This window comes from Halomonas sp. HAL1, from assembly GCF_030544485.1.
Classification (GTDB): domain Bacteria; phylum Pseudomonadota; class Gammaproteobacteria; order Pseudomonadales; family Halomonadaceae; genus Vreelandella; species Vreelandella arctica.
Window position 1 is genome coordinate 3,665,382 of record NZ_CP130610.1, and the last position, 112,872, is coordinate 3,778,253.

At 55.6% G+C, this 112,872-nt stretch carries 106 protein-coding genes, 1 pseudogene and 2 riboswitches (2 of these 109 running past the window's edge); of the genes and pseudogenes, 44 read left to right on the plus strand and 63 right to left on the minus strand.

Annotated features, from left to right (window positions below; all coding sequences use genetic code 11):
• Positions 1-1,321: the start of an EAL domain-containing protein gene (locus Q3Y66_RS17075; protein ID WP_008959343.1), read on the minus strand. 1,388 nt of this gene lie to the left of the window's left edge; the window shows 1,321 of its 2,709 coding nt (coding positions 1-1,321); the start codon lies at positions 1,319-1,321; its stop codon lies beyond the left edge, outside the window.
• A 201-nt stretch (positions 1,322-1,522) separates the two neighbouring features.
• Between Q3Y66_RS17075 and Q3Y66_RS17080 the strand changes: the two genes are divergently transcribed.
• Positions 1,523-2,425, plus strand: coding sequence for a LysR family transcriptional regulator (locus Q3Y66_RS17080; protein ID WP_008959342.1), 903 nt, complete (start codon positions 1,523-1,525; stop codon positions 2,423-2,425).
• 58 nt (positions 2,426-2,483) lie between these two features.
• Here Q3Y66_RS17080 and Q3Y66_RS17085 read toward each other — a convergent pair whose 3' ends face one another.
• The gene (locus Q3Y66_RS17085) at positions 2,484-4,001 is read right to left on the minus strand and encodes an NCS1 family nucleobase:cation symporter-1 (protein ID WP_008959341.1); all 1,518 of its coding nucleotides are present in this window, start codon (positions 3,999-4,001) and stop codon (positions 2,484-2,486) included.
• 608 nt (positions 4,002-4,609) lie between these two features.
• Here Q3Y66_RS17085 and Q3Y66_RS17090 point away from each other — a divergent pair.
• Genes Q3Y66_RS17090 through preA form a run of 4 tightly spaced genes read left to right on the plus strand, consistent with a single transcriptional unit; the run spans position 4,610 to position 9,721 of the window.
• Entirely contained in the window at positions 4,610-5,476 is an 867-nt protein-coding gene (locus tag Q3Y66_RS17090) for a nitrilase-related carbon-nitrogen hydrolase (RefSeq protein ID WP_008959340.1), read from the plus strand.
• Between the two features lie 31 nt (positions 5,477-5,507).
• On the plus strand, positions 5,508-6,947 hold the full coding sequence (hydA, locus tag Q3Y66_RS17095) for a dihydropyrimidinase (RefSeq protein ID WP_008959339.1): 1,440 nt from the start codon (positions 5,508-5,510) through the stop codon (positions 6,945-6,947).
• Positions 6,948-7,001: 54 nt separating this feature from the next.
• Positions 7,002-8,381, plus strand: coding sequence for an NAD(P)-dependent oxidoreductase (locus Q3Y66_RS17100; RefSeq protein WP_008959338.1), 1,380 nt, complete (start codon positions 7,002-7,004; stop codon positions 8,379-8,381).
• Positions 8,378-9,721, plus strand: coding sequence for an NAD-dependent dihydropyrimidine dehydrogenase subunit PreA (preA, locus tag Q3Y66_RS17105; RefSeq protein ID WP_008959337.1), 1,344 nt, complete (start codon positions 8,378-8,380; stop codon positions 9,719-9,721). Before Q3Y66_RS17100 ends, preA begins: the two co-directional genes overlap by 4 nt.
• Positions 9,722-9,827: 106 nt before the next feature.
• Here the strand turns inward: preA and Q3Y66_RS17110 are convergent, their stop codons facing one another.
• Both Q3Y66_RS17110 and Q3Y66_RS17115 read right to left on the minus strand, forming a co-directional pair.
• On the minus strand, positions 9,828-12,872 hold the full coding sequence (locus Q3Y66_RS17110; RefSeq protein WP_008959336.1) for an efflux RND transporter permease subunit: 3,045 nt from the start codon (positions 12,870-12,872) through the stop codon (positions 9,828-9,830).
• A gap of 2 nt (positions 12,873-12,874) precedes the next feature.
• Positions 12,875-13,969 (minus strand): efflux RND transporter periplasmic adaptor subunit, encoded by a 1,095-nt coding sequence (locus Q3Y66_RS17115; RefSeq protein WP_008959335.1) that lies wholly within the window; start codon positions 13,967-13,969, stop codon positions 12,875-12,877.
• Between the two features lie 198 nt (positions 13,970-14,167).
• On the opposite strand from Q3Y66_RS17115, the gene Q3Y66_RS17120 reads away from it, so the two are divergent.
• The 4 genes from Q3Y66_RS17120 (at position 14,168) to Q3Y66_RS17135 (ending at position 18,189) form a co-directional block, all read left to right on the plus strand.
• Complete coding sequence (locus tag Q3Y66_RS17120; protein WP_008959334.1) at positions 14,168-14,797, plus strand: TetR family transcriptional regulator; 630 nt, start codon at positions 14,168-14,170, stop codon at positions 14,795-14,797.
• Between the two features lie 62 nt (positions 14,798-14,859).
• The gene (codB, locus tag Q3Y66_RS17125) at positions 14,860-16,125 is read left to right on the plus strand and encodes a cytosine permease (protein ID WP_008959333.1); all 1,266 of its coding nucleotides are present in this window, start codon (positions 14,860-14,862) and stop codon (positions 16,123-16,125) included.
• 16 nt (positions 16,126-16,141) lie between these two features.
• Positions 16,142-17,398 carry a cytosine deaminase gene (codA, locus tag Q3Y66_RS17130; RefSeq protein ID WP_008959332.1) on the plus strand — a complete coding sequence of 419 codons (1,257 nt, stop codon included), beginning with the start codon at positions 16,142-16,144 and terminating at the stop codon, positions 17,396-17,398.
• Between the two features lie 32 nt (positions 17,399-17,430).
• Positions 17,431-17,586: riboswitch (FMN riboswitch) on the plus strand.
• A 105-nt stretch (positions 17,587-17,691) separates the two neighbouring features.
• Positions 17,692-18,189 (plus strand): 6,7-dimethyl-8-ribityllumazine synthase, encoded by a 498-nt coding sequence (locus Q3Y66_RS17135; protein WP_008959331.1) that lies wholly within the window; start codon positions 17,692-17,694, stop codon positions 18,187-18,189.
• Positions 18,190-18,237: 48 nt separating this feature from the next.
• On the opposite strand, the gene Q3Y66_RS17140 is transcribed toward Q3Y66_RS17135, so the two are convergent.
• Positions 18,238-18,687 carry a GNAT family N-acetyltransferase gene (locus Q3Y66_RS17140; protein WP_035587284.1) on the minus strand — a complete coding sequence of 150 codons (450 nt, stop codon included), beginning with the start codon at positions 18,685-18,687 and terminating at the stop codon, positions 18,238-18,240.
• Positions 18,688-18,791: 104 nt separating this feature from the next.
• Here Q3Y66_RS17140 and Q3Y66_RS17145 point away from each other — a divergent pair, with 104 nt between their 5' ends.
• The 3 genes from Q3Y66_RS17145 (at position 18,792) to Q3Y66_RS17155 (ending at position 20,934) form a co-directional block, all read left to right on the plus strand.
• Positions 18,792-19,397: a DNA-3-methyladenine glycosylase I gene (locus Q3Y66_RS17145; RefSeq protein ID WP_008959329.1), complete on the plus strand. Its 606-nt coding sequence runs from the start codon at positions 18,792-18,794 to the stop codon at positions 19,395-19,397.
• An 84-nt stretch (positions 19,398-19,481) separates the two neighbouring features.
• Positions 19,482-20,207, plus strand: a complete 726-nt coding sequence (gene pcsA / locus Q3Y66_RS17150) for a phosphatidylcholine synthase (RefSeq protein ID WP_368411719.1) — start codon at positions 19,482-19,484, stop codon at positions 20,205-20,207.
• A gap of 34 nt (positions 20,208-20,241) precedes the next feature.
• Positions 20,242-20,934 carry a uracil-DNA glycosylase family protein gene (locus tag Q3Y66_RS17155; RefSeq protein ID WP_008959327.1) on the plus strand — a complete coding sequence of 231 codons (693 nt, stop codon included), beginning with the start codon at positions 20,242-20,244 and terminating at the stop codon, positions 20,932-20,934.
• 16 nt (positions 20,935-20,950) lie between these two features.
• Here the strand turns inward: Q3Y66_RS17155 and Q3Y66_RS17160 are convergent, their stop codons facing one another.
• On the minus strand, positions 20,951-22,393 hold the full coding sequence (locus Q3Y66_RS17160) for a PLP-dependent aminotransferase family protein (protein ID WP_008959326.1): 1,443 nt from the start codon (positions 22,391-22,393) through the stop codon (positions 20,951-20,953).
• Between the two features lie 164 nt (positions 22,394-22,557).
• On the opposite strand from Q3Y66_RS17160, the gene Q3Y66_RS17165 reads away from it, so the two are divergent.
• Entirely contained in the window at positions 22,558-22,758 is a 201-nt protein-coding gene (locus Q3Y66_RS17165; RefSeq protein ID WP_008959325.1) for a DUF1127 domain-containing protein, read from the plus strand.
• Complete coding sequence (locus Q3Y66_RS17170) at positions 22,745-23,617, plus strand: PhzF family phenazine biosynthesis protein (protein ID WP_008959324.1); 873 nt, start codon at positions 22,745-22,747, stop codon at positions 23,615-23,617. Before Q3Y66_RS17165 ends, Q3Y66_RS17170 begins: the two co-directional genes overlap by 14 nt.
• Positions 23,618-23,704: 87 nt before the next feature.
• Here the strand turns inward: Q3Y66_RS17170 and Q3Y66_RS17175 are convergent, their stop codons facing one another.
• From Q3Y66_RS17175 to Q3Y66_RS17200, 6 genes are all read right to left on the minus strand, one after another.
• Complete coding sequence (locus tag Q3Y66_RS17175; RefSeq protein WP_008959323.1) at positions 23,705-24,757, minus strand: class I fructose-bisphosphate aldolase; 1,053 nt, start codon at positions 24,755-24,757, stop codon at positions 23,705-23,707.
• Between the two features lie 143 nt (positions 24,758-24,900).
• Entirely contained in the window at positions 24,901-25,299 is a 399-nt protein-coding gene (locus Q3Y66_RS17180) for an Hsp20/alpha crystallin family protein (protein WP_008959322.1), read from the minus strand.
• 36 nt (positions 25,300-25,335) lie between these two features.
• A complete protein-coding gene (locus Q3Y66_RS17185) occupies positions 25,336-25,797 on the minus strand; it encodes an Hsp20/alpha crystallin family protein (protein ID WP_008959321.1) in 462 nt (153 codons plus the stop codon).
• A gap of 141 nt (positions 25,798-25,938) precedes the next feature.
• Complete coding sequence (locus Q3Y66_RS17190) at positions 25,939-26,559, minus strand: TetR/AcrR family transcriptional regulator (RefSeq protein WP_008959320.1); 621 nt, start codon at positions 26,557-26,559, stop codon at positions 25,939-25,941.
• Positions 26,560-26,653: 94 nt separating this feature from the next.
• Positions 26,654-28,150, minus strand: coding sequence for a CoA-acylating methylmalonate-semialdehyde dehydrogenase (locus Q3Y66_RS17195; RefSeq protein ID WP_008959319.1), 1,497 nt, complete (start codon positions 28,148-28,150; stop codon positions 26,654-26,656).
• A gap of 29 nt (positions 28,151-28,179) precedes the next feature.
• The gene (locus tag Q3Y66_RS17200) at positions 28,180-29,553 is read right to left on the minus strand and encodes an aspartate aminotransferase family protein (protein WP_008959318.1); all 1,374 of its coding nucleotides are present in this window, start codon (positions 29,551-29,553) and stop codon (positions 28,180-28,182) included.
• Positions 29,554-29,747: 194 nt separating this feature from the next.
• Between Q3Y66_RS17200 and Q3Y66_RS17205 the strand changes: the two genes are divergently transcribed.
• Complete coding sequence (locus Q3Y66_RS17205; RefSeq protein WP_008959317.1) at positions 29,748-31,028, plus strand: Zn-dependent hydrolase; 1,281 nt, start codon at positions 29,748-29,750, stop codon at positions 31,026-31,028.
• Between the two features lie 35 nt (positions 31,029-31,063).
• Here Q3Y66_RS17205 and Q3Y66_RS17210 read toward each other — a convergent pair whose 3' ends face one another.
• From Q3Y66_RS17210 to frdA, 7 genes are read right to left on the minus strand one after another with little or no spacing between them, the layout of a single operon-like run.
• Complete coding sequence (locus tag Q3Y66_RS17210) at positions 31,064-32,461, minus strand: AMP-binding protein (RefSeq protein WP_008959316.1); 1,398 nt, start codon at positions 32,459-32,461, stop codon at positions 31,064-31,066.
• On the minus strand, positions 32,458-33,402 hold the full coding sequence (gene menC / locus Q3Y66_RS17215) for an o-succinylbenzoate synthase (protein WP_008959315.1): 945 nt from the start codon (positions 33,400-33,402) through the stop codon (positions 32,458-32,460). The genes Q3Y66_RS17210 and menC overlap by 4 nt, the downstream gene beginning before the upstream one ends.
• Entirely contained in the window at positions 33,402-34,262 is an 861-nt protein-coding gene (gene menB / locus Q3Y66_RS17220; protein WP_008959314.1) for a 1,4-dihydroxy-2-naphthoyl-CoA synthase, read from the minus strand. Before menB ends, menC begins: the two co-directional genes overlap by 1 nt.
• Before the next feature lie 46 nt (positions 34,263-34,308).
• Complete coding sequence (frdD, locus tag Q3Y66_RS17225; protein WP_008959313.1) at positions 34,309-34,692, minus strand: fumarate reductase subunit FrdD; 384 nt, start codon at positions 34,690-34,692, stop codon at positions 34,309-34,311.
• A gap of 2 nt (positions 34,693-34,694) precedes the next feature.
• Complete coding sequence (locus Q3Y66_RS17230) at positions 34,695-35,090, minus strand: fumarate reductase (RefSeq protein ID WP_008959312.1); 396 nt, start codon at positions 35,088-35,090, stop codon at positions 34,695-34,697.
• Between the two features lie 13 nt (positions 35,091-35,103).
• On the minus strand, positions 35,104-35,916 hold the full coding sequence (locus tag Q3Y66_RS17235) for a succinate dehydrogenase/fumarate reductase iron-sulfur subunit (RefSeq protein WP_008959311.1): 813 nt from the start codon (positions 35,914-35,916) through the stop codon (positions 35,104-35,106).
• Positions 35,913-37,700: a fumarate reductase (quinol) flavoprotein subunit gene (gene frdA, locus Q3Y66_RS17240; protein WP_008959310.1), complete on the minus strand. Its 1,788-nt coding sequence runs from the start codon at positions 37,698-37,700 to the stop codon at positions 35,913-35,915. The genes Q3Y66_RS17235 and frdA overlap by 4 nt, the downstream gene beginning before the upstream one ends.
• A 299-nt stretch (positions 37,701-37,999) precedes the next feature.
• Between frdA and Q3Y66_RS17245 the strand changes: the two genes are divergently transcribed.
• Positions 38,000-39,469 (plus strand): anion permease, encoded by a 1,470-nt coding sequence (locus Q3Y66_RS17245; protein ID WP_008959309.1) that lies wholly within the window; start codon positions 38,000-38,002, stop codon positions 39,467-39,469.
• A 6-nt stretch (positions 39,470-39,475) separates the two neighbouring features.
• Here the strand turns inward: Q3Y66_RS17245 and menH are convergent, their stop codons facing one another.
• The 3 genes from menH to Q3Y66_RS17260 are packed head-to-tail and all read right to left on the minus strand — an operon-like array spanning position 39,476 to position 43,291.
• Positions 39,476-40,234 carry a 2-succinyl-6-hydroxy-2,4-cyclohexadiene-1-carboxylate synthase gene (gene menH, locus Q3Y66_RS17250; RefSeq protein ID WP_008959308.1) on the minus strand — a complete coding sequence of 253 codons (759 nt, stop codon included), beginning with the start codon at positions 40,232-40,234 and terminating at the stop codon, positions 39,476-39,478.
• A complete protein-coding gene (menD, locus tag Q3Y66_RS17255) occupies positions 40,224-41,960 on the minus strand; it encodes a 2-succinyl-5-enolpyruvyl-6-hydroxy-3-cyclohexene-1-carboxylic-acid synthase (RefSeq protein ID WP_035587312.1) in 1,737 nt (578 codons plus the stop codon). Before menD ends, menH begins: the two co-directional genes overlap by 11 nt.
• A 5-nt stretch (positions 41,961-41,965) precedes the next feature.
• Positions 41,966-43,291, minus strand: a complete 1,326-nt coding sequence (locus Q3Y66_RS17260) for an isochorismate synthase MenF (RefSeq protein ID WP_008959306.1) — start codon at positions 43,289-43,291, stop codon at positions 41,966-41,968.
• Between the two features lie 232 nt (positions 43,292-43,523).
• Between Q3Y66_RS17260 and Q3Y66_RS17265 the strand changes: the two genes are divergently transcribed.
• Complete coding sequence (locus Q3Y66_RS17265; RefSeq protein WP_008959305.1) at positions 43,524-44,450, plus strand: 1,4-dihydroxy-2-naphthoate polyprenyltransferase; 927 nt, start codon at positions 43,524-43,526, stop codon at positions 44,448-44,450.
• Positions 44,451-44,511: 61 nt separating this feature from the next.
• Here Q3Y66_RS17265 and Q3Y66_RS17270 read toward each other — a convergent pair whose 3' ends face one another.
• Positions 44,512-44,814, minus strand: coding sequence for an antibiotic biosynthesis monooxygenase (locus Q3Y66_RS17270; RefSeq protein WP_008959304.1), 303 nt, complete (start codon positions 44,812-44,814; stop codon positions 44,512-44,514).
• A 138-nt stretch (positions 44,815-44,952) separates the two neighbouring features.
• Between Q3Y66_RS17270 and Q3Y66_RS17275 the strand changes: the two genes are divergently transcribed.
• Positions 44,953-46,524, plus strand: coding sequence for a cryptochrome/deoxyribodipyrimidine photo-lyase family protein (locus Q3Y66_RS17275; protein ID WP_008959303.1), 1,572 nt, complete (start codon positions 44,953-44,955; stop codon positions 46,522-46,524).
• 283 nt (positions 46,525-46,807) lie between these two features.
• Here the strand turns inward: Q3Y66_RS17275 and Q3Y66_RS17280 are convergent, their stop codons facing one another.
• The 5 genes from Q3Y66_RS17280 to Q3Y66_RS17300 form a co-directional block, all read right to left on the minus strand.
• Positions 46,808-47,725 carry a HEPN domain-containing protein gene (locus Q3Y66_RS17280; RefSeq protein ID WP_008959302.1) on the minus strand — a complete coding sequence of 306 codons (918 nt, stop codon included), beginning with the start codon at positions 47,723-47,725 and terminating at the stop codon, positions 46,808-46,810.
• 90 nt (positions 47,726-47,815) lie between these two features.
• Entirely contained in the window at positions 47,816-48,268 is a 453-nt protein-coding gene (locus tag Q3Y66_RS17285; RefSeq protein ID WP_008959301.1) for a hypothetical protein, read from the minus strand.
• Between the two features lie 404 nt (positions 48,269-48,672).
• The gene (locus Q3Y66_RS17290) at positions 48,673-49,131 is read right to left on the minus strand and encodes a hypothetical protein (RefSeq protein WP_139041590.1); all 459 of its coding nucleotides are present in this window, start codon (positions 49,129-49,131) and stop codon (positions 48,673-48,675) included.
• Positions 49,132-49,486: 355 nt separating this feature from the next.
• Positions 49,487-50,758, minus strand: a complete 1,272-nt coding sequence (gene gabT, locus Q3Y66_RS17295) for a 4-aminobutyrate--2-oxoglutarate transaminase (protein WP_008959298.1) — start codon at positions 50,756-50,758, stop codon at positions 49,487-49,489.
• A gap of 11 nt (positions 50,759-50,769) precedes the next feature.
• Positions 50,770-52,221: an NAD-dependent succinate-semialdehyde dehydrogenase gene (locus Q3Y66_RS17300; RefSeq protein ID WP_008959297.1), complete on the minus strand. Its 1,452-nt coding sequence runs from the start codon at positions 52,219-52,221 to the stop codon at positions 50,770-50,772.
• A 139-nt stretch (positions 52,222-52,360) separates the two neighbouring features.
• Between Q3Y66_RS17300 and Q3Y66_RS17305 the strand changes: the two are divergent.
• From Q3Y66_RS17305 to Q3Y66_RS17320, 4 genes and pseudogenes are all read left to right on the plus strand, one after another.
• Positions 52,361-52,597, plus strand: a pseudogene (locus tag Q3Y66_RS17305) (GntR family transcriptional regulator); the annotation flags it as partial.
• 129 nt (positions 52,598-52,726) lie between these two features.
• Positions 52,727-53,779: a PLP-dependent aminotransferase family protein gene (locus tag Q3Y66_RS17310; protein ID WP_008959296.1), complete on the plus strand. Its 1,053-nt coding sequence runs from the start codon at positions 52,727-52,729 to the stop codon at positions 53,777-53,779.
• Positions 53,780-53,892: 113 nt separating this feature from the next.
• Complete coding sequence (locus Q3Y66_RS17315; protein WP_008959295.1) at positions 53,893-54,585, plus strand: hypothetical protein; 693 nt, start codon at positions 53,893-53,895, stop codon at positions 54,583-54,585.
• 10 nt (positions 54,586-54,595) lie between these two features.
• Entirely contained in the window at positions 54,596-55,336 is a 741-nt protein-coding gene (locus Q3Y66_RS17320) for a sulfite exporter TauE/SafE family protein (RefSeq protein WP_008959294.1), read from the plus strand.
• Between the two features lie 78 nt (positions 55,337-55,414).
• Here Q3Y66_RS17320 and Q3Y66_RS17325 read toward each other — a convergent pair whose 3' ends face one another.
• From Q3Y66_RS17325 to Q3Y66_RS17340, 4 genes are all read right to left on the minus strand, one after another.
• Entirely contained in the window at positions 55,415-56,278 is an 864-nt protein-coding gene (locus Q3Y66_RS17325; RefSeq protein WP_008959293.1) for a glycine betaine ABC transporter substrate-binding protein, read from the minus strand.
• 171 nt (positions 56,279-56,449) lie between these two features.
• On the minus strand, positions 56,450-57,451 hold the full coding sequence (locus Q3Y66_RS17330) for a 2OG-Fe(II) oxygenase family protein (RefSeq protein ID WP_008959292.1): 1,002 nt from the start codon (positions 57,449-57,451) through the stop codon (positions 56,450-56,452).
• A 44-nt stretch (positions 57,452-57,495) separates the two neighbouring features.
• Positions 57,496-58,773, minus strand: a complete 1,278-nt coding sequence (locus tag Q3Y66_RS17335) for a Xaa-Pro peptidase family protein (RefSeq protein WP_139041589.1) — start codon at positions 58,771-58,773, stop codon at positions 57,496-57,498.
• An 87-nt stretch (positions 58,774-58,860) separates the two neighbouring features.
• On the minus strand, positions 58,861-59,781 hold the full coding sequence (locus Q3Y66_RS17340; protein WP_008959290.1) for a hypothetical protein: 921 nt from the start codon (positions 59,779-59,781) through the stop codon (positions 58,861-58,863).
• Between the two features lie 131 nt (positions 59,782-59,912).
• Here Q3Y66_RS17340 and Q3Y66_RS17345 point away from each other — a divergent pair, with 131 nt between their 5' ends.
• The 3 genes from Q3Y66_RS17345 (at position 59,913) to Q3Y66_RS17355 (ending at position 62,746) form a co-directional block, all read left to right on the plus strand.
• Positions 59,913-60,842, plus strand: coding sequence for a LysR substrate-binding domain-containing protein (locus Q3Y66_RS17345; RefSeq protein ID WP_008959289.1), 930 nt, complete (start codon positions 59,913-59,915; stop codon positions 60,840-60,842).
• 191 nt (positions 60,843-61,033) lie between these two features.
• Positions 61,034-62,221: a Xaa-Pro peptidase family protein gene (locus tag Q3Y66_RS17350; RefSeq protein ID WP_008959288.1), complete on the plus strand. Its 1,188-nt coding sequence runs from the start codon at positions 61,034-61,036 to the stop codon at positions 62,219-62,221.
• Positions 62,222-62,371: 150 nt separating this feature from the next.
• Positions 62,372-62,746, plus strand: a complete 375-nt coding sequence (locus Q3Y66_RS17355) for a hypothetical protein (protein WP_008959287.1) — start codon at positions 62,372-62,374, stop codon at positions 62,744-62,746.
• Between the two features lie 95 nt (positions 62,747-62,841).
• Here Q3Y66_RS17355 and Q3Y66_RS17360 read toward each other — a convergent pair whose 3' ends face one another.
• Positions 62,842-63,015: a Fic family protein gene (locus tag Q3Y66_RS17360; RefSeq protein WP_008959286.1), complete on the minus strand. Its 174-nt coding sequence runs from the start codon at positions 63,013-63,015 to the stop codon at positions 62,842-62,844.
• Between the two features lie 34 nt (positions 63,016-63,049).
• Positions 63,050-63,322 (minus strand): divergent AAA domain-containing protein, encoded by a 273-nt coding sequence (locus tag Q3Y66_RS17365; protein WP_008959285.1) that lies wholly within the window; start codon positions 63,320-63,322, stop codon positions 63,050-63,052.
• Positions 63,323-63,529: 207 nt separating this feature from the next.
• Here Q3Y66_RS17365 and Q3Y66_RS17370 point away from each other — a divergent pair, with 207 nt between their 5' ends.
• From Q3Y66_RS17370 to Q3Y66_RS17380, 3 genes are all read left to right on the plus strand, one after another.
• Entirely contained in the window at positions 63,530-64,648 is a 1,119-nt protein-coding gene (locus Q3Y66_RS17370) for an alkene reductase (protein WP_008959284.1), read from the plus strand.
• Between the two features lie 132 nt (positions 64,649-64,780).
• Entirely contained in the window at positions 64,781-65,269 is a 489-nt protein-coding gene (locus tag Q3Y66_RS17375; protein ID WP_008959283.1) for a TspO/MBR family protein, read from the plus strand.
• A gap of 5 nt (positions 65,270-65,274) precedes the next feature.
• Positions 65,275-65,874, plus strand: a complete 600-nt coding sequence (locus tag Q3Y66_RS17380; RefSeq protein WP_008959282.1) for a cell division protein ZipA C-terminal FtsZ-binding domain-containing protein — start codon at positions 65,275-65,277, stop codon at positions 65,872-65,874.
• Between the two features lie 6 nt (positions 65,875-65,880).
• Here the strand turns inward: Q3Y66_RS17380 and Q3Y66_RS17385 are convergent, their stop codons facing one another.
• Together Q3Y66_RS17385 and Q3Y66_RS17390 are read right to left on the minus strand one after the other, a co-directional pair.
• Positions 65,881-67,470 carry an ABC-F family ATPase gene (locus tag Q3Y66_RS17385; protein ID WP_008959281.1) on the minus strand — a complete coding sequence of 530 codons (1,590 nt, stop codon included), beginning with the start codon at positions 67,468-67,470 and terminating at the stop codon, positions 65,881-65,883.
• A 111-nt stretch (positions 67,471-67,581) separates the two neighbouring features.
• Positions 67,582-68,436, minus strand: a complete 855-nt coding sequence (locus Q3Y66_RS17390) for a sirohydrochlorin chelatase (RefSeq protein WP_008959280.1) — start codon at positions 68,434-68,436, stop codon at positions 67,582-67,584.
• Positions 68,437-68,566: 130 nt separating this feature from the next.
• On the opposite strand from Q3Y66_RS17390, the gene Q3Y66_RS17395 reads away from it, so the two are divergent.
• On the plus strand, positions 68,567-69,139 hold the full coding sequence (locus Q3Y66_RS17395) for a gamma-glutamylcyclotransferase (RefSeq protein ID WP_008959279.1): 573 nt from the start codon (positions 68,567-68,569) through the stop codon (positions 69,137-69,139).
• 2 nt (positions 69,140-69,141) lie between these two features.
• Here the strand turns inward: Q3Y66_RS17395 and Q3Y66_RS17400 are convergent, their stop codons facing one another.
• Together Q3Y66_RS17400 and Q3Y66_RS17405 are read right to left on the minus strand one after the other, a co-directional pair.
• Positions 69,142-69,669: an HPP family protein gene (locus Q3Y66_RS17400; RefSeq protein WP_008959278.1), complete on the minus strand. Its 528-nt coding sequence runs from the start codon at positions 69,667-69,669 to the stop codon at positions 69,142-69,144.
• Between the two features lie 123 nt (positions 69,670-69,792).
• Positions 69,793-70,086, minus strand: a complete 294-nt coding sequence (locus Q3Y66_RS17405) for a hypothetical protein (protein WP_008959277.1) — start codon at positions 70,084-70,086, stop codon at positions 69,793-69,795.
• Between the two features lie 188 nt (positions 70,087-70,274).
• Here Q3Y66_RS17405 and Q3Y66_RS17410 point away from each other — a divergent pair, with 188 nt between their 5' ends.
• Both Q3Y66_RS17410 and Q3Y66_RS17415 read left to right on the plus strand, forming a co-directional pair.
• A complete protein-coding gene (locus Q3Y66_RS17410) occupies positions 70,275-71,945 on the plus strand; it encodes an isovaleryl-CoA dehydrogenase (RefSeq protein ID WP_008959276.1) in 1,671 nt (556 codons plus the stop codon).
• 118 nt (positions 71,946-72,063) lie between these two features.
• Positions 72,064-72,166, plus strand: a riboswitch (glycine riboswitch).
• Between the two features lie 161 nt (positions 72,167-72,327).
• Entirely contained in the window at positions 72,328-73,593 is a 1,266-nt protein-coding gene (locus Q3Y66_RS17415) for a D-amino acid dehydrogenase (RefSeq protein WP_008959275.1), read from the plus strand.
• Between the two features lie 41 nt (positions 73,594-73,634).
• On the opposite strand, the gene Q3Y66_RS17420 is transcribed toward Q3Y66_RS17415, so the two are convergent.
• Positions 73,635-73,982 (minus strand): aminotransferase class III-fold pyridoxal phosphate-dependent enzyme, encoded by a 348-nt coding sequence (locus Q3Y66_RS17420; protein WP_008959274.1) that lies wholly within the window; start codon positions 73,980-73,982, stop codon positions 73,635-73,637.
• A 210-nt stretch (positions 73,983-74,192) separates the two neighbouring features.
• Here Q3Y66_RS17420 and Q3Y66_RS17425 point away from each other — a divergent pair, with 210 nt between their 5' ends.
• Positions 74,193-74,954, plus strand: a complete 762-nt coding sequence (locus Q3Y66_RS17425) for an SDR family NAD(P)-dependent oxidoreductase (protein WP_008959273.1) — start codon at positions 74,193-74,195, stop codon at positions 74,952-74,954.
• On the opposite strand, the gene Q3Y66_RS17430 is transcribed toward Q3Y66_RS17425, so the two are convergent.
• The 11 genes from Q3Y66_RS17430 to ltnD all read right to left on the minus strand — a co-directional run bounded on the left by Q3Y66_RS17430 (position 74,951) and on the right by ltnD (position 86,380).
• The gene (locus Q3Y66_RS17430) at positions 74,951-75,889 is read right to left on the minus strand and encodes a sensor domain-containing diguanylate cyclase (protein WP_008959272.1); all 939 of its coding nucleotides are present in this window, start codon (positions 75,887-75,889) and stop codon (positions 74,951-74,953) included. The two genes, Q3Y66_RS17425 and Q3Y66_RS17430, sit on opposite strands and share 4 nt — an antisense overlap.
• 290 nt (positions 75,890-76,179) lie before the next feature.
• Positions 76,180-77,055 carry an NAD(P)-dependent oxidoreductase gene (locus tag Q3Y66_RS17435; RefSeq protein ID WP_008959271.1) on the minus strand — a complete coding sequence of 292 codons (876 nt, stop codon included), beginning with the start codon at positions 77,053-77,055 and terminating at the stop codon, positions 76,180-76,182.
• Positions 77,056-77,085: 30 nt separating this feature from the next.
• Complete coding sequence (locus Q3Y66_RS17440) at positions 77,086-78,546, minus strand: aldehyde dehydrogenase family protein (protein ID WP_008959270.1); 1,461 nt, start codon at positions 78,544-78,546, stop codon at positions 77,086-77,088.
• A gap of 51 nt (positions 78,547-78,597) precedes the next feature.
• Complete coding sequence (locus Q3Y66_RS17445; protein WP_008959269.1) at positions 78,598-79,875, minus strand: TRAP transporter large permease; 1,278 nt, start codon at positions 79,873-79,875, stop codon at positions 78,598-78,600.
• The gene (locus Q3Y66_RS17450) at positions 79,872-80,435 is read right to left on the minus strand and encodes a TRAP transporter small permease (RefSeq protein WP_008959268.1); all 564 of its coding nucleotides are present in this window, start codon (positions 80,433-80,435) and stop codon (positions 79,872-79,874) included. The genes Q3Y66_RS17445 and Q3Y66_RS17450 overlap by 4 nt, the downstream gene beginning before the upstream one ends.
• Positions 80,436-80,500: 65 nt before the next feature.
• Positions 80,501-81,514 carry a TRAP transporter substrate-binding protein gene (locus Q3Y66_RS17455; RefSeq protein WP_008959267.1) on the minus strand — a complete coding sequence of 338 codons (1,014 nt, stop codon included), beginning with the start codon at positions 81,512-81,514 and terminating at the stop codon, positions 80,501-80,503.
• Between the two features lie 104 nt (positions 81,515-81,618).
• Positions 81,619-82,581, minus strand: a complete 963-nt coding sequence (gene denD, locus Q3Y66_RS17460) for a D-erythronate dehydrogenase (protein ID WP_008959266.1) — start codon at positions 82,579-82,581, stop codon at positions 81,619-81,621.
• Between the two features lie 66 nt (positions 82,582-82,647).
• Positions 82,648-83,445, minus strand: a complete 798-nt coding sequence (gene otnI / locus Q3Y66_RS17465) for a 2-oxo-tetronate isomerase (RefSeq protein WP_008959265.1) — start codon at positions 83,443-83,445, stop codon at positions 82,648-82,650.
• 43 nt (positions 83,446-83,488) lie between these two features.
• Positions 83,489-84,148 carry a 3-oxo-tetronate 4-phosphate decarboxylase gene (gene otnC / locus Q3Y66_RS17470; protein ID WP_008959264.1) on the minus strand — a complete coding sequence of 220 codons (660 nt, stop codon included), beginning with the start codon at positions 84,146-84,148 and terminating at the stop codon, positions 83,489-83,491.
• Positions 84,145-85,443, minus strand: a complete 1,299-nt coding sequence (gene otnK / locus Q3Y66_RS17475; protein WP_008959263.1) for a 3-oxo-tetronate kinase — start codon at positions 85,441-85,443, stop codon at positions 84,145-84,147. The genes otnC and otnK overlap by 4 nt, the downstream gene beginning before the upstream one ends.
• 4 nt (positions 85,444-85,447) lie before the next feature.
• Positions 85,448-86,380, minus strand: a complete 933-nt coding sequence (gene ltnD, locus Q3Y66_RS17480) for an L-threonate dehydrogenase (protein WP_008959262.1) — start codon at positions 86,378-86,380, stop codon at positions 85,448-85,450.
• 179 nt (positions 86,381-86,559) lie between these two features.
• On the opposite strand from ltnD, the gene Q3Y66_RS17485 reads away from it, so the two are divergent.
• Positions 86,560-87,639: a LacI family DNA-binding transcriptional regulator gene (locus Q3Y66_RS17485; RefSeq protein ID WP_008959261.1), complete on the plus strand. Its 1,080-nt coding sequence runs from the start codon at positions 86,560-86,562 to the stop codon at positions 87,637-87,639.
• Positions 87,640-87,707: 68 nt separating this feature from the next.
• On the opposite strand, the gene Q3Y66_RS17490 is transcribed toward Q3Y66_RS17485, so the two are convergent.
• Positions 87,708-88,601 (minus strand): LysR family transcriptional regulator, encoded by an 894-nt coding sequence (locus tag Q3Y66_RS17490; protein WP_008959260.1) that lies wholly within the window; start codon positions 88,599-88,601, stop codon positions 87,708-87,710.
• 182 nt (positions 88,602-88,783) lie between these two features.
• Between Q3Y66_RS17490 and Q3Y66_RS17495 the strand changes: the two genes are divergently transcribed.
• Complete coding sequence (locus tag Q3Y66_RS17495; RefSeq protein ID WP_008959259.1) at positions 88,784-89,107, plus strand: hypothetical protein; 324 nt, start codon at positions 88,784-88,786, stop codon at positions 89,105-89,107.
• Positions 89,098-89,700, plus strand: coding sequence for a ferritin-like domain-containing protein (locus tag Q3Y66_RS17500; protein WP_238528580.1), 603 nt, complete (start codon positions 89,098-89,100; stop codon positions 89,698-89,700). The genes Q3Y66_RS17495 and Q3Y66_RS17500 overlap by 10 nt, the downstream gene beginning before the upstream one ends.
• A 145-nt stretch (positions 89,701-89,845) precedes the next feature.
• On the opposite strand, the gene Q3Y66_RS17505 is transcribed toward Q3Y66_RS17500, so the two are convergent.
• Positions 89,846-91,981 (minus strand): PhoX family phosphatase, encoded by a 2,136-nt coding sequence (locus tag Q3Y66_RS17505; RefSeq protein ID WP_008959257.1) that lies wholly within the window; start codon positions 91,979-91,981, stop codon positions 89,846-89,848.
• Positions 91,982-92,179: 198 nt separating this feature from the next.
• On the opposite strand from Q3Y66_RS17505, the gene Q3Y66_RS17510 reads away from it, so the two are divergent.
• Positions 92,180-92,554 (plus strand): YbaN family protein, encoded by a 375-nt coding sequence (locus Q3Y66_RS17510; protein WP_008959256.1) that lies wholly within the window; start codon positions 92,180-92,182, stop codon positions 92,552-92,554.
• A 7-nt stretch (positions 92,555-92,561) separates the two neighbouring features.
• On the opposite strand, the gene Q3Y66_RS17515 is transcribed toward Q3Y66_RS17510, so the two are convergent.
• Positions 92,562-93,068: an Lrp/AsnC family transcriptional regulator gene (locus Q3Y66_RS17515; RefSeq protein WP_008959255.1), complete on the minus strand. Its 507-nt coding sequence runs from the start codon at positions 93,066-93,068 to the stop codon at positions 92,562-92,564.
• 230 nt (positions 93,069-93,298) lie between these two features.
• On the opposite strand from Q3Y66_RS17515, the gene Q3Y66_RS17520 reads away from it, so the two are divergent.
• From Q3Y66_RS17520 to Q3Y66_RS17530, 3 genes are all read left to right on the plus strand, one after another.
• Positions 93,299-94,315: a 1-aminocyclopropane-1-carboxylate deaminase gene (locus Q3Y66_RS17520; protein WP_008959254.1), complete on the plus strand. Its 1,017-nt coding sequence runs from the start codon at positions 93,299-93,301 to the stop codon at positions 94,313-94,315.
• Between the two features lie 300 nt (positions 94,316-94,615).
• Entirely contained in the window at positions 94,616-95,971 is a 1,356-nt protein-coding gene (mgtE, locus tag Q3Y66_RS17525; protein ID WP_008959253.1) for a magnesium transporter, read from the plus strand.
• A gap of 135 nt (positions 95,972-96,106) precedes the next feature.
• On the plus strand, positions 96,107-96,850 hold the full coding sequence (locus tag Q3Y66_RS17530; protein ID WP_008959252.1) for a sulfite exporter TauE/SafE family protein: 744 nt from the start codon (positions 96,107-96,109) through the stop codon (positions 96,848-96,850).
• 40 nt (positions 96,851-96,890) lie between these two features.
• On the opposite strand, the gene Q3Y66_RS17535 is transcribed toward Q3Y66_RS17530, so the two are convergent.
• The 7 genes from Q3Y66_RS17535 to Q3Y66_RS17565 all read right to left on the minus strand — a co-directional run bounded on the left by Q3Y66_RS17535 (position 96,891) and on the right by Q3Y66_RS17565 (position 105,436).
• The gene (locus tag Q3Y66_RS17535; RefSeq protein WP_008959251.1) at positions 96,891-97,784 is read right to left on the minus strand and encodes a hypothetical protein; all 894 of its coding nucleotides are present in this window, start codon (positions 97,782-97,784) and stop codon (positions 96,891-96,893) included.
• Positions 97,785-97,820: 36 nt separating this feature from the next.
• On the minus strand, positions 97,821-98,546 hold the full coding sequence (locus Q3Y66_RS17540; RefSeq protein WP_008959250.1) for an HAD family phosphatase: 726 nt from the start codon (positions 98,544-98,546) through the stop codon (positions 97,821-97,823).
• Positions 98,547-98,635: 89 nt separating this feature from the next.
• A complete protein-coding gene (locus Q3Y66_RS17545; protein ID WP_303319508.1) occupies positions 98,636-101,311 on the minus strand; it encodes an EAL domain-containing protein in 2,676 nt (891 codons plus the stop codon).
• Between the two features lie 127 nt (positions 101,312-101,438).
• Complete coding sequence (locus Q3Y66_RS17550; protein ID WP_008957458.1) at positions 101,439-102,743, minus strand: TRAP transporter large permease; 1,305 nt, start codon at positions 102,741-102,743, stop codon at positions 101,439-101,441.
• A gap of 44 nt (positions 102,744-102,787) precedes the next feature.
• Positions 102,788-103,351, minus strand: coding sequence for a TRAP transporter small permease (locus Q3Y66_RS17555; RefSeq protein WP_008957459.1), 564 nt, complete (start codon positions 103,349-103,351; stop codon positions 102,788-102,790).
• Between the two features lie 81 nt (positions 103,352-103,432).
• The gene (locus Q3Y66_RS17560; protein ID WP_008957460.1) at positions 103,433-104,416 is read right to left on the minus strand and encodes a TRAP transporter substrate-binding protein; all 984 of its coding nucleotides are present in this window, start codon (positions 104,414-104,416) and stop codon (positions 103,433-103,435) included.
• 36 nt (positions 104,417-104,452) lie between these two features.
• On the minus strand, positions 104,453-105,436 hold the full coding sequence (locus tag Q3Y66_RS17565) for a LysR family transcriptional regulator (RefSeq protein ID WP_008957461.1): 984 nt from the start codon (positions 105,434-105,436) through the stop codon (positions 104,453-104,455).
• Positions 105,437-105,791: 355 nt separating this feature from the next.
• On the opposite strand from Q3Y66_RS17565, the gene Q3Y66_RS17570 reads away from it, so the two are divergent.
• From Q3Y66_RS17570 to Q3Y66_RS17580, 3 genes are read left to right on the plus strand one after another with little or no spacing between them, the layout of a single operon-like run.
• Positions 105,792-106,544, plus strand: a complete 753-nt coding sequence (locus Q3Y66_RS17570; RefSeq protein WP_008957462.1) for a 5-oxoprolinase subunit PxpA — start codon at positions 105,792-105,794, stop codon at positions 106,542-106,544.
• A gap of 8 nt (positions 106,545-106,552) precedes the next feature.
• Positions 106,553-107,257, plus strand: coding sequence for an allophanate hydrolase subunit 1 (locus Q3Y66_RS17575; RefSeq protein WP_008957463.1), 705 nt, complete (start codon positions 106,553-106,555; stop codon positions 107,255-107,257).
• Complete coding sequence (locus tag Q3Y66_RS17580; RefSeq protein WP_008957464.1) at positions 107,254-108,204, plus strand: biotin-dependent carboxyltransferase family protein; 951 nt, start codon at positions 107,254-107,256, stop codon at positions 108,202-108,204. Before Q3Y66_RS17575 ends, Q3Y66_RS17580 begins: the two co-directional genes overlap by 4 nt.
• A gap of 12 nt (positions 108,205-108,216) precedes the next feature.
• Here Q3Y66_RS17580 and Q3Y66_RS17585 read toward each other — a convergent pair whose 3' ends face one another.
• Together Q3Y66_RS17585 and Q3Y66_RS17590 are read right to left on the minus strand one after the other, a co-directional pair.
• Positions 108,217-109,716, minus strand: coding sequence for a sodium:solute symporter family protein (locus Q3Y66_RS17585; RefSeq protein WP_008957465.1), 1,500 nt, complete (start codon positions 109,714-109,716; stop codon positions 108,217-108,219).
• The gene (locus tag Q3Y66_RS17590) at positions 109,709-109,897 is read right to left on the minus strand and encodes a hypothetical protein (RefSeq protein WP_008957466.1); all 189 of its coding nucleotides are present in this window, start codon (positions 109,895-109,897) and stop codon (positions 109,709-109,711) included. The genes Q3Y66_RS17585 and Q3Y66_RS17590 overlap by 8 nt, the downstream gene beginning before the upstream one ends.
• A 262-nt stretch (positions 109,898-110,159) precedes the next feature.
• Between Q3Y66_RS17590 and Q3Y66_RS17595 the strand changes: the two genes are divergently transcribed.
• A complete protein-coding gene (locus Q3Y66_RS17595; RefSeq protein ID WP_008957467.1) occupies positions 110,160-111,164 on the plus strand; it encodes an XdhC family protein in 1,005 nt (334 codons plus the stop codon).
• A 118-nt stretch (positions 111,165-111,282) separates the two neighbouring features.
• On the opposite strand, the gene Q3Y66_RS17600 is transcribed toward Q3Y66_RS17595, so the two are convergent.
• Positions 111,283-112,296, minus strand: a complete 1,014-nt coding sequence (locus Q3Y66_RS17600) for an IS630 family transposase (protein ID WP_303319479.1) — start codon at positions 112,294-112,296, stop codon at positions 111,283-111,285.
• A gap of 181 nt (positions 112,297-112,477) precedes the next feature.
• Here Q3Y66_RS17600 and Q3Y66_RS17605 point away from each other — a divergent pair, with 181 nt between their 5' ends.
• A protein-coding gene (locus tag Q3Y66_RS17605; RefSeq protein WP_008958179.1) for a methyl-accepting chemotaxis protein crosses the window boundary here: on the plus strand, positions 112,478-112,872 show its beginning. The gene runs 1,603 nt beyond the window's last position; the window shows 395 of its 1,998 coding nt (coding positions 1-395); its start codon is at positions 112,478-112,480; its stop codon lies off the right edge, out of view.

Consider the following 112,872-nt stretch of genomic DNA (forward strand, 5'->3'; position numbering starts at 1 on the left):
CCGCGCTAATCGTTAACCACTCAGGAAACAGCTCGCCATTTTTACGCTGGTTCCATATTTCGCCTTCCCACTTGCCGGTTTTAAGCACCTGCTCCCATAGGCGACGATAAAATGCTGCGTTATGGAGACCAGAGCTAAACATACGTGGGTTTTTCCCCATCACCTCGGCTTCGCTGTAGCCACTAATGCGCGTGAAAGTGTCGTTCGCTTTAAGGATTCTCCCTCGAGCATCGGTAATCAAAATACCCAAGTGCGTTTGAAAAGCCGCCGCTGCGACCTGCGCTTCGGCGCGTGCCTGTTCGCGCTCTTCAATACGCTGACTTAACTGTTGGGCTAGCGCCAAGCGGCTCAGATAGTGGCGCGCCCCCCAGGCTCCGAGCAGGGCAAGCATCCCCATTACCAGCGATAAAATCAGCGCGCGCTGCCGCCAAGCCGCCAGCAATTCGTGTAGGTCAATACCCACCACCGCCAGCATGGGATACTCACCTACCCGCTGCATACGAAACAGACGTTCACGATCATCAACAGGTGAAAGAGCTTTGAGCGACCAGGCGGTCTCTTCATTTGCCAACTTCTGATCCGCTTGGGGGCTGGGTATTTTTCTGCCAACGGCAAATTGCTCATCAAGGGCAGGATGCCGAGCAATTAACCTCGATTCAGAGTCAACCAGCGCAATACTCTCACCGTCATAAACATGCATTTGCTCAAGCGAGTCGGCAAATATGTCGGGAATAATGCTCGATACCACCACCCCCATGAAATCGCCGGTCGGGCTATCAAGTCGTCTGCCATGGTACAAATAATAGTGTTGATTGCGATCAGACCAGTAAAGCGGCGTAATCAGTTCCTGCTGCCCCCCTTGTTTAAAGGCATTAAAAAACTGCGTATGACCGATATTAGCGCCAGCATTGCGGTTGCCGTTACTGCTTGCCAACACTCGCCCATTGAGATCCATCACCCCGACCTCGTTAACGAGGGGTACATAGTGGGTAAGATTTTCTAATGCGCGCTCAAGCACCTGAGTGTTATCGGCGTCAGGCATGCCTTGTATGGTGAGCAGTTCAGCAAGGCCAAAAAGGGCTTGTCCGCTTTGGGCAAAGACCCCTTTTGCCCACTCCGTTACCACATTGGCCCGCGCGGTAATGCGCGATTCAGCGGCCTCAATTTCTTGTTGGTACTGCTCGTTAAGCAGCCAGCCAAAGAGTAACGTCATGACGAAAAGCGCTAGCAAATAAGCCGCCACCACGCTTCGCCGCTGGTGACGAAAGGCATTAGTAGCCTTCAGAGCATTATCATTTACATCAATAGGAGTAACAGACATCGCGCAGAGGCCTTATCCAGGTATCCGATTAAGACACCTGATACAGTATAAAAAAACAGAAACGTTACACCACACACGCTGACAAGTGCGTTTACCTCGATAATGCCGCGGTGCTTTTCTGATGTATATCAGTTTTTATCGCAGGTAATTCGTTAAAAAGCGTGACGTTACGCATTGATTGTCTACCTACCAAGGATTGTTATGGCATCGCTAGGCCAAATGAGCGACTACGAAATACGCCTAATTCGTATTTTCAAGACGGTCGTCGAGTGCGGCGGCTTTACGGCGGCGGAAACGACACTCGGTATTAGCCGTTCAGCGATTAGCCAGCACATGAATGATTTAGAGGGAAGGCTGGGTTTTTCACTCTGCCAGCGGGGGCGCAGCGGGTTTAGTTTAACAGAGGAAGGTAAAGAGATTTATCAGGCGGGACTCACGCTATTAACGGCCCTGGAAACCTTCAAAAGCGACGTTAACGCCTTACACCAAACGATTAAAGGCGAGCTGAATATTGGCATTACCGACAACCTAGTGACGCTTCCGGCCATGCACGTGACCAACGCGCTGGCTGAACTTAGCGCGCCGGAACATGAGGTAACGCTGCATATTCATATGGAGCCTTCCGACGCCGTTATTCGAGGCGTGATGGATGGCCATTTGCACGTCGGCGTAGTACCCGCGGTGAACCTACCCACCAGCTTAGAAACCCGACACCTTTATGATGAGCCTTCCTACCTTTACTGTGCCGCAGGGCACCCGCTGTTTGCGGAAAACGATGACACGCTCAGCGTTGCAGATATCGCACGACACGCAGCTATTTCACCTCGTTATCCGCTGCCAGTTGAGGCACGCCAAGCCCATGATGCGCTCACGCTACGCGCGTCGGCATCCGATCGGGAAGGCGCTGCGTTTTTAATTCTTACCGGGCGTTTTATCGGCTTCCTTCCTGAACACGTGGCCGAACAGTGGGTCGCGGCAGGCAAAATGCGCGCCCTTCTCACGCCCAGTCAGCACTACCGTATTCCGTTTGTGCTGGTCACCCGTCATGACCGCCGCCCAAACCGAGTGGTCGATGCTTTTTTAAGTTTAATCAAAAGTAGCTAATCTAAAAGCCAGGCTTCCGTGCCGGGCTTTAAACATAGCTATTGATTACCACTACTGATTAACGCTGCTCAGTGACCTCGCTGGCCATTAACGGCACAGGCCCTGCCTGCGGAGACGATGCCACTACTTGGCTGGCAGCATAGTAAACAATCGCCCCCAGCGCCGACCCAGTGAACCACCCATAATCGTAGAACCAGTTCATCGTGCCTGTCACCAGAGAGATCAAGGTAAGTAGCACCGGCACACCAAAGGCGATAAACCCAGCCATGTTCACCGCAGGATAGGCGTGGTTATCCATATAGAGACTAGGCACATCCAAGCGCTGCTTTTTAATCAGGAAGTAATCCACCGCCATAATACCCGCTATCGGGCCGAGTAGGCTGGAGTAGCCAAGCAGCCAGTTGGAGTACATCTGTTCAAGTGATACGCCTGGAGGAATCACGCCTGCTTTTTGCAATAGATCGTAGCCCATTAGCAACACGCCCACCGCACCGGTCATCAGCACACCGCGGGTCTGATTGATCAATTTGGGCGCAATGTTTTGGAAGTCATTGGTAGGCGAAACAATATTCGACGCGGTGTTGGTAGAGATCGTGGCAATAATGATCAGCAGCATTGCCATGACCACCCAGAAGGGACTGTCGATATAGCCAATCAAACGCACCGGGTCGGCAACGGTTTGGCCCACCAGCGTTTCAGACGCCGCGGTTAACACGACACCGAGGGCAGCGAAGAAGAACATCGTCAGCGGCAGCCCGATGATCTGGCCAGCAATCTGGTCTTTCTGGCTTTTGGCAAAGCGGCTGAAGTCAGGGATATTAAGTGACAACGTGGCCCAAAACCCCACCATGGCGGTCAAGCCTGCAAAGAAATAACCATAAACGGAAGCCCCCTCAGGGCGTGATGGTGGCTGCGCCAGCAGCTCAGTCATCGACATGTTCGGCCACGCCCACACCATCAAGCCAATGCCCACCGCTAACAGCAGTGGCGCCGCCAGCGTTTCCAGCCACTTGATTGATTCCGCACCGCGGATCACCACATAAAGATTCATCGCGCCGAAAACAAAAAAGCCAATCACCTCCCCCACGCCCCCAAGCGCAGCCCAAGCGGGAATCAACTCAGACAACAGCAAGTGAATCGCCAGCCCACCGAACATGGTCTGAATACCAAACCAGCCACAGCCAACTAACGCCCGCACCAGGCAGGGCACGTTGGAGCCTAAAATGCCGAAGGATGAACGCAAAACGACAGGGAAAGGAATGCCAAATTTGGTGCCAGGAAAGGCGTTCAGCGTCAGGGGAATCAGGACAATAATATTCGCCAATAGAATGGCAAACAGCGCTTCCCCTACGCTCAAGCCAAAGTAGGCAGTTAACACCCCGCCTAACGTATAGGTAGGAACACAGATCGACATGCCGACCCACAGCGCGGCGATGTTCCATTTGCTCCAGGTACGCTCGCTGGCCTGGGTGGGTGCAATATCCTCGTTAAAGCGTGAACTACCTCGCACGTCACTGCCTACATCAAGCTCTATCAGCCCACCTCGATCCACCATCTGAGAGGTTGTTTCGGTCATCTTGTTTCTCCTCAGTATTGTGTTGTCTAGCCCAGGCTATGTCTGAAAACTAGCTGTGCTCGCTGACTTTTAAGCCAAGTCCTAATAAGACAAGCCCTAACTCACACGGCCAGTGGAGCTTCCCAGACAGAATTAAAAGCAATAAGCGTGCCTACTTATAAAACCAAAGCAATTAACTCATTGATTAAAAAGCTGCCCTCCTAGACAACAATATTATTGTTAGCTTGTTACCTTTTAAATTTACTCTCTCCAAACAAAAACCAATTAAACAAAGCTAGGTCAAAAAAAATATTTGCACCAACTTTAAACAATACGATGCTCGATATATCGTCAATTATTAAACCTATCGCATGATTTTTAAGAATAAAAAAATATACCCAAAACAGTGCACAAGCTCACCAAAAGAGTGAAAAGTGCAACGTAAAAAAATAAAAACAAACAAACTCAACGAGTTAAATGCAATTTATCTAACATCGATTAAAGACTTGCTAAAACCACTCATCCAGCGCTACTTTCAACAAAAGCTGTCTTTTACGTCAGCTTTATAAAACTCATTCTCAAGACACTACAAATATACGCTACACACCAACAATCAGAGGAAGCGTCTCATGCAAAAGATGAAAATTGGGCTGATTCAGATGGGGCTGAAAACCAGCACGGATCTTGAACCTGAGGCTATTCGCGATGCCATGAACGAGGCACACCTGCCGATGATTCAACAAGCGGCTGACCAAGGCGTGCAGGTGCTGTGCTTCCAGGAAGTCTTTAACCAACCCTATTTTTGCCCCAGCCAGGATGGCAAATGGTATGCCGCCGCCGAGCGGGTGCCAGAAGGCCCCACCTGCCAGATGATGCAAAAACTGGCTGCTGAGCACCGCATGGTCATTATTGTGCCGGTGTATGAAGAGACCGAAACCGGTGTTTATTACAACACCGCCGCGGTGTTCGATGCCGACGGCAGCTATCTGGGCAAGTATCACAAGACGCACATTCCCCAAGTGGCGGGGTTCTGGGAGAAATTCTTCTTTAAACCGGGCAACTCCAACTGGCCGGTATTCGATACCGCCTACGGCAAGATCGGCGTGTATATCTGCTACGACCGTCACTTCCCCGAAGGCTGGCGGGCACTGGCGCTCAACGGCGCCGAGGTGATCTTCAACCCTTCCGCCACCGTGGCCGGTCTTTCTCAGTATTTATGGGAGCTTGAACAGCCCGCCTCCGCTGCCGCTAACGGCTGTTTTATCGCCGCCATCAACCGCGTGGGTACCGAAGCGCCTTGGAATATCGGCGATTTTTACGGCTCCAGCTATATCGTGAATCCACGCGGCAAAATTGAAGCCCAGGCCAGCGAGACCGACGACGAGCTACTGGTACACGAGATTGACCTGGATATGGTGCGCGAGGTGCGCAACAACTGGCAGTTCTTCCGCGACCGCCGCCCCGAGACCTATACCCGTCTCACCGACGGCGAATAATTCCCTCAATCAATTATCTAAGGAGCGAACCATGAGTTTATTGATCAAGGGCGGCACCGTGGTCACCCACGCGGATACCTACCGCGCCGATGTGCTGTGTGTAGACGGTAAAATCCACGCGATTGGCACTGACTTAGAAGTACCCGAGGGCTGCGAGACGGTGGATGCCAGCAACCAGTTGGTAATGCCCGGCGGTATCGATCCCCATACCCATATGCAGATGCCGTTTATGGGCGCGGTGGCCAGCGAGGATTTCTATACCGGCACCGCCGCGGCCATGGCGGGCGGCACCACCACCATTATCGATTTCGTGATTCCCAGCCCCGGCCAGTCGCTGTTGGAAGCCTTTGAAACCTGGCAAGGCTGGGCGGAAAAAGCCGCCACCGACTTCGCTTTCCACGTGGCAATCACCTGGTGGGACGAGAGCGTCAAAGAGGAGATGGGGACGCTGGTACGCGAGCACGGGGTCAACAGTTTCAAGCACTTTATGGCCTACAAGGGCGCCATCATGGCCACCGATGATATTCTGGTGGAAAGCTTCTCGCGTTGTTTAGAGCTAGGCGCAATCCCCACCGTACACGCGGAAAACGGCGAGCTTGTGTATCACATGCAGCAGAAACTACTCGCCCAGGGCATGACCGGCCCAGAAGCGCACCCGCTTTCCCGCCCGCCCCAGGTCGAAGGCGAAGCCGCGAGCCGGGCGATTCGTATTGCCAGCACCCTGGGTGCTCCCGTTTACTTGGTACACGTTTCCACTAAGGACGCCGTGGACGAAATCGCCTACGCCCGTCAGCAGGGTCACCCTGTGTTTGGCGAGTGCCTAGCAGGTCACTTGGTCATTGATGACAGCGTTTATCAGAATCCCGACTGGGCAACCGCAGCGGCCCACGTGATGAGCCCGCCCTTCCGCCCCAAAGGCCATCAGGAAGCGCTCTGGCATGGCCTGCAATCCGGCAATCTGCAAACCACCGCCACCGATCACTGCTGCTTCTGCGAAGAGCAGAAAGCCGCGGGCAAGGATGACTTTACCAAGATCCCTAACGGCACCGCCGGAGTCGAAGACCGTTTGGCCGTGCTGTGGGACGAAGGCGTGAATACCGGCAAGCTCTCGCCTCAGGAGTTCGTCGCCGTCACCTCCACCAACACCGCCAAGATCTTCAATCTCTACCCACGTAAAGGGGCGATTCAGGTGGGTTCCGATGCCGACATTGTGGTGTGGGATCCTAACGGCACCCGCACTATCTCCGCCAAAACTCATCACCAGAACGTCGACTTCAATATCTTCGAGGGCAAGACGGTGCGCGGCATCGCTCGTCACACCATCAGCCAAGGCAAATGGGTATGGCGAGACGGTGATCTGCGCGCCGAGCGCGGTGCGGGCCGCTATTTAGAGCGCCCTGCCTATCCCGGTGTATTCGAGCTGCTGGCCAAACGCGCCGAGCTAAATGCCCCTATAGCGGTTAAACGTTAAAAGCGGCGATCAAGCGATAACAGTTGTTCGTATAAAAACAGCGGAGGCTCTACTGTGACTAGCCCACTGAATCATCTCCCCAGCGCACAAGAGGTCGGCACCTACGACCCACAAACGCTGACCCATAATTTTAGCGATCTACACCCGCCACTCACCCAGCGCCAAGCGATGATTGAAAGTCAGCGCTGCCTCTACTGCTTTGATGCCCCCTGCGTTGAGGCCTGCCCGTCGGATATCGACATCCCAAGCTTTATTCGCCAAATCGGCGAAAAAAATATCAATGGCGCGGCGGAAACCATTCTGGAAGCCAATATCCTAGGCGGCAGCTGCGCCCGGGTTTGCCCCACCGAAATACTTTGCGAGCGTAGCTGTGTGCGCAATCATGACGCCGAATGTCAGCCTGTGCTGATCGGCTTGCTACAGCGCTACGCCACCGATCATATGCAGTTCGATAGCCACCCGTTCAAACGTGCCGGCAGCACTGGCCGCCACATCGCCGTGGTAGGTGCAGGGCCTGCGGGACTTTCCTGCGCTCATCGGCTGGCAATGCTTGGCCATCAGGTGACGATTTTTGAAGCTGAGCAAAAGCCCGGCGGGTTAAACGAGTACGGCATCGCCCGCTACAAAATGACCGATGACTTTGCCCGCAAAGAAGTCGAGTTTTTACTGGAGGTCGGCGGCATTGACCTCCAGTACGGCCAGCGACTCGGGTATAACCTCGAACTTTCCACCCTGCATCAGCAGTATGACAGCGTGTTTCTCGGTTTAGGGCTAGGTGCCAGCCGCACCCTGGGCCTAACCGGCGAAGAGGCGCCGGGTCTGATGCCCGCGGTGGACTACATCAAAACCCTGCGTCAAACCGATGACCTGGGCAACCTCACCGTGGCCAAACGCTGCATTGTGATTGGAGCAGGCAATACTGCGATCGATATGGCAACGCAAATGGCTCGCCTGGGCGCCACCGAGGTGACGCTGGTCTACCGTCGCGGCGTGGAGGCGATGTCCGCCACCGATCACGAGCAGGAGATCGCCAAAGCCAACGGTGTACGCATGGTGACCTGGGCGCAGCCCGATGAAATCTTGCTGGATGACCAGGGCCGCGTAGCGGGCATGCGCTTTACCAAGACCGTTGAGCAAGCGGGCCAATTATCGCCGACGGGCGAAACGATTGAGATTGCCGCCGACGCCATCTTCAAAGCCATAGGACAAAGCTTTGATAACACCAGCCTCGCTGATGCCACCGCCGCCGAGCTAGCTCGGGACGGCGAGCGCATTCATGTCGATGAAATGTTCCGCACCTCGCTATCCAATGTTTATGCCGGTGGCGACTGTGTCAAATCCGGCCAAGACCTCACCGTTCAGGCCGTACAGCACGGCAAACTGGCGGCTCACGCCATTCACCAAGCGCTTGCCGCCAAGCAGGAGGCCGCATGAACACCACACCCTTCACTCCTCTCTCTTTTCCAGGCAAGAAAAACAGCGGCGACAGCGTGGTTAATGGCGTTGATCTATCGGTTAACTTTGCCGGTATTAAAGCGCCTAACCCATTCTGGCTCGCCTCTGCACCGCCCACCGATAAAGCCTACAACGTGGTGCGCGCCTATGAAGCGGGCTGGGGCGGCGTGGTTTGGAAAACCCTCGGTGAAGAGCCACCGGCGGTCAACGTCTCTTCCCGCTATTCGGCCCACTACGGCAAAAACCGCGAGGTGATCGGCTTTAACAATATCGAGCTGATTACCGACCGATCGCTGGAGATCAACCTTAAAGAGATCACCCAGGTGAAGAAGGATTGGCCCGACCGGGCGCTGATCGTTTCCATCATGGTGCCCTGTAATGAAGAGGCCTGGGCCTACATTCTGCCACTGGTGGAAGCTACCGGCGCCGATGGCATCGAGCTCAACTTAGGTTGCCCCCACGGCATGCCGGAGCGTGGCATGGGCGCGGCAGTAGGCCAAAACCCGGACCTGATCGAGAAAGTCACCTACTGGTGTAAAAAGCACTACTCGAAGCCAGTGATTGTAAAACTCACCCCCAACATCACCGATATTCGCGTAGGCGCTCAGGCAGCCTTGCGAGGTGGCGCCGATGCGGTGTCGCTGATTAACACCATCAATTCGATCACCAGTATCGATCTGGACAACATGGTCGCCAAACCCACCGTTGGCCATCAGAGCACCCACGGCGGTTACTGCGGGAGTGCCGTCAAACCTATTGCGATGAATATGGTGGCGGAAATTGCCCGTGATCCGGCCACACCTACACTGCCGATTTCCGGCATTGGCGGCATTTCCACCTGGCGGGATGCGGCGGAATTTATCGCCCTCGGTGCAGGCAGCGTACAGGTATGCACGGCCGCGATGCTTAACGGCTTTCGCATTGTGGAGGAGATGAAAGATGGCCTCTCCCGCTGGATGGCGGAAAAAGGTTACGACTCCATTGAAGCGTTCTCACGCAAGGCGATCCCGCAAACCACCGACTGGAAACACCTGGATATCAACTTCAAAACGATCGCCAAGATCGATCAGGATTTGTGTATCGAGTGCGGCCGCTGCTATATCGCCTGCGAGGACACGTCCCACCAGTCGATTGCCAAGCTCACCGAGCAGAACGGTGCGCGCCGCTATGAGGTGATTGAAGAGGAGTGTGTAGGCTGCAACCTGTGCCAGATCACCTGCCCAGTGGAAAACTGCATCACCATGGTGCCTCAAGAAACAGGTCAACCCTTTCTGGCCTGGGATAACGATCCCCGCAATCCCTTCCGGGTCGCGTCTTAAGCCCGGTATTCAACAGCTGCTAGCGCTATCCACCGCCCTCAATTTTTGAGGGCGGTTACGTTTGTAAAGCAGAGGCTTGTTGCTCCAAATGGCGACGATGCTGGCATCAATCCGCATGAACCTTAATGCGATAAAGCACGCAATAAACCACCGGCAGTACCACTAGAGTTAACAGCGTAGCAACGCCCAGGCCTCCAATCAGCGCCACTGCCATGCTGGCGAAGAAGGCATCGCTGATCAGCGGAATCATCCCCAGCATGGTGGTCAGCGCGGCCATCGCTACCGGGCGAACACGGCTAACGGCCGCTAGCACCACCGCGTGATAGCGGTCCTGATGCAGCGGCAACTGCACGTTGATCTCCTCCACCAGCACGATGGCGTTTTTGATCACCATGCCGATCAGGCTCAGCGTGCCCAGCAGCGCCATAAACGAGAAGGGTAACCCGGTCAGCAGCAGCGCGCCGACAACACCGATAATCGTCAACGGTACCAGCGACCAAATCGCCAACGGTTGGCGGAAGTTATTGAACAGCACCACGGTAAGGATGAACATCATCACGATGCCCAGCGGCAGCGAGGCAAACAGTCCGCTCTGAGCTTCGCCCGCAGTCTCGAACTCGCCGCCCCACTCCAGCCGATAGCCTGCAGGCAGCTCCAGCGCTTCTACCTGAGGTCGGATCTCCGCCAATACGCTGGCAGCGGTTACTCCGCTTAACGGGTCCGGCTCACCGTACACTGCCAGCATGCGCTCCCGGTTACGACGCATGATCAGTGGATCTGCGACCTGGGTGGTGATATCGCTGATCACTTGGTCGGCGGTGATATAGCGGCCCTGCTCTTCGCTCCAGACATTGAGAGAACCCAGGTTGTCCACGTCGTGACGCTGCTCGGGAATCGCTCGTGCCACCATGGGAATCAGGTCGCTGCCATCGCGATAAACGCCTACCTGGCTACCACTGGTACTCAGCGCAAGGGTGCTGGCTAAATCCTCACGGGTGACGCCTAGCCTCCGCGCGGTATCTTCAAGAAAGACAGGCTCGATTGCCTGTACCCGGTTACGCCAGCTGGTGCGCACGCTGGTCATGTTGGCCGTTTCACGGAACATGGCCTCCACCTGGTCGCCCAACTGACGCAGCACTTCCGGGTCGCTGCCATAAAAGCGCGCCTCTAGCTTGGCTTTCGGCGCGGGGCCGACTTCCAACGGAGCAATCTTGTAGTCGATATCGCTATGGTCGCGTTCCAGTACCCTTTCAACGTCGGCCATGCGCTCGCGCTGAGTCGCTTTATCGTCGGTTTCGATAATGAGCTGTGCATAGCTGGCGTAGCGGTCTTCCGGCGAGTAAGTGAGGGTAAAACGCTGTGATCCGCCACCCACGGTGGTGGTTAGGTGGCGAATGCCCGGCATCTCCATCACGCTCGTTTCCAACTCGCTAACGCGGCGCTGAGTCTCGAGGATATCGGTGCCTTCCGGCGTGCGGTAATCGACAAAAAAGATGGGGGTGTTCGAGGCCGGAAAGAAGGCATTTTTAACTGAACCAAAACCGAACAACGCGCCCGCCAATATTGCCACTACCATTACCAACGTCACCCAGCGCCAACGTATGCCGGCAACGATGACACGGCCGACCAGGCGATAAACAACGCCTTTGTAGGGGTCCTCTTGACCATCGCCAGGTGCGATATTGCGAAAAAACAGCTTAAAGTAGAAAGGCGTTAACGTTAGCGCGGTAATCCAACTCAGCAGCAGCGAATAGAGTAGGACAAAAAACAGCGAACCGATAAATTCACCGGTGGTGTCTGGCGACAGACCGATAGGCGCAAAGGCAGCAATCGCGATCAGTGTCGCCGCTAGCAACGGCCAGGCGTTTTGCCTTACTACCTGATGGGCCGAATCACGAATCGTGCTGCCGCGCTTTAACCCCACCAGCATTCCTTCGGTCACCACGATGGCATTATCCACCAACATACCGAGGGCGATAATCAGCGCCCCAAGGGAGATTTTTTCCAACTGCAGACCATGAAAGCGCATCAGCATAAAGGTGCCGATAATGGTGATCAGCAGAATAAAGCCCATCAACAGACCGCTGCGCCAGCCCATAAACAGCATGAGCACCACGATGACAATGGCCACCGCCTGGATCAGGCTCACCAGAAAGCCGGAGACCGCGTCATCCACGACTTGGGGCTGGTTGTAGACGATATTCAGCTCCATGCCCAGCGGCGTACGGGCTTGAAGTTGATCCAGTCGTTGCTGCAGTTGTTCGCCGACCGCCACAACATTCACACCGCTTTCAAACGAGACGCCCAGCGATATGGACGGCCTGCCCATATCGCGATAGAGCTGCTGAGGCTGCTCCGCCAACTCTCGGCTTACATCAGCAATATCACTCAGCCGCACCAGCTCGCCGTCACCTTCGCTGACGATTAGCGCGCGCAGGTCATCGATATTCGCTGCACTGCCCGTCGGGGTAATACGGAAACGGCGACCATCCTGCTTGAGGTGCCCGGCATCGGCCACGGCATTCTGGGTATCCAACAATTGCTGAAGCCGGGTGAGCGGTATATTCAACGCCCGCAGGCGCTCACGGTCGACTTCAATGTAGATGCGCTCTTCGTGCTCGCCGCCCAGCGAGACTTTCTCGACGCCTTCCACCAGGGTCAGCTCGCGCTTGAGAAAGTCGGCATGATCGGCCAGATCAGGCATGCTGTAGCCTTCGCCGGTCAGGTTGACCATAAAGCCAAAGACATCGCCAAAGTCGTCATTGACGCGGGATTGACTGGCGCCCGGCGGCAATGCAGCCTGAGCATCCTGAACCTTACGGCGTAGCGAATCCCATAGCTGTTCAAGCTCTTCATTTTGTACGGTGCTTTCCAGCTCGACGGTAATCTGGGAAAGGCCGTCGGAACTCACCGAGCTCACTCGCTTAATTGACGACATCTCTTGAATCGATTGCTCTAGCGTTGAGGTCACTTCCTGCTCGACCTCTTCAGGTGTCGCGCCGGGGTACTGCGTGGTGATGAGGGCGTTACGAATAGTGAATTCGGGAAACTCCAGCTGGCCCATGCCTAGAAATGACAGCGCACCGCCCGCCAGCAGCACTACGGTCATTAAATAACTAGCCGCCCGGTGGCGTAAAAAGTAGTCGACCATGCTTATAGCCCCTGCTCTTTTTCCCACGGCGTGACCTTGGTATCCGCCGTTATACGGTGAGCACCGGCCGCCACGATACGATCGCCCGCCGCCAAATCGCCGCTAACTTCCAACCCATTCGACGTTAATGGCCCAACACTCACCGGCACTGCTTCTACATGTTCTGAGCCGGTATAGCGCCATACCAAGGCTTGATTAGCGTCTTCGCCCGCATAGCTCACGGCTTCAGGCGGCAGGTGCCAAACCGGCGAAGCGTGGTCGGATTGCAGCGCACTTAAATCCAGTCGCACGTTGGCACTCATACCATCCAGTAGGGTGATATCGTCGGGCTGAGGGAGTGTCAGCGTGACTTCATAGGCCAAGCTCTGCGCGCTGGCTTGCGTGGTATAGGACGCTAACTGGGCGAGATAGGGTTTGTCGCCATTTCCGAAGCGTACTTCATACGCTAATTCATCCCCAAAGGGGGTGCCGTTGCTGCGCGGCATGCGCTGAACAATTTGCTCGGGCAGATGAAACACCACATCTAATTGGCCCGGCTGCTGAATCACTGCCACCGTTTCCTGCACCTGAACAATCTGGCGGTTATCCACCGGCACCTGAGCGATCACGCCATCATAGGGGGCGCGCAGTTGCGTGTGTGTTACCTGCTCTTCGGCCTGCTCAAACGTTGCGCGGGCTGCCCGCCATTCGCTTTCCGCTTCATCAAACCGGGATTGGCTGACCGCCCCGCGTTCGAGGGTATAGCGCATGCGCTCCAGGTTGGCCTTGGCAAGCTCCAGGCGCGAGCGGGCGCTATCCAGCTCGCTTTGCGCGTTACGGTTGTCAATTCGAGCGAGCACCTCGCCCTCGCTCACCCGCTGTCCGGGGCTGACATTAAGCTCCAGCAACTCGCCTGCCATGCGAAATGACAGATTGCTACGCGTGGTGGCTTCCACACGCGCCGGGAATTGCCGCAAGGCAGTAGCATTGGCCGACTGCAAGGTCATCAATTTCACGGGTCTGGCCGTGTCGGTGGACTGCGCCTGAGGTTGATCGCAGCCCATCAGCATCAGCACTATCAGCGTGATTGGCAGAAAACGGAGAAAAGTAGCGGGCACGGTAGGCTCCTTGAGGGCGATCAGCACAGCTTTTCAAAGCTAACGTTGGACTACAGCAAAATATAGAAAACACAGCGGAATAACGTATACACTTCACTGACATTCATGAATGTCAGTGAAGTGTATACTAATCACCGTGCGGCGACTTTGCTATCTATCAGTGCCAAAATACCGCTCATTATATTAATAGGAGCCGCTATGTCCCGTCGTAAGGCAGACGCTGAACGTACCCGAGAAGCGATTCTTGATGCTGCGGAAACCACTTTTTTAGCTCAAGGCGTTTCGCGCACGACGCTTGCGCATATTGCACAGGCGGCGGGCGTTACTAGGGGAGCCATTTATTGGCACTTTGAAGATAAAGCAGCGGTATTCAATGCGCTCTTGGAGCGGGTACGCATCCCTTTAGATGAAATCGTCGATGATACAACCCAGCATCTTGGTGCAACGCCAGTGGCCTGTTTACGCGAGATTGCCCAACGCTCGCTGGCAGGCATCTGCCATGACCTGCCGCTGCAGCGGGCAGCCACCATCGTGCTGCACCGCTGCGAGAAACTGGAAGATGATCACCCGCGCATCAGCATGATCACCCGCCTTTCAGAGCACGCTGAAGTACAGGTAGAACGTCTGTTTGAACAAACACAACTAGCAGGCCAATTGCGTGCGGGGCTCTCCCCCACCAGCGCGCGCCGCCAGTTTCACGGCTTTTTGATTGGCGTCTGCTTTGATTGGCTGCAAGACCCACAGCAGTACTCACTAGCAGAGGAGTGCGACGCTATCGTCGAAACGTTAATGCGCGGGTTGTTGGTAGAAATCACTCCTCATAAATAAAGAAAACTTGGCATGCCGGTTGCTTATATTTCCAAGAGAACCGTTTTCAACCGGAGCCTGCCATGAACCAGTCTGATTACCCGCTCAGCGAAGTCCCTACCCGTGCCCGTAAAGGGCTTCTCTCCACCTCAGCAGTACTGCTCGGCTTTACTTTTTTCACCGCTACCATGTGGGCGGGAGGCACGCTAGGCCAAGCGTTTCCGATTGGCCAACTGCTCTGGATCATACTGATTGGTAACCTGTTGCTGGGAACGTATGCGGCAGCTCTTGCTTATATAGCCTGTAAAAGCGGGCTTAATTCGGTGTTGATGGGGCGCTTCTGTTTTGGCGAGAAGGGCAGCAAACTCTCTGATTTTATCCTCGGCTTTACCCAGATTGGCTGGTACGCCTGGGGCACAGCGACCATCGCGCTGGTATTAGTACGCACCACGGGGATGCCTGAATGGCTGGAAATCCCCTTAATGGTGCTTTTTGGTTTTGGTTTTTGTATCACCGCAATGATTGGTTATAAGGGCATGGACTGGCTTTCGCGCGTTGCCGTCCCCGCCATGATGCTGTTTATTCTGATTAGCCTGTTCACTGGGTTGGTGGATGTGCGCGGCTTTACAGGACTAAGCCAGCAAATGCCTACGGAAAGTATGGGCGTGGCGGCAGCGGTCACTGTCATCATCGGCACGTTTATCAGCGGCGGCACCCAAGCCACTAACTGGAGCCGCTTCGCCAAAACGCCGAAAATTGCCGTCATTGCGACCCTGGCAGCGTTTTTTGTGGGGAACGGTTTAATGGTGCTCACTGGTGCACTTGGCACCATGATTTACCAGCAGGCGGATATTGTCGATGTGCTGATTGCCCAGGGCTTTGTCACCATCGCCGTACTGATGCTGTTTCTAAATATCTGGACCACCCAGGACAACACCATCTACAACTTCGCCGTGGCGGGCTGCAATTTACTGCGTACCGAAAAACGCCGGTTGGTGACGGTGGGCGGTGCAGCAATTGGCACCGTGCTAGCGGTAGGCGGCATGTACAACCTGCTTATGCCGTTTCTGGTACTGCTCGGCACGTTTATTCCGCCCATGGGAGGGGTCATCATGGCGGACTTCTGGCTCAAGCATAAAGGCCGTTACCCCGCTTTGGATATTGCTCAACTGCCTGATTTCAACCGTAGAGGGCTGGCTGCCTATGCGCTGGGTGCCGGGGCGGCCTACTTTTCCCCGTTACTGCCGCCATTGGTAGGGGTCGCGGTGGCAGCGGGCAGCTACGCCGTGCTGCTGCGTTTAAACCACGCTACGCTGAGCGATACGCTTCCTTCACCCGCTAAACAATAAGTGAGCCCTTTTTCATATGCCCATGCAGATCATTAATGCCCGCCTACGCCAGCGCCCTGAGCTTTATCGGCTGGAGATTGAGAACGGTACGTTTACCGCCATCACCGCACAAGATGCACCACAAACAGCGAGCGCGGGGCAGATTGATGCAGGCGCCAAGCTCGTCTGCGCGCCGTTTATTGAGCCCCATATTCATCTGGACGCTGCGCTAACGGCAGGCGAACCTAGCTGGAACCAAAGCGGCACGCTGTTTGAAGGCATCGAGCGCTGGGGTGAGCGTAAGCCTATGCTTACCGAAGCCGATATTCGTGAGCGCGCTCTCAAAACACTTAATTTGTTAATCGGCAATGGCGTTCAGTTCGTGCGTACCCACGCTGACACCAGTGACCCAAGCCTGATTGGCCTGAAAACGCTGTGTCGTTTGCGCGACGAGCTAAAAGATAAAATCGATATTCAAGTAGTCGCCTTTCCGCAAGATGGCCTGCTCTCCTACCCCGGCGGAGAAAAGCTAATGGAAGAGGCGCTGGAATTCGGTGCCGACGTCGTGGGCGGCATCCCCCATTTCGAATACACCCGTGAACTGGGCGTGGCGTCCATGAAGCGGGTAATCGAACTTGCGATCAAGTACGACCGCTTGGTGGATGTGCACTGCGACGAGATCGACGACCCCAATTCGCGCTTTCTTGAAGTGCTGGCCTGTGAAGCGCTTTTTAATGATTTAGGCAGCCGCGTGACCGCAAGCCACACCACCGCCATGCACTCTTACGATAACGCCTACTGCTCCAAGCTGTTTCTGCTGCTCAAGCGCTCGGGCATCAACTTTGTCTCTTGCCCCACCGAAAGTATTCATTTGCAAGGGCGCTTCGACACCTACCCCAAACGGCGCGGCGTCACACGGGTAAAGGAACTCAACGAGGCGGGCATCAACGTCTGCTTTGCCGAAGACTCCATTTTTGATCCCTGGTATTCGCTGGGGAATGGCAAGCTCTTACGCACGTTGGATTTCGGCCTACATATCTGCCAAATGATGGGTTATCAGGATTTCAGTCAGGCGCTTTCGCTGATTACTGACAATAGCGCTCGCACGCTTAACATCGAAGAACGCTACGGCATTGAGGTGGGCAAACCGGCCAGCTTCAACCTGCTGGAGGGGGAAGATGATTACAGCGTACTGCGCAATCAAGGCGAGGTGCTGCTTTCGGTGCGCCACGGCGAGATCATCATGCAGCGTGCACCCGCCAACATCACCACGCCGCCTTGGCTCGGCTTTTAGAATAAGCGTAAAATGGCTGGGCTGATATTCAGCAAAGTTCTCAGGGCGGGGTGAAAGTCCCCACCGGCGGTGATACGGCCTTTGAACCAGGCCGCTAAGCCCGCGAGCGCTCAAGCAATTGCTTGAGGTCAGCAGATTCGGTGAGAAACCGAAGCCGACGGTGATAGTCCGGATGAAAGAGAACGGCACCTTAGACACGCAACGTTAACAGTGGCTGATGCCATCTGTTACGGCTGCCTGACGACCGGTTCCGCGTGCCCTGATTCTGGTACACCTTATCCAAGAGAATGACCATGAATCAGACATTTCCGCTGACACTTTCTACCCACACCACGTCTCAACGCATCGCGTTTATTCAAGGCCACTGGCATCAGGATATCGTCGAGAAGGCCTATGAAGCCTTTATTGCTGAAGTAGAGCGCTGTGGGCTTAACGCCGAACAAGTAGACACCTTCACCGTTTCCGGTGCTTACGAAATTCCCTTGCAAGCCAAGATCCTCGCTCAAAGTGGCCGCTATGGTGCCATTGTAGGGGCTGGCTTTGTGGTCGATGGCGGTATTTATCGCCACGACTTTGTCGCCCATGCGGTGATTGATGGCTTGATGCGGGTGCAGTTAGACACGCAAGTGCCAGTGATCTCTGCAGTATTAACACCGCACCACTTCCATGAGCACACCACGCATCACGAATTCTACACCCAACACTTTGTTACCAAAGGGAAAGAAGCCGCCCAGGCGTGCCTGAATACGATGGAAAACCTGCATAGAGCGCGCAAGCTAAGCGAGGCTTGATGCACTGCGGTTCAGGCTCGGCGAGGCGCCGGGCCTGAACGGTTTGACTCACTTCACATCAAGCAAGTAACCATAAAACGCCGTATTACGCTGCCAGCCCAATGACTCATAAAGGTGCTGGGCACGCTCGTTCTCTACCTGCGTCATTAATATCAAGCGTGCCACGCCATGCTCTTTGGCGAGTTTTGTAGCGGCTTCCATTAACGCCCTTCCCGTGCCCTTATCGCGAGACTCTGGAAGCACAAAAAGGTCATTTAGCGTCCAGCGCGCGTTTAAGCCTACCGTGGAAACCCCAGGGTAAAGCTGAACAAAGCCAGTAAGCCGACCATTCTCACTCTCACTAACGAGAATGCGTGAATCCGCCTGCCCAAATCGTTGGCGCAAAAAGGCACGAGCGGCCTCCGCATTACTAGGCTGAGCGTAGAACTGCCGATAACCATCTAGCAGCTCCGTTAGTGTATCAAGATCATTAATCGTGGCAGGGCGAACAAATGTCATACTCATCTCCAGGCTCGTTGGCTATCACGCCAATAACGTTATAGTGAATTAACACCTAATGGCTAACTGAAAACAGCTTTTATCACCTGCTAAGGAAATGCTCTATGTCCGACTTTATCGCCCCTGATGGTCATCCCCGCTGCCTGTGGTGTGGGGGCGCGGCGGAGTTTTTGCCTTACCATGACAACGAGTGGGGCTTTCCAGTGGCTAACGACCAGCGGCTGTTCGAGAAGCTGTGCCTGGAGAGTTTTCAGTCGGGGTTGAGTTGGCGCACCATTCTCAATAAACGCGAGAACTTCCGCGCCGCTTTTCACCATTTCGATTTTCATCAGGTTGCCCGGTTTGGCGAAGACGATGTGCAGCAATTGCTGCAGAACGCAGGCATTATTCGCCATCGTGGAAAAATCGAAGCGGTGATTAATAATGCTTTAAGGGCGCAAGAAATGGTCGAGCAGGAAGGCTCGTTAGCCGCGTTCTTCTGGCGTTTCGAGCCAGACGCCGACTCCCTCCCCCCGCCGCAAACCCAGGTCACCTCGCCTGAATCCATCGCTCTATCCAAAGCGTTAAAAAAGCGCGGTTGGAAATTCGTTGGCCCAACAACCGCTTTTGCCTTTATGCAGGCGATGGGGCTGATCAATGACCACTCGCTAAACTGCATCACCCGCGTGCAGGTTGCACAGGCGCGGCAGCAATTTAAGCGGCCGATATAAAAAAACAGTGATAGGGTATGGTTTTTGACACGCTTATCAATAAACCGAACAGCAAGGGGACAACACGTTCCCAATGGGGTCAACGTGGTTCAATCATTCTCTTCGCATACAGAATCCCGCACCTCACGATATAAAGCTTGGAGTGTGCATATATTCACCGCCAGCGGTGTACTACTCGGCACCATGGCGCTGCTTGCACTGGTCGACAATAATCCCGTCGCCTGCCTCCTCTGGCTGGGTGCTGCGATGATGATTGATGGTATCGATGGCACTCTGGCGCGCAAGTATGAAGTGAAGACGATACTGCCCCACTTCGATGGCTCAACGCTCGATATGGTCATTGATTACCTGACCTGGGCCTTTATTCCTGCCCTCTTTATCTACTACTTTATTGAACTGCCGCCCTATTTTGCACTGCTCTCAGTGTTCATTATTCTGCTGTCGTCGATGTTTTGTTTCTGCAATGTCGATATGAAAAGCCAGGACAACTACTTCGTTGGCTTTCCAGCCGCCTGGAACATCACCGCCGCCTATTTTTACATTATTGATTTACCTCCTTTTATTACCTTTGCCACTATCGTTGTTCTCGCCATTCTCACCGTGACTAAAATGAAGTTTCTTCACCCCTTTCGCGTGCGCTTGTTCATGCCACTCAATATTGCCGTCACACTGCTATGGTGCGTGTGTGCGACGTCACTGATACTTTCCAGCCCTGAGCACACCGCCTGGGCCGTATGGGGGTGGGGAATTGCCTCTATTTACTTCGCCGGCATGTGCCTATGGCGCACGGCGCAAGAGTGGTTTGATTGAACTAGCCAAACGACAGCAGCAAGGAGCATGGACGATGTCACTGCCCCTGCAGCAACAGGAAAAATTCAGGGCGCTAGCGGCAGATATCGAAGGAATCGATGTCGAGGTTTACCAGCGCTTCGAGCGCGACCCACTGGAGCCCATCATCGGCCTTGGCAAGCCTAACCAGCGCATTGGCTTTTTCGGACGCGACCCAGGGCGCGATGAGGTTCGCCATGGCGAACCCTTTATCGGCGCTGGTGGGCAGTTGGTCAGAAAGGCGCTGTATGAGCACCTTTATGATGAAAAAATGCCTGACTTCGAGGCCTCGCGCGCCGTGGGAGAGCACTTTTTTTGGATCAACACCGTGCCTTACAAGCCCGTCGGCAATAAAGCGTGGTCCATGAAGGTTAAGCGCCACTTTCATGACCTGATGAACGAAGTCCTGATCTCCCGCTGGGAAGGGCGAACCCTAATCACCCTGGGTCGAGAAGCCTTCCTGTGGTTCGGTATCGGCCACTCAAAGGAGGAGCGTGCACGCCTGGAGGCATTCTGGAAGCGCGAGGACCGCTTTGAAAGTAGTATCGAAGTAACACTGGAGGATGATCGGGGCGAGGCACAAACCTTTACACTCTATCCTCTGCCTCACCCCTCTCCGCTCAATCAGACCTGGTATACCCGCTTTCCAGGCCTCTTAACGCAGCGCTTAGAGCAGTTAGATGTGCGCCAGGACAACCTCGCCTTGTGAGGCTTGCGGCTGATCCTCATCCCAGCACGGCTGCATGCGCCTGCGCTTCTTCCACCATCTCAGTGGCAAACTCGCCCACCGTACGCACGGCCGCTTCGATCTCGGGGGTTAGCGTAAACGCATAGTTAAGGCGCAGGCATTGGCGAAACTTGCCCGAGGCTGAGAACAGCGACCCGGGTGCTACGTGGATCGCACGCTGCGCCAAGCGCTGGTTGAGCCGTACACAGTCCACCGCAGCGGGCAGTTCTACCCAAAGCAAAAAGCTGCCTTGTGGGTAGCTGATGCCCGCGCCCTTGGGGAAGTAGCGCTGCACCCAACTGATCATGATATCGCGCTGGCGCTGATACTGGCGGGTGGCGTAACGGACGTGACGCTCGTAGTGCCCTTTGGCGACGAACTCCGCCACGGCCAGCTGCGGCAGCGTGGCTGAGGCGCCAGTAGAGACGTACTTCATATGCAACGCCTGATCGCGATAGCGGCCCGGCGCCAGCCAACCTACCCGCAACCCCGGCCCCACCGTTTTGGAAAATCCGCTGCACAGCATCACGCGCCCATCGTCATCAAAGGATTTAACGGTGCGCGGTCTGGGCAGCGAGAATGACAAATCGCCGTAGATATCATCTTCAATAATCGCCACATCAAAGCGCTGAGCGAGCTGAAACAGCGCCCGTTTACGTGCCTCACTCATGGTGTAGCCCAGTGGGTTGTTGTAGGTCGGTGTCACCTGTATCGCGCGGATCGGCCACTGCTCAAGCGCCAGCTCCAGGGCTTCCAGGCTGATACCGGTTTGTGGGTCGGTGGGGATTTCCAGCGCTTTCAAGCCGTTGGCCTTGAGGATCTGCATGGTGCCGTAAAAGCTGGGCGAGTCGACGGCCACCACATCGCCGGGCTGAGTGAGGGTGCGCAGGGAAATGGCCAGCGCCTCCTGGCAACCGGTGGTAATCACAATGTCATCCGGATGCAGCAGGCAGCCCGAGGCAATGGCCAATCGCGCCACCTGCTGTCGCAGCTCAGGGCTACCGCTCAGCTTGTCGTAGTTGAACCCGTGCAGGTCATTACTGCGATGCAGGCCAGCGAGGATTTTCGACAACGGCCGCAGCGTCTCATACTCAAAATTCGGTACACCACGTCCAAGCAGCAGCCGCTCGTCATCTCGCTGGGTGGCGACGAGTTCAAGCACTTGATCCCATTGGGAAACATCCAGCGGGCGCTGGGCGGGCCGGGAGACTGAGGGCAGCACTGCTGGCACCCGGCTTGGCAGTACGAAGTAGCCGGATTTTGGTCGCGATTCAATCAACGCTACATCCATCAACTGCCGGTAGGCCTCCTGAGCCGTCGAAATGCTAACGTCTAGCTCCTGGCACACGGCGCGGATAGAGGGCAGACGATCACCCACACGGTAAATACCGTGCTCTATACGCTCGCGCAAAATAGTAGCAACCTCTTCGTAGCGCGTCATGACACCCTCCCGCCCAAAGCCTGAAAGCAATACAGATGAACCCTTAAGCGACCATACAGAGATATAACACACCCATCTGTATCCTTAAAATAATAATACCTATATCTGTATCCAAGGAATAGCACTGAGTAATCTGGTGGGGCACTTAACACGGAGGATTCGCCATGCCACGCTTTAGCCTCACCCAGCTTCGCATTCAGTTACAAAGCTACCGCCAGTATCGTCGTAGCCGCCGCCAGTTACTGGCGCTCGAGGATCGGCTACTCGAAGATATCGGTATCAGCCGTACACAGGCGCTAAAAGAGGGCCGCAAAGCATTTTGGCAACAGACATCATTTAAAAGGGGGCCTGATGAAAGCCGCTGAGTACTACCTGCTTGATGTCTTTACCGATCAGCCGTTTACCGGCAATCCTTTGGCTGTCTTTCTTGATACCGACGGGTTAAGTACCAGTAATATGCAGGCGCTGGCCAATGAGCTCAATCTTGCTGAAACGGTGTTTTTAGGCGCAGCGGCTGGGCCGAATCACTACTCGATGCGGATTTTTACACCGACCATGGAACTGCCCTTTGCCGGCCACCCCACGGTCGGCACCGCGCACCTGCTGGCAGAATTGAACTTAGTCAATCGGGAGCGCCCCTTGGTGCTAGCGCCACCGGTCGGCAAGTTAGCGATTAGCTTTGCGCTGGGACGCTCAACCTTCACCACCGCCCAGCCAGTCACGGTGGAAGATAGCCCGCTTGATCACTCCACGGCCGCAACCTTGTTAGGGCTTGAAAAGCATCAGGTGATGGGCGAACCCGTGGTAGCCTCCTGCGGGCTGCCCTTTCATTTAATTGGACTAACAGACATTGCTGCTTTAGCGAGCGTTCAGATATCACCGGCCATCTGGGGTGAGACCGTGGCAATAAGTGGCGCCGAACAGATCTACCTTTACGTGATGGAGAAGCCCAACGAGATGAAAACCGTGTTGCGAAGCCGTATGTTTTCTATGGAACACAGCCTATGCGAAGATCCTGCCACCGGGAGCGCCGCAGCGGCATTGACCGGCTACTTGGGATCAAGACAGCCAAACGCCATCCACTGCAACATTTACCAGGGCGTTGAAATGGGGCGGCCCAGCGTTATTCACACCGCCGCCAATGGAGAGATCGAACCCGGTTTTGTAACGGTGGGCGGTAATGCCGTTGTGGTGGGTCAGGGCGTGTTTAAAGTGCATCAATAAGTGCATACAAACAATCGCATGAAAGATACTCAACACGCCCTGCCTTGCTGGTTGATCAACTCGCTTCCAATGCTTGCCAGTGGAGGGTCAGGCCACCGTCACGTCGGTCGAGAGATAGACATCCTGTATGGCATGCAGCAGGTCGACGCCCTCCTTCATCGGCTTCTGGAATGCCTTGCGCCCGGAAATCAGGCCCATGCCCCCGGCACGCTTGTTGATCACCGCCGTGCGAACGGCCTCACCCAGGTCAGAATGCCCTTTAGAGCCCCCGCCGGAGTTGATCAAACCGGCGCGTCCCATAAAGCAGTTGGCTACCTGGTAACGGGCTAGGTCGATCGGATGATCAGATGTCAGCTTGCTGTAAACATCATCGTGGGTGTGGCCGAATCCGACCGCTTTGTAACCGCCGTTATTCTCAGGTAGTTTCTGCTTGACGATATCCGCCTTGAGGGTCGCTGCCATGTGGTTGGCTTGGCTGGTGAGGTCGGCTGCGACGTGATAATCGGCGCCGTCCTGCTTGAAATCCGGGTTACGCAGATATGCCCACAATACGGTCACCATCCCCAACTGATGGGCGCGCTCGAAGGCTTCACTGATCTCCATGATTTGTCGGCGACTCTCGTGGGAGCCAAAGTAAATGGTCGCCCCAACCGCCACGCAGCCCATGTCGTGCGCCTGCTCTACATCAGCAAATAATGTCTGGTCATAGATGGCCGGGTAACTCAGCGTCTCGTTATGGTTGAGTTTCAGCATCATCGGGATCTTGTGAGCATAGCGCCGCGCCACCGACGAAAGCACGCCAAGCGTGGAAGCTACGCCGTTGCAGCCACCTTCTACAGCCAACTCGACAATGTTGGCCGGGTCGAAGTAGCGCGGGTTAGGCGCAAACGAGGCGCCTGCCGAGTGTTCAATGCCCTGGTCTACCGGCAGCAGGCTAAGATAGCCGGTGCCCGCCAAGCGGCCATGATCAAAGAACGCCTGCATGTTACGCAGCACCGCTGGGCTGCGGTCACTATCGGCCATCACACGATCGATGAAATCGGGGCCAGGGAGATGCAAGTCCTCACGACGAACCCCCTGGCAAGTGTGGTTAAGCAAGCTATCAGCATCGCTGCCAAGCAAAGCGGCTATATCGGTCATGGTCGGCTCCTCTCTACTTAATTTGTAATAAAGTGTAAAACAAACACTTCCTCACTAGAGCATAGAGCTTAAATAGCGCAGAAGGAAAGTACCGCCCCCGTATTACAGAGAAAATTCCGAGGGCGGTAGGTAGCAGCTCTGCCTTATGCTGCCTGAACATCGATACGCCGTGAGCGATGGCTATCCTTTTTCGGCAGCATAATGGTCACGACACCATTGGTGATACTGGCCGTAATAGCATCACTGTCCACTTCATGACTGAGATTGAAGCGGCGCGCAAACCGCTGGCCACGCACCTCGGCATGCAGCGCGCTCAGCCCTTCAGGCATAGTCAGAGCTATCTCACCCTCCAAACTCAGCACGTTATTATCGAGCTCTACTTTGAGCGACTCGCGGGTTACGCCAGGCATATCGGCAATTAGTTTGATGGCGCTGACTTCCTCAATGATATCCACTGCCGGCAGCAACGTTTCCTGAGTACGTTTTATGTCGCCGCGCTCCTGCAACGGGGAGTGGCTGGCGGTACGGACAACGTTATTCATGATTTATCCTCCTTTACCAAGGTTAATAAACATGACTTAAGCCGCCTGAACGTCAATACGCCGCGGCTTGAGTTCTTCACGCTTGGGCAGCACGATTTCGAATACACCATGGGCGTGGTGCGCTTCAGCACGCTCAGCATCTAGGCCATCAGGTAGTGCAATGGCCCGCACGAACTCACCGCTCGGGCGCTCACGTCTATATACCGGACGCGAGCTGCCATCCTCATTACTACCGATGACGGGCTCACGCTTGCCACGCAGGGTAAGCACGTTATCCTGGATATCAATGGCCAAGTCCGAGGGCGCCAGCCCTGCGGCAAACACATAGACACGCACGGCATCATCGCTGCGAGCGAGATTGATCATCGGAAAACTGCCCCGTGGCACCGCCCGAATGTCCATCGCACTGCCATCAGGCAAGAAGCCGTCCAACAGTTGACGAAACCAATCCAACTGCTGGGACGAGCCGATTTCGAAACGCTTAATATCGTCGAACATAGCGAACACCTCCTACGTTAAGCAGATGATCGAAAGAGGCCGCCACGTCACAGAGCAGCGCCTCTATCAACTGCAAAATAGGAGCAGTTCAAAGGCTTTCAAGGGGTTCAATAGCAATTTTTCTCGCTTTTTCACCGGCCATTACGAAGTCAGCCCAATGCCCCGCAAGATCACCGAGGTCACCGACTGCACGGCTTTTTCGAACTGTAAGTCGTCCAGCGGCTGGTCGTCGTTGAGCAAGTAGATTTGGTAGTCGAAATCGGCGTAGTGCTGGGTAGAGGCCCAGATCATATATAGAAGGTAGGAAGGTTCGACGGGATTGATCTGGCCCGACTCGACCCACTCGCGAATTTTCGATTCTTTGAGTTTGGCCCATTCATAGAGGTTATCGCGCAGGCGCTCCTTAAGGATCGGGGCGCCCTGCATCACTTCGGCCGCCCATACTTTTGAGCCGTGGGCGCGGTTGCGGGAGTGGGTCATCTTGGCGCGAATATAGGTGGAAAGCACGACGCGAGGATCATCGTAAAGCTCAAAGCACAGCGCATCCTGTTTCCATACTTCGAGAAGCTCTAAAAGGACATCTTGATACAGCGCTTTTTTGGTCGAGAAGTAGTAGTGCACATTGGATTTGGGGATCTCTGCCAGTTGTGCGATTTCACCCATTGAGGCACCTGCATAGCCTTTTTCGGCAAACAGCTGCTCTGCCGCTTGGAGAATCTTTTTTACGTTGGTTTGCCGAATTTCGTCCTGGGTTCTCGCCACGCTGTCCTCGTCCCTATACGTCTGAAGTACGCACCAAAAAAAGCACCATCGCAGGGCGACGGTGCTGAGAAGATGTCCTAGTTACCCTAAGACGTCAACTTTGATTGTTGGGGAACGAGAACTCGGCCCGAGTGGCCTCGCTCACCGACGGCCAGCGCTGGGAAACCGCTTTGCGGCGGGTATAGAAACGCACCGAGTCCGGCCCGTAGGCGTGAAGGTCACCAAACAGCGAACGCTTCCAGCCGCCAAAGCTGTGGTAGGCCACCGGCACGGGTAGCGGTACGTTCACCCCTACCATGCCAACCTCAATACCGTCGGTAAAGCGACGGGCGGCTTCGCCATCACGGGTGAATAGGCAGGTGCCATTACCATATTCATGATCGTTAATTAGCTGCATGGCGTCGTCCAAACTGCCGACCCGTACGATGCAAAGCACTGGCCCGAAGATCTCTTCCTGGTAAATACGCATCTCAGCGGTAACGTTATCGAACAAGCAGCCACCAACAAAATAGCCCTCTTCATGGCCAGCCACTTTCAGGCTGCGGCCATCAGCAACCAGTGTTGCCCCGGCGTTAACGCCATCTTCGATGAAGCCGAGCACTTTATCGCGGTGCTCTGCCGTTACCAGCGGGCCCATATCCAGGCCTTTGTCAGTGCCAGGGCCCACTTTGAGCTGAGCGATTTTGGGCAGCATGGTTTCGACCAAACGATTGGCCGTTTCATCGCCAACACATACCGCCACTGAAATCGCCATGCAGCGTTCACCGCAGCTACCGTAAGCCGCGCCCATTAGCGTGTTGGCGGCGTTTTCCAGGTCAGCATCCGGCAGCACCACGGCGTGGTTCTTCGCCCCGCCCAACGCTTGAACGCGCTTACCGGCGGCGGCCCCGCGAGAGTAGATCGCTTCCGCCACTGGCGTTGAGCCGACAAACGAAATGGCTTTAACGGCTTTGGCATCCAAGAGTGTTTCCACTGCTTCGCGACCGCCTTGAATGACGTTCATCACGCCTTTAGGGAGCCCCGCTTCTTGCAGCAGTTCGGCGACGGCCATAGAAGCGGACGGATCTTTCTCAGATGGCTTGAGGATAAAGGTATTACCACAGGCAATGGCCATGGGGTACATCCACAGCGGCACCATGGCGGGGAAGTTAAACGGGGTAATGCCTGCCACCACGCCTAAGGGCTGGAAGTTTGACCATGCATCAATGCCCGGCCCTACGTTGTGGGAGTACTCGCCTTTGAGCAGTTCCGGTACGCCGCAGGCGTACTCGACGTTCTCGATGCCACGCTTGAGTTCGCCCATCGCATCTTCTGGGGTTTTGCCATGCTCTTCGCTGACCAGTTGTACTAAGCGGTCAGCGTGCTCTTCCAGTAACTGCTTAAAACGGTACATTACTTGGGCGCGCTTGGCGGGTGGCGTATCGCGCCAAGCGGGAAAAGCCGCCTGGGCGGCGCTAATGGCATGCTCTACGTCGGCGGCATCCGCATCAGCAACCTGGCGAATCACTTTGCCCGTTGAGGGATTGGTGACATCCAGCGTGCGCTTACTCTCGACTAACTCACCATTAATCAGGTGGGAAACAACACTCATCATGAAACTCCAAACAGGGTTGGCCAGGGTTACGCCAGTGAATCCAGGGTGGTCGCGACGGCATCAAACAAACGCTCAAGCTCAGCTTCCGTAGTGCCAAAGGGAGGGCCAAACTGCAGGGTGTCGGCGCCGTAGCGCACGTAGAAACCTGCTTCCCAAAGCGCCATGTGCGCATCGCGGGGGCGGATCGTTGGGTCGCCGTCGCGGGGGGTTAGCTGAATGGCACCGGCCAAGCCGTAGTTACGAATATCGACAACGTGATTGCGGCCTTTCAAGGCGTGCAGCTTCTGCTCAAAAGTCGGCGCGATGGCGCTCACCTGAGCGGGGAAGTTTTCACGCTCCATCATTTCAAGCGACGCTAGCGCCGCAGCACACGCCACTGGGTGGGCGCTATACGTGTACCCATGGGAGAACTCAACGGCGTGTTGGGGGCCACCAGCGTTCATGAAGGTGTCGAATATCTCGCTGGAAGCAATGACCGCGCCCATAGGTATGGCGCCGTTAGTGATCTGCTTGGCCACGTTCATGATATCCGGCGTCACGCCAAACGCTTCCGCGCCGGTGGTCGCACCGCTGCGCCCAAAGGCGGTGATCACTTCATCGAAAATCAGCAGAATATCGTTAGCGGTGCAGATCTCGCGTAGTCGATCCAAATAACCTTTTGGCGGTACGATCACACCCGCCGAGCCAGACATCGGCTCAACAATCACCGCCGCAATAGTAGAGGCATCGTGAAGGGCGATTTGATCGAGCAGCGCATCGGCAAGCTCGGCGCCGGTTTCCGCTTGACCACGGGTGAACGCATGGCCCGCTTGAAGGGTGTGGGGTAGGTGCGTCACATCCAATAATTGGCCGTAGTGTTTCCGGTTACCACCGATACCGCCCAGGCTGGTACCGCCAATATTCACCCCGTGATAGCCCTTGGCGCGGCCAATCATGCGGGTTTTCTCAGGCTTCCCTTTTAACCGCCAGTAGGCCTTGGCCATTTTGACCGAGGTATCGGCGGCTTCAGAACCCGAGTTAGTGAAAAATACATGGTCAAGCCCGGCAGGTGTGAGGCTGGCAACCTTTTCCGCCAGTTTAAACGCCAGCGGATGGCCAAGCTGAAAACCTGGCGCAAAGTCGAGGCTACCTAACTGCGCCGACACGGCTTTTTGAATCTCTTCGCGGTTATGTCCCGCGCCGCAGGTCCATAGCCCGGAAAGCGAATCGAACAGCTTACGACCCTGGTCATCAATGTAGTAACGCCCTTCCGCCCCGGCGATGACACGCGGGTTGGCGTGGAAATCGCGGTTGGCGCTAAACGGCATCCAGTAGTGCTGATTAAGTGCCGTTTTTGAGGGGGCATCCCCCATCGAAGAAGGTGAGGCTTGTGTCTTGGTTTTGCTTTTTATTCCAAACATGGTGTCTAGCTCCATCGCTATGAGACATGGTCTCAGCATGCGCCACCACACACGTTTATAAAATTACGCTTTTCTTTTGTTCACGTTAGAGGATCTATACGTATTACTGGCTTTTTTATCTCTACTCTAGCAATGAGCCAAATAATAAATCGGGGAGTCGCCAGCTTCGTCCGTGCTCAATAAAAGGAATTGATATGAACTCGCTTACTGAACCGAAAATCGCTACCGCTGACTTACGCACTGACAGCGATCGCCTTTGGGAATCGCTAATGGAGTTGGCCAAGCTAGGCGCCACCGCCAAAGGCGGCGTCAACCGCCAAGCGCTTACCGATTTAGAGCGCCAGGGGCGGGATCTCTTTATCCAGTGGTGCCGCGCAGAGGGCTGCACGATTCGCATTGATAATATCGGCAATATTTTTGCCCGCCGGGAAGGCAGCGATCCTAACGCCAAAACCGTCATGGCGGGCAGCCACCTGGATAGCCAGCCTACCGGTGGTAAGTACGACGGCTGCTTCGGCGTACTCTCCGGCCTGGAAGTGATTCGCACCCTTAACCAGCACAACATTACTACTCAGTCCCCTATCGAAGTCGTCGCCTGGACCAACGAAGAAGGCTGCCGCTTTCCGCCCTGCATGATGGGTTCCGGCGTATTTACTAGCGAGCTGGAATTTGACGCCATGATGGCGCGCACCGATGCCGATGGCGTGACGGTTAGTGATGCCTTGGACGCCATCCACTACCGCGGAAGCGATAACGTGTCGCCAAGTGAGATAAAAGCCTACTTTGAACCGCACATTGAGCAGGGCCCGATCCTGGAAGATACCGACACTACCATTGGCGTGGTGATCGGCGGGCTTGGTCAGAAGTGGTTCGACTTAACGCTGACTGGGCTGGAAGCCCATGCGGGCCCCACGCCAATGAACCTACGCCGCGATGCCATGATGGGTGCGGCGGAAGTTACTCAGGCGCTCAACCGTATTGCCAATGAGCACCAGCCCCACGGGCGCGGCACGGTCGGCTGTATGACCCTACACCCTGGTTCGCGTAACGTGATTCCCGGCCAAGTCAAAATGACCCTGGACATGCGCCACTGGGAGCCTGAAGCGCTTATCACGATGGGCCAAGCTGTCGAAGCCGCCGTGGAAGAAATTTGCCAACGTCATGGGCTGGCGTATGAATTAACGCCTACGGCGGATTTTGCTCCGGAATATTTCAATAAAGAATGCGTTGATGCGGTTCGCCAAGGGGCAGAAAAGCTTGGTCTCTCCCATATGGATATCATCAGCGGTGCAGGCCACGATGCGATGTTTGTGGGTCGCGTCGCCCCCGCCGCCATGATCTTTATTCCCTGCAAGGATGGCATCAGCCACAACGAGATCGAAAGCGCCACGCCGGAGCATGTCCATGCAGGTTGCAATGTGTTACTCCACGCTATGCTGGATGCCGCTGGCACTGACGCTGACCTAGCTGAATAAGCCGAATAAAGAGAAAGGTTTAAAAGGTCGCGTCGCTAAACGGCAAAATTTACGTGTGCCCGTGCCAGCTCAGCAAACTGCCTGCGGGAGGGTTTAAAGCCCACTCCTGGCGGCCAGGCCAGCCAGGCATCGGGCACCATAAAGCCGGGTAGCGCCTCGCGTACCCAGGCACTTATCGCCTGTTCTGTCACGGCTTCTCCATGCCAATCGATAAACGCCACTGGGCGCTCGCCCCACTCGGGGTGGGGCACCGGTACGACTAACGCCTGGGCAACGCCAGGGTGATCAACCAAGCGCTGCTCAATGGCTTCTGGCTGAATATTCTCGCCGCCGGAGATAAAACCATTATCAAGCCGCCCTTCCACCACTAGCGCGCCTTCCGTGGTGAAGTGCCCCTTATCGCGGGTGGCAAACCAGCCCTGATCGTTGAGCGCTGGGTCAACCTCGCCATTATTCAAATAACCGCAGAATAGAGTCTCGCCGCGCACCTGTATCTCACCTTCAACAACCCTCACCTCACGGCCTGGCAGCGGCCTGCCGACGACGCCCGGCGCGGTAGGTATACCAGTGCAGACTTGGCTGGCCATCTCGGATAGCCCATAGCTAACCTTCGGCGTCAGCCCCAGGAATGCCATCTGCACCACCAGCGGCGCAGGAATGGCCGCACCGCCCAGCAGCAGCTCGCGCAGTTGAGTGCTCTTAGGCGTCAAGCCCGCTTTCAGCAGCCGCCAAAGCTGGGTGGGCACTAGCGAAAGATGGGTGATTGATTGCTGCTCAAGGCGCGCGGGAAGCGTTTGCGGATCGCCATCGAGAATCACCCGCCCACCGGCCATAAAAACGCGGAACGGAATAGCATAGCCACCGATATGAAACAGCGGTAGCGACAACAGCCAGCCACTGTTTTGATCAACCGGAATAACCACCGCCGATCCCCGCGCCGAGGCCAAATGATTGGCCACACGATGCAGCACCGCCTTGGGCGTGCCGCTGGAGCCGGAGGTGAAAATGGTGTTACACAGCTGGCTACCATCAAGCGCCGGAGGCTCACCTGCATCAGCTTCCTCCCGGAAATCGAGAGTGATCGGCGTTAGCTTTGAAGCGTAATCATTGTCACTTTCCGTCTGGCAAACGCGGCCAGCCCGCAAACGCTTGGCCAGGCCAAGCTGCTGAGTAACAGGAAATGCTGGGTTAAGCGGGCAGAAAATCACCCCGACCCGCAGGCAGGCCCACGCCAGCAGCAAGGATTCAAGCGAGCCTTTGGCAGGGACGACTAGCCGATCACCTGGCACAAAACCTTTCCGAGCCAGTTGCTGTGCTAAACACGCTACGCGGCGGTTGAGCGTTCGGTAACTAAGCTTCACCGAACCCGCCTCTATGGCGATTTTCTCAGGGGTCTCTTTGGCCCAGTAGTAAATAGGGCAAGTATCTTTCACGCTGAATTTTCCATTTTATAGAGACAATGCAAGCTTTCTGTCATCACTCCGCCTCCGGCAGTGGTCACGCGCTCGGTAAGCCAGAGACCGGTATCCAGCCCCGGTGGCTCATGAGGCGCCCACTCGCTAGCCAACCGGGCAAGCAACCCAAGGCCTAAATCGGATTCAAAGCTGGAGGAAACTACCACGCATAGATTGACCGCCCGTGCCCGCTGAACAAGTACCTCGCAGTCGCTTAGCGAGCCAATCAGCGTGGGTTTGATCACCAGGGCTTTAAGCTGCGGGTGATAGTTCCACTCTTCCCTGCGCGAGAGGGTTTCATCCAGGGCAATGGCTACCCCAGTCGCTTCTGCCACGGCGATGGTGTCAGCAAAGGCAGCGCAGGGCTCTTCCAGGTAGTCGATTTGCGCAAGAGGTAGGCGCTCACAGAAGCGCTGGGCTTCTTCCCGCGCCCAGCCGCTATTGGCATCCAGAATCAGCTTAGTAGTGGGCAGCCGCGCGGCAAGCTTTTCGATCAGCGCCAGTTCTTCCTCCATGGCATAGCGTGCCACCTTTAACTTGAGCCGAGACGGTGGCGACGCTTGCCAATGGGAGGTTGAAAGAGACTGTATCAATTCTGCTGGCTCCCCCTGGAGCAGCGGGTAGGGCGGTAAAGGCGATGGAAGATTGAGTGGCCAAACGCGTTGGGCGCAGTCAAACCCAAACTGCACTGACGGCAGCGTTGGGGAGACTTTTTCGCCTCGGCTCAAAGCAACCAAGCAAGCCAGACTTTCGGCTTCAGCTTCCACCAGCGTTTCAGTCGAGAATCCAGGTAGCGGGGCAATCTCGCCCCACTGGCCATTAATGGAAACTAACAGCCCCTCTCTATTCTCCAGCCGCTCTCCTTTAAACATCAACGGCTGACGGAACGGTAGAGAGTAGCGGTAGAGCGCCAGTTGCATTAAGGGTTACGGGGGTAGCGGGAGAAGTCCGGGCGACGCTTTTCGTTGAAGGCGTTACGCCCTTCCTGCCCCTCTTCGGTCATGTAGTAGAGCATGGTGGCGTTACCCGCTAGCTCCTGCAGCCCGGCCTGACCGTCGCAGTCGGCATTGAGCGCGGCTTTTAGGCAGCGCAGCGCCATGGGGCTATGCTGTAGCATTTCCCGGCACCAGCGCACGCTCTCTTTTTCCAGCTCTTCCAGCGGCACCACGTGATTAACAAGCCCCATTTCCAGCGCTTGAGCGGCGCTGTACTGGCGGCACAAAAACCAGATCTCCCGGGCCTTTTTCTGGCCCACAATGCGCGCCATATAAGAGGCGCCGTAGCCGCCATCGAAGGAGCCTACTTTAGGGCCGGTTTGGCCAAAGACAGCGTTATCGGCGGCAATGGTCAGATCACACATTAGATGCAGAACATGACCGCCGCCAATGGCGTAGCCCGCCACCATGGCGACCACCGGCTTGGGGCAGGTGCGAATATCGCGCTGGAAATCCAGCACGTTGAGGTGGTGGGTGCCCTCTTCATCCTGGTAGCCGCCGTAGTCACCGCGAATGCGCTGGTCACCGCCGGAACAGAACGCTTTGTCGCCTGCACCCGTAAGCAGAATGGCGCCAATGGTGCTGTCGTGGCGAGCGCGGTTTAGCGCTTGGGCCATCTCGCTAACCGTTAGCGGGCGAAAGGCGTTGCGCACCTCGGGGCGGTTGATGGTGATGCGCGCAATGCCGTCGGCAGTGGTGTGGTACAAAATATCCTGATAGCCATCTGAGCGATCCTGCCACTCTACCGGGCCATAGAGTTCCGTTTCAGTGAGTCCGTTAATCATGTCAGTCTCTTTTTATCAGTTGGGACGAATGCTGACAGCGCGCCGTTTAACCCAGCATACCTATGACGACCAAGCCCAGCGCCACCATGCTGAGCAGCGCAGCGCCACCGTACATCAGCTTTTTGTTAAGTGCGTCATTGCCCACGCTGATATCAAACATCCCATGGCGCAGGCGGTGGGCGGCATGAAATAGTGGCAAGCAAACGACTGCCCCAACAAACAGAAAGCCCTGTACGCTAAACAGCAGCTTTGAGGCTCGTTCATAGCTCAGCGCCTCGGCAGGCAACAGGCCAAGAGGCAGTAGAATAGCGATAAAGAGAATAACGGCAGGCAGGAAGACGGCAAAGCAGACACCGCCCGCGCTAAACAGCCCCCACCAGAGCGGTTCATCAAAGGCTTGTTTATGTTTACTGATGGCTATTTTTTCCATGCTCATGCCCTCCCCAATAGCCAGAAAAACAGTAGCGCGACCGCTACGACTCCCGCCCACTGCCCAGCAACAATGACTTGGTCAGGCAGGCTATGCCCGGCGATGCGTAGCGGCATGACCCGCGGAAACAGTACAAAGAAGGTGGCAGCGTGAAACAAGCTGGCGGCCAGTGCGAGAAGATTCAGCACTAATACGATGGGAGAGCCCATAAAGGCGATCCACCCTTGCCAGCTTTCTGCCCCTTGCAGAAGAGCAAACATACCGGCGAGTAAGCAGAACGTGAAAAACAGCAGCGGCAGTACCGTGGCTTCACGCAGCATATAGAGCTTAAAAAAGCCGTGCTTCAGCCACCAAGTGCGTTTCAGCGGCGGCAAGCGTTGTGTTGATGATTTATCCATGATGATGCTCCCCCTACCCTTTAAACAGCGCGATAAGCGTGTGTTTGGCCGCCTCAACCTTGCCCTGATTCACCGCCGCGGCCGGGTCAACGTGTTTGGGGCAGACCTTGGAGCAGAACCCCACAAACGTGCAACTCCACACCCCTTCATGGCGATTGAGCTCCGCCATGCGCTGTTTCTTACCGTGGTCGCGGCTATCCAGGTTGTAGCGGTGGGCCAGCGTTATCGCCGCTGGGCCAAGGAACTCAGGGTTCAGCCCAAACTGCGGGCAGGCTGAGTAACAAAGCCCACAGTTTATGCAGTTAGCAAACTGCTTATAGCGTTCAAGTTGTTCAGGTGTCTGGCGGTAGGTTTCCGGCGCTTGCGGGTCAAACGCTTTCACCGGGTTGTCGTCAATCAAATAGGGCTTCACCGCCGCCAGATGCTCCAGGAATATCTCCATATCCACCACCAGATCCCGCTGCACGGGGAAGTGCGCCAGCGGTTCAATGCGAATTTCTCCCTCGTAATCGCGCAGGAAGGTTTTGCAGCCCAGCTTGGGAATGCCGTTCACCATGACCCCGCAGGAGCCGCAAATCGCCATCCGGCAGGACCAGCGGTAGCTCAAGGTGCTATCGAGCTGCTCTTTAATATGGTTGAGGGCATCCAGCAGGGATGTGCTGTCATCCACCGGTAAGTCGTACGCCTGCCAGTAGGACTCCGTCGAATTATCCGGCAGGTAGCGTTTGACGCTGATGTGCTTGGTACTTATGTTTTTAGTACTGATGTTATTAGTACCGATGTTATTAGTGCTAACACGCTTGGCAGTGATTTGATCGGTGTTCATGCTTTACTCCCCTTACCCGCATCGCCATAAGCCCGTTCAGCGGGGGCAGAAAACCGCACATCAACGTCCTGCCAGCGCAACTCAGCATGAGCATCGCCTTGATAGAACACCTGGCTGTGTTTGAGGTAGTTAACGTCATCACGTTTCTGCATACCTTCATCCAAGCGCTGGTGGGCGCCACGGGATTCACGGCGCTCCAGCGCCCCCAAACAAGAGGCTTCGGCAATATCCAGGCCACACTCTAGTTCAAGACACTCAAGCAACTCGGTATTGAAGATCTTGCTGGTATCGTTAACGCGAACCTTATTAAAGCGCTCACGTAGCTGGCGCATGGTAGCCAGCGAATGGCGCATACCCTCTTCGGTGCGGTAAATCCCACAGCCGTTCTCCATGGCTTGTACCATGGCGTGCTTGAGTGCTACCCAGTTCTCTGCACCCCCGGTTCCATCACAGAGCCGCAGCAGTTTGGCTTGTTGGCGATCGCCCTGGGCTTCCAACAGACGCTCATCGGCCCACTCGGTTTGTGCTGCGCGCTTGCTTGCTTGTTCACCGGCTAAGCGACCAAACACCAGCAGCTCTGTCAACGAGTTGGAGCCCAGGCGGTTGGCACCGTGCAAACCGACAGAAGCACACTCCCCGGCGGCGTAGAGCCCGGCGATTGAGGTTTCGCACTTAGGATCGGTTTCAATACCGCCCATGGTGTAGTGCACCGCCGGGCGAATGGGAATCGGCTCTTTAACAGGGTCGACGTTGATGTAGGCTTTCGCCAGCTCGCAGATAAACGGCAGGCGCTCCAGAATGGTCTTTTCGCCTAAATGACGCAGGTCGAGATAGACCACATCGCTGTCGCCAAACTTGCCGGTGCGGCCCGCCTGCTGCTCCTGCCAAAATGCCTGGGAAAGCTTGTCCCGTGGCCCCAGTTCCATGTACTTGTTTTCCGGCTTGCCCAGCGGAGTTTCCGGGCCCAGGCCGTAATCCTGCAGGTAACGATAGCCATCCTTATTGAGCAGAATGCCACCTTCGCCCCGGCACGCTTCGGTAATTAAAATGCCAGAACCGGGCAGGCCGGTGGGGTGGTACTGGACAAACTCCATATCCCGCAGCGCCACACCGTGACGATAGGCCATCGCCATGCCGTCACCAGTGACAATGCCCGCATTGGTATTGAAGCGGAACAAGCGCCCAGCGCCACCGGTGGCGAGCACCACCGCCTTTGCGCGCAGCAGGGTCAGTTCACCGGTGGCAATTTGAAGCGCAATCACGCCGATCACAGCGCCCTCGTGAACGGCCAGGTCGAGTACGAAGTACTCATCGAAACGCTCGATTTCAGGATATTTGAGTGAGGTCTGAAACAGCGTGTGGAGCATATGGAAGCCGGTTTTGTCGGCCGCAAACCAGGTGCGGGCCGTTTTCATGCCTCCAAAGCGGCGCACCTGCACTTGGCCATCGTCTTTTCGGCTCCAGGGGCAGCCCCATCGCTCCATCTGCACCAGTTCTTGATAAGCATGATGGACAAAGTAATCGGCCACACCCTGTTCCACCAGCCAATCGCCGCCTGACACCGTGTCATCAAAATGTGCCTGATGCGAGTCTTCGGGGCTGGTAACTGCGGCAGCGCCACCTTCAGCAGCCACAGTATGCGAGCGCATGGGATAAACCTTGGACAGCAGCGCAATTCGTTGAGGGGTCTTGTGCTCCTTAGCGTGTTCAGCGGCACCAATAGCAGCGCGTAAGCCTGCTCCCCCACCACCCACAATAACGATATCGAAATCTCGCTGCTGCATGACAATCCCTTCCGTTCGCTAGGTGCAAAGGCCGCAAATGCGACGCTCTTCGAGGCCCTATCCTGGATTGAAACTACCATACCCCTGGTCAGCAAAATTTTTATTGCGCATTGGTCTAAAGAACTATTGACCCGCGTCAAGAAAAGTACAAACCAGGGTGGTGCTAAGCCGATATTAGGGCCATAACATCCTGGCTCTAATTTACTTCGCTCTCTGACGCTGTGCTTCTCTTACCGCTGCGCTTGGCAGAGATCCCCCTGTAAAAACGTTTACTATTAAACATAGAAGAGAGCGGCCGCATGAACAGCAATGCTCAATCCTCACCGCGATGGAAACTATTAGCACCGCTAGCCGTTACTATTATCATCGCGCTGATACCCACTCCCCCGGGGCTAGCGCCTCATGCGTGGTACTTCTTCGCTATTTTCCTGGGCTGTGTTGTGGGCCTGATTCTTGAACCATTACCAGGCGCAGTGGTGGGGCTGATCGGCGTTACCCTGGTGGCACTTCTTTCCAGATGGGTGCTGTTCTCTCCCGAGCAACTAGCGACCGAAGGATTTAATGCCGCAGGCCAAGCCTTTTCGTGGGCGGTCTCGGGCTTTACCAACTCCACTGTGTGGCTGATTTTCGGCGCTTTTATGTTTGCCCTGGGGTACGAAAAAACCGGACTGGGCAGACGGATATCGCTCTGGCTGGTCAAGGCAATGGGAAAACGCACCTTGACCCTCGGCTACGCGGTGATGATTGCCGATGGCATTTTGGCGCCCTTTACGCCCTCCAACACCGCGCGCAGTGGGGGCACGATTTATCCCGTGATTCGCAACCTGCCGCCGCTTTACGATTCGCACCCCAACGATCCCAGCATGAAGCGCATGGGTAGCTTCTTAATGTGGACGGCGCTGGCCTCTACCTGTGTGACCAGCTCGCTATTTTTGACCGCTCTGGCACCCAATCTATTGGCGATCGCGCTCACCGAGAGCGCCACCGGTATCCATATCAACTGGGGGCAGTGGTTTATGGCAGTTGCACCTGTCGGCATACTGCTGCTTCTGCTGGTGCCGCTGCTGAGCTACTGGCTATGCGCGCCCGAAGTGAAAGCGGGTAATGAAATCTCCGATTGGGCGGGGCAGGAGTTAACCAAGCTGGGGGCACTGACTCGCCATGAAATAATGCTGGTCATTATGGTGGTCACTGCCCTGCTACTATGGATTTTTGCGGGCGACATTATCTCTGGCTCGCTGGTGGGTCTACTGGTGATCTGCGGCATGCTGTTAACTGGCATTGTGACCTGGAGCGATATTCTCGATAATCGAGCAGCCTGGAATACCTTTGTGTGGTTTGCCACCCTGGTGGCGCTAGCGGGCGGGCTTAGCCAAGTAGGCTTCGTTAACTGGTTTGGCAGCGTGGTTGGCGGACAGATAAGCCACTTCGACCCGCTAATGGCCATGGTGGCGCTGGTGGTCATCTTCTATCTATTGCACTACTTCTTTGCCAGCGTGACGGCACATGTCACCGCCCTGCTACCGGTAATTCTGGCAGCGGCATCAGGCATTGCCGGGCTGGATATGCAGATGTTTATCCTGCTACTACTGCCCACACTTGGCTTTATGGGCATTCTCACGCCCTACGGCACAGGGCCAAGCCCGGTTTACTACGGCAGCGGCTACCTGCCCAGCGCACTCTTTTGGCGTCTAGGGGCGATCTTCGGACTGCTATTCCTGGTGGTTTGGTTGGTGATCGGCCTGCCCTGGTTAATGCTGATCAGCTGATAAACATTAGCCTAGCGTGCGATACCAGGCATTGAGCGGCTGAGCGATCATCTTTGGTTGCTCAGCATGAAGATTGTGGCCCCCTTCCAGCGTGATATGGCGCAGGCGCGGGGCCATCGTTGCTAGATGAGACGCCAGAGTGTGGAACTTGATGTCTCGCTGCCCCGAAAAGTAGCTCACTGGAAGCGTGGTATTTTCCAACCACGACCATAGTGACGGCTGATGACCCAAGGAAGTTGACCGCAGCATGTTAGCGATGGCTGACCCACGGTTCACTAGACGGCGCTGAATCTGCCGACTGCGCTGGCCCTCGGTAAGATCGGCGAATACAGGCTGCTGATACCAGTCGGCAAGCACATCCTCTAATGGCTCCTGCTCGAAGCGTGTTGCCCAGCGTTCATCGTGAGCAATTCGGGCAAAACGCTCACTGGCGGGCAGCCCTGGGTGGGCACTTTCCAGCCAGAGCGCTTCCAGCCCCGGCGGCTGACGGCTGGCATGGTACAGCGCCAAGCGCCCTCCCAGGGAGTAGCCCAGCAGGCAGTAACGGCTAATGCCTCGATCTATCAATGTGTCACAAAGCCAGTGATGAAACGCCTCAAACGAGGCTACCCGTACCTGATGATTCTGGCCGTGCCCTGGCAAGTCCAGCGCCAGACAATCTACCCCATCCAAGCCAGCACTCACATCCGCCCAGTCGTGGCGGTTGCCCAGCAGGCCATGCAGCATGATAAGGGTCGGCATCTGCATCTGCGGTTTACTGCTCACGCGGCACCCCTCGAATCTCTTCACCAAGACTCTTGAGATCATCAGCTACCTGCTGATGGGGCACGTTAATCTCAATCAACGTAACGCCCGCCTGCACGGCCTGAGTGTAGGCCGCTATAAAAGTATCCATTGACCCTGGCGCGAAGTAGCTAAGCCCAAACATCTTCGCTGCATGCTCGAAGTGCAAGCCGTGAGGCTGGCGGTAATAGCGCTCCAGCAGCCCACTCTCTTTAGGCACCGGCAGCATATGGAAAATACTGCCGCCATCATTATTGAGGATAATCACCACCAGGGGCTGGGAGGCCTGCTTTAAAAGCGCCAAGCTATTGAGATCATGTAGCGCACTGGTATCTCCCAGTACAATCGTAGTGGGCTGTGAATGGGTGCAGCTGAGGCCGTAAGCCGTCGCGATCAGACCATCGATACCCGACGCGCCGCGATTGGCAAATACTCGCAGCGGCGTTTGGCGTTGCGTACCCAGCATATTCATTAGCCGCGCGGGTAGGCTGTTGCCTATAAACAGCTGCCCTTCAGCCAGCTGCGAGAGCTGGTGGCAAACGCCCAATTCTGAGAATGCGGTACAGCGCTCCTCTACAAGCTGGCTAGTGCGGCGTTGGAGGCTATTCAGCTGATGCCAGGGAGGCTGTTTCGGCATCGTGGGCAAATCAGCGATAAAGTCAGCAGCCGAGCCTATCAAACGGCGTTTAACGCAGTAGTCAGGATCCAGCCGCTGGGGCAGCGGATCAACCAACCAGACATCCTGCCATGGATGCTGGGCAATAAATTGGCTTAACCGCTTGGAGATTAGCCGGCCACCAAACTGAAGCAGCACTTCTGCCTTAGCGATTTCAGCGCTGAAACGTTCATCATGCAACGCCAGATCAAAGTGAATCAGGTTGTGAGGGTCAAACCGAACCTGGCTCTGTATGTCGGCCAGCAGCGGCCAGCCGAGTTGCTTGGATAGCTCAATAGCATGCTGCGCCTGATGGGCATCATCAACACTGCCTACAACAATCAGGCCCCGCTGCTGGGCAAACGTTTTCCACTCGTTGTTAAGTGCTGGAACCGCAGGACTGGATGACCAATAACTCCACGGTTTTAAAGTCGTCAGCCAATCCCCCAGCGGGGCAAGATAGTCACTGGCATCCACCAGGCAACTGCCGGGATAAAGCGGTTCGCGATAACGGCAGTTAATGTGGATGGGCCCAGGCGTACGGCGTTGCTGGTCAACAGCTTGGTCAAGCGTGCTGAGTAGAAACGCTGCTTTGATCTCAGCATCTGGCGGCGGCAAGTCATGGTGAACAATAGTGTGGCGGGAGAAAATATCCCGCTGATCAATCGCCTGATTGCTGCCGTTATCCAGCAGTTCAATGGGGCGGTCGGCAGAGAGCACAATGAGCGGCACGCCGAGCAGTTTGGCTTCCACTACCGCCGGATAAAGGTTGGCTACAGCGGTGCCTGAGGTAGTGATAATAACGACCGGGCGCTGACTGCCCCGGGCAATACCCAGCGCCATAAACCCCAGCCCGCGCTCATCAAAGTGGCAATGGCAGCGTAGGCCGGCATGTTCGCTGGCGGCCATTGTTAAAGGCGATGAGCGCGAGCCCGGTGCCAGCACCACATCGCGCACACCTAAGCGGTAGAGTTCTTCCAGCGTCAGCGCAGCCCACACATGATTAAAGGTGGCATGTTGGATGGCAAAACCGGTAGATACAGGTGCTGTCATATGCATTATCCCATCCCTAGTAGCGACATAATGCCAGCGATTTTCGTATCCAGTTCGCGCCACTCCTCGTCCGGTTGGGAGCCTGCCACAATGCCTGCACCGGCATAGAGTCGAATCGCTTCCGGGCCGATATGGGCGCAGCGAATGGTTACTGCTAGCTCGCTGCTGGCGTGGCTGATTTTGCCGAAGACGCCCGCGTACCAGCCGCGTTGATGACGCTCATGATGGCGAATAAATGCCAACGCAGATTCACGGGGAACGCCACCTACCGCCGGGGTAGGCGGTAGCACTGAAAGCAGTTGCTGGTCGGTGACGTCTCGGTGCAACTCGGCGTGAATCAGACGGCGGATATGCTGCACCGAGCACAGCTTAACAATATGCGCCTCGCTCATCTGGACTTGAGCAGAAAGTGGCTCAAGCTGGGTCAAAAGCTGCTGATAGACGCATTGGTTTTCCAGGCTGTTTTTCTTATCGGCCAGTAGCCCATCGGCAAGCGTTTGATCTTGCTGGGCATCCCGCCCGCGGCGCGTAGTGCCCGCCAGCGCCTCGGTCATTAAATGCCTGCCTTTACGCTTGTAGAGCCGTTCCGGCGGGCAGCCGATAAACGCCTCATGCGTTGTCAATTGAACGCCAAAGTGAAAACAGTCGGCGGCTCCGGCCTGCCAGCGTGCCAGCAACGCCCAGGGGTTGGGCGTTTCAGTTGTCGTCAGGCAGGTCTCCCGGGAGAGCACTACTTTGGGGGTGTGACTCAGATGGTCGGGATGAGTGACCCGCTCTACCGACGCCGCCCACTCTTTCTGCGCAGGATGGTCTTCACGCTGATAAACATGCGGCAGCAAGCAAGGCAGCGGCTGCTCCTCTTCCAGGGCAGCCAAGCAGACACGAGCCTGGACTATCTCGGCCTCTGGGCAGCGATCATCAAAGCGCAGATTGAGTGATAGCGTCGCACCAGCTTGCTGTCGCCTAAGCTCTATACGCGGCAGCAAAAAGTGACAGCCAGGAAAGTGCTGCCACCCAGGCGAATCAGGGTCAAAGGCCATACCACCAAAGTAATCCGGCTGCTCGCCGCCAATACCTGCCAGCGCGGCTAGGTCAGCCTGAAGCGCCACCAGCGAATCAAACGCTTTAACAGCCCCCAGCGTCACATGCTCGACGGCGTCAGCATCACGTGATTTCCAGTAAATGTGAGGTAACACGCTTTGCACGTTTAGCCACCCTATCAAGCTATCTACCTGGCAAGGGGTATTAAGGCGAACAAACCCCTTTTTAGCGGTTTCACAAAGCGTATCAAGCTGGTGCTTAAGTGCTTCAATAGGGCCGGTGGGATACATAAATAACCTTTTAGGTAAGCGTTGCTAACGCCTCATATTTGTATTGTCTAAATAACCCGCCAATTCTCACGTAGACTAAAGGTGTATGGAGTATTCGCAGTGTGGCGTAAAGCGATGAGGTTTTTTTGACTTAGATCTGCTTTTCAGCAATTAATCATACATACTTGCATGTTTCTTACTGCTGCGCTTTACCCGTTTTTTACCCGCGAATAGTTAACAGGATATCGACGTAATGGAACCACTCGCTAAGCAGCGTCAACGCCAGGCTTGGCTACTCGCAGCCCGCCCCCGCACCTTACCACTGGCGTGCGCTTCTATTCTGCTGGGCAGCGGACTGGCGGCGACAACCCAGGCCTTTAATCCTGCCGTGCTGCTGCTTGCTCTGTTAACGGCTATTGCGCTGCAAGTGCTCTCAAATCTAGCTAACGACTATGGTGATGCGGCCTCGGGTGCTGACGACGAGCAGCGTATCGGCCCTGTGCGTGCAGTCTCCTCTGGCCTACTGAGCCCCCAAGCAATGCGCAAGGGAATGGTGATAACCGCGCTTGCTGCCACGCTGCTGGGGCTACTCTTACTGGTGACCGCCTTTGGCAACCAGTGGGGCGAGATTCTTACCTTCGTGCTGCTAGGGGCGGCTTCTTTATTGGCTGCAGTGACCTATACCGTTGGGCTAGGTGGCACGCCCTATGGTTATCGGGGGCTGGGGGACGTTGCGGTCTTTATTTTTTTCGGGCTACTGGGGGTAATAGGCACTTACTACCTTCATGTACAGCAGCTAAGTTGGCTACCGTTTCTACCCGCGGCGGCGTGTGGGTTGCTGGCAACCGCCGTGCTCAATGTCAATAACGTGCGCGATATCGAAAGCGATGCGCGTAACGGCAAGATCACCCTGGCAGTGCGGCTGGGCCGCGCTAACGCTATTAGGTATCACTGGTCGCTGCTGGGGTTGGCGCTGGCACTCACTCTAATCTATTTGGTTGCACTACCGGTGCCGTGGGTGGGATGGAGCTGCCTGCTGGTGGCTAAGCCGCTAATTGATGCCGCCAAAACCTTAAGCCATACCCGTGATGGCGAGATTCTAACCGGCATGCTGAAGAAAACCGCTATCTCGACGCTGCTTTACAGCGTGCTGCTGTCTATTGGCTTAGTATTGTTTTAGTTCCCCCTAACAGCGGGGCTACCACCCCGCTGCCAGTCGACTAACGTTAGCGATCTGAGCCTTACAGCACGACTTCATAACCTTCAAACTTGGGCGGGCCAAGGTAGATACCTTCCGGCGCTTTAGCATTGGCATGCGCTTTGCGGAACGCGTCTGACTTGGTCCAGTCGCGGAAGGCCGTTTCCGACTCCCAAACGCTGTGGGAGATAAACACAGTGTGATCTTCCTGACTTTCACCCTGCAGCATCTTAAATTGCTTGAAGCCTGGCACTTCATCCAGGTGAGAGTCACGGTTGCGCCACACCTCTAAAAAGTCCTCTTCGCGGCCTGGGGCAATCCGAAAACGGTTCATGGCGATATACATAATGACGCTCCTGTTCAACGGGTTCTGCTAGGTAAGTGACGTAAATAGTGGCTTGATGGTAACGTTCTGGGGTTATGACGAATAGCTCCCATCACGAATAAGCTTCCCGGCGAATAGCCCGCATCGCCCAGGTAACAAATGGCTAAGGCACCCATTCAGGTCGTTTGGTTCAAACGCGATTTACGCATTCATGATCACGCGCCGCTTTCAAACGCAGCCGCGGCTGGCCCCGTGTTGCCCGTATTCGCCATTGAACCTGAGCAGTGGCAGGCGTCGGACAGCGCGCTGCGCCACTGGCAATTTGCGGCCGACTCGCTGGCTGATCTCGCTCAAGCGCTGGGAACGCTGGGCTTGCCGCTGTGCCTATGGCAGGGCAGCATGCTTGACCTGCTGGCCGCGCTTAAAGCGCACTATGGAGAGCTTGTCCTTCACTCCCACGAGGAAACCGGCAACGCCTGGAGCTTTGGCCGCGACCTCGACGTCAAAGCTTGGTGCCAGCAGCACGACACGCCATGGCATGAAGCGCGCCAGCACGGCGTAGTGCGTGGTTTAAAATCCAGAGTAGATGACCGCAACGCATGGGAAGAGCAGTGGGAAGCGTTAATGACGGCGCCCACCGCCACTGCCCCGCAAAAAGCCCAGGCGGCTGAGGGCTGGCAAGCCTTCCACCATATTGACGTCCAGCAGCTTCACGGCCTGACGCTAGGGTTTGATACCACGCCCTGCCCCGAGCGCCAGCCAGGAGGACGAAGTGAAGGCCGTGCAGTGTGGCGCAGTTTTGTAAGCCAGCGCGGGCGGCGCTATCGCGGCTCACTTTCTAAACCGCTGCTGGCCTGGGAATTTGGCTCACGGCTTTCGCCCCACTTGGCCTGGGGCACTCTTTCTATGCGCGAAGTGGTGCAGTCGCTGCGCCGCCAGCGGAAAAAGCATGCGGAAGACACGCCGTTGTCACGCTCACTGCGCGCCTTTGCTTCCCGGCTACACTGGCACTGCCACTTTATTCAAAAGCTGGAAAGTGAACCGAGCATAGAGTCGCAAACGCTGCACCCCGCGCTGCGTGAGCGCGATCCAGACCATCCCAACCTGATTGCCTGGAAGCAAGGTCAGACCGGCGTACCGCTGGTAGATGCCTGCATGCGCAGCCTGATCGCCACCGGCTGGATCAACTTTCGCATGCGCGCCATGCTGATTTCCCACGCCACCTTTGGCCTGGGGCTGCACTGGGTGGAACCTGCGCTGCATTTAGCACGACTGTTTACCGACTTCGAACCGGGCATTCACTACCCCCAGGTGCAGATGCAAGCAGGCGCCACGGGCACCAATGCACTGCGGGTATATAACCCCATCAAACAGGCGCAGGATAACGACCCCAGCGGCGAGTTTGTCGCCCGCTGGGTGCCGGAATTAACGCCACTGCCGTTAGAGTGGCGCGCCAAGCCTTGGGCGCTGCCCGAAAGCCTACGCCAGCGGTTCGGCTTTCAACCCGGCAAGCACTACCCACTGCCCAGCGACTTTGAGTGTGAGGCGCGCCACTGGAAGAAGATGCTATATGAGTTGCGTCGCACGCCAGAAGCCAGAGACGCCAGCCAAGCAATTGTGGATAAGCTGGCTAGCCAACGGCGGCCGCCCGCTCGGCGGGCTAAAAAAGCGAAAGCCGATAATCGACAGCAGCTTTCGCTGTTTGATGAGTGGGGGTTGGAAGATATGTAGCGGTTATGATGGGGTATGGCTCATTAATCTCTTCTAAAGAAGGCGCTGCCGCATCGAGGAACAACACGGCATGGCATATGCGCTATGAGAAGGAGCCCGTCATTCGCCACATTGTTGATATTATTATCGAAATACTTTAGTGATGCCGCCAGTAGATACCCATCCTGCGTTTCGTCTGAGGTACAGGCGACATTTGCTTACTGAGTTGACAGGAAAGTGCCTAAGTAACGCAGCACGGGCAAAATTGTAGTACGCGAAAATTTTGTCCCATTGCCTGCGATGGTTAGGTGCTTGCTGATAGAAGTTCATCTAAAAGATCCTCTTCATTTGGGAGTCGGCCCCTTTTCTCAATCGCGGAGACCGATGCAAGCAAGAGATCCCAGGCTTGCTTCCATTGCTCGAACGTGACCTTCTTAGACGCGCCATGCGCAATCTTACTTCGTATGTTGTATGCAGACTTAGCGTTCGAATGGAAGACCTTCCGCGCCTCACCTTCGGCACACAACTGTGCAAGATATAACGACAAACGAAAATTAACTTCTGAGCTAACTGATTTGAAAAGAGCTTCGATAGCTGTCCAGATGTGGAGGATCGACTGCTCATACGAACCTAGGACGACTGCTGAAGCAGATGTACGCGTGACAACTTGAAGCGTGGGATTATCCGACGCTAGCTCTCCCCAAGCCTGGGCAAACGCGACCGCAGACTCAATTTTTTGCGAGTTCAGACCAAAAGCGCTTGGTATTACCATACATTGAGTTGTTAACTCCATCGGCCAGGCTTCAAGCTCGTGATTATGGGAGGAAAATGCAGATTCAATTTTGGGTAGCACCCCGCGACTTATCGCAGAATCTCGCTCATTGACTCCGGAGTAATCGTTGATAGATTCAGTGGTGCTGTAGGGGACAAGAAACGGAGAAACTCCTTGTAGATAAAGACCCAATCGAAAACTTTGGAGCGTATCAGCCGCTGCTTCGAACGTGTCTTTTCCCGCAATCGCAAGCTCGCAATTGCACTTGCCAATAAGCACATCCATCAGTTGATATGGCAGGTGAAGCTTGTGTTTTGTGGCCAAAGTCGCAAAGTCAAATGTGGATGTATCCCAGCGCCTTTTACGCAACGAAAACTGGCCGACGTTTATCGTTTCCCCCTCGAAATTTGGGATTAGAAACGACAAAGGAAAGAAGTAAGTCTGTTTCATCGCATCAAAGCACCTAACGCCATGCACAACAGCGAGCGACGCAGGAGCAAGTCCGGCGGGCCGAAGGCCGTAGCGAATTGATGCACTTGGTTATATGCCTGGATTTGCATAAATAGCCTTAAACAATAGCCGAATTGATTTCTCTGCTGCTTCTCTTAACGAATCGTGATACTCAGCAACATTGTCCATTTCACCTTCTGGCAAGAACTTAGACTGACCGCTCTCGGAAACATGCACCAGTGCGTTTCTGGTTTTCCTAAGCCACTCCAAATCAGGATCATCATTGAATATGACTTTCGAGTTAGAACGATAATCCAAAGCCTCCGTATCTCGCATTGTTGCGTCTATGGCAGCATGTGCCAAAATAATTACAGAAACCCAAGCGCCAGCACAAAAAGCCGCTTCAATATCATATGCGACAAAGATACCTTGTGAACTCAGGAGATACGAGGCCAATGGGTGTTGGCTATCTTCCTCCACTTGGCGCAACCACTCATACCTTTCATCCCAAACTTTTCTCGGCACATAATCGGCATAAGCCATTCACTTAGCTCCCATTTTCCACGTAACGTCATGCAAACGGCCGATCTGGTGGCGTAACCGCGCCAGAAAAAATGGTTCGCTTGCGCTAATGGTTAGCTGATTGATATTCCGACTCTGCAGTTCGATGCAAAGCTATTTTTAATGACGTTACCCATGCCGAACTTTGTTTCTTTTGCATTAAACTCGAGCCCTGAATTCGCAACTATGTTCGTTACTTCTACTGCTGTAACAGGCAATTCAATGGGCCACCCGGAAACCCGGGCTTCCGGATAACGTTTCTGGGCTTCTTCAATTGTGTTTAATTCAAAAAACTCAACGGAAACCAAATCTCCATTCGAATAGCTTATCTTCACTTTCTTAGCAGATGGTGGGCAGTCAATATCCTCTTCGCCACCAACATTGAACTATTCATTGTTTTTTATGAAAGCCCTAGCTTCTCCACTTGTAGAGAGCATATGAAGATTAAGAAGCAAGTAGTCGTTTTCATCTCTCTCAAACCAAATTATAGGTTGCTCCTTGAACTCGAAAATTACTGGCGTCTCGTAGTAGAAGTTGCTACCAACAACGGCAAGCAGACGATTTCGCATCCAATTGAACTTGCCACGCACTTGTGACCAATTCTCTTTTCCATTTTTCTTAAAATCATGGAGCTGCACTTTTGTAAATGCACCATTATCTGCCTGAATATGGTGTTCTCTACATAAAGCAATCATCCCGCATGGATCGTGATGATTCTCTATATGCCATGGAGGATCAAAGTGATGCCATTCAAGATAAGGCAGCCCGCAGTCTGGAACAGGGCAACCAAATCCAACCTCCTCTCTAAGTGTTCTTTTTACATCCACTGGAGGTTTTCGATTCATGGTATACCTCTATCAGCTAACAGGTATTAGACAGCGAGTCTTATGATTGGATGAGCTCGCCGATATGATTGCCCAAAAATGCAGCCTGCAAGACGCTTCCAAATCCATAATTTTTTCTAATTATTTACAGGTTGCATATCCAAAACTCGCGTTTCTGCTGCATTTGCCAGCACCTCCGTATTAGGAGGTTATCTGTGTTGCTATTTTCTCATACACCCTACCAAACCCAGCTTAGCACAGGTCACTTAGGACGAATGGCTATCTCAGCTTTGAGCTTTCAACGCATAAAAAACCCGCCATCGCCAACAGCTTTCGCTGCCTGACGATAGGCGGGTTTCGTGATACTTAGACGGTCTTAGCCAAGCGCTTCCAACGACTCCTCAATAATACTCAACCCTTCTTCCAACACCGCAGAAGAAACCGTCAGCGGTACCAGAATACGGATGCTGTTGCCGTAGAAACCGCAGGAAAGCAGGATCAGGCCTTTCTCGCGGGCTTTGGCACATAGCGCACCGGTCATCTGAGTATCTGGCTTGCCTTCGCTATCAAGCAATTCGAACGCCGCCATGGCGCCTAGCTGGCGGCCGTGGGCCACGGCGGGGAAACGCGCTTCCCATACCGCGAAACGCTCCGCTAGCATCTTACCCATCTGCTCGCTGCGGGCCAGGATGTTTTCCTCTTCGATTACCTCAATCACCGCCAGCGCCGCCGCGCAGGAAAGCGGGTTGCCGCTGTAAGTGCCGCCTAGGGAGTTGGGGCCGGAGGCGTCCATTACTTTGGCGGTGCCGACAACGGCAGAAAGCGGCATGCCGTTGGCCAGGCTCTTGGCGGTGGTGAGAATGTCCGCCTCGATGCCGCTGTGTTCGAGCGCAAACAGCTTGCCGGTGCGGGCAAAGCCAGACTGCACTTCGTCGGCGATCAGCAGAATGCCGTGCTCATCACACAGAGCGCGCAGCGCTTTCAGGTAGTCCGGTGAGGCGATGTAGAAACCGCCTTCACCCTGTACCGGTTCAATCACGATGGCCGCCGTGCGGTGGGGGGCGATATCGGTTTTGAACAGCGTCCGAATGGCATCCAAAGACGCTTCCTCGCTGATACCGTGCAGCGGGTTGGGGAACGGTGCACGGAAGACGTCGCCCGGCATCGGGCCGAAGTCGTTCTTGTAGGGCAGCACCTTGCCGGTCATCGCCAGGGTCATCATGGTGCGGCCGTGGAAGGCACCGTCGAACGTAATAATGCCGGTGCGGCCGGTGGCGGCGCGGGCAATCTTCACGGCGTTTTCCAGCGCTTCGGCACCGGTGTTCACCAGCATCGCCTTGCGCTCAGGGCCGCGCACCGGGCTTAGTTCGCAGAGCTTTTGGCACAGCTGCACGTAGGGCGCGTAGGAGATGACCGCTGCGCTGGTGTGCATGACTTTCTTGAGCTGCGCTTCCACAGCCGCGACGATTTTCGGATGGCGGTGGCCCAGGTTCAGCACGCCAATGCCGCCCGCGAAATCGATCCAGCGGTTGCCATCGGCGTCCCACAGCTCGGCGTTTTCAGCGCGCTCAGCAAACTGAGTAGTCGGCGTGGCGGCACCGTTGGCCACGTAGCGGATTTTCAGGTCGTTCAGTTCTTGGTTAGTCATCATCGTTCTCTTTAAAGGCCGCCAACGCAGACGTATTTCAGTTCAGTAAACTCATCGAGACCGTGGTGTGAGCCTTCGCGGCCCAGCCCGGACTCTTTCACACCGCCAAAGGGCGCCAGCTCGGTGGAAATCAGCCCTTCATTCACGCCGACCATGCCGTACTCCAACTGCTCCATGGTGTGCCAAATGCGGCGATAATCCGTGGCGTAGAAGTAGGCCGCCAAGCCAAAGGGCGTATCGTTGGCCATCTGGATGGCCTCTTCGTCCTGCTTGAAGCGGAACACCGGCGCCACGGGGCCGAAGGTCTCTTCGTCAGCCACGGCCATCTCGGTGGTGACGTCGGCCAGCACCGTGGGCGTATAGAAGCGCTCACCGGCAGCGTGGAGTTTGCCGCCGCACATAAGACGTGCGCCCTTGCTTTGGGCGTCGTCCACGTGTCGCTGAACCTTGTCTACCGCCGCTTGGTTGATCAGCGGGCCGATAATGCTGCCTTCCGTTAGGCCATCACCGACTTTTAGCGCGTTCACTCGCTCGGTGAGCTTGCTGACGAACGCATCGTAAATGCCGTCCTGCACCAGGAAGCGGTTGGTGCATACGCAGGTTTGCCCGGCGTTACGGAATTTGGAAGCAATGGCGCCATCAACGGCAGCGTCTACATCGGCGTCGTCAAACACAATAAACGGCGCATTGCCGCCCAGTTCCATGGCAGTCTTCTTCACCGTACTGGCGCACTGGGCTAGCAGGTGTTTACCCACTGGGGTCGAGCCCGTAAACGAGACTTTGCGCACACGGGAGTCGGTGGTGAGCACTTCACCCACAGCGGCGGGTTTGGAAGCGGTGACCACGTTAATGGTGCCTGCGGGCAGGCCCGCTTCCAGTGCCAGGTAGGCAGCGGCCAGCGCGGTGAGCGGCGTAGCTTCAGCAGGTTTGATCACCACGGTGCAGCCAGCGGCCAGGGCCGGGGCGCACTTGCGGGTGATCATCGCCAGCGGGAAGTTCCAGGGGGTGATTGCCGCCACCACGCCGACCGGCTCGCGCAGTACCAGCAGGCGCTTGTCGGCGCCGTGGCTGGGCAGAGTTTCCCCGGCCATACGCTTGGCTTCTTCGGCGAAGAACTCAATAAACGACGCGCCATAGGTGACTTCGCCTTTGGCTTCTGCCAGCGGCTTGCCCTGCTCCAGGGTCATCAGGCGGGCCAGGTCGTCGGCGTGCTCATTGATCAGCTCAAACCAGCGACGCAGCAGCGCAGAACGCTGCTTCACTGGGGTGGCGCGCCAGGCAGCACCGGCGTTGTAGGCGGCGGCCACGGCGTCACGGGTATCGTCGGCGCCCATATCGGCTACGCGGGCAATGGCCTCACCGGTAGCGGGGTTATCCACCGCAAAGGTTTGTTGGCCTGTACGCCACTCGCTACCCACCAGGGCGGGAACCGCGTCGTGCAACCACTGTTCGATAAAGCTCATGGTCTTCTCCTAGATTAATAACACTGCGTGCACGCTAGCAGTAATGTGGTTGCAGGCGAACACACCACTTTTGCGTTCAACCAGACCACTTTTCTGTTTTACTGGAAAATTGGTGAACATCGTGACGGTGAGGATAAGGATGGATGGCCAGTCAGCTTTACAACAACTTGTAAAACACTATGCACAGCAACCTGAACGCTTAAGTAAACAAGTGCGAATAGAGCAAGCGCTGAGACAAGCAGTTACCCAGGAGTGGCCTAACCAGACTCGCCTACCTTCTCACCGGCAACTAGCGTCAGCGTTAGGCGTTGCTCGGTATACACTGTCACTAGCCGTTGCGACGCTGCTTAAAGAGGGTCTGCTTAAGACTTCTCATGGCAGTGGTACTTGGAGCTGCAAAGTGTCGGCCCCTGCTGTCTCAAAACCCAGAAGTGCGCAGCTATCAAAACGTGCACAACGAGTGTTGCGTTGGCCGGGTGCGAGTACTGTCCAAAGCGGGGCCTTCGTGCCTGGTATTCCCGATATCGCCCAGTTTCCAATGCGTAAATGGCGGCAGCTCTACGCCAGCGTAACGGTGCCGCAGAATGCCCTGCTGCTTTCTTACTCCACCGGTGGCTACGGCCCTTTGAAGCGCGCGATACGCGATTTTTTGGCGCGCTGGCGCAATATCAATTGCGACACTGAGCAGATCATCATCACCGACGGCACCCATAACGGCATTGAGCTATGCGCCGTGGCGCTGGCCGATGTGGGTGACACCGTTGCCATGGAGTCGCCCTGCTACTGGGGAGCACGCAATGTGTTTACCGCTGCGGGTTTAGAGATTCAGATGCTGGCGTGGCAGCCAGGCCAAGGGCATGCGCTACCGCCTGCCCCTGACCCAGTAAAGCTGGCCTACCTCACAGGCTCGCACCACTACCCGCTCAGCGTGCCTACCCGTGCTGCCGACAAGCAACGTTTGTGCGATACCTTAGCGCCTACTTATATTATCGAAGATGATTACGAGTTCACTCGCGACGACCACCCCAACTTGCTCTTCGACCCACACTCAGAGCGCCACTTGCTGGTGGGCTCGTTTTCCAAGATGATGTTTCCAGGTTTGCGGTTAGGCTATTTAGTGGTACCGCACCATTTAGCAGGGCCAATGAACCGTCTGCGCAGTGAACTGTTCCGCGAAGGTCGCATGCTGGATCAGGCCGTGCTGGCGCAGTTTATTTTCGATGGCGATTTAGATGCCTGGTGCCGACGCATTCAGCGCGACTATTTAGGACGCCAGCAGGTGCTGCATGATCAACTACGCTCGCTGCCGCAGGTACGCAGCGTTTCGCCACCCAGTAGCGCCATCAGTCTGTGCGTCGAATTTGAACCGGACGTTAACGACGTAGGGATCGCTCAATCACTACTGAAAGAGCATTTGATCGTGCGGCCATTAAGCCCTGTGTGTGCACCAAAAGATCCGCGAGTTGGCTTAGTGATGGGCGTCGGAATGCTGTCAGGGGAAACGCTGGTGCGTGAAGCGCAGCGCCTGCGTCGCAGCCTGGAAGCGCTATTGCGCTAGGCGCTATTGATAGCACATGAGTAATGGCTCATTTGTTATGCCGGAAGCTCTTCTCAACACCTTACCCACAAGCTTTATAACGCTTATCCACAAACATATTCACAAGGACTTTTATGCGTTCCCCTGTTGATAATTTTATAGGCTGTTTTACCTTAAGCCCTTCAGTGGCTCTCGCTAGGCTACGTCTATGGGCGTCGCTGGCGTTCGTGTTACTGCTCTCTGGCTGCGCCACTTTTGCCCCCAACCCGCCCCAGGATCAAAGCAATATCTGCGAGATATTCCGCGAGCAGCCCAGTTGGTACGACTACGCTCAGGAGTCCGAGGAGAAATGGGGGACGCCCATAGCCACACAAATGTCGTTCATCCAGCAGGAATCCTCGTTTCGCAGCCATATTCGTCCTGATCGAAAATACTACTTAGGCTTTATTCCAGGCCCGCGTCCTTCCTCTGCTAAAGGCTATGCGCAGGCACAGGACCCTGTATGGGAAGAGTATGAAGATCAAGCAGGCAGCCTCTTCTCTCGGCGTACCCATATGAAACACGCCACGGATTTTATTGGCTGGTATAACCGCCGTTCACAGCAACAGGCGGGGATATCACTCAGTAATCCCGAGCACCTCTATTACGCCTATCACGAAGGCGCTGGCGGCTACCAGCGTGGCACTTACCGCGGCAAACCCCAGGTATTGAGTGCGGGTAGGCAAGTAGCGGCGCGTACCAACCGCTACCAAGCCCAGCTCAACGCTTGCGAGGCAGAATTTCAGTGCCGCAAGTTTTATCAGGTCTGGCCGTTTTGCCGTAGTTAAGGGATAGACGATGTCACTATGGATTGGAGCGGCCCTGGTTAGCGTGGTGTTTTTCACCTCCATGCTGTCGGGTGTATTTGGTATGGCAGGCGGCTTGGTACTGCTATGGTTTCTACTGCTGATTTTCCCTGCGGGCACTGCAATGGCGGTGCACGGTGTGATACAGCTAACGGCGAATGGGTCACGCGCATGGCTTTCACGGCATTATATTGTCTGGCGCATCGTCGCGTTTATGACGCTGGGAGTACTAAGCGCCGCAGGCCTACTGCTGCTATTCAACTACAGCCCTAATGCCGCCAGCGTCTCGATTTTGATTGGTTTGATGCCCATATTGGTGTGGATGCCCAAGCGCTGGTTTCATCTGGATGCTAACCGTGCCAGCCACGCCCTGTGCTGTGGTATCGCTTCTGGAGGATTGACCATAGCGGCGGGGGTTTCCGGGCCGTTGATCGATATCTTCTTTGTACGCTCACGAATGGATCGCCGCCAAGTGGTGGCTACCAAGGCGATGATTCAGGTAGTGGCGCACAGTATTAAAATACTCTTCTACCTGGGTGCCGCCATGGCACTTAGCGCTGGCGAATGGGGTATCGTATTGCTAGCCGCACCGTTTGCCATGCTCGGCACTCAAGCGGGGAACCGCATTTTACACCGTCTCACCGATGCCAACTTCCGCACCTGGACGCGCTGGATCGTGACCGGCATTGGGGTTTTCTACTTTCTGCAGGGGATATTTTTGCTAAGCCATTAATTTAAATTATTGGTTTGAATATACGGTTTAATAACAGGCGCTCCGGTCTCACCGAAGCGCTTGTCATCGCGAAAATGACTACTCACCGGCAGCCAGCCATTCATCGACCTGATCGCGGTTTTCGTCGAGCCAAGTCTGCGCACCGGCTACCGGGTCGCCCTGAGACTCGATCTCGGCCATCAGCTCGCTCAGGCTATCGTCACTCATATGCCAGGCATTGAGTACCGCGGTGAGCCATGGATCATCCTCGGAGAGCCCCTCGCGTGAGAACCAGTAAATAGTGTCGCCGTCGCCATAGATATTCTCAGGATCTTCCAGATACTTGAGGTCATAGTTGGCAAATGCCCAGTGCGGGCTCCACAGCGTCACCAAAATCGGCTGCTCGTTCTGATAGGCGCTATCGAGCGCGGACATCATCGCTGGTTCGGAACTATTCATCTGGCTGATTGGCAGCTCATAGGCCTCGACGGCCTCGTCGGACAAAGCAGCGATCGCCGAGCCAGAATCGATACCCAGAATCGTTGGGCTGCCCTGGTATTCAAACTCATCAGCACGTTCGACTAATTCAGGAATCGAGTCGATATCGACATAGCTCGGCACCACAAGCCCCAATGCAGTCTTGTCATACCACGCATCGTGAACCTCAAGCGTATCCTTGTAGGGTGCCAGATACTCCTTGTCGGTATTGGGCAGCCAGATCTCCAGGGATAGATCAATATCGTTGCTCGCCATCCCAGCGTAGAGTGCGCTCTTGCCGACATCGGAAAGCTCAATGTCATAACCTTTATCGTCGAGAACCAGCTTCCAGAGGTTGGCGACGGCAATGTTCTCTGCCCAGTTGTTGGTGCCGATGACCAACGTTTTCTCCTCAGCGTGTACCTGGGCAGTAGCTGACAAGGTGAAAAGCACCGCCGCCGCGCAGGGATAAAAAGCAATTTTCATAACGTTTTCCTTTAGTTTATTAATATATTTAATAATTTTATGTTATGGATTTTAACTATATCATGGATACCGCGCAGTCAAATGCGTGTCAACATCATGGAAACCCCTGTCATGCTATGTGGGTAAAAAAGACATCGACTCACTATTCACCTGCGATCACAAGACACCCGCTCAGGTCTCGCCAGCGGGCCTACGTTCCAGCCCCTGAAACTCGACAAACTCCTGCATGCGTTCCCACAGTCGATCGCCGTAGATATAGTTGTCATCCCCTGTCGTGCTGGCAGCCTTAATATGGGCACCCACAGCTGGCTCGAAGAAAAACGGAATCGAGTGCCGCGAGCGGGTCCCGCCGACGATGCGGTGCTCCGTGGCCTGAATGCGCCCACCAGACCAGTCCGCCAGCAAACGGCCAAAATTAACCACCAGTGCATTGTCACGTGGAGGCACCTCTTCCCAATCACCGCTGGGCGCGCGCACCTGCAGTCCACCGACGCTGTCCTGCCACAACAACGTGATAAAGCCGTTATCAAAATGGGGCACGCCCACCAGCCAGCGGCGCGCACTATCGCTACCGTCAATCGCTGGCATGACGGCCAACTGCCCGGCGGTGCGTTCGGGATAATGAATCAGGCGCAGTGTGGAGTTGCCGTGTTCAAAGGGTTCCAGCAACTCCTCACGCGGTATTTCCAGCCCGTCGGCCAGCGCGGTGGCAATCACACCGCCAAGCGATTCCATCGCCCGGTAATAATTGGCCACATCGGTCGCCCACCCTGGCAGTACTGATTCCGGCGGTTGGGGAGTAGGCTCTCGCAAAGGGTCACCGCTTAGCGCATCCGCTCGCTCTGGGTGAGCAACGTCCGGACCGAGATCGACACCCTCCTTCCAGGTCGGATCCTCGTCCTGAGGCGGAAAATAGCCTCGATAGACATTAGTGTTGGCCGGTTCGAACTTGTGCCGTGCTAGTGGTTGCTTATGCGTCTCGTCAAGTTCGAAAAAGCGCAACAGCCGAGCGTGGATATCGTCGCGGAGACCGAGTTGTTCAGGCGCAATACCCACGGTCATGAAGCCAGAGTCGCAGGCGGCATTGGCGATCGCCTGAACCGTCTCGGCGCGTGCCAGATCATCGACAAGGAGCGGCGTCAGATCGATATGCGGAATTAGAGTCTGAGTCATAGAAATCTCTTTTGTCTGGTGGTGGACTGAGACACTTGGCTTAATCAGCCTGCCAAGAGTCGTTCATCAAGATGGTAGTCCGACAGCAACTCCACCTGCCCATCATCCCGGATATAAAGCTGTTCCTCCATTTTGACCCCCTCGCCGCCAGCCTCGTGGCCGATAAAGCTTTCGACGCAGAGCGTCATGCCGGGCTGCATGATGCCGTCATAGCCCTTATCGTCGATGTCCTCGCGATGCACGATATAGGGATATTCGCCGGTCATCCCGACCCCATGGGCCAGTGCAAAGTAACGCCGCGCCTTGTAGGGCTGAGGAATCTGCCACGCCTTCTCGGCGTACTCCTTGAATGTCATGCCTGGAGCGATCAACGCCATGTTGGTGCGCACTTGGTCGAAGGCCATGCGATAGAGCTCACGCTGCGTGGGGGTCGCTTCACCATCGCCGCACAAAAACGTCCGCGAGAAATCGGCGTAATAGCCATAACGGCCGACCACGTCGGTATCCAGGGCGACCAACTCCCCCGCCTGCATCGCCCGATCGGAACACTCCTGAAACCAAGGGTTGGTGCGTGGGCCAGAGTTCATCAGCCGCGTTTCGACGTAATCGGCGTCGGTAGCGATGATGTGCTGGTGCAGGTACGACCAGACCTCATTCTCCGTCGCACCGGGGCGGATCGCCGCTTCCAGCTTGCGCACGCCCTGCTCCACTGCCCGCAGCGAACTGCGCACCATCTTGATCTCGTTGGGCACCTTGATCGCTCGTGCCCGCTCCAGCGGCACCTGGGCATCGCAGATCTGCCAGCCCCGCTCGACCAGCGCGAAGGCAGCATGGGAGGTCGCGCTCTCAATGGCTACCTTATCGCCCTTTTGCCCGCCGCACTGGCGCACCAATGCGTCGATCTCGTCGGCCCACGTCTGGGTGGTCTGCTGAAGTTGATCATCACAGAAATAGTAGGAGATCGCTGTCGCAGGACGTGTCTCATCAATGCCAGGCAACCCTTCGGTAAGGTGGGCGCAGCCGGAGAACTCGAACATCACTACCGGGCCTTCCGCGGGAACGAAGGCGTAGCGGGCAGGGTTACGTGCGGAGTAGACCTGCATGTTTCGCGCACCGGTGGCGTAGCGCACGTGGGTCGGATCGAACAACACGGCGGCGACGATATCGCGCTTTTTTAATTCGGCTCTTGTCCTGAACAGACGATCGAGCAAAATCTGTTGGATCTCATCCGCAGTCGGTTCGCACTCGGAAGGCTCGCGTGTTGGCGCCAGAATGCCGGTGCCGTCTAGCATTGATGGTGCGCTGGAAAGAAAGCTTGTCATGGTCGGTGTAGCCCGTCTTATCGGAATGAGCGGACACGCACCACATAGGGCGCGTGCATGCCTTTTATTTATTAATGAAATCTCTATCTAGTCGAGCAGGCCGTCGGCGCGGGCCTCGCGACGACGCTCCGCCTCGATATGGGCTTCGGAAACACGCCCATAGAGCTGACGTGTCCGCTCAAGCCGACCAACGACACCCGGCTGCTGGGAATAGGCAAAAATGGCGGTGTGGCGCTCGCGCTGACCGTTAACTCGCGTCACGCGATGCAGCGAATAGCGCCCCTTGAATAACTGCAAATCGCCTGGGTGAAGCTCTAGTGTCTGCGGAGTGGTCTCGTCCTCACCGCGGATCACCGTGCCAACCGCAGGGTAGTTTTCGCCGGCAGGCGTGCGGATGTTGGGGCAGTACTGAAACTCACCGCCAGTATCCGGCTGCTGGGTCATCATCGAGACGATGTATTCATTGGTATCGTAGTGCCACGGCTGCTCGGTACCGGGTGGGAGTACGTTCTGAACCAGTCCGGCGAACGGATCCGCGTACTCGTAAACGTCTGTCTCACCAAGGCACTCGGCCACCAGGCGCTTCATCACCAGTGACACATAAAGCTGATGAATCACGGCATCGGCAGGGATCAAATCGCGTGTCACGAAACCGCTGGTGCGCTCCATGAAGATGCGACGCGGATCGGACTCATCAAGCGTCGTATCGTCACTCGTAAACCAAGCATTGACCCGACGACTGGAGTAATAACTCTTGGCCGACATCTGCTCGCCCTCTTGGCGTGCCTGCGCCAGCGCCTCTGGGCGCAGAAAGCCTCGCAGCACGGCGCAACCCTCGCGATTCAGATCCTCGCGCACCCGGGCGATCTCTGCTTGCAGGCGGGCATCTTGAAAGTCATGCAGTGGATAACGTTGGGTGTCGACCAGCGCACTCAAATCGGTGCGCTCGGCGTCGGCCAGCCAGCGTTGGGCAACGTCAGGGGTGAGTGCGGCAGCGATTGTACTCATGGGAAATGACCTCTCGATCAGCAGGATTTGCGGCATCTGCAGAACGGTTTTCGTTGCCCGTTACATTGGGCTATCCATCTGCATGACCTATACTGGCGGGATCGAATCCATCAGGGAAACGAGTCCTTCCAATGACCACCATCGGCGTTTCCGATAGCTCGAGATTGGCAGCACTGGACAGCGATCTGCTGCTCGCCTTCGTCACCGTCGCCGACAGCGGAGGCTTTACGGCCGCAGCGCGTTATCTACACAAGACCCAGTCAACCATCAGCCTGCGCATCAGCACGCTGGAATCTCGCCTCGACACGCTGCTGATCGAGCGCAATGGCCGTCAACTCAAGTTGACCGGCGACGGTGAAACCTTCCTCGTCTATGCCCGGCGCTTGCTACAACTGCAACGCGAAGCGATTGCCGCGCTGGGTCGCGCTCAGCCGGTCACGCTGCGTTTCGGACTGCCGGAGGATTACGCCGACACATGGCTGCCTGCACTGCTTGAGCGCTTTGGCGAGCAGCATCCCGAAGTGCATGTCCATATACACTGCCGGATGTCGACCGAACTGCTGGAACAGCTGGAACAGGGCTCCTTGGACGTGGTGCTGGCGGTAAGGCACGCACCCACCAGCGGCGGCCGACGCGTCGCCACGGAAGAGGTCGTATGGGCAGCGCATCGGCGCTTCGAGCTAGATCCCTCCCGGCCACTGCCGCTGGCGCTGTTCCCGGAGCAGTGCATCTACCGGCGCCGGGCGCTGGCGGCACTGACCGGCATCGGTCGCGACTGGCAGCTTGAATCCTCCAGCCAGAGCCCCAGCGGACTGCGTGTCATCGTCAACCAGGGCCGCACGATCACCGTTACTGACCGCCGCTCGCTGCCCGAGGACTGGAAAGTCATCGAAGACGCCGAAGGATTGCCGCCGCTGCCACCAGCAATACTCGAGGTGCATCGCTCCCCCAGTCTGTCCCATCCAGCATTCGATGACTTCATGGCGTTGATTGATGAGGTTTTGGAGGCGGTCTCAGCGACTAGCCCAAGCCACCATCACCATATGGCTGATGTGATCTAACCAAAGCACCTGTGACCGGCCCCCCTGGGCCGTGCGTTTTCTCGACTAAGTCGCCCTGCTGGATTCCCTATTCGCTGCGCCTGATCAAGAGCAGTTATAGCGTATCGACATTAGGGCTTTCGCGTTGAGGGCTATAAAAGCGATCTTCCAATAGATGCCTATACTGACCATAGCCATCAACGGAGGTCGCTATGGATTATCATCACTACCGCAAAGCCCTGACTGAAACACTTGCCCAGAGTGAAGTGCCCTTTCCCGCTGCCGAATACCAAGCGCGCCTAGATAAGGTGCGTCAGACGATGACCGAGCAAGGGTTAGATGCGCTCCTGCTCACCGATCCCGCTGATATTAACTACCTCACTGGCTATCACACCTTTGAAGTCTCGGTTCACGCCTGCCTTGTCTGCACCCAGGAACGGTTAGTGTTGCAAGTCGCCTCGATTGAAACAGGGGCGGCAGTCGTCACCGCTCAGGTTGATGAGATCATCGGCTACCGCTGGGAAAACCTCGATGAAATCATCGCGCCATTGGCGGATCTGCTGGCCCACTGCCAGAAAATCGGTATTGATGGCTGGAGTGCTGGGCTGCGCTTTGGCGTGATTGATGCACTGCTGAAGACCATTGGCCGCGAGCGCTTTTGCGAAGCAGGCGCGTTAGTCGATGCAATTAGAATTGTTAAAAGCCCTGCTGAACTGGAGATGCTGCAAGAGAGCGCGCGGATAACCGCTCTAGGCCTTGAGACTGCGATTCAGAGCATTCGCCCGGGCATGACCGATAACGATATTGCCGCGGTGGGTGCCAAAGCGCTGTTGGAAAACGGCAGCGAGTTTATGAGCCTGCAGCCGATCGTGACCAGCGGGCACCGTATCGGTGTGATACACGTCAATCATAAGCGGCGCGTGATTCAGCCTAACGAGCCAGTGTTTCTGGAGTTCGGTGCCGCGTATCAGCGCTACACGGCCCCCATGATGCGTACCGCGGTGACGGGCACTCCAAACGCAGCCCTCTCAGCCACTCGCGACCTTTGCCGTTCAATATTTGAGGCTCTGTGCGACACCATGCGCCCAGGCAATACTTTTGATGCCGCTGCCCAAGCGGCTGATGCCTTACTCACCCCGCAGCGAGACCAGTATTTCTTTTCCGGCGTGTTTGGCTACGCCGTGGGCGCACAATTCCCACCTAGTTGGGTGGAGGGCACTGGCTTTATCGCTAAAGGCCAACACCGCTCCTTTGAAACCAATATGGTCTTTCACCTTCCGCTCTGCCTAAGGGTGCCCGGCCAGTGGGGCGTAGGAATAAGCGACACCGTGGTGGTGACCGAGCAGGGAGCCAAACCGCTAACCAATAACGACTGGCAGCTGTTTGAGGCACATTTATAAGCGACTGCGCCTCATAGTTACAGCATTGACAGGTCGATAAAGGAGCGCTATTGTCGCTAAAAATGCAAATGAGAAACACTATCTTTAAATTGTAAAGAGAGTGACTGGGCCTGAGCTCATTGGAAGCAACCAGCGTGAGGGATTAGTGGGATGACGAGCGAACAGCGGCAACTTCGCCAAACGGTCATGTTTTTACGCACCTCTTTTGAAGCGGTTCAGCACTCCATTGCTGGCCGCTTGGAGGACCCGCTGCCCTGCTGGATGGATACCGCCATGATGTCGATGCTTTCCCGCGAGCTAACCCGCTGCTGCCAGCAGTCGAAGCCACTGTTTGCACCTCCCGTTACGGAGCAGCTTTACATCGCTTCACAACAGTGTGACCTGCTACTGAAGCAGTGCCCCGGGGTGCTGAGTAGCGCCGTGTGCCACCGCCAGTTGGGTGCCATCATGCTGCCGCTGGCCAGCGCCCTTCAGCAAATTGATAGCCCTGCCAAGCGCCGCTGGCCTTGGACGAGGTGGCACTAACCAACCTCTAGCATTTCTTCGCTACCAGTGGGTATGCGCTCATGATGATTACTAGCAGAAGCTCCAGACCTTGGAAATGATAGGGTCGGTGTTCATTAATGGGTATTTTTAGTGGCAAGCACTTGCTTACCTAGATCGGTTAATCGATATTTTTGCAGGCGACTACGGGGTTTGTCAGGGATCGTCATTTCGATTAAGCCCCGCTTGATTGCGATTTGCTGATAATGTTCTCTCAAATGCTTTTCGTCTTGCAGCTTCAAGGTAGCCATCAAGTCAGCTCTTCCCACTTCACCTTCAAATGACTCAAGTAGGCGCAAAATTCGGGGGTGACTTCGGGGGGACTTCATTCACTACTTCTGCCTGAACAGAAAATCCCTCGTGAACGGGTAAGCGAATTAAAAAGAAGCTGCGCTCATCGTCAGTTTCAAAGACCGGCACTGGGGAGCCGTTTGCCTTCATCACACGAAGGATTTTTGGAACGCTCGTTGAACGGCCTTCGGTTAAATCCAATTCTTTTAGAAACTCGCCAATACGCCGGTTGCAATAGCGGCGGCTGACTGCTTTACCTGCTTGCACATGCAATTCTCGGCTAGCAGGCTTTGGCTACAGCGCTATCGACTCATTTCTTTTTCATACCCATCCCGCCTGTTTTTCCTGGCAGGGTTTTGTTTTGAACGTAACGGCCCCATCAATAAGAGAATGACATAGTCGTTGGCGCTCACTAGTAAACTGGTCTATTCTGGAGCGTACTATTTATCGAAGCATTCAAAAGGAGCTTACTTGATGGCTTTCGAAACACTATTTACCCCTACATCGCTTGGTAGCCTGACGATTCCTAACCGCGTCATCATGGCGCCGCTTACTCGTGCGCGTACGCCTGATAGCGTGCCGGGCAAGATGCAGGAAGCCTACTATGGGCAACGTGCTGGATCTGGGTTGATTATTAGCGAAGCCACCAATATCTCCGCGACCGCCCGCGGTTATGTGTATACGCCAGGCATCTGGACCGATGAACAGGAAGCTGGCTGGAAAGACGTTGTGGATGCTGTACATGCCAAAGGCGGTCGTATGGCGCTGCAGCTGTGGCACGTTGGGCGCGTTTCACACGAAATGGTTCAACCCGATGGCCAGCAGCCAGTAGCGCCAAGCGCGCTGAAAGGCGAAGGCGCCCAGTGCTTCGTCGAGTTTGAAGACGGCACTGCGGGTCAGCACCCCACCAGCACACCGCGTGCGCTGGAAACCGATGAAATTCCAGGCATTGTCGATGACTATCGCCAAGCAGCCGAGCGCGCTAAACGTGCGGGTTTCGATATGGTCGAAGTTCACGCCGCCAACGCCTACCTGCTCAACCAGTTTCTGGCGACCGGCACCAATAAGCGTACCGACCAGTATGGCGGCTCGCTGGAAAACCGCGCTCGCTTCCCGCTGGAAGTAATTGATGCGGTGATTGAGGTTTATGGTGCAGACCGAGTCGGCATCCGTATGACGCCGTTTATTGAGCTATTTGGTTTGACCGACGATGAGCCGGAAGCAATGGCATTTTACATGGCCGAGCAGCTTTCCAAGCGTGGTCTTGCCTACCTACACTTGAATGAACCCAACTGGGCCGGTGGCGACATTACCTTCCCTGACGGTTTCCGCGAGCAGATGCGCGAACGCTTTAGCGGCAGCCTGATCTACTGCGGCAACTACGATGCCGAAAGCGCCGAGACACGCATCAGCGAAAACTCCACCGATGCCGTGGCCTTTGGTCGTCCCTACATCGCTAACCCGGATCTTCCGGAGCGCTTCCGCGTCAACGCGCCGCTCACCGAGCCGAACCACGAAACGTTCTACGGTGGCGATGAGAAGGGCTACACCGACTATCCGTTTATGGGTAATGGTTACGACCGCAAAGGGTAAGCCAATCTAACTTTAGCCCATGGCTGAACCCTTTCCTCAGAAAAGCATCACTTAGGTGATGCTTTTTTATGTCTGATTATTATCAAACGCTGCTAGGCTATTGATTCTTTCGTTTTAACGAAAAGGTGATACATGGTTGGTTCCTTGTTTTCTCTACTGGTGTCGATCTTGCTGGTTGGCCTAACCGCCAGTACCGGTGCGCGTTTTCGCCCTGATAGCTGGTACCGAGAGTTACGCAAGCCGACCTGGACACCACCGGATATCGCCTTTCCTATTGCGTGGGGCATACTGTATTTAATGATGGCTATCGCTGCGTGGCGACTCTACATGGCCGATGATTCGGCGTGGCGCACCGCCAGCTTAGCGGTTTACGTGCTACAACTTTTCGCCAATGCGGCGTGGTCCTGGCTGTTCTTCGGACGCAAACAGATTGCCATCGCACTGATCGATATTGTGGTATTACTAGGATTAATTATTATCGCCATTGCGCTGTTTTCCCAAGTAAGCACGCTAGCTGCGTGGCTAATGGTGCCTTATGGGTTGTGGGTAGCGTTGGCGCTGGCATTGAATGCGACGATTTGGCGGCTCAATTCAGATCCACAAGAGGCTACGAGGAGGTAGAGGAGATGGAAAATTCATCAATGGTGACCCTGTTGGCGGGCGGATCCTTGCTCTTAGGGCTGATCGCAGCGGCGCTATTCTTCTACTTCATGCTCTCCCAGCGCCGTAAACGTTCAGAAAAAAAGCCCCCTTCTGTGACGGAAACCAAGCAGGCGGCGCCAGCCCCGCCCCCCGAGCCAACGTCAGTACCAGCGGCTAGCGCAAGAGAGCCTCAAAAAACGCATAACCTGCACTCTTTGTTTGTGATATTTGCTAACCCTTCGCCTGAAACCACGCAACAGCTAACCGATTGGCTACGCCAGGTAGAGGCCATCTACGACCCGGCAACCAAAGTTTACCATGTGCCGGGCAAACAACCTTCCAATCCGGTGACGATAGCCAATGCCTTCCTACCTGGCGAAATGCCTGATCTCTACCGTGATTCCAATCACGAAGTAAAAGGCATAAGCCTGTTGGTAAAACCCCCGCTGCATAAGCGGCGCAATCAGCAAATGATTGTGTTTGTGGATCTTGCCAAACAGGCCGCTGAGATCTTTCAGGGCAAGCTGCTCAATGCTGAGCGCGAGCCTGCCACTGACGCCACTTACCAACGCATCATCGGTTAAGCCTGTTTACACGACCCCTTGGCTACGCAGGTAATCGTCGTAGTTACCGCTAAAGTCGACAATACCTTCCGGCTGCATATCAATAATGCGCGTGGCCAGTGAAGAGACAAACTCGCGGTCGTGGCTGACAAACAACAGCGTGCCAGGGTAGTTCTCCAAAGCCAGGTTCAGCGCCTCGATAGACTCCATATCCAGGTGGTTGGTCGGCTCATCCATCAGCATCACGTTAGGCTGAGTAAGGATTAACTTACCGAACAGCATGCGCCCCTGCTCGCCACCGGAAATCACCTTCACCGATTTGCCAATATCATCGCTGGAAAACAGCATCCGCCCTAACGCGCCCCGTACAACCTGCTCGCCGCCGGTGGTCCAGCTCGACATCCACTCAAACAGCGTGGCATCGACGGCAAAATCATCGCTATGATCTTGTGCAAAAACCCCGATATCAGCGGCTTCGGTCCACTTCACTTCGCCGACGTCCGGGTGTAACTCGCCCGCCAGGGTTTTCAGCAGCGTGGTTTTACCGATGCCGTTAGGGCCGATGATGGCAATACGCTCGCCGGCTTCCACGGTCATGGAGAGGCGCTCAAACAGCGGCTTCTCACCGTTGTAGCTTTTAGTGATGCCATCTACGTTGACAGCATTACGGTGAATTTTCTTGGCCTGGTCAAAACGAATAAACGGACTAACACGACTGGAAGGTTTGATATCTTCCAGCTTGATTTTGTCGATCTGACGCGCTCGCGAAGTAGCCTGTTTGGCCTTTGAGGCGTTGGCAGAGAAGCGGCTAACGAACTGCTGCAGCTCAGCAATTTGGGCCTTTTTCTTGGCGTTATCCGAGTGCTGGCGCTCGCGAACAGCGGTAGCGGCGGTCATGTAGTCATCATAGTTCCCTGGGAACAGGGTAATTTCACCGTAATCCAGATCCGCCATGTGAGTACAGACGCTATTCAGGAAGTGACGGTCGTGAGAGATGATGATCATGGTGCTGCTGCGCGCTTTGAGAATATCTTCCAGCCAGCGGATGGTATTGATATCCAGGTGGTTGGTGGGCTCATCCAGCAGCAGTACATCCGGGTCAGAGAACAATGCCTGTGCCAGCAGTACGCGCAGTTTCCAGCCGCCCGACACTTCGCTCATCGGACCGGTATGCTGCTCAATGGGAATGCCCAAGCCAAGCAGCAGTTCACCCGCGCGGGACTCCGCGGTGTAGCCATCTAGTTCGGCAAAGCGTACTTCCAGATCGGCAACGGCCATGCCGTCCTCTTCGCTCATCTCTGCCAGCGAGTAAATACGCTCGCGCTCGGCAGCCACCGACCAGAGCTCGACATTGCCCATGATCACGGTGTCGATGACGCGCTCGTTTTCAAACGCAAATTGATCCTGACGCAGCTTACCCAACCGCGTGCTGCTATCCAGCATCACCTGGCCGGAAGAGGGCTCCAAATCGCCACCGAGGATTTTCATAAAGGTGGATTTGCCGCAGCCGTTCGCGCCAATCAGGCCGTAACGGTGGCCGTTGTTGAATTTAACGGAGACATTTTCAAACAGGGGCTTAGCCCCAAACTGCATGGTGATATTGGCGGTAGCGATCACAAAAGGAGCCCTGGTTAGCGCATTGTCAGCAACGACAGCTTACAACGAATAGAAAGGCTCGCGATTCTACGCGCTATTTGACCTGTATTCACCCATCAGACTTTAGTCACATCAAGTGATGGCAGGGATATCGAGCAAAAAGCGTTCATCATCAATCGCTTGACGCAATCGAGAGTGCAAAATATCGACAATACCTGGGTGTTCGCCTACCAGTTTGGTCGTGGTCACAGAAAGTCCAGGATGCTGCTGCTCAGCCGCCGCGCATATTTCAGCGATATCGCCACCCTCCCCCGCATGGCGCCCTGGCGAAAGAAACAGCATCGCCAGGATGACCGGACCTGCATTGAACTCGGGTGACACCAGCAAGTTTTCCAGCAGCGGCTCGTTAAAGCGGTACTCATCACCCTCGCGGCGTTCCATAGAAGCAGCAGCAACACACGCTACGTCATCGGCTAACAGCACGCTAAGCTGCCCTGCTAATCGGTTGCGCACGGCGGTGACGTCAGGAATCGGGCTGCCGTGATCGACCAGCGCCACATGAGGTTTACTAGTTGGTTGAAGCTTCTCGCGCACGTTATCTGCCAGCAGATGGGCTAGGCGCAGGTCGTTATCCCCCAATTCATCCACCAAGGGCTGGGCCACACGCACCTTCACGTGGGGAAAGCGCTCTTGCAGCGTGGCCATGCGCTCGGGCAGGTAGCCAGTCAGTGCTTTGCTGGGGCCAAAAAAGAACGGCAGGATAAGGATCTCTGTCGCCCCTTGTTCGGCACTGCGTTCAGCGGCGGGGCCAAGGGTGGTGGCGGGAATGCCATCAACCTCTTTCACTGGAATCTTATTGGAGTGCAGTAGTGAGGCCGCCTGTACGGTTTCACCCATAAGCTCACTAAGCGACGCCGCCACGCGACGTAAATTAAGCGTTGCCTGCGCTCGTAGCGAGCCGTTATCGACCAAAAAAATCGCGCGCATGGCAGCCTCCTATTATGGCCTTGGCGATCAAGTGGGTGATCAACCATGACATGTTAAGATGGTGGTTTTACACCGTCGTTGCCCACCATGTTACTTGAAAAATGTGACTTAAAAACGTTGCCTGATACCGATGCTTGATACCACTGCGCTTAACCAGCAAAGAAATTTCTTCGATGGCCATGCCGAGATTTGGCTATTTGGCTATGGTTCGCTGATCTGGAAGGCGGACTTTGCCTATTTAGAGCGCCGTCCGGCGTTTATCACCGGCTGGGAACGGCGATTTTGGCAAGGCTCCCATGACCATCGCGGTACGCTTGAATCACCGGGACGGGTTGCCACCTTAATTCCCGCTGAGGGAGCGGTGTGCCATGGCATGGCCTACCGGATTACACCGGAAGTACTGGCACCGCTGGATGTTCGGGAAAAAAACGGCTACCTACGGGAGAAAGTTCCGCTGACGTTTACCGATGTCAGCAGCGAAACGCCTGAACAGAGCGAAGGGCTTATTTATCTCGCCAGCGAAGATAACCCGGCCTTTCTAGGCGAGGCGCCGCTAGACGAAATAGCGTTACAAATAGCTAACGCACACGGCCCCAGCGGACCTAACCGTGAGTACCTGGTCAATCTGGCTGCCGCTCTACGTGAACTAGGGGCAGAGGATGCCCATATATTCGCACTGGAGCATCAACTCAGCCGCGTATGACCTCACCAGTACCGAGGATAACGGCGGTGCCGAGCAAGGTTATTGACCAAAACAGCGATGATCAGCATCACTACACTGCCTGCGCCAATCGGTAACAGCGGGTACCACCAACCCAATTGGTGAACGCTAGCCCCGCCACCTACTGCAATCAGTGCAGCTGCGGCTCCTGGTGGGTGAACCGTGTGGGTTAATTGCATCACAAGTATCGACAGCGATACAGCCAGAGACATCGAGAGCGGTGTCGCCCCCAGCAGTTGGTAGCAAGCGACGCCGATACCCGCTGATAGCACGCTGCCAAACAGTACATGGCTTGGCTGAGCAAAGGGACTTTCAGGAGCAGCATAGATAAGCACTGACGTCGCCCCGAAGGAGCCTACGATCAGCAGCTGTTGCGAGAGCCAAGCCGAGCTTAACCAGCAGATAACCGCCATACCGCTAAAGGCGCCGATCCATGACCACACCGCATCCTGCCAACCCACTCGGGTGCGCTTAATTCGTTGCCCCCGCATCTTGCCAAGATAAGTTTTCATTGCACTCGCTTTGCACAAAATGAGTGCAGATGATGGCAAAATGCACCAAATAAGCAAATGACAATCCATCATATCCTTGATGAAACTGCCTCAAGGGCGCCACTTCAAGGGTAAAGCAACGCTTTACATCATCAGCCAGGAAAGAATAAACAGCCCTAATAAGGTACGAAATATCCCCCCTATCAGCGATCCGCGCAGAAATGCACGAACACCGCCAAACAGAATCAATAGGCCAACGACCAGCACGGCAATGCTAAAAAAAGAATCGTTGATTCCCAGGGAGCGGGTTAAGCCATCGATAAAATCGCCAAAGGCACCAAAGAAATTGGTAAATATGCCCAATAAGAACTCAACCACCACGCGGATTGCCTCGCCGATGGTCTCGCCTATTTCGTCAAAAAAACCGTTTGCTTGCATTGATAGTACCCAAGGCTGAAAAGGATAAGCTTGGCATTGTCGGTTAAATACGCTGGCTGAGCAAAGCAGAACAAATCTCGCTTCTTTATTACGCTAAATTTTTAGCGCCTTCCTCGCCAAGCAACTACTATAAAAGACATAAAACGATCGTTTAAATAAATATAATTATCTGACACTAGGTTCTCACCATGACGCACCACTATCCACTTGCCGACAAACTTCAGGCCAATACCCATCAGGTGGTAAACCAGCCACCACCCCTGGAAAACTACAACAGCTACACCGCTGACCGAGCACTTCAAGAGGGCGTTAAACGCGAAGGTGGTACTAACAATAGCGCTCTCAAGTCGTTTGGGCAGTGGGCGGGGTCCACCGAGGCCATTGCCCTGGGCTTTGACGCCAATCGTTACGCACCTCAGTTGGTCACCCATGACCGGCAAGGGCATCGAGTTGATCTGATCGAGTTCCACCCTGCCTACCATCAGCTGATGCAAACGGCGGTAGAGCACGGCTTGCATGCCAGCCCCTGGCGAAACCCTCAGCCCGGTGCGCATGTTAATCGGGCCGCCAACTACTTTTTACAGGCCCAGGTAGAAGCGGGCCATGGTTGCCCCATCACCATGACGTTTGCTGCTCTGCCAGCTTTGCGCCACCAACCCAGCTTGCTTGAGAGCTGGGGAGACAAAATCACCGCGCCCCATTACGACCCGCGCAACGTGCCTTATTTTGAGAAACAGGGCGTCACCATCGGCATGGCAATGACCGAAAAGCAGGGCGGCTCCGATGTACGTCAAAACACCACTCGCGCCTATCCGATTGGCCAAGCTGGGCCAGGTGAAGCCTACGAGCTGGTGGGGCATAAGTGGTTTGTCTCGGCACCGATGTGCGACGCCTTCCTGGTACTCGCCCAGGCACCCGGCGGCTTGAGCTGCTTTCTGCTGCCGCGCTGGCGGCCCGACGGCAGCAAGAACCCGCTTCATATTCAGCAGTTGAAGCGCAAAATGGGCAACGTGGCGAACGCTTCCAGCGAGACGGAACTGCGCGGTGCCTTTGCCTGGATGGTGGGCGACGAAGGCCGTGGCGTGCGTACGATCATTGAGATGGTCGCGATGACACGCTACGACTGCATGATTGGCTCAGCTGCAGGAATGCGTCAAGCCACCGCCCAGGCGATTCACCACGCCTCTCATCGATATGCCTTTGGGGCGCGCCTAAGCGAGCAGCCGCTGATGCAAAATTTGCTCGCCGACCTAGCTATCGAGAGCGAAGCCGCCACCACCCTGATGCTGCGCATGGCCCGAGCCATGGATCATCAGGACAGCGAGCATGAGCGCCTACTGTCGCGAATCGCCACCCCTGTGGGTAAGTACTGGATCTGCAAGCGCACGCCCCACCACGCTTACGAGGCAATGGAGGTGATTGGCGGTAGCGGCGTCATGGAGACCCACATAATGGCACGCCTGTTTCGCGAGTCACCCATCAACGCCATCTGGGAAGGCAGTGGAAATGTTCAGTGTCTGGATATCCTGCGCGCGATTGAAAAGCAGCCTGAAGTGCTCGACGCCTACTTCGCCGAACTCGGTCTTTCACAGGGCGCCAATGGGCATCTTGACCACTTTATCCACCAATTACAGCGACAGATGCAGGATACCCAAGCGCTCCAATACCGCGCCCGCCAGTTGGCCGACGGCATGGCCCTGGCGTTACAGGGCGCGCTGCTGGTACAGCACGCCCCCGCTTATGTGGCCGATGCGTTCTGTGCTGGGCGGCTTGCTGACCGCAGCAGCCTCAATACCGGTACCTTACCTACTGGACTGGATTGCGCGGCAATCATCGAACGTGCCCAGCCCTTGGAATGATCCCCGTGGAATAAGCGTTCACGACCTTCGTCGACTTCCATGCTAAAACTAGTCACGTTAAAACTGATCTTGTTAAAACTATTTGCATGAAAATTATTTGCATTAGAACAAAAGCAGCAAAGTAATAGCGGGAGAGCTTGGTGCATTAGAACGACGATGACGCCAGCGCCGAAGGAGCAACAGCCCCGGAAACTCTCAGGCAACCGGACCGCTATCACCATCACTTTCCGAAGAGCGGCTGATGACTGCGTCACTCAGCCCACCGAAGGAGCAAGCGCACCCAACGGATGCGTGAATCTCTCAGGTTCCATGACGGAAGGGGTACGCCAACAGCTACGCCGTTAGGTGGTATTCCCGACGCTCATACAATCTGGAGAGACACATGCAACGCATTGCCGTTATCGGTGGAGGCATCACCGGCATTACCAGCGCTTACGCCCTGGCCAAACGTGGCTATCATGTCACCGTCTTTGAAAAGCATCGTTACGCCGCCATGGAGACCTCGTTCGCCAACGGCGGTCAGCTCTCGGCTTCGAATGCCGAAGTGTGGAACCACTGGCCCACCGTGATCAAGGGCATGCGCTGGATGCTCAAAAACGATGCCCCGCTGCTGGTCAACCCTCGCCCGAGCTGGCACAAGCTCAGCTGGTTTGGCGAATTTATCGCCTCGATTCCCCACTACTCTGAGAACACTACCGAGACCGCGCGACTGGCGATTGCGGCACGCGAGCATCTGTTTCAGTGGGCGCAGGAAGAGCAAATCGATTTTGATTTAAAGCAGAAAGGTATTCTGCATATTTACCGCGATAAAGCGGGCTACGACCACGCCGCTAAGGTCTCCAGGCTGCTCAGCAAAGGCGGCCTGGAGCGTCGCGCGGTAACCCCTGACGAGATGCGCACTATCGAGCCGACGCTGGCGGGCAACTACTATGGTGGCTTCTTCACCGAAAGCGATGCCACGGGTGATATTCATAAGTTTACCCACGGCCTAGCTCAAGCCGCCGAGCGCCGTGGTGTAACGCTTAAATATGGCCACAGCGTGCAGGATCTCGGCGCGGACGAACAGCACGCATGGGTCACCGCCACCATTGAAGGCGAGGCTGACGGTGAACCGGTGCGTGAAACATTCGATAGCGTGGTGGTCTGCGCCGGGGTGGGCAGCCGTACCCTGGCTGCCAAGCTGGGAGACCGGGTCAATATCTACCCAGTCAAAGGCTACTCCATTACCGTGCAGCTTGACGATGCCGCCTCCCAGCAGGCCGCCCCCACCGTAAGCCTACTCGATGATGAAACCAAACTGGTGACCAGCCGCCTGGGCGATGACCGCTTTCGTATTGCCGGTACCGCCGAGTTCAACGGTTTCAATCGCGATATCCGCGACAACCGTATCCGCCCGCTGATCCGCTGGGTGGAAGAGTGCTTCCCCGGCGTCAGCACTCGACGCGTGGTGCCTTGGGCAGGCCTGCGCCCAATGCTTCCCAACATGCTGCCCAAGGTCGGCCCCGGCAAATTACCCACGGTGTTCTACAACACCGGCCACGGCCACCTGGGCTGGACACTCTCTGCGATTACCGCCGATATGCTGGCGGATGCGGTGGAGGCAGAGGAAGAAGCAACGACGCCAACGAGAGCATCACACTCAGTGTGACGTGCTGACACAAACCAGGAGGGACATTCCCTCCTTATTCATTAAACGGCAGGCGCTTTGGCAATAATGCGCTTGGCTGCCTCACCGCGGGCAAGGTTGGCATGGGCGGGGGCAATGGTACACAGACTGGCAGCCTGGGCTTGAATCGCGCTCACCACTTTTGTGTGTTGGTGACCGATATTGGTATTCACTAATTGACTACTAAAATCCAAATACGACTGTCCTGCATAATCCCATACCCGGCATCCTTGAGCGCCCGCGATAACCATGGGATCTAAACTGCCTTGCTGTGCCCAGGAGTGGAACACATACTGACGGTCCAGGCTGTGTACATAGCGGTTATCCGCATCCTGTTGGGTTGGGTAAGAAGCGGCAAGATTGGCATTCATAACAAGCACCCTGTTTAATCCATAAGGAAATAGCGTGCTTGCCAGCCTAGTGAGTTCGACCCATTAAGCTGTAGGGCCAATCATCACGTACCCAGGGGACAGATGCGATGTCACACCGGCTATTGCCAACTGGCTCTAGAGGCTTGAGTCAGCGTTGCTTACAGTGAACACTGTTGTTTTAAATGTGTTTATAAACATGGAGATATTATAATGCCTAGCGTACTTATCACAGGAGCTACTTCAGGGTTTGGTAAAGCGGCAGCACAGCGCTTCGCCAAAGCAGGCTGGTCGTTGATCCTCACCGGTCGCCGCCAGGAACGCTTAGATGCACTGGAAAAAGAGCTAAGCCAGCAGGTTCCAGTACTTACACTGGCACTGGATGTCCGCGACAGCGACGCAGTGACTGACACTATTAGCAACCTGCCGGAAAGCTTTCTGCCGCTGACGTGCCTGATCAACAATGCAGGGTTAGCGCTAGCGCCGGAGCCAGCGCAAAAAGTCGCGCTGCAGGATTGGCACACCATGATCGATACCAACATCACCGGGTTGGTCAACGTCACCCACGCGGCATTGCCGCTACTGCTCAAAAACAGCGAAGGTGCGAGCATTCTTAATTTAGGCTCAGTCGCAGGCCAGTGGCCGTATCCGGGCGGGCATGTGTATGGGGCGTCAAAAGCGTTTGTTCAGCAGTTTAGTTATAACCTGCGCTGCGACCTGCTAGGAACAGGTGTCCGCGTGACCGATCTTGCCCCCGGCATGGCAGAAACCGAGTTTACGCTGGTAAGAACCAAGGGCAATCAGGCCGCGTCAGACGCGCTTTATAAAGGAACAACGCCTCTTCAAGCGGAAGATATTGCCGAGCAGCTTTTCTATCTAGCGACACTGCCCGCCCATATCAATATTAATCGGTTGGAAATCATGCCGGTGCGGCAAGCGTGGTCAGCATTTGCCATTGACCGCGACCCGGCTTAAGCCTGCTTCGCTGAAGACAACAAGCCGCCTGTTGATACCCGGTCACGCCCTTTATTTTTAGCGAGATAAAGGGCGTTATCGACTCGCTTCATGACGCTTTTAACCGACTCTTGCGAATGAACCTCTACCACCCCAAAGCTTGCCGTGACGCTGCTTTGAAGCGGAAAAGCGGTATGTTTGATCGCGCCTCGGATTTTGTCGGCAAGCCGTACAGCCTGTTCAAGCGAGGTTTCAGGCGCTAAAAGCATAAACTCCTCACCGCCCCAGCGCGCGCAGCAGTCTGCTTTACGCAAATTACGCTTCAGCAGATCGGCAAGCTCCATTAGTACTTGGTCACCGACACCGTGCCCATAGCTATCGTTGATATCTTTAAAGTAATCAAGATCAAGCATGATTAAAGATAAGGGACGAGAGTAGCGGTGCTGTCGGTTGAACTCGTTTTTAAGCACCATATCGAACTGCGATCGATTAACCAATCCAGTCAGCATATCGGTCGTTGCTAACCGCTCAAGCTGAGCCTCTTTTTCCATCTGCTCAGTAACATCGCGCTGGGTTAATACCAGCGTGAACTGCCCATTATGGCATGTCCCCATCGCCGTAATTCGCCACTCAACATGACGGCGTTTGCCATCATGATGGCGGGATACTTCGCGACCACTGATGCCTTCAAAAGCACCGTGAGCACTGTCTTTTAGCGGGTGTAGTGCTTCAAGCAGCTGTGCGAAAATATGGCGGTTAGCGGCTTCCTGCTGCACAACCACGGGGGGAGCACCCAACCACGCTTCGCGGCTGCCGCCCCATAAACGCTGGTAGTCAGTATTGACATCGACGATGTGGATTCCTGGCGAGCCGGTCTGCACGCTCAGAATCGCCACCGCGTGGCCTGGCCGATCGCCATCTGCGTCCAACCCTGGACGCGAATAGTGCTGGTACATTCTATTTACTCATCCCTGTGAAATAGTCGTGCGGTCATATGGCTAAAAACATCATAGCTGCCATATTGTTAGGCATCAGCACCATTGCCATATCTATGCGGGTACTCACCTCTGCCACCGCGAGATTTCACGCCATATTTAACACCAAAGTTACTCTAATGATATTATTCATTACAATTCATTAACATAACGTAGGCTATGTCTCCCCAAAAAACAAATACCGATAGGGTCTTTTGTTCAGAACATGCTTTTCAGCAATGGTTGCGTCGAAGCAGGCATTCACCGCCAAACTAGCTCCGCTGCTCCAATACGCCGATCACTTCAGGCACCGCCAGCGAACTATCGCCGATTGATGTATAAAGCGCATGAACGGCTCCGGCAACTCCACGCTCTACTCCCAGCTCATTGGTCATGGTGTGATAGTAACCGAGGTCCTTGCTGGCATTGGCAACCGTAAATCTGAAACCCGAAGGGTCATTTTCAGCAATGTAAGGGCGTAACCGCTCAAGCACCACCCCGCCCCCACCGCCGGCCCCAAGCACCTCTAGTAAGGCGGTATCACTTATTCCCGCTTTACGAGAAGCAGCCGTGGCTTCGGCTAGCACCGCAGAAAAACCTAACGAGACAAAGTTATGCAGTAACTTAAGGGTGTGGCCTGCACCGACGTCACCCGCATGGGCAATATTTTCAGCAAAGCCCTCCAATAGCGGCAATATTTCATCAAACAACGCCTTCGGGGCGCCAACAATCAAGTTAAGCCGTCCTTCCTCCGCCTCTTTCGGCGTGCGCGTCATGGCCGCATCCATAAAGCGCCCGCCCGCCTCCGTGACTCGGGCAGCGACTTTTTCTGTCGAACTAGGTAGAGCAGTGGAGCAATCCACAACAACACTGCCAGGGGTTAGGCCTTCTAATACACCGTTGGGTTCAAACAGCACGGCTTCTACTTGAGGTGAGCCGGTAACGCACAGAATCACCACCTCTGTGCTCTGGGCCACTTCCCGACCAGAACTCAGCGCGGTGGCGCCAGCGGCCACTAGGTCATCCACTGGCTGATTACCCGGGTGTTCAAGAAAACACACCTGATGGCCTGCACGTAGCAGGCTGCTGGCGATCCCATGGCCCATCAGGCCCACGCCGACGATGCCTACCTGGCGAGATGTTGTCATTGTGATAGCTCCTTTTAAGTAGATGGCGTGCTAGCCGTGCTTGATAGCGACGGTCTTGATCCGTGTATAGCTTCTCAGCCCTTCAAAGCCCTTTTCCCGGCCATGTCCTGAACGTCCAACGCCACCAAAGGGTAGCTCTACGCCGCCGGCAGCGCCGTAGTTATTGATGAACACCTGACCACTACGAATACCTTTCGCCATGCGTAGCTGACGTCCGCCGTCACGCGTCCAGATACCGGCACACAGGCCAAAATCGGTGGCATTAGCGAGTGCAAGCGCTTCGGCTTCATCCTCGAACACCTGCACCACCAGTACCGGCCCAAACAGCTCTTCGCGCAGTACTTCATGCCCGTCCGGAATATCGGTCAGCAGTTGAGGCAGTACAAAGTGACCTCCACCCGGCGCGCTCGACGCTAGCTCTCCTATGGCCGCAACGCGAATGCCATCGGCTTTGGCCGCCGACAAACGTTCTTCCAGTTTGGCTTTTTGGCGCGCATTGATCAGCGGGCCACAGTCGGCATCGGCTTCACCTGCATCACAGCGCAAAGCAGCAAAGCGCTCACAAAGATTTGCTATCACGCTATCGGCGATTTCACGCTGCACCAGCAGGCGGCTACCCGCTGAACAGGTCTGCCCGGCGTTCTGAACAATGCCGCGCACCACTGCCGGAAGCGCTGCATCAAGATCCGCATCGGCAAACACGAGTTGAGGTGACTTCCCACCTAGCTCCAACGTGACCGGCACATGGTGCTGGGCAGCCGCTTGGGCGACATGGGTACCGGTCTCAGGTGAGCCTGTAAAAGAGAGGTGATCAATCTGGGGATGCGCGGCAAGCGCTGCGCCCGCTTCATATCCAAGCCCTGGCACAACGTTGAGTGCACCGGCGGGGAGGCCATGGCTCACCGCCAGTTCTGCCAAGCGCAGCACGCTCAAACAGGCATCTTCGGCGGGCTTAAGCACCACGCAATTGTCTGCTGCCAGCGCGGCAGCCACGCAGCGTCCGAATATCTGAGAGGGGTAGTTCCAAGGAATAATCTGGGCACATACGCCGTAGGGCTCGCGCAGTGTCATGACCGCAAAGTCGGTTTCAAAGGGGATGGTTTCACCGTGAAGCTTATCCGCCGCGCCGCCATAAAAGCGGAAGTAGCGAGCACAGGCGGCTATATCCCCTTTGGCTTGCGTCATCGGCTTACCGGTATCGGCGCACTCCAGCTGGGCTAACTGTTCGTGGTGCGCCTCGATCACATCGGCAAAGCGCAGCAGCCACTCGCTGCGTTGCCGGGCCGCCCAGCGAGACCACTCGCCCAACTGGCCGGAGAAGGCTTGACGCGCTGCCTGAACGGCGGCATCAACCTCTTCCACTTGGCTACGCGCAATACGCGCTAAAGGCTCACCCGTGGCGGGGGCTTCTACCTGAAGCGTAGCGGCGGTTGTTACCCACTCTCCACCAATCAGCGCCTGCTGTGGCGGCAGGGTCATTGAATGCGACATTAAATACTCCTTTTATTGTCGTTGTTTTTGCTCAATTTAAATAACGAGTGACTAACCATAGAAGATATCCACCAACCCCATGGAAATCCAAGGCATATAGGTAATCGCCATCAGGCAGGCCAGTACCACCAGCACAAAGCGCACCAGCCATGGCAGCATTTGATCAATCGATATTTTGGCGACCGCACAGGCAGCAAACAGGTTCACGCCCAACGGCGGGGTGATCATGCCAAGGGCCAGATTCACCACCATGACCAGGCCGAAATGAACCGGGTGAATACCAAACTGAATAGCGATTGGCGTCAAGATCGGTGCCAGTACCAAAATAGCGGCGGAGGTTTCGATAAACATGCCGACAACCAATAGCAAGGCATTGACCACCAGCAGAAACATCAGCGGGTCGTTGATGGTGTTGGTCACTAGGGTAGCGATTTGCGCAGGCAGCCCCGTTCGGCTGAGCAGAAAGCTGAAGAGCGAGGCGGCGGCAATAATCAGCATGACCGCAGCGGTAGAGACAACGCTCTGGCGCATAATTGGCCAGAGGTCATCGGCCTTCAGTTCACGGTAGTAGAAACCACCCACGATCAGCGCAAAAAACACAGCCACGGCGGAGGCTTCCGTCGGGGTAAATACCCCACCGTAGATACCGCCAATTACGACCACCGGCATCAACATCGCGACCCAGGCACGCTTCACCGAGATCATAAAACCGGTGCTGTCTTTATAGTCGTCCTTTCCGTAACCCCGCACCTTGCAGAACAGGTAAAGAAAGAGGATCAGCGCGCTGCCAATCAGTATGCCGGGGCCGATGCCCGCTAGAAACAGCTGCCCGATTGAGGTATCGGTACTCACGCCGTAAAGGATCAATGGGATCGAGGGCGGGATCAGCACCCCAAGCTCTGCAGAGGAAGCCTGTATGGAGGCGGCCAGCGGCCTGGGATAGCCATGCTTGACCATGGCCGGAATCAGAATGGCACCAATGGCAAAGGTAGTTGCCACGCTGGAACCGGACACCGCTGCAAACATCATGCAGGTCAGTACGCAGGACATCGCTAGCCCGCCCTGCACGCGCCCAACGATGGATTTGGCCAAGTCGACTAACCGTTGAGATATCCCTCCCGCCGCCATCAAGTTACCGGCAAGAATAAAAAACGGGATCGCCATAAGCGGGAATTTATCGATGCCGATAAACATCTGCTGCGGTACTAATAGCAGCGGCAAGCGGGTAAAAAATTCAATACCGATAATGGATGCCAGAATAATAGAAACGGCAATCGGCACCCCGAAGGTAAATAGAATGATCAGCGACAGGCCAATAACCATATTCATGGCTGCACCTCCCGCTCAGGCCGCGGCGCATCCTGGATTGTTTCAGCCTCCGGCACGATCTCGCTATTTTCAGGGCCTACCTTTTCCCGGCCAGTGAGCTGTGCGAGCAGTCTCGCCACCACGGCGACAATGGCAAAGCAGGAGCCCGTCGGAATCGCCGCATACGCCCACGCCATCGAGATGTTCATTCCCGACATGGTTTGATTGCTCACCCGCATCGTCATTTGGATGCCGTAATGGATCAGCACACCAAGCACCAGCAGACAGCACACCACGATGGCGACTTCCAGTAGTGTCAGAAAGCGCGCGGGCACTACCTTATAAACCACCTCCACTGCCATCATATAGCCACCCCGGAACGTGGCAGCCGCCGCCAGGAAGACGCACCAGATCATCGCCGCACGGGAGGCCACTTCCGTCCAGGTCGAGGGCGCATTGAAGACAAACCGGGTGAGCACTTGATAAAAACTGAGTGTCACCGAGATCGCCAGCATCGCCACTGCAAGCAGCATCGCGAGCCGGGTTAACTGGTGCTCAAAACGAAGAAAGACCGCTAGCATAAGAATTCACCATGCCAAAGCGGCCTCCGGTATGCCGGAGGCCGAGGTGGGGAAGCCAGGGTTACTTAACAACCGCTGGCTGCTTCCTGAACGCGCTCAAGCATTTCTGTGCCGTATTCCGAGGTAAATATCTCGTAGGCGGGCTGTACCGCTTCCTGGAAGGGGGCGATATCGATATCGGTTTTTACCGTCATGCCATTCTCTTCCAGCAGTGCCACCCCTTCACGCTCTAAGCGCGACACCTCTTCGCGGGTCGCTTCGGCAGACGCCGCAGCGGCTTCCATAAACCAGCCACGCTCCTCATCACTCAAGCCGTCCAGCAGAATGGGCGACCCCAGCACGATGGCCGGTGAGTAAACGTGGCCTGTTAGCGAGAGGTAATCCTGCACTTCCCAAAAGTTGGTGGCGACGATGACGGTAATCGGGTTTTCCTGACCATCGACGGTGCCCTGCTGAAGCGCGGTGAACAGCTCAGGGAATGCCATCGGTGTTGGGCGGGCGCCCATTTGGCGGAACGCCTCCTGGTGCACGGCGTTTTCCATGGTGCGTACGCGCAGCCCCTCGGCATCTGCGGGCGTGGCGATCTCGCGTTGGCTATTGGTTAGGTGGCGAAAACCATTTTCAGACCACGCCAAACCCACCAAGTCGTGCTCGCCCATTTTTTCCAACAGCTCATCGCCCAGTTCACTATCCAACACGCAGCGGGCCTGATCGTAGTTCTCAAACAGGAACGGCAGGTCGAGCACGTAGCTTTCCGGTACAAAGTTACCCAGCGGGCCAGTGGAAGTAATGACCACATCGACCGTACCGATCTGCAGGCCTTCGATCATCTCCCGCTCGCCGCCCAGCGACCCAGAGGTGTGCTCGGTGACCGTGAACTCGCCATCGGATAATCGCTCCAGCGTCTCTTTAAACGCATCAGCACCTACCGAGTAGTGCGAGGTCGAGGAGAGTGTATGGCCCAGGTTCACTTCCGTCGCCGCGTGGGCTTGAAGTGCGATACCTGCTGTGGCGATACCGCTAATCGCGGCCACCAGAACATGGCGCTTGAGCGTTGGTGTCATGTGTTGCTTCGTCATTGTCGTGCCCTCTTTATATTGTTTTGAGGGTGGTCGTTGGGGCAACTTACCCGCCTACGGGTGTCGCCCAGGCAGTTTCCTACCGCTGACGGCAGGGCAGAAACTCACTTCGATTCAGTTACGAACGCATTAATGATCTGCTTGAAGTTGTCATCGCCTACAAAGCCAAGCTGCTTGGCTTTCGTGGTTTCAAACCGGGCGGGCCAGCTTGCCACAATGGCTTCAATGCGTGGGTCGGGTTCATGGCGTACCAGTGAAAGCGCTTTTTCTCCCGCGACGTCACCCAGCGCTTTAAGCATTTGGGCCACCGTGACGGTGATGCCCGGCAGCATAAAGGCTCTAAAAGGCGCCAGCACTTCACTCGGCACCTCAGCACCATGAATCAGCGCATCCACCACCTTGCCTGGCGACATCACAAACATCGGAAGCTCAACGGGCACCGGGCAAACCGCCTCTTCGCCATTGAGCGGCTCACGCAGAATGCTGGAAGCAAAGCTGGAGGCCGCGGCGTTCGGTCGGCCAGGACGAATCACAATGGTCGGCAGGCGCAGCACTAGGCCGTCGATAAGCCCACGGCGGCTGTAATCGTTGATGAGCAGCTCACACATGGCTTTTTGGGCGCCGTAGGAATTTTGCGGATGGAGTGCCGTCATATCATCCAACACTTCCGGCAGCTTACCGCCGTATGCCGCCACGGAGCTGGCCATAATCAAGCGAGTATCGGTCAGTGACTGCTTCCGGCAGCCTTCCAACAGCGCCCGCGTGGCATCGAAATTAACCCGCATACCGAGTTCCAAATCGGCTTCTGCGGCAGAGCTCACTACCGCCGCGAGGTGATAAATAACGTCAGGGCGTTGTTCCAGTACGCTATCCAGTGCGCCGGACTCGGTAATATCCAGCGCCCTTGATGTCACAGTGACGTTTCCCGAATCAGGCAAAGGTGCTTCTATCTGATCAATTAGCGTTAGCCGAGTAATCGGCTGCTGGCGAAGCTCACCTCTAGTCAGCAGCTGTTGCACTAACCGTTGGCCTAGAAAGCCTGCCGCACCGGTAATGGCTATATGCATCGTTTTCTCCTATGCACTGTTGTTATTGTTTGCGTTTTTCTCGTTTGTTATTTGGCCTGGCGAATATCAGTGAGTGGTTAGCCCCCAAGCTTCGCCCCACCCTAGCCCCGCACGGGTTTCTGCTTTGGGGCGATACTCACAGCCGACCCAACCGGGGTAGCCCAGCGCACTTAATCGCTCAAAAATAGCGGGATAGTGCACTTCTCCAACATTCGGCTCGTGGCGCTCTGGCACACCTGCGACTTGGATATGGCCGATGGCGCTGAACTGGCGTTCAAGGTGGCGAATCAAATCGCCATCCATGATCTGGCAGTGGTAGAGATCAAACTGTAACTTGAGATTTTCCGCCCCCACTTCTTCCAGCACTGCCATGGCTTGCGCTTGGCGAGACAGGAAAAACCCCGGCATATCGCGGGTATTAATGGGTTCGATGAGTACCTCTCGGCCGACTTTCGCCGCCTCACCCGCCGCAAAACGCAAATTGCGAATATAGGTCACCTGATGCTCAGCTTTCGTCGCGGCATCGGCACCTTCAGGTAACAGGCCAGCCATGGCATGCACGCGGGGACAGTTGAGCGCCTCGGCATAACGCAGTGCCTCTATCACCGAGTCACGAAATTCCCCTTCTCGGCCAGGCAGGCTCGCCAGCCCCCGTTCCCCGTCATCCCAATCTCCCGGCGGCAGGTTGAACAGCACCTGTTCCAATTGCGTTTCCTGCAGCGCATGGCGCAACTCTTCCGGGGAAAACGCATAGGGAAATAGATACTCGACACCTTTAAAGCCCGCGTCCGCAGCGGCCGCAAAGCGATCGATAAAGGCGTGCTCGTTAAACAGCATGCTGAGGTTGGCGGCTAATCGAATCATCGTGGTGCTCTTGTTGTTAAGTACGTCATTGTTAAATGCGCCGCTAATCCCGTGGAAAGCGTGCTTCCAGCTCAGCCACCTGCTCCGGCGTTAGCCCCCGAGGGTTCTCGCCTCGCAACAGAAGATAGAGCTTGGCGGTCTCTTCCAGTTCTTCGGTGGCGTACACCGCCGCCTCAAGGTTTTTCCCCGCTACCACCGGGCCGTGGTTGGCCAGCAGTACCGCGCTGTGTTGACCCGCTAAGCCCCGTACTGCATCGCCCAGTGCTGGATCGCCAGGGATGTGATACGGCACCAGCGGTAGCTTGCCCACCCGCATCACGTAATAGGCGGTCAGCGGCGGAATGCAGTCGCAGGGATCGACTTCCGGCAAGCAGGAGACGGCAACCGAGTGGGTGGAATGAAGATGGACGATAGCGCCGGACTGCGGGCGCTCTTCGTACATGGCCATATGCAAGAACTGCTCTTTGGTGGGCTTATCGCCACTGAGCAGTTGACCGTTGTTATCCAGATGGGAGATGCGCGCCGGGTCTAGTCGCCCCAAGCAGGCATTGGTCGGCGTCATCAGCCAGCCGCCATCGTCTAATCGTACGCTGATATTGCCGCTGGAGCCCATGGTCAGGCCACGATCAAACAGCGATTTGCCCAGGGTGCTGATCTGCTCCCGCAAGCTGTTCTGAGGATGGCGATGCAAGTGGATGCTCATGCCAGCACCTCAAACGCCCGGGTAAAGAAATCGACGCCGCCGAAGTTGCCGGACTTCAGCGCCAACGACAGCGGCGCATCGCGACCAGCTAGCGGGGCTTGGGTCCAGGGCACGCCGGGGTCGATCTGCTCGCCGATGCGCAGAGTGGTAATGCCCAGCGCCGAGACCACCGCACCGGAGGTTTCGCCCCCCGCCACCAGTAACCGGCCTACGCCTTCGTTCACCAGCGTCACCGCTAATTGGCTTAGCGCTTCTTCCACCAGCGCGCCCGCACGTTCTACCCCTAAGGCTTGCTGGGCGGCACTCACCCCGTCAGGATCGGCCGAGGCATAAATCAGTACCGGCGCCTGTTCAGATAGTCGCTGCCGAGCAAACGCCAGCGCTTGCGTCTGCTGTTGTTCACCTTCCGCGAGCGATAAAGGATTCAGGGCAAAGCCACCATCAGGATACTTGGCCAGAAAATCCGCCACCTGGGCCAGTGTGGCGCGGGAACAGCTGCCGGACAGCACCAACGCCCCACCGGAGGCAGGCGATAAACGCCCCGGCTCCGTGATGGTGGCTAACCAGCCCTGGGCACGGTACTGGGCAGGCAATGCCTGCCCCAGGCCAGAACCGCCGGTGACCAAGGGCATTAACACTGTCGCCTCGGCCAGTACGTCCAGATCCTGCTCATCCAGGGAATCACAGATCACATGGCGAACGCCTTGTGCTTCCAGCGCAGATAAATGAGCACGGGTTGACGTTGATCCTTGGGCAAGCACTGCGCGGTTGGCCAACCCCACCGGGTGCGGCGTTTGGCGGGCAAGCACGCGCACTAAGTCCGCATCCTGCATAGGGTTCAATGGGTGGTGCTGCATGCCGCTGTCGTTGAGCAAGCGATCACCCACAAACAGATGGCCCTGATAGACCGTACGGCCGTTAATCGGGAAGGCGGGCACCATCACTGTTTGGTGCGTACCCAGAGCTTCCAGCAACGCATCCGCCACTGGGCCGATATTGCCCTGGTCGGTGGAGTCAAAGGTGGAGCAGTACTTGAAGAACAGCTGGCGGGCACCCTGCTTTTGCAGCCAATCTAACGCAGCGAGCGAATCATTCACCGCCTCATCCACCGGGCAGGAGCGGGATTTTAGTGCCACCACCACCGCATCGATCTCTTGTAGATCAATCTCCTCCGAAGGCACACCAATCACCTGCAGGCAGCGCATGCCGCCGCGCACCAAGTTATTAGCAAGGTCGGTGGCCCCGGTGAAGTCGTCGGCAATAGCGCCTAATACGATGTTCGATCCCATACCCATTTTATCAGGCTCCCTGGGCATCGTTGGCGGCTTCCGGCAAGGCGATGCCGGAGAGCCGCTGATAAACCTTGATCACCGCTGAATCATCTTCACGGCCAAAGCCTGCACCGCTGGCAGCGGTAAACTGCTGCAGAGCGCTGGACGCCACCGGCGTTGCCAACGCCAGCTCGCGGCCGGTTTGATGCACGATATTGAGATCCTTGACGAAGATATCCACCGCGGAAAGCGGCGTGTAGTCACCACTCAGGATATGCGGCACGCGGTTCTCGAACATCCAGGAATTACCCGCCGAGTGGGTAATGACGTCATAAATGACCTCGGGGTCGAGCCCCATACGAATTCCCAGCGCCATGGCTTCGGCAGCGGTGGCAATATGCACGCCAGCCAGCAACTGGTTGACCAGCTTCATACTGGAGCCCACCCCGGGGGCATCGCCAAGGCGATAGACCTTGGCGGCCATGGCATCAAGCACTCCCTGCGCATACGTGAAGGCTTCTGGTGCGCCGGAGGCCATGACCGATAGCTCACCGCTTTTGGCTTTCGCCGCGCCGCCGCTAATCGGCGCATCCAGCATCATTAAACCCTTCGTCGACAAGCGCTCACCTAGCTGTTTGGCTTGACTGGGCGCCACCGTGGCACACTGCATAATCAGGCTTCCCGGTGCCAATTGGCTGGCCACGCCTTGCTCTCCGAACAACACCTGCTCAACCTGAAGGCCGTTAACAACAACCACCAACACAATATGGCAGTGAACAAGCTCGGCAGGTGTTGCAACACTTCTGCCCCCTGCCGCCACGAAGGCATCGCGAGCGTCTGCAGAAATATCGCAGCCCGTGACGTTAAACCCGTGTTGGAGCAATACCGTAGCAGTGCCCATGCCCATGGCACCCAGGCCAATAACGCCTACTTGAAGTGATTGTTGATCGTGTTGACTCACCTGCCGACACCTCGCTTTGTTGAAAGTGTTGTTGTTTTTGTTGCTATCGTCGCGGCGCTGTTCTCCTAATCCTAGCCCGTTGCTGAAAGGCAAATGGTAGCGCTGTCATGATAGCGCTACCATTTGTTTTAGATTATTCTCTGCGTAACGACAAGCTGAACATTAGGGCTCTGCGACCAATGTCTAAAAACTCACCTAACGCTGACTCGCGCGCCAAAAATGTGACAACGCCTGCCCTGCCTAACAACGCTAGGCAGCGACGAAGCTCAGACCAAGTCACGCTCAGCCAAGTGGCACAAGCGGCTGGGGTATCGCCGATCACAGCATCGCGGGCACTGAACTATCCCGATAAAGTTAGCGATAGCGCAAGGCGAAGCGTTCTTCAGGCCGTGGAGAACTTGGGGTACGTACCCAACTTGGTTGCCGGTAGTCTGGCCTCTTCCCGTTCACGGCTTATTGCGGTGATCGTGCCGTCACTGATCAATAGCGTGTTTGTGGAGGTCATCAAGGGGCTGCAGGAAACGCTGGAAGCCGAGGGTTATCAGATACTGCTGGGTAACACCGACTACGATCTAGACCGTGAGTATCAGTTGGTGCGCACGTTTTTAGGCTGGTCCTGTTCGGCGCTGATCACGGCAGGGCTGCGCCATAATTCGGCGTGCCATACGTTGCTGGCGAACTGGGATCACCCCATCATGGAAGTCATGGAACTGGGGCAGGGCATGGATCTTAACGTCGGGCTGGATCACGTGGCCGCCGGCCGCTGTATGGCTACCCATCTGATCGACAAAGGCTACCGCCATATAGTTTATGTGGGCGCACGCTTGGCTCAGGACTACCGCGCCAGCATGCGTTTTGATGGACATAAAGCGGTGCTAAAGGAGAAAGGGATCGACGCCCCACTACTGGAACTAGATACCCTGGGCAGCCTGCAAGCGGGCGCGGAAGGACTGGCCCGAGTGCTCGCGCAATATCCCCATACCCAGGCCATTCACTTTGCCAACGACGACCTAGCAGCAGGCGCCCTGCTGGCTGCTCAACGTCAGGGTCTAAACGTGCCTGGGGATATCGCCATTGCCGGGTTTAACGGCCTGCCACTTGGACAGCACGTGACGCCTCAGCTCACGACCATTCTCTCACCTAGAGAAGAGATGGGCCGCCTCGCCGCCAAGGAGCTTATACGGCGACTAGGCGGCAAAAACGTCTATCGCCGCCAGCACGATGTGGGCTTTACGCTTCAAATCGGCGGCAGTACTTAGGCTCAAGCACGATAGACAGCGCTGGAGCCAGACAGATGTTCATATATCGATGTAATTAAAATATGAACTCACCCCTCCCGAAAGGCCTCCACCACCCGTTCGGCCAATACCTCGCTAGCATCGCCACTGCCTGCACGCTTTACCAGCGCTACTTGGTAATCGCCTAGCGGGGGCAGCGATTCGTTGTGCAGACGTTTCAGCGGCGGCCGGACCAAGCTTTTGGGGAAAGCCGTCACGGCCAAATCTGCCAACATAGCGGCTTCCTGCCCGGCACAGTGGTCGCAGGAGTAGGCAATTCGGTAATTCATCCCGGCGCTATCCAGTGCTTGGAGTGCAATTCTACGCCATGCACACCCCTGTTGAGCCAGTGTCACCGGTAGCGGCGAACGTTGTACGGCAACACCATCCTCCCGGCCCGCCCATACCAGCGGTTCGCTATGCACGATCTCGCCACGAGTCGCCTGCCCAGGTTCCCCCGCCATCACCAGGGCCAAGTCAAGTTCCGCCTCATCCAATCTAGCAAGCAGCTCTATGCTGCGACCAACAACGACATCGACCTGCACGGCCGGATGTGAGCGCGCAAACTGGGCCAGTACGGTGGGCAGTACACGCCCAACAACGTCATCGGTAATGCCAAGCCCTACACGCCCTTCCAGTGTGGGCGCCAGGAACTGCGTCACCGCCTCTGCATTGAGTTTCAGCAGCCGTCGGCCATAGCCAAGCAGCACTTCCCCCTCTGCCGTCAGGCGCACGTGGCGCGCTTCGCGTACAAATAGCGTCTGTCCCAGTATCTCTTCCAGGCGTTTGATCTGCATGCTCAGTGCGGAAGGGGTCCGAAACAGCTGCTGGGCAGCGCGAGTGAAGCTGCCACTTTCCGCAATCGTTACAAAGCTGCGCAGCACTTCACTATCCAGTAGCGGCAAGGCAGTCCGGCTGCTCACCACATTCGTTAGCTGATTCATCACGCCACCTTTCAGAAAAACTTAAAGCACAGTGTAGTTCTTTTCGTTTGATTGATCCAAGGCTGTGCACCAAGCTAATTATCAGAGGTCGCGACCCTCCTTCTTATTAACGATAAATGACACCCACTTCAGCAGGCGTGCAGGCGCTGTGGCTTAGAGCAGGTGTACGATGGAGGTGTGTAATGAATCACAACAACCCTACCCAACATGCTCAGTATGCTTGGCAGCAAGCCAGCCAACTGACGCCACCGCCTAAACCGCCCCGGCTGGAGTTTTATATGCCAGCGATGCCATCGCTGACCTTGATTCACAGGCTTGAAATGCGTTGGTGGCGCTACCGGCGTCGGCAGCTTTTTCGTCGCCACGTCTTGCCCCTGCTGGCCTACGACGACCAAGTATTGCGGGATATTGGCCATCGTCGGGAAGCTATTCTCTGGGCCAATCAGCTGCCACTGAGCGTCGATGCCATTCAAGCGTTAGAAGAGCAGAGCACTCATTGGCGTTAAAACTTAACTTATATATATTTATCGCCCATACATTCCTTGCTAGCTTTAAACCGTCGCATGGATTTGCGACGGTTTATCTTTTTATCAGCATGGAGCAAATCATGATTATTAAAAACGCTAACGAGCTTTTCGTTCGGCTACTTTCTGAGACAAATAGCGCAGAAAAGCAAATGACCCGCGCGCTGCCCAAAATGGCACGTGCCGCGGATGACCCCAAGCTGGTCGATGCTTTTAAACATCACCTTGATGAAACCCAAGGACAGGTAGAAAGACTAGAGCAAGTCGCTGATAGCGTGCCTGATATCCGTATCAAACGGCTGAAGTGTTACGCCATGGAGAGCTTAATAGAGGAAGCGCAGGAACTGATTGAAGCGACCGAAAAAGGCGCTGTACGTGATGCGGGCCTGATTGGTGCTGCACAAAAGGTAGAACACTATGAAATCGCCACCTATGGCACGCTGTGTTCTCTTGCAGAGCAGTTAGGTTATACCGAAGCTAAAAACATCCTGGCCGAAACGCTGAAGGAAGAAAAATCCGCGGATGATAAGTTGAATACGTTAGCGAAAGAGAACGTTAACAAGAAAGCTGGTTAACTTTTTATAAAATGCTTTTATAAAGTGTTTTTATAGGGTGGGCTTAATTAATCAAGCCCACCCTTTCCCGCTCGTTTTAGCAATTGGCACTATTAGCTAAGCGCTAGTGCTATCACTACGTTATGCATTAGCAACTTAATAGCTTTTACACTCCCACCGGGCCGCCGTCACGCTTCTGAATCACCACGGTCGCTGCGCGGGGGCGCACTTGACCACTGGCGGCAACCGTAGCGTCTTGCACCAAGGCGCTTGCGTCGGCTGGCCAATTGCCCGGATGCTGAATGTTGATAAACAACGCGGTCTTATCAGGTGTGGCAAAGATGCCGGTCACTTCGCAGCAGTTCGGCCCCACCGCAAAGCGTTTGAGCTGCTGCTGGTTGCTACTGTTAATGACGGGGCCGGTGCCTTGAATATCATCGAGACCATTAGGCACGACCGCAAGCAACTGGTCGTTGGTGTACTCGGTGATACCTTCATAGCCGTTATCGGTCTGGATCCAGAGAATGCCCTGACCGTCGCCACGCTCGTCGAACCATAGTCCATCGGGACTGGCAAACTGGTTCATTTCCGTCAGGCCCGAGTGGTTATCCGTATCATCGATAGCCGCACCAAACACAAACACTTCCCAGGCAAAGGCGTTCGGCAGACGACTTTCACGCCAGCGGATGATGTGTCCCGCCTCATTATTGGCGCGTGGATTAGCCGCGTTGGTCGGTGCCAGATCGTAACCGACGCCATTCTGTTCAAGACGCTCGCCGTCGTTGGTGTACGTCGGGGAGGAGTCCTCAGCGGTGCGCTGGCTATTATTGGTTAGCGTGAGATAGACATCGCCTGAGGCAGGATCAACAGAGGCCCACTCAGGACGGTCCATCGGCGTGGCGCCCAGCAAATCCGCTGCATCACAGGTATTGATGATAATGCCCGCTTGATCATCGCTGGCAAGCCCCAACGCCGCGGCCAATGTGCGGCCATCACGCGTTTGAGCATCCGGTGTTAGCGGCAGCCATTCACCGCTGCCATCAGCATGAAAACGGGCCACGAACAGCGTGCCGTTGTCCAGGTATTTGCTGCCAATGACAAGACGGTCATACGCTTCGCCGGGGCGATTGGCGTCGGCCGGGTCCCAAGCAACGTCGGAGACGTATTTATACACATACTCGTTGCGGGCATCGTGCCCCGAGTAGTAGACCACCGGCTGACCGGCTTCCAGCTTGCCTAACCAGCATCCTTCATGGCGGAAACGCCCAAGCGCTGTCCGCTTGACGGCCCGCACTCCGCTATAGGGATCAATCTCCACCTGATAGCCGAAGGTGCGTGCCTCATTGCGATAATCATCCTCCGCCCGCTCGCTACGTGGGGTGATATCAAAGCGGGCGAACTCACCATTCTCCTCGGAGGCATCGCCTGCGGATGTGTCCCAACCATAGCGGCTTTTGTCCGTGGGGATGCCGATGCGGGCGTCGCCCTGAAAGCGCTCGCCACGATTGACGAAGATATCGGGCCAGTTCTCTTCACAGGCAATATAGGTTCCCCAGGGGGTTACCCCATTACCGCAATTATTGTTCGTGCCGCGGGTTTGCATGCCTGTCGGAGAGAACTGTGTCTTGACGTAGTCACTGCCAGCCACGGGCCCGGAAAGTTCCATCACCGTGGCGCTGGTGAAGCGGCGGTTATATGACGAGCCCGGCACATGCGACCATTGGCCGTTGGCGTCTTTTTCGACTTCGACAAGCGTGACACCGTGAGCGTTGATCTCGGTGCGCGACTCATCTGCTGGCCGCTGGCCCTCTTCGGCATTGGTGGGGCCGCCCTGAGGTGCCCATAGTGCGGCTTGGTCGATATATTCGTTATTGAGCGCCAGCACGAAACGACGCGAGGCGTTGTCGGCGTCCAAGGCAAAACCGGCCATGCCATCATGGTGCATGCCGACACTTTCCGCCTGCCGCTCAGGTGTCATGGTTTGGTCGGCCTGCCACGCATCGCCTGTGTTCAATGGCGTGCCCCAAGGCACCAACACCTGGGCCACATAGCCTTCCGGCACCACGATCGCGTCGGTGAGCGAACCGTGCACCGCTTCAAAAGCAAGCGTCAGAGGCGTTTTCTGCGCGCCACTGGAAGCCAACGCCTGGGCAGCGCCACCAAAACTGAGCATCGAGGCAGCAGCGACTCCCAAGCCGCCGCGCATCACATCACGTCGGGATACGTGCCGCGCTAATACCTCAGCAAAAGGCTGATTGCTACTGCGGTTAAACAGGCGATGATCTTCGATCTCTTTACTCATGGTGGTCTCCCCCTGATCGTTTGTATGCCAACGATTGAACGTTAGGAGACACTAAACAAGCTAAATGACAGGACGATGACGGAGTATCTGCATTTATATGAAGACTAACTACCTGCATGGCGAAGCCGTGATATAAGACCATACTTATTAACACAGAATGCAATGCACTGAGTAACAGCGAGCCAATCGGGAGCAAGGATGAGACTGATCAGCATCATATGGGTGGCGTTGGCGGCTATTAGTTTCAGCCTGGGGCTGGTGGGTATTTTTTTACCGCTAATGCCCACCACTATTTTTATGCTGATCGCTGTTTACTGTGCCTCCAAAGGCTCACCGCGCTTTGAAGTCTGGATCCGCTCCCGCCACTATGTCGGGCCATTGCTGATCACCTGGGAGCAAGAGCGCGCCATTCCCCGGCGTGCCAAGCTCGCAGCCGTCAGCATGATCGCGTTGAGTGCATTGATCGTGGTCTGGTCGCTCGACCAGGGCTGGCTGCGCTGGGGTGTGGTCGCTTTCCTTATAATGATCGCTCTGTGGTTAGCTACCCGTCCTGAGCCCTCTTCTTCGCCTTAACACATCACTAAATCGGCACCTTATGGGTCGAGACCACTTCACGCAGCCCCATAAATGAGCGGATCTGGCGCACGCCGGGCAAGTAGAGCAACTGTTCGGCGTGCAGCCTGTTGAAACTCTGACTATCCCGCGTGCGCACCAACATAAAGTAGTCAAACTCACCGGTCACCACGTGGCACTCCATACAGCCGGAAACCTTCTGGGCTGCCTCTTCAAAGGCGGCGAAGGATTCAGGCGTCGAGCGATCCAACACCACGCCAATCAATACCACCATGCCTGATTGGAGCTGTTCCGGGTCCAGATGCGCCACGATCCGACTGATCACCCCATCCCGCTTAAGCCTTTCCACTCGGCGCAGGCAGGCCGCAGGGCTTAGGTTAACGCGCTCGGCCAAGGCCACATTGGAAAGCGTGGCGTCGTTCTGAAGCAGCTTGAGGATACGCTTGTCGATACGATCCAGTTCACCCGCTGGCTGGTCGGCATCTGAGCGCGAAAGTGATCGCTTTGCACACACTAATAGTGTCCTTATTGTCTGTTTATCAAAATTTAAAACCGATTTTATTTATTTATATCACTTTTTATTGCCTATAAAACAGATAATTTGCAACACAAATAATAACGTCACCGCTTACTATAAAACGATGCTAAATATAAAAATTTGCGAGCACGCCAAGGTTTCACATCTACCCTCGCTAGGCAGTTTTTATGCCGCTCTTTCTCGCTTAGAAGTAGGAGATTTTTTATATGAATCTTGATCGTTTCCCACGTTATCCGCTTACCTTTGGGCCTTCTCCCATTACCCCCCTCAAGCGGCTAAGCGAACATTTAGGCGGTGAAGTAGAGCTATACGCTAAGCGCGAAGACTGCAACAGCGGCTTAGCCTTTGGCGGCAACAAAACCCGTAAGCTGGAGTACTTGATTCCTGAGGCACTGGAGCAAGGTTGCGATACGCTGGTGTCGATTGGCGGTATTCAGTCGAACCAGACTCGTCAAGTTGCTGCTGTCGCCGCTCATCTGGGCATGCAGTGCGTGCTGGTGCAGGAGAACTGGGTCAACTACTCCGATGCGGTGTATGACCGCGTGGGCAATATCGAGATGTCGCGCATCATGGGCGCCGATGTTCGATTGGATGATGCTGGCTTCGATATCGGGATCCGCCCCAGCTGGGAGCAGGCGATGGAGGATGTGCGCAAGCGGGGTGGTAAGCCCTTCCCGATTCCCGCAGGCTGCTCCGAGCATCCTTACGGCGGCTTAGGTTTTGTGGGCTTTGCCGAAGAGGTGCGTCAACAGGAGAAAGAGCTGGGCTTCAAGTTCGACTATATCGTCGTGTGCTCAGTGACCGGCAGTACCCAGGCAGGGATGGTGGTCGGCTTCGCCGCCGATGGCCGCGCCCAGCGAGTGATTGGCATTGACGCCTCTGCCAAACCCGAACAAACCCGCGAACAAATCCTGCGTATCGCGCGCAATACGGCTGAGCTGGTAGAGCTGGAAGGCGGCATTGCCGATGACGACGTGATTCTGGATACCCGCTATGGTGGCCCCGAGTACGGCCTGCCCAACGAAGGCACGCTAGAAGCCATTCGCCTGTGCGCCCGTCTGGAAGGCGTACTCACCGACCCCGTTTACGAAGGCAAATCGATGCACGGCATGATCGACATGGTGCGTAACGGTGAATTCCCAGCAAGCTCCAAAGTCCTTTATGCCCACCTGGGCGGTGTGCCTGCGCTTAATGCTTACAGTTTCCTGTTTAGGAATGGATAGGCTCTGACCAGTTCGATCCCCCATTCACTGCCCGCCTGGTGCGAGACCTGAAAGTCTCGACTAGGCGGTATTCCAGCTTCTGAAGCCTGTCTCTATTCTCTGCTATCTTCGTCCCTGCCTTCCTCGTCCCTACCTTCCTCGCCCTTGCCGCACATCAGAACTCAACGCCTCCCGGCGCAGACAATGCCGTGCCAAAAGCCGGGATGGCTTTCAACCAAGCCTGCCGATAAGATCCATAGTGAGCCATCACGAGCTTTCAAGTGGTTGTGTTAAAAATGAGTGTTTATAAGGATGGACTCTATGCGCGATGATGAAAAATATACCAATACCGAGGAGCAACTGCTGTATCTTCAAAAGTTATTAGATGAAGAAGATACCGCTGCCCTCAAAGAGCTATTCACAGAGCTCGATATATTAGCGATTGCGCGCACGCTTGAGTCGTTCCCCGCTAAAACCCGTGATTTACTTTGGGATTACATTCCAGACGATGTGCTTGGTGAAGTTTTAGCAGAAGTCGATGAGGATATTCGCGCTGACTATATTGAGGATCTTTCTGCCAGCGATGTTGAACAGATAGTCAGAGGCTTGGATGCCCAGGAAGTCGCCGAAGTTCTTGATGTCGCCGACGAAGAGATCAAAACCACCGTTTATGCCAGCTTGGATCAGGAGATACGCGCCCAGGTTGAGAACCTTCATGCCTATGAAGATGATGTAGTGGGACGATACATGGACCCCGAGACGGTCAATGTAAAACAAGGCGTGTCATTAGAGGCCGTACAACGCTATATCCGGATTCATCACCTGCTCGATGATGAATCACAGCAAATCATGATTACAGACAAGGATAAACGCCTACTCGGCACCTTGAGCCTGATTAATTTAATCAAACAGCCACAAGAAGCCGTGGTTGATGATTACATGGATGATTTTTTCACTCTAAACGATCAAATGAAAGTGAGTGATGCTGCTGCGTTATTGCGCTCTAAAGAACTCCACTTTGTGCCGGTGTGCGATAGCGATGGGTTATTGGTCGGCCAGCTAAACGCTGCCGACGTATTAGAAATCACCCAAGATGATGCTGACATGACGTTGAAACACATGTCAGGCGTTAGCGACGAAGAAGAAGTGTTTACTCCCATTGCGCGCAGCGCAAAAAGTCGCGGTATTTGGCTGGGTATTAACCTGCTGACCGCCTTTTTAGCAGCTTTTGTGATCGGGCAGTTTGAAGCCGTACTGGATCAAATCGTAGCGCTCGCCATTCTCATGCCCGTGGTCGCCAGTATGGGCGGGATTGCGGGTAGCCAAACCTTAACGGTGGTCATACGCGGCTTGGCGCTCGGTCAGCTTGCCGGTAACAATAAACGCTGGCTGTATAATAAAGAGCTATGGGTGGGGATGAGTAATGGCTTGGTATGGGCCCTGGTGGTCGGTGGCATTTCCTACCTGTGGTTTAGCGACCCGCTGATTACGCTCGTCATTACCTTGGCGATTTTTATCAACATGAGCCTCGCCAATGTGTCTGGCGTACTGATCCCCTTGGTACTCAAAAGGCTGCAAATTGACCCTGCCCTCTCCGGCGCGGTAATTCTCACCACCGTCACTGACGTGGTCGGCTTTCTTTCGTTCTTGGGGCTCGCCACGCTGATTATTTTGTGATCAAAGCCATTGAATGGTGCAAGCGGCATCGCCACTCACTTCGCCCGCTAACATTTATCTAATGCTATGCTGTTGTGCCTCGCCTCTGCGGGGCTTTTTTATGTTGGTCGCTTTTGAACACCTTGTGAGGCTCCCATGCTCCCCGATTACTCCACCATCGCCTGGCTGTTGATTGTCTTTTCTGTGTATCTAACCGGCGTATCAAAAGGCGGTTTTGCGGGTGGTTTCGGCACACTTTCGGTGCCGTTGATGGCGCTGGCGATTAGCCCGACCCAAGCAGCCGGATTACTGTTGCCGCTATTGCTGGTGATGGATGTGTTTGCAGTAAAAGCGTGGTGGGGTAAGCACGATAGCGCGGAAGTGTGGCGCTTTGTGCCGGGCTTGTTCATTGGCGTCACGGTGGGAACAGTGCTGTTTGGCAGTTTGAGTGAACAAGGCGTGCGCCTGGCATTAGGGATTTTATCCGTCGTGTTTGCCGCTTATATGCTGCTAAAACCTGTCGCTAAAAAGCCGATTTCCAGCCGTTGGGCACTGCCTGCGGCAAGCGTTTGCGGGTTTACCAGTTTTATTGCCCATGCGGGTGCACCGCCAATGAACATGTACCTAATGCCACGCAAGCTCACCAAAGAGACCTTTATCGCCACCTGCACAGTGACCTACGCAGTCGTGAACTCCATCAAACTGGGGCCTTATGTGTGGTTAGGCGAAGTCAACATGACCAGTGCCTGGGCATCGCTGCTGTTAGTGCCCGTCGCCTGGATCGGTGTGCGCAATGGCCTTTGGCTGCAGAGCCGAGTCAATGAAAAGCTGTTTTACCGCTTGGTCATCCTTGCCATGTTCCTGGTCGGTATCAATCTTGTGTGGCAAGCCGTGAGCTAGCAGAACAGAAGCTAGACTGGGCCTGGAGAAGTGGCGCTGCTTACAGCGCCACCATCATCAATCCCACCAGCATCACCAGGGTACCGAGGGTTTTGGCAGTGGAGGCGGGCTCTTTTAGCCATAGCACACCCATCAAGACACCCACCGGAATCGAGAGCTGGCGCAGCGCGACCACGTAGCTCACTTCATCGGTCATCGCCATGGCCATCAGCACGAGGCCGTAGGTGCAGGTCATCATCAGCCCGGTAGCGACCAGCATCGGCAGGCCCTGCTGGCGAAGCGCGGGCAATCGGCGGCGCTCGGCAGGCAGCAGGGCCAGTAGCGGTACCGCCCAGGTCAGCGTCATCACCGCTTGCAGCACCATAAAGACGGCTCCAGCGGTGAGCCCGCTATGCCCAGCCATTTGCATCAACCCGAGCGCCTGCTTATCTATCAGCGAGTAGCCAACGGTACCCGCCGCTGCCAGTAGCGCGAACCCCATAGCAGGCGTTAGGTAGGTCGATAACCTGCGCGCCTCTGGGTGGCTAAGCGGCAGACACAAAGCGCCCACCACCACCAGCGCCATACCCAAGCCATCCCACCGATCCAGCACGCGACTTCCCAATAGCGCAATGGATACCAACGGCACCAGCACCACCGGTAGCGCCCGAGCGATGGGATACAGCACACTGACCTCCCCTCGCGCATAGGCCCAGGCCAAGCCGCCCATATAGAGCATTTGGCACAGTCCAGAGAGTACCAACCATCCCCAAAAAGCACTGGGTAACGCCGCTAATGATGGCCCAAGCAATACTAGCGGCAGCATGACCGCCCCTCCCGCACCATAAGCCAGAGCAAATGAGGCCAACGACGGCGCGTTGCGCTTACCCAGCACGTTCCACCCGGCGTGCATACACACTGACACCAGCACTAGCGCGAGGGCGGCTGGACTCAAGGATGCCCTCCTTGTTGAAGGCATGTATTAATAACATCAGACATGTGCGGATTTTCCTGGCAGAACATATGGCGACGAAGCGCTCGGGGACACTCGCCAGTCTAAGCGCCGCCACCCTTCAACGCTAGCCACCTCGGCCAATACCGGGTCGGGGTTGACCGCAACCGGGCAATCCACGTACTGCAGCAACGGGAGGTCGTTGCGGGAATCGGAGTAAAACGTGGTGTGGCTGGGGGTGATCTGCTGCTCGACCAGCCACTGCTTCAGGCGCAGCACTTTGCCGCCGCGATAGGAAAAAATACCTTCACTACCACCGGTATAGCGCGCGTCTTCATTGATGCCATGTTCGATGCTCAGCTCTACCGCCAGCACGTGCTCGATCCCCAAAGTAGCCGCAATGGGCTGAACCAGATGCCGCGCAGATGCAGAAATCAGCAGCAGGGTATCGCCCGCCTGGCGATGCGCTTCCAGGCAGGCCCAGGCCTGAGTGAAGATACGCGGTTGGAGATGCGTGGCGACAAACCGCTCGACCTCTTTTTGCACATCCGTTACCCGGCGCCCGCGCAGTGGCGCCAGGGTCATGGCTAGATACTCTTCGAGCTTTAGCTTGCCCGCATGATAAGCCCGCTGCATCTGCTCGGCACGCGCCATGAAGGTCTCGGCATCGCTGACCCACCCTTGGTCTATCATCCATAAATTCCAGCGGTCGCTGCAGTCTCCATCCAGGAGGGTGTCATCAAGATCAAATAGGGCCAGGCGCATGGGAGCACTCCTTTCATCGCGGGTTGGCGGCGCGTAGGGTATGCCAAAGGTGATGACAGGACGATGACGCTGGCGGTGATATTGCGTGGTTACTTGTTCAACCACGCTGCAGCAAACTCATTGGCTGGCAACGGTCGACCGAACCAGTAGCCCTGGGCTTCTTTACAGCCCATGTCGGCCAGCAGGCGGGCCTGCGCTCGGGTCTCTACGCCTTCTGCCACCGTTTTCATCTCTAGCGCTTTCGCCATGGCAATGATGGTCTGCACAATGGTGCGGTCGTGATGGTTATCGAGCATCTCACGCACAAAAGAGATATCGATCTTCAGTGCGTCGGCGGCGAAACGCCTCAGGTATGAGAGTGAGGAGTAGCCTGTGCCAAAGTCGTCAATAGAGAGTGCGTAACCCGCCTTACGCATGGTGTGAGTAATTTCTACCGCTTGATCAGGATCGCGCATAAAGTCGCTTTCGGTAAGCTCCAGAGAAATGGCATTCGGTGGTACGCCAGCCATTAGCTGCGCAATATGCTGAGTTAGCTCGGGGTCAGCAAACTGCTGGGCAGAAATATTGATCGACAGCCTACCCGGCAGTGCCTGCTTGTTTTGCGTACCCCATGCCATTAGTTGCCTAGCCGACTCCTCCAACACCCAGTCTCCCAAGAGGCGTATCAATCCGCGCTCTTCGGCGAGAGGAATAAACTCACCGGGACTCACCCACCCCCACTCCGCGTCATGCCAGCGGCAGAGAGCCTCAGCGCCTGTCAGCTGCCCGCTGGCAAGGTCCACCTGGGGCTGAAAATAGAGTTCCAGTTTGTTTTCGCTGATAGCCACGCTGAGCCGCTCGGTCATCCGCTGGCGGCGCTGTAGCGCGTGATGCATTGCTTGGGTATAGGGGCAGGTACTGTTGTCGCGGCGTTTGGCGTGGTGAAGCGCAATACTGGTGGCATTGAACAGCTCACTCGCTTGCTTCACATCGTGGGGATAACGGGCATAACCGATGCTGACATCAAGGTTAAACACACGGCGCTCCAGCTGCAGCGGCTGAGTCACAGCTGAGCGCAACTGCTCGACGAGATCATTTATGTTTCTGATATCAGCGTCGGCCACCAGCATGGCAAACTCATCGCCAGATAAACGCGCCAATGGGCCATAGGCGTGGCTGATCTTCTGCAAGCGGCCCGCGACTGACACCAGTAGTTGATCACCTACTTGATGGCCGTGCAGGTCATTCACTTCTTTAAAGCGACGAATATCCAGCAGCAGCAGCGAAAGCCCCTGCCCAGTATGATGGGCCTCTTGCCACATCTGCGCTAACAGCTCCATGAAGCGGGTACGGTTAGGTAGCCCGGTAGTGCTGTCCGTGTAGGCCAACTGATGCATATGGCGGTGGTCCCGGCGGCGTTCAAGCTCTGCCGCGGCGCCAGTAGAAAGGATTTGCAACACTGAGGTGGCGAACGCATTCGCCGTCAGCGGTTGGCGGTAAAACACCATCATCACGCCAATGGCTTCGCCGTTGGCGTTATCTAAGCGGCGACCAATCCATGCCCTGACCGGTAGCTGCGTGCCCGCTAATAGCAGCGGCGGGCCGTCATGCATCACCGCTTCACGCTCCAGCACCACCTGCTCGCTAGGCGACCCGCGCAGTGCGAAAGCGTGCGGCTCACGCTGTTCGCCACTGACCACCATGCTAACCGTGGTTGCCTGGCCATACACTTCTTCCTCGCCCTGAGGGGAGGTATGCAGTAGTGCAATGAAGCCTGCGTCGGCTTCCAGCACTTCAACCAGAGTGGCAATCAACTGCTGAAAATAACCGTCACCCACTCGTGTAGTAACTGTTGAGGCAACTTGAAGCACGGCGTTTTGTACCCGCTGCGACTCTTGCTGGTCGGTCACATCCGAAATAAAGCCTTCCAGGCAGGCAATCTCACCGTCATGGCCCATGACAGCCTGGCCCTGCTCCCACATCCAGCGAGTCCCCCCGTCGCGATGCTTCAACCGATACACCACCCGGTAAGGCCGCTTGCTGGCAATGGCCAACTGCACCTCGTCGAAGAGTTTTTCCTGATCATCGGGATGAATCAACGCGGCGAAGCTGGTCACCCGGTTACCTTGCAACTCATCCGGACGGTACCCGGTCAGTGCCTCGGCCCCTTGGCTTACCACCTGCATGGTCCAGTCACGGTCATTGAAGCAACGGTAGGCCATGCCAGGCAGGTGATTCAGCAGCGTATTCAGGCGTCGCTCACTCTCCCGTGCGACTTCTTCGCTTGCTCTTAATGCCTGCTCTGCCTTTTGGCGGCCTAGCTCCGCTCCGGCCTGGGCGGCGGCAATTTGCAAAATTTCATTGGCTAGCTCATCCAACTGCATAGGGGAGTTCTTAAGCACCGCCAGCAGGCCAATCAGCGCGCCATCGGCAGCGTAGAGAGGGCGCCCCATATAACTCTCGGCGCCGAGCTTGCAGAGCAGCTTATCGTCTGGAAAGAGCAATTGAACATCACACGCATACAGGCAGGAACCGCGCCCTAGCGCAGTTTCGCAAGGGGTGCCGGACAGCGAGTAGGTGATATTGCCAAGCAGACCGCCATTGGACCAGACCGCTAACGTCTTAGCCTGATGCAACTGGGTTACATCGGCCATCAATACATGATCAACGCCCAGTAAGGCTGCCAAGCGCTCTACCAGCGTGGCGTAAAAGTGAGAGCTCCCACTGTGACCCATGCCTTCGGCCAACTGTCGAAATATCTCTGTAGCGTCATTCCTCGTGCGCATGGGTGGAGCCACCTGTTCCCGCTTTTTCTGTAGCTTAGCGCGAAGCGCAGCGACAAAGAAGCACCCAATCAACATCCAGGCCAGCATGACAGCCGCCTGGATGATTAACCGTGGACGATAGTGAGCGTTAACGGGTCATGGCCTCGGGCAGGTAGAGCGCGATACCGGGAAAGAGATGCATTAAGGCGATCGCCAACAGCATCAGCAGGAAGAACGGCAGCGTGGCCTTGGTAATGGTCAGAATATCCTTACCCGTCAGCCCCTGAATCACGAACAGGTTGAAGCCAACGGGCGGCGTAATCTGCGACATTTCGACGACGATCACCAGATAGATGCCAAACCAGATCAGGTCAAACCCGGCGGCGCTCACCAGCGGCATGATAATCGCGGTAACCAGCAGAATCAGCGAAATACCATCGAGAAAGCAGCCCATGATCAGCAGCAGCAAGGTGAGCGCAATCAGCAGCATAGTGGGTGAAAGCCCCATTTCACCAATCGCCTGCGCCAGCTTCATCGGTACCTGGGTAAAGCCCATGGCCGAGGTCAGGAAAGATGCGCCCGCAATGATGAAGGCGATCATGCAGGCGGTACGCACAGCGGCAAACAGCGAGCTCTTGAATATTTCGCGGTCAAAGTGACCATTGAAGCGGGCAATCACGATCGACAGCACCACACCGACCGCTGCTGCCTCCGTGGGTGAGGCCAAGCCACCATAGATCGAGAAGATGATGCCGCCGATCAGCAGCAGAATGGGCACCAGCGACCAGGTGTTGCGCAGCTTTTCGCCAAAACTCATGCCTGACTCATCCTCACCGGTCAGGCCTTCGCGGTTGCCTTTCAATAGCGCCCACAAAATGAGATAGCTCATGAACATCGCCAGGATCATCAAGCCTGGGCCAATACCCGCCATAAACAGTCTGGAGATCGACTGCTCGGTGACCACGCCGTAGACAATCAGCACGATGGAAGGCGGAATCAACAGCCCTAACGTAGAGGCACTGGCCAGCGTGCCAATCGCCATGTTGCTATCGTAGCCACGCCGCTCGAGTTCCGGCAGCGTCATTTTGCCCACCGTGGCGCAGGTGGCAGCCGAAGAGCCGCACACCGCGGCAAACATGCCGCTGCCAATGATGTTGGTATGCAAAAGGCGCCCCGGCAGGCGGTTTAACCAGGGAGACAGACCGCGGAACATATTGTCGGCGAGCCCCGAGCGAAACAGAATTTCGCCCATCCAGATAAACATGGGCAGAGCGGTAAGGTCCCACCCATAGCTGGCCCCCCAGAAATCAGAGGCCAGGATAGAAGCTGGTGAAAACGAGCTGAAGAACTCGAGTGCTATCCAGGCAGTACCAATCAGCGCGAAGGCGATCCATACCCCGCTCCCCAGTAACAGCACAAGCGTAAAAATGGTGGCGAGACTTAGTAGCAGCACGATGAGCTCTCCAATTTAGAGGGCAGGTGAGTGAAGGTCGCCATTTAGTGGCCCTCGCTTTCATCTGGGGCCGTCGCTTCGCGAAAACTTGAAGGATCGCGAATAGCGATACGCACCGCCATGAACAACGCTTCAGCCAGCGCCAGACAGAGCAGCCCTACACTGGTCGCAAGTACCAGCTGGGGAATCCAGAGCGGAATCGACACAAATCCTGAAGACACATCGTTGTATTGAATGCTCTCTCGCGCCAGCCCCACCAGGCCATAACTGAGCATCAGGCTGATCGCCAAGGCGATGATGAGACCAAACACTTCAAACCACACACGAATGGCCGGGGGCAAACGGGTAATCAGCAGCGTCACGCGAATATGGGCGTGATGCACAAAGGTGTAGGCCAAGCCCAAAAAGGTCGCGCCGACTAATAAGTAAGACGCAATTTCTGAAACGCCGGTAATACTCAGGCCTAGCCGGCTCAAACCTACCAGCACCAGCAGGGCATCTACCAAGCGGAAGGTTACCTGGAGCGCGATCAGCGCACAGATAGCCACCATGCACGCCGCCGCACCCCAAGCACCGAGGCGATAGAGTTTGTCGAATTTAAACGTCATGTTCGCAGCCTCATAAAGCGCGCGGAATAAGCAGGGGCGGTGGCATTGCCGCAGCCCCTGCCAGAGACATTGAGACGGCTATTAGCTGTCGCGTTGCTCGCGGTAAGTTTCCAGCGCCTGTTTGGCTTCATCATCGGCGCGTGACTGCCAATCTTCAAACAGCTCATCACCAGCGGCTTGCAGCGCCTCAGAAATAGCGTCGTTCGGCTCAGAAACCGAGATACCGTTCTCTTCTAATGCGTCCAGGCTTGCCTGGTTATCTTCGCGGCTCATCTCCCAACCACGTTTTTCAGCCTCAGCGGCGGCTTCCATCAGGGCTTCCTGGGTCGCTTCATCCAGGCCATCGAAACTGCGCTGGCTGATGAAGACAATGTTCTTGGGCAACCACAGGTTAGCGTCGGTGTAGTCGGTGACATAGTCCCAAGCCGCCATGGAGTTCCCAGTGGAGCTTGAGGTAATCATGGCGTCCACACGGCCAGTGCTGAAGGCGGTGGGGATATCAGACTCTTCGGTTTCAGTGGGGCTGCCGCCCAGGTTGTCGACGAAGCGCTGGGTATTGATGTTCGGTGCGCGCACGCGCAGACCTTCAAACTGTGCAGGGTCGGTAAGCGGCTCGGAGGTGTAGATCCCTTGCGCAGGCCAGGCGACAGCGTAGAGCGGAATCAGTCCTTCATAAGCGAACAGCTCGGTGATCATGGGCTTGGTGGCTTCCCATAACGCGTAGGCATCATCGTAGCTGCCTGCAACCCCCGGCAATGTGTCCACTTCAAAAATGGGGTCATCATTGGAAAGCACAGAGAGGAAGACTTCGCCCGCATCAATGGTGCCGCGACGAACCGACGGTTTGATTTCCCCGTGTGCGACAAGAGAGCCACCGCTATGCACAGTAATGGTTAGCTCGCCATCAGTGGCTTCTGCCACATCCTCGGCAAACTGTTTGGTGTTTTGGGTATGAAAGCTGGCATCACCGTACGGCGTGGCCATGGTCCACTCAGCCGCGTGAGCCGTCACCGTCAGACCGCAGGCTGTTGCCAGTAGCAGGGTGGAAGTTAATGTCTTGCGCATGGTGAGAACCCTCTTGTTTCTATTAATAGTATGGAGCTAATGGTGTGTTGCATTGGTAGTACCAGAGGAGGCGCTGCTGGGTACCCAGCGCCCAGAGAAAAGTGTTGTTGTCATATCGGCACGGCGCGCCTGGGCATAGCGGCAGGCGCACTCCTGTGCCAGCCGAGCAACGCCCCGGCAAAAGCGTGGGTGGTTAGCGTTGCGCCATATCACATCATAGTGCATGGCGGGTAACGGCACCGGCAGTGACAAGCGGTGGAGCTCTCCTCGCTGCCACTCTTCCAGCACGGTGGCCACCGGCAGCGCGCCGATCCCTAACCCCTCTGTGGTCATGCGTACAATCGTCATCAGCGTACTGACGCTATGAATACGTGGGCTGGCTACGCCCTGCTCGGCCAGGTAATTCACCAGTTCCGTATAAGGGCGCGCCAGCTTGCCAAATGAAATGAACGGTAATTGCCTGCCCCAGATATTGGCACTTTCGCTGAGCAAATGGGCGTGCCGGGGTGAGACAAACATGCCCATTTCATACGGACTCAACGACTCATAATCGATCTGCTTCTGCGGCGAATAACCATTCATCGCCAGTACAATATCCAGTTCGTTGCCCAGTAGCCGTTCGTTGAGCACTGGCGAGTAATCCACAGTCAGTTCGATAGTCAGCCGTGGATAGCGCTCGGTAAGCCTGCGCATAAACTCGGGAAACCAGCTATGGGCGATAGTTTCAATCGTGCCGAGCCGCAATGGCGCAGAAAACGCCTCTTCGTCATCGAAAAGCTTCATCGCCTCGTCACGCTGGTGCAGCATCCGCTCAGCATGCACAAAAAATTCGCGGCCACGCATGGTGGGCTGAATGGGTCGGGCGGCACGCTCCAACAGTAGCTCACCCACCGTGGTTTCAAGACGCGAAATACGCTCGGAAACAGAGGGCTGAGTAAGGTGCAAACGGGTCGCCGCCTTGCGGAAGGAGCCAAGCCTCACCGCCCATACAAACGCCTCAAGTTCCTTAAAATCGAGCATATTGACACGCCTACTAATAGCTTTCGGAAATAAATAAGCGCCGTTTTGCTGACACGTAAAGCTTGCTGCTGTGTGCTGATGCTCGTTGACACCAGATAACTATGCAACTTCGAGACCATCTTCGGCAGCGCTGTTTCACCAACGTTATTATCACGCCCCGCCCTTACTGTGATAAGCGTATCGTGCCCAAGCGTCAATCATTTTTCCACCAAATAACAATATGATAGGAGAGCCCGATAGTTAGTATCGACAAAAACGATTGGCACTCAGCATGCCGTGTTCATATATTGGAGGTGAATTACAGTCTCGTTTCAGCCACATGCAAGCACCCACTGCATCAACGACAGGAGTCGCTATGGCCATTCCCCTGCTTAATTGCGATATGGGCGAAAGTTTCGGCAACTGGACGATCGGCCTCGATGCCGAGGCAATGCCCTATGTCGATTGCGCCAACATCGCCTGCGGCTTCCACGCTTCCGACCCCCATGTGATGCGACGCACCGTCAAGCTGGCGGCCCAGCATGATGTTCGCATTGGCGCGCACCCTGGCTACCCTGACTTGATGGGATTTGGTCGCCGCTCGATGGCCTGCTCGCCTGAAGAGGCTGAAGATATGGTGCTCTACCAGGTAGGCGCCCTGGCAGGCATTTGCCAGGCAGAAGGCACCCGGCTCAGCTACATCAAACCCCACGGGGCACTGTATAACGACATGGCCGCCAACCCGGCGCTGCTCGAAGGCGTCATGCGCGCCGTGCGTGCTTACGATCCGAGCCTGCCGCTGACGATCATGTCGACTGCTAACCCCGAACCACATCGCGAGCTGGCCGCCAAACTGGGCATTACCCTCTGGTTCGAGACCTTTGCCGATCGCGCTTACGATACCAATGGCCACCTGGCCTCTCGCCGTTTACCCAACGCCGTACACCACGACCAGAACACCATTGTGGATCAGGCCATTAAGCTGGCCAAAGGCGAGCCGCTCACCGCGCTCGACGGCACACCATTGCAGCTAGCCTGCGATACGCTCTGCGTTCACGGCGACAACCCTGAATCAGTGGCGGCCGTGCGCGCCATTCGTGAGGCCTTTCAGATGCTGGAGCAGGCGTGAATCCTAATATGGAAATGCGCATTGAAACCGCCGCCATGGATGCCCTGATGGTGCGCCTGTTCGACACCATCGATGAAGCGAATATGGCCTGGGTGATCTCTGCCGACCAAGCTCTGCGAAGAGCCTTTGGCGCTGCGCTCATTGATCTGGTGCCTTCTTACACCACGCTATTAGTCCATTACGACTGCCAGCAGTTGACCCACACTGAGGCTATCGGCCTTATTAATAAAGCGCTGTTAGGCCTCACCCCAGTTGACACCCAAGCCGGTGAGCTACACGACATCCTCGTGTGGTACGACGAAAGCGTGGGGCCTGAGCTACCCCTGGTCGCCAAGCGGGCAGGCTTAAGCGTCGACGAACTCATCAAGCAGCACTGCAACCATGATTACTGTGTCTTCGCGCTGGGTTTCGCGCCAGGATACGGCTTTATGGGCTTAGTCGATGAAGCAATAGCGACGCCGCGCTTGAAAACACCACGCCGTAAAGTGGCAGCAGGCAGCGTGGGCATTGCTGATCGCCAAACCGCGATTTATCCGCTGCTTTCGCCGGGCGGCTGGAATATTCTGGGTCGCACCAACGTGCCGCTATTCGAGCATGCCAAACGTGGCGAGCCGCTGTTTCGCCCCGGCGACAAGGTGCGCTTTAGAGCGATCTCCCGGGAAGAGTTTGAAGCCGACGGTGGGGATACCACCCCAATGGAGGAGCGCCCATGAGCCACGTCGCCATCAATGAAACACAAAATGGCATGGTCGTTAAACAAGCGGGGCCACTCGCACTGATTCAGGATGCTGGCCGGTTTGGCGTTGGCCATTTAGGGGTTACCCAGGGTGGTGCCGCCGACTGGATCTCGTTTCGCTGGGCCAACTGGCTACTCGGCAACGCCTTAAACAGCGCCGCGTTGGAGATTGTGATGGGCGGCGGGTTGAGTTTTGAAACCGAAAGCGAAGTCCGCCTGGCCTTGACCGGTGCCGATCTAGACGCTCAGTTGGATGGCAAACCGCTCGCACCCAATACCAGCTTCAAGCTACAGCCCGGTCAGCGCTTGGTATTTCGCCAACCGCGCCAGGGCCTGCGCGCCTATCTCGCTTTTCCAGGTGGGCTGAATGCACCGGAAGTGCTTGGCAGCCGCGCCTGTACCGCTCGCGAGCAATTGGGTGGCCTGCACGAAGATGGTAAACCGCTAAAAGTGGGCGACCGCTTGACTTGGAAAGGTGCCGCTCCGGCGGTTCGCCGTATTGCGGCAGGCCAAGGCCCGCAGATGCCAGCATCAAACTGCCACCTACCCATCGTGCTCGGTTCACAAGTTGCCGCCTTCAGCGGCCGCTCTCTTTTCCAAGCTTTCAATCAATCCTGGGCAGTGGATAACCGTGCCGATCGTATGGGCGTGCGACTGACCGGCCCTGCCCTGCACGGCTCTCTCACCGGCATTATTTCCGAGGGTATTCCCTTGGGAGCAGTTCAAGTACCGCCTGACGGCCAGCCCATCGTGCTGATGAATGATCGCCAAACCATTGGTGGCTACCCACGCCTGGGTGCCCTCACTCCCATCGCCTGCGCTACGCTGGCCCAGTGTTTGCCCGGCACCAAAGTGTGGCTGACGCCGGTCAGCGCCAGCCAGGCGCAAGATGATTATCGACAACAGCTAACGGTTTGGCGCTAAACCTGAAAAACCTCAGTTAAAAGCCTTATGCCGACGCTTTTTTCCCAGCTCTTCAGCGATGGCGCTAAAGAAAGCATCCGTGGTGGCTTGATGAGGTTTGGTTACAAGGCTAACGCCAACAAACAGCACACTAGCGACTACAATGCCCCATACACCGGCAGGCAGCCCCAGTAGCGAGTTGCCGGTGGCATACATCAACAGTACAAAGGCGCTGGTGCCCACCACACTGGCCAGTGCTCCGGCAGCGGTGCCTCGTTTCCAATAAAAGGCGCCAATAATAGCGGGTACCATGGCCACGAGCCCCGACGATGCAGCCACCGACAGCACCGCAATAAGGTCAAGCTGTAGCTCGGCGAAGGCCAGCGCCATTAACGCAATCACCGGCACCACCAACTTACCCACCAGCAGTTGGCGCTTTTCACTGGCGTTAGGTTTGACGTTGGCATAAACATCACGGGAGACCATGGAGGCCAGGGTCAGCATGATCGAATCGATAGTAGAAACGGCGGCCGCCATGATGCCGATCATCACAATCACGCCTAATACTGGTGGAACAAACTCTGAGGCTAGCAGCGTGGGCGTGGCTAAATCAGCACTTTCAAGACTGGGGAAAGCCGCTAAGGCAGAGAACCCCCACAGCACGGAAACAATGGTGTAGATAAAGCCAAACACTAGGAAACCCAGCAGCATTTGACGCATGGAACGCAGCGACGAGGGCATAAACAGGCGCTGGCTGACTTGCGGATTAGACAGGCTAAAGAAGAACCACGGAATAGTAAGCCCCAAGAAAGTGACAAAGCTAAACAACCCAGGTCCAGGTACCGTCAGTGACTGCGGGTGTTCCGTTGCCAGCGTATCGAATAGCGCGCCAAATCCCCCCAGGCCCTGAATCACCATGAAAGCCACCAGCGTTGAGGCAACAATCATCATGATGGCCTGAAGCGAGTCGGTCCACATGACCGAACGAATTCCCGCGATGTAGGAGAAGAAGATTGCGATCACCGTGGCCAGTACCACCCCGGTGGTAAAGGTAATGGCGCCATCGGTAATACCTTGAAGCAGGTAACCGACGCCAGCGAGCTGAACGGCCGAGTAAGGAATCAAGAAGATACAGCTGGCAATTGAGACAGCCACCGCCACATGTTTGCTGTTGTAACGGTGACCCAGCATCTCGCTTGGGGTCACAAAACCAAACTTTTTGCCGACCGCCCAGAATTTAGGCCCGAAAACAGCCACCAGGGAAACACCGGCAAAGTAGATAATTTCGAAACCTAGCGCGCCAACGCCTCCGGCATAGGTAAGGCCAGCCAGCCCCACCATCATAAAGGCACTATAAGTGGTGGCACTGTAACTTAGCGCGGAGACAAAGCCGTTCATTTGTCGGTTGCCTAAAAAGTAGCCCGACATGCTTTCTGAACCACTTTTCGCCGGGCTTTGGCGCGACAGAATAGCAATGCCTATAGCGACCAATAAGTAGATAGCAATGGACCACCAAATGAGCGACTCAGTCATCGCTATGTTCCTTAAAATCTTTAGTGATAAACACGTTCAGAGCAATGATGACTAACCCGGCAACTGACCAAAACAAAAAGCTGCCGTACCATCGCGACACATCGCTTAACAGCGTGTAAGGCACCAAGTAGCTTAGCAAGACAACGGCCCCTACTAGCCATATCCATTTACTGCGTTTCATAGTCCATCTCGTTTTGTTACGTCAGGGTGAAAAGTGCGCGCTACTGTAGTAAAGCTGACATGCTACCGATGCCTAGGCAATCCTTCACATGCACACGGCTTAACCATGTTGCTTGGCGAAGCAGCAATGCCCTGTGCTCCCGCGATTGCTAACGCGCTTTTCGATGCTCCCGGGTACGGTTCAGCAGACTCCCTTTTACCCCAGAGACCGTTCGCGAGACACTTGAAGCCTCCCTCAATCTCCCCATGGAGGCAATCAGTTAATGCACCACCTTGATCTGCAGGTTATCGAACGCGCGTTGAAATGGGCCAATCAGGGGCTGACCGTTTGGCTCTGCACGGTTTTGAAAACCTTCGGCTCATCCCCAAGAGAACCGGGTGCCATGCTGGTCGCTTGTTCAACGGGGGACTACCTGGGATCACTGTCAGGCGGCTGTGTGGAAGAAGATTTTATCGCCCGACTGCAAAGAGGCGAGTTTGACCAACCCGCCCAACGGATAATGTATGGCGGCGTCGACAGCTCAACCACTGTCCGCTTGCCCTGCGGAGGCAGTCTGGAAGTGCTCGTTGAACAACTGACTCCCTCTGCCGACAACCTCGTTCACCTTGAAGTGATGCATGCCACCTTGCTGGGCCGACAGCCGCTCACTCGCTGTATCTCGCTGTCCGATGGGCGCAAGCGCTTCAACCCATCCACATTGTCAGAACCTGCCGTTACTTTTGATGCCTCCAGCGTCAATGTCCGCATTGGCCCAGCGCTGCGGCTGATCATTGCCGGCATCTCATCGGTCACTTCGCCCTGCGCCCTGTTTGCCCAATCGCTCGGTTTTGAAGTCATTGTCTGCGACCCCAACGATGATGCCCGCAAAAATTTCAAAGTGCCTAGCGTGGAAGTGCAAGCGATACTGCCTTCCGTTTTTATCGCCTCGGGCGGCTGCCATGCCAATACAGCCGTGGTCGCGTTGTCCCATGATCCGCGTATTGATGATTTGGCGATGATCGAGGCCGTCCGCACGGAGGCGTTTTACATTGGCGTGATGGGGTCTCAGCCAACGTCGCAACAGCGTGCAGAGCGGCTATTACGCTCCAGTGGCCTGAAAGACACTCAGTTGGCAAGGATTACCATGCCTATTGGTCTCAATTTAGGCAGCAAAACGCCGTCCGAGATTGCGTTGGCAGTCATGGCCGATATTGTGCGTCATTATCGTGGAAAAACCGACATGAGCTGTAGCTATATAAAGTCATTAGCGATACAGCAGGCAAGCTAGGCCGCTTTAGTTATTTTTAAACTATAATTTTTACTGTCTCTTTTTAGGTAAAAATAACGATTCAATTAAAAAAGAGGTGACAAAAAATATTTTATATTTAAGTTTAAATATTAAGTGGTTATGCAAAAGTTATTGAGTAATCAGTGCCGTAACCATTACATACTTTTTTGACCGCTTCACAAAGCTTATCGAACGAACTGTAGGCTGTTAACGGTAGCCACCGGTATTTGATTTCGCGCCAAAGGATTTCGATCAGATTCAGCTCCGGCGAATATGGCGACAAGTAGACCAGGTGAATGCGATGTGCCATCCAATCAATAAGTTTGCGCTGGAACGCCTTGGAACGGTGCATCCTGGCATTATCCAGTATCACGACGGCGAATGCGTCAGGGTCTTTATGTGCCGCAAACTGATCAAAGGCTTCTATAACGGTTTCAGTGGTCACTGAGTCGGTGGTCATATGGTGAAAAAACTCACCTTTTCTGGTGAGAAAGCCCAGTACATTCAGCCGTTTGCTGTGTGGGTAGGCCGTGACTTCCCAGGGCTTGGCTATCGGGCTCCATGCATAAGGAAGTGACGATGATTGCGAGAAACCGGCTTCATCAAAGAAATAGAGATCGCACTCACCATCATCTTCCCACTCCTTCAATACATTGATTATCTCTTGCGTATGGCGGAAATCCGCTTCGTCACGATGTGCCCTCAATGAGCGGCGTATCCGCTTACAGCTATAGCCTTTTTTTAACGCGCGCCGCAACGTGTCCTGGCTGACGACGTTACCTGTCTGCTCCTGAAACTTGGCATGGAGGACAGGCAATTGATGGGGATACTCTTCAACCAGTTGTTCTAACACAGCAAGATCGCTCTCGCTGAGAAGGTGCGGGCGTCCTTCGCGAGGCTTGTCTTGAAGACCTTCAATACCGTCTGCTTCCCATTGGGATAACCAAGTCGATACCGTATCGCGCTTAACCCCAATAATATCGCGAATCTGGTTAATCGTATGGCCCTTGTGGTTGAGCAGAATGGCGTGGGCCCGACGACGTAGTGCTCTCTTTTCGCCGTACTGGTAGGCTTCATTTAAGATACGTTGCTGGTCAGGTGTTAAAGAAACGAAACGTAAGCGCCGAGACATGGTTCTGTATTTTACTCTGATGGATCTTTGTTCTTTATACGCGATAATTTATGCAGAATCACTTAGCAGCCGTTAATAATTAACGGTAGTAAGAGCACTTCCAGGGAACCATAAAACAGCCAGAGTACGGCACTGCCTTATCGACAGTGCCCTGCTACTGGCCAACACATCGAGGCAACAAATGAAAAAAATTTCTCGTCTCTCACTGACGCAGAAACTGCTGGCTGCTGTCGCCATTCCGCTGTTAGCGGTGGCTGTCATTTTAGGTATTGTCGTCAATCAACAGCTCAATAATGCTATTCCATCGTTAATCGATAATGCAGGGACTCGGCAAGTAGAAGCACGAGCCGATGAAATTAGCCGTTGGATTACAGGATACCGCAATTGGATAGCCGTACTTGCTAAGGATGAACGTTTGGTAGAAGACGTGCCAATTGCCTCTCATCGCGAGTGGCTCGAAAAACGCTACCCTCCAGGGGGCACCATTGAGTCACTTTTCTTCTCTGATGCTTCCGGGGCAACATTGACCCACGCAGGCGTCAACCTAGAGATAGCCGAACGCCCCTACTTTCAGAC

What these genes read in the sequence shown, in the direction of transcription:
- Q3Y66_RS17080 (WP_008959342.1), top strand. Translation starts at nt 1,523, where the DNA reads ATGGCATCGCTAGGCCAAATGAGCGACTACGAAATACGCCTAATTCGT.
- Q3Y66_RS17085 (WP_008959341.1), bottom strand. Translation starts at nt 4,001, where the DNA reads ATGACCGAAACAACCTCTCAGATGGTGGATCGAGGTGGGCTGATAGAG.
- Q3Y66_RS17090 (WP_008959340.1), top strand. Translation starts at nt 4,610, where the DNA reads ATGCAAAAGATGAAAATTGGGCTGATTCAGATGGGGCTGAAAACCAGC.
- hydA (WP_008959339.1), top strand. Translation starts at nt 5,508, where the DNA reads ATGAGTTTATTGATCAAGGGCGGCACCGTGGTCACCCACGCGGATACC.
- preA (WP_008959337.1), top strand. Translation starts at nt 8,378, where the DNA reads ATGAACACCACACCCTTCACTCCTCTCTCTTTTCCAGGCAAGAAAAAC.
- Q3Y66_RS17110 (WP_008959336.1), bottom strand. Translation starts at nt 12,872, where the DNA reads ATGGTCGACTACTTTTTACGCCACCGGGCGGCTAGTTATTTAATGACC.
- Q3Y66_RS17120 (WP_008959334.1), top strand. Translation starts at nt 14,168, where the DNA reads ATGTCCCGTCGTAAGGCAGACGCTGAACGTACCCGAGAAGCGATTCTT.
- codB (WP_008959333.1), top strand. Translation starts at nt 14,860, where the DNA reads ATGAACCAGTCTGATTACCCGCTCAGCGAAGTCCCTACCCGTGCCCGT.
- codA (WP_008959332.1), top strand. Translation starts at nt 16,142, where the DNA reads ATGCCCATGCAGATCATTAATGCCCGCCTACGCCAGCGCCCTGAGCTT.
- Q3Y66_RS17135 (WP_008959331.1), top strand. Translation starts at nt 17,692, where the DNA reads ATGAATCAGACATTTCCGCTGACACTTTCTACCCACACCACGTCTCAA.
- Q3Y66_RS17140 (WP_035587284.1), bottom strand. Translation starts at nt 18,687, where the DNA reads ATGACATTTGTTCGCCCTGCCACGATTAATGATCTTGATACACTAACG.
- Q3Y66_RS17145 (WP_008959329.1), top strand. Translation starts at nt 18,792, where the DNA reads ATGTCCGACTTTATCGCCCCTGATGGTCATCCCCGCTGCCTGTGGTGT.
- Q3Y66_RS17155 (WP_008959327.1), top strand. Translation starts at nt 20,242, where the DNA reads ATGTCACTGCCCCTGCAGCAACAGGAAAAATTCAGGGCGCTAGCGGCA.
- Q3Y66_RS17160 (WP_008959326.1), bottom strand. Translation starts at nt 22,393, where the DNA reads ATGACGCGCTACGAAGAGGTTGCTACTATTTTGCGCGAGCGTATAGAG.
- Q3Y66_RS17165 (WP_008959325.1), top strand. Translation starts at nt 22,558, where the DNA reads ATGCCACGCTTTAGCCTCACCCAGCTTCGCATTCAGTTACAAAGCTAC.
- Q3Y66_RS17170 (WP_008959324.1), top strand. Translation starts at nt 22,745, where the DNA reads ATGAAAGCCGCTGAGTACTACCTGCTTGATGTCTTTACCGATCAGCCG.
- Q3Y66_RS17175 (WP_008959323.1), bottom strand. Translation starts at nt 24,757, where the DNA reads ATGACCGATATAGCCGCTTTGCTTGGCAGCGATGCTGATAGCTTGCTT.
- Q3Y66_RS17180 (WP_008959322.1), bottom strand. Translation starts at nt 25,299, where the DNA reads ATGAATAACGTTGTCCGTACCGCCAGCCACTCCCCGTTGCAGGAGCGC.
- Q3Y66_RS17185 (WP_008959321.1), bottom strand. Translation starts at nt 25,797, where the DNA reads ATGTTCGACGATATTAAGCGTTTCGAAATCGGCTCGTCCCAGCAGTTG.
- Q3Y66_RS17195 (WP_008959319.1), bottom strand. Translation starts at nt 28,150, where the DNA reads ATGAGTGTTGTTTCCCACCTGATTAATGGTGAGTTAGTCGAGAGTAAG.
- Q3Y66_RS17200 (WP_008959318.1), bottom strand. Translation starts at nt 29,553, where the DNA reads ATGTTTGGAATAAAAAGCAAAACCAAGACACAAGCCTCACCTTCTTCG.
- Q3Y66_RS17205 (WP_008959317.1), top strand. Translation starts at nt 29,748, where the DNA reads ATGAACTCGCTTACTGAACCGAAAATCGCTACCGCTGACTTACGCACT.
- menC (WP_008959315.1), bottom strand. Translation starts at nt 33,402, where the DNA reads ATGCAACTGGCGCTCTACCGCTACTCTCTACCGTTCCGTCAGCCGTTG.
- menB (WP_008959314.1), bottom strand. Translation starts at nt 34,262, where the DNA reads ATGATTAACGGACTCACTGAAACGGAACTCTATGGCCCGGTAGAGTGG.
- frdD (WP_008959313.1), bottom strand. Translation starts at nt 34,692, where the DNA reads ATGGAAAAAATAGCCATCAGTAAACATAAACAAGCCTTTGATGAACCG.
- Q3Y66_RS17230 (WP_008959312.1), bottom strand. Translation starts at nt 35,090, where the DNA reads ATGGATAAATCATCAACACAACGCTTGCCGCCGCTGAAACGCACTTGG.
- Q3Y66_RS17235 (WP_008959311.1), bottom strand. Translation starts at nt 35,916, where the DNA reads ATGAACACCGATCAAATCACTGCCAAGCGTGTTAGCACTAATAACATC.
- frdA (WP_008959310.1), bottom strand. Translation starts at nt 37,700, where the DNA reads ATGCAGCAGCGAGATTTCGATATCGTTATTGTGGGTGGTGGGGGAGCA.
- Q3Y66_RS17245 (WP_008959309.1), top strand. Translation starts at nt 38,000, where the DNA reads ATGAACAGCAATGCTCAATCCTCACCGCGATGGAAACTATTAGCACCG.
- menD (WP_035587312.1), bottom strand. Translation starts at nt 41,960, where the DNA reads ATGACAGCACCTGTATCTACCGGTTTTGCCATCCAACATGCCACCTTT.
- Q3Y66_RS17260 (WP_008959306.1), bottom strand. Translation starts at nt 43,291, where the DNA reads ATGTATCCCACCGGCCCTATTGAAGCACTTAAGCACCAGCTTGATACG.
- Q3Y66_RS17265 (WP_008959305.1), top strand. Translation starts at nt 43,524, where the DNA reads ATGGAACCACTCGCTAAGCAGCGTCAACGCCAGGCTTGGCTACTCGCA.
- Q3Y66_RS17270 (WP_008959304.1), bottom strand. Translation starts at nt 44,814, where the DNA reads ATGTATATCGCCATGAACCGTTTTCGGATTGCCCCAGGCCGCGAAGAG.
- Q3Y66_RS17275 (WP_008959303.1), top strand. Translation starts at nt 44,953, where the DNA reads ATGGCTAAGGCACCCATTCAGGTCGTTTGGTTCAAACGCGATTTACGC.
- Q3Y66_RS17280 (WP_008959302.1), bottom strand. Translation starts at nt 47,725, where the DNA reads ATGAAACAGACTTACTTCTTTCCTTTGTCGTTTCTAATCCCAAATTTC.
- Q3Y66_RS17285 (WP_008959301.1), bottom strand. Translation starts at nt 48,268, where the DNA reads ATGGCTTATGCCGATTATGTGCCGAGAAAAGTTTGGGATGAAAGGTAT.
- Q3Y66_RS17290 (WP_139041590.1), bottom strand. Translation starts at nt 49,131, where the DNA reads ATGAATCGAAAACCTCCAGTGGATGTAAAAAGAACACTTAGAGAGGAG.
- gabT (WP_008959298.1), bottom strand. Translation starts at nt 50,758, where the DNA reads ATGACTAACCAAGAACTGAACGACCTGAAAATCCGCTACGTGGCCAAC.
- Q3Y66_RS17300 (WP_008959297.1), bottom strand. Translation starts at nt 52,221, where the DNA reads ATGAGCTTTATCGAACAGTGGTTGCACGACGCGGTTCCCGCCCTGGTG.
- Q3Y66_RS17315 (WP_008959295.1), top strand. Translation starts at nt 53,893, where the DNA reads ATGCGTTCCCCTGTTGATAATTTTATAGGCTGTTTTACCTTAAGCCCT.
- Q3Y66_RS17320 (WP_008959294.1), top strand. Translation starts at nt 54,596, where the DNA reads ATGTCACTATGGATTGGAGCGGCCCTGGTTAGCGTGGTGTTTTTCACC.
- Q3Y66_RS17325 (WP_008959293.1), bottom strand. Translation starts at nt 56,278, where the DNA reads ATGAAAATTGCTTTTTATCCCTGCGCGGCGGCGGTGCTTTTCACCTTG.
- Q3Y66_RS17330 (WP_008959292.1), bottom strand. Translation starts at nt 57,451, where the DNA reads ATGACTCAGACTCTAATTCCGCATATCGATCTGACGCCGCTCCTTGTC.
- Q3Y66_RS17335 (WP_139041589.1), bottom strand. Translation starts at nt 58,773, where the DNA reads ATGACAAGCTTTCTTTCCAGCGCACCATCAATGCTAGACGGCACCGGC.
- Q3Y66_RS17340 (WP_008959290.1), bottom strand. Translation starts at nt 59,781, where the DNA reads ATGAGTACAATCGCTGCCGCACTCACCCCTGACGTTGCCCAACGCTGG.
- Q3Y66_RS17345 (WP_008959289.1), top strand. Translation starts at nt 59,913, where the DNA reads ATGACCACCATCGGCGTTTCCGATAGCTCGAGATTGGCAGCACTGGAC.
- Q3Y66_RS17350 (WP_008959288.1), top strand. Translation starts at nt 61,034, where the DNA reads ATGGATTATCATCACTACCGCAAAGCCCTGACTGAAACACTTGCCCAG.
- Q3Y66_RS17355 (WP_008959287.1), top strand. Translation starts at nt 62,372, where the DNA reads ATGACGAGCGAACAGCGGCAACTTCGCCAAACGGTCATGTTTTTACGC.
- Q3Y66_RS17360 (WP_008959286.1), bottom strand. Translation starts at nt 63,015, where the DNA reads ATGGCTACCTTGAAGCTGCAAGACGAAAAGCATTTGAGAGAACATTAT.
- Q3Y66_RS17370 (WP_008959284.1), top strand. Translation starts at nt 63,530, where the DNA reads ATGGCTTTCGAAACACTATTTACCCCTACATCGCTTGGTAGCCTGACG.
- Q3Y66_RS17375 (WP_008959283.1), top strand. Translation starts at nt 64,781, where the DNA reads ATGGTTGGTTCCTTGTTTTCTCTACTGGTGTCGATCTTGCTGGTTGGC.
- Q3Y66_RS17380 (WP_008959282.1), top strand. Translation starts at nt 65,275, where the DNA reads ATGGAAAATTCATCAATGGTGACCCTGTTGGCGGGCGGATCCTTGCTC.
- Q3Y66_RS17390 (WP_008959280.1), bottom strand. Translation starts at nt 68,436, where the DNA reads ATGCGCGCGATTTTTTTGGTCGATAACGGCTCGCTACGAGCGCAGGCA.
- Q3Y66_RS17395 (WP_008959279.1), top strand. Translation starts at nt 68,567, where the DNA reads ATGCTTGATACCACTGCGCTTAACCAGCAAAGAAATTTCTTCGATGGC.
- Q3Y66_RS17400 (WP_008959278.1), bottom strand. Translation starts at nt 69,669, where the DNA reads ATGAAAACTTATCTTGGCAAGATGCGGGGGCAACGAATTAAGCGCACC.
- Q3Y66_RS17405 (WP_008959277.1), bottom strand. Translation starts at nt 70,086, where the DNA reads ATGCAAGCAAACGGTTTTTTTGACGAAATAGGCGAGACCATCGGCGAG.
- Q3Y66_RS17410 (WP_008959276.1), top strand. Translation starts at nt 70,275, where the DNA reads ATGACGCACCACTATCCACTTGCCGACAAACTTCAGGCCAATACCCAT.
- Q3Y66_RS17415 (WP_008959275.1), top strand. Translation starts at nt 72,328, where the DNA reads ATGCAACGCATTGCCGTTATCGGTGGAGGCATCACCGGCATTACCAGC.
- Q3Y66_RS17420 (WP_008959274.1), bottom strand. Translation starts at nt 73,982, where the DNA reads ATGAATGCCAATCTTGCCGCTTCTTACCCAACCCAACAGGATGCGGAT.
- Q3Y66_RS17425 (WP_008959273.1), top strand. Translation starts at nt 74,193, where the DNA reads ATGCCTAGCGTACTTATCACAGGAGCTACTTCAGGGTTTGGTAAAGCG.
- Q3Y66_RS17430 (WP_008959272.1), bottom strand. Translation starts at nt 75,889, where the DNA reads ATGTACCAGCACTATTCGCGTCCAGGGTTGGACGCAGATGGCGATCGG.
- Q3Y66_RS17435 (WP_008959271.1), bottom strand. Translation starts at nt 77,055, where the DNA reads ATGACAACATCTCGCCAGGTAGGCATCGTCGGCGTGGGCCTGATGGGC.
- Q3Y66_RS17440 (WP_008959270.1), bottom strand. Translation starts at nt 78,546, where the DNA reads ATGTCGCATTCAATGACCCTGCCGCCACAGCAGGCGCTGATTGGTGGA.
- Q3Y66_RS17445 (WP_008959269.1), bottom strand. Translation starts at nt 79,875, where the DNA reads ATGAATATGGTTATTGGCCTGTCGCTGATCATTCTATTTACCTTCGGG.
- Q3Y66_RS17450 (WP_008959268.1), bottom strand. Translation starts at nt 80,435, where the DNA reads ATGCTAGCGGTCTTTCTTCGTTTTGAGCACCAGTTAACCCGGCTCGCG.
- Q3Y66_RS17455 (WP_008959267.1), bottom strand. Translation starts at nt 81,514, where the DNA reads ATGACGAAGCAACACATGACACCAACGCTCAAGCGCCATGTTCTGGTG.
- denD (WP_008959266.1), bottom strand. Translation starts at nt 82,581, where the DNA reads ATGCATATAGCCATTACCGGTGCGGCAGGCTTTCTAGGCCAACGGTTA.
- otnI (WP_008959265.1), bottom strand. Translation starts at nt 83,445, where the DNA reads ATGATTCGATTAGCCGCCAACCTCAGCATGCTGTTTAACGAGCACGCC.
- otnC (WP_008959264.1), bottom strand. Translation starts at nt 84,148, where the DNA reads ATGAGCATCCACTTGCATCGCCATCCTCAGAACAGCTTGCGGGAGCAG.
- otnK (WP_008959263.1), bottom strand. Translation starts at nt 85,443, where the DNA reads ATGGGTATGGGATCGAACATCGTATTAGGCGCTATTGCCGACGACTTC.
- Q3Y66_RS17485 (WP_008959261.1), top strand. Translation starts at nt 86,560, where the DNA reads ATGTCTAAAAACTCACCTAACGCTGACTCGCGCGCCAAAAATGTGACA.
- Q3Y66_RS17490 (WP_008959260.1), bottom strand. Translation starts at nt 88,601, where the DNA reads ATGAATCAGCTAACGAATGTGGTGAGCAGCCGGACTGCCTTGCCGCTA.
- Q3Y66_RS17495 (WP_008959259.1), top strand. Translation starts at nt 88,784, where the DNA reads ATGAATCACAACAACCCTACCCAACATGCTCAGTATGCTTGGCAGCAA.
- Q3Y66_RS17505 (WP_008959257.1), bottom strand. Translation starts at nt 91,981, where the DNA reads ATGAGTAAAGAGATCGAAGATCATCGCCTGTTTAACCGCAGTAGCAAT.
- Q3Y66_RS17510 (WP_008959256.1), top strand. Translation starts at nt 92,180, where the DNA reads ATGAGACTGATCAGCATCATATGGGTGGCGTTGGCGGCTATTAGTTTC.
- Q3Y66_RS17520 (WP_008959254.1), top strand. Translation starts at nt 93,299, where the DNA reads ATGAATCTTGATCGTTTCCCACGTTATCCGCTTACCTTTGGGCCTTCT.
- mgtE (WP_008959253.1), top strand. Translation starts at nt 94,616, where the DNA reads ATGCGCGATGATGAAAAATATACCAATACCGAGGAGCAACTGCTGTAT.
- Q3Y66_RS17530 (WP_008959252.1), top strand. Translation starts at nt 96,107, where the DNA reads ATGCTCCCCGATTACTCCACCATCGCCTGGCTGTTGATTGTCTTTTCT.
- Q3Y66_RS17540 (WP_008959250.1), bottom strand. Translation starts at nt 98,546, where the DNA reads ATGCGCCTGGCCCTATTTGATCTTGATGACACCCTCCTGGATGGAGAC.
- Q3Y66_RS17545 (WP_303319508.1), bottom strand. Translation starts at nt 101,311, where the DNA reads ATGCGCACGAGGAATGACGCTACAGAGATATTTCGACAGTTGGCCGAA.
- Q3Y66_RS17555 (WP_008957459.1), bottom strand. Translation starts at nt 103,351, where the DNA reads ATGACGTTTAAATTCGACAAACTCTATCGCCTCGGTGCTTGGGGTGCG.
- Q3Y66_RS17560 (WP_008957460.1), bottom strand. Translation starts at nt 104,416, where the DNA reads ATGCGCAAGACATTAACTTCCACCCTGCTACTGGCAACAGCCTGCGGT.
- Q3Y66_RS17565 (WP_008957461.1), bottom strand. Translation starts at nt 105,436, where the DNA reads ATGCTCGATTTTAAGGAACTTGAGGCGTTTGTATGGGCGGTGAGGCTT.
- Q3Y66_RS17570 (WP_008957462.1), top strand. Translation starts at nt 105,792, where the DNA reads ATGGCCATTCCCCTGCTTAATTGCGATATGGGCGAAAGTTTCGGCAAC.
- Q3Y66_RS17575 (WP_008957463.1), top strand. Translation starts at nt 106,553, where the DNA reads ATGGAAATGCGCATTGAAACCGCCGCCATGGATGCCCTGATGGTGCGC.
- Q3Y66_RS17580 (WP_008957464.1), top strand. Translation starts at nt 107,254, where the DNA reads ATGAGCCACGTCGCCATCAATGAAACACAAAATGGCATGGTCGTTAAA.
- Q3Y66_RS17585 (WP_008957465.1), bottom strand. Translation starts at nt 109,716, where the DNA reads ATGACTGAGTCGCTCATTTGGTGGTCCATTGCTATCTACTTATTGGTC.
- Q3Y66_RS17590 (WP_008957466.1), bottom strand. Translation starts at nt 109,897, where the DNA reads ATGAAACGCAGTAAATGGATATGGCTAGTAGGGGCCGTTGTCTTGCTA.
- Q3Y66_RS17595 (WP_008957467.1), top strand. Translation starts at nt 110,160, where the DNA reads ATGCACCACCTTGATCTGCAGGTTATCGAACGCGCGTTGAAATGGGCC.
- Q3Y66_RS17600 (WP_303319479.1), bottom strand. Translation starts at nt 112,296, where the DNA reads ATGTCTCGGCGCTTACGTTTCGTTTCTTTAACACCTGACCAGCAACGT.